A 111,521-nucleotide genomic window follows, 5' to 3' on the forward strand; every position below is an offset into this window, starting at 1 on the left:
ACCTGCTCCAGAAGTTCATGCGGGTCGTGATCGGCACCAGCAACGTCGACAACTGCTCAAGGCTGTGCCACTCCCCCTCCGCCGCCGGGCTGACCGCGACGTTCGGCCTGTCCGGCGGTACCGAGGGCTTCGACGACGTGGAGACCGCAGACTGCCTGCTGCTGGTGGGCGCCAACCCGGCCGAGGCGCATCCCGTGGTCGGCGCGCGGCTGCTCCAGCGGACCCTGCGCGGGGCACGGCTCGTCGTGGCGGACCCCCGGGCGGTCGGCCTGGCCCGCTACGCCGACGTGCACCTGCGGCCCCGGCCCGGCACCAACGTCGCGCTCTTCCACGGACTGGCCCACGTCTTGCTCGCCGAGGGCCTGGTCGACGAGGAGTTCCTGCGCCATCGGACGAGCGGCCTGCCCGAGCTCACCGCGCTGCTGGAGGACTACTCGCCGGAGCGGGCCGCCGCCGTCACCGGCGTCCCCGCCGGCGACATCGTCGCGGCCGCCCGCCTCTTCGGCCGGGCGGAGCGGCCGGCGATCGTCTACGGGCTGGGCGTCACCGAGCACCTGCACGGCACCGACGGCGTGCGCACCCTGTCCAACCTCGCGATCCTGCGCGGAGCGGTCGGGACCGGCCGCGGCTTCGGGGTGAACCCGCTGCGCGGCCAGAACAACGTCCAGGGCGCTTCCGACATGGGCGCGCTGCCGGACCTCCTGCCCGGCTACGGGAAGGTGACCGACCCCGCCGCGCGGGCCAGGGCCGAGGAGGTGTGGGGCGCCCCGGTTCCCCCGCTCCCGGGGCTGCGCATCCCGCAGATGTTCGCCGCCGCCCGGTCAGGAGAGCTCCGCGCGCTGTGGGTCATCGGGGAGGACGTCTGCGCCACCGATCCCGACAGCACGCTCGTCGCCGAGGCGCTCGACGCCTGCCCGCTCGTCGTCTGCAGCGAGCTGTTCCTGTCCGAGACCGCCCGCAGGGCCGACGTCGTGTTCCCGGTCGCGTCCTGGCTGGAGAAGGAAGGCACCTTCGTCAACTTCGACCGCCGCTTCCAGCGGGTGCGCGCCGCCCTCCGCCCGCCGGACGGGGTGCTCACCGATTTCGAGGTCATCCACGCGCTCGCCGCGACGCTCGGCGCCGACCTGGGGTGCCCCACCCCGGCTGACGCTCTGGACGAGTGCGCCCGCCTGGTCCCCGCCTTCGCGGGGCTGTCGCACGGACGGCTCGACCGCGAAGGCGCGGTCTGCTGGCCGTGCCCGGACCCCGACCGGCCCGGCGAGTCCTCGCTCTACCGGGAACGGTTCGCGACCCCTGACGGCCTCGCCCACCTCAGCGCCGCGCCCTATCTGCCGCCGGGCGAGCAGCCCGACGACCGTTACCCTCTGGTCCTGGTCACCGGACGGCGCTGGGCGCACTACAACTCCGGCGGGATGACCCGTCGTACGGACAATCTGCGGCTCGACCCCGTCGACCGGGTCGACGTCCATCCGGACGACGCGGCCCGGCACGGCCTGCGCGACGGCGACCGGGTCAGGGTGGAGAGCCGCCACGGCAGCGCCTCCCTGATCGCCCGCCTCAGCGACGACGTGGCTCCGGGCCAGGTCTTCTGCGCTTTCCACTTCCCCTCCAGCGGGGTCAACGCCCTCACCTCCGACCGGGCGGACACCGTGACCTCCTGCCCTGAATACAAGGTCACCGCCGTGCGGCTGACGGCGCTGACGAAGGACACAGAACTTCTCCGGAGGCGGCGATGAGCGATGGATACGCCGGTCGGCCCGTACTGGTCGGCTACGACGACTCGCCGGGGAGCCACCAGGCGCTGGGCTGGGCGCTCGACGCGGCGCGCATCCGAGGGCTGCCGGTGCTGGTCTGCCATGCCCTGCACTGGCCCTACGCCTTCCGGCCCGTCACCCACGAGATCATGGCGCAGATCGAGCACGTCGCCCTGACCGTCGTGGAGGAGGGCGTCCGCCGTGCCCGGGAGCTGGCTCCCGACGTGAATGTCCTGCAACTGCTCGGCAAGGGCACGCCGGCGGCGGTGATCCTGGAGGCCGGGCGCGACGCGGAGCTGACCGTGCTCGGGTCCCGCGGGCAGGGCGGGTTCGACAGCTTGCAGGTGGGGTCGGCCGCCGTGCAGGTGCCCGCGCACAGCGCGCGGCCGGTCGTCATCGTACGGCCCGTCCCGCCGCCGAGCAGCCCGGAGGTCCGGATCGTGGTCGGGCTCGACGGCTCGCCCCCGAGCCTGGCGGCCTTCGACTTCGCCCTGGACGAGGCCGCCCTGCGCGGCGGCACGGTGCAGGCCCTCTGCTGCTGGACCGAGTGCGGCTCGTCGGCCTGGCAGGATCCGCTGCCCTTCGTGGATTCGCACGCGCTGCGCAGGGGAGCGGAGGCCCGCTTCCGCGAAGTCGCGTCGGAGCTGGCCCGCAGGCACCCCGAGGTGCCGGTCATGACCGCCTTCGTGGCCGAGCGACCCCAGCGCGCGCTGATCGAGACGGCCCAGGACGCGACGCTCCTCGTGCTGGGGAGCCGCGGCAACGAGTCACCCGCCTGCCTGCTGCTGGGACCGGTGACCCAGACCGCGCTGCGCGAGGCCAGGTGCCCGGTCGCGGTGGTCCCACCGGCCCCGTGACCCTGCCGTCACCTGGGGTATCTGTCAGGCACGCTGCCTGGCCGTACGGCTCGCACTGACGCCCTGACCTGCGGAGGCGTTCACCGAGGCCGGGTGACAAGGTCGCTCAGGGCCGCTGCCAGGCGGTCGACGTCGTCGGTGGAGGTGAACAGGGCGGGGGTGACCCTGACGGCGTCGCCGCCGCTCATGCCGCTGCGGGCGACCGTGAAGATCCGGTGCTTGGTCATGAGCTCGTCCGCGATCGCGACGTTGTCAGCCTCCGAGTCGCGGCCGGGCAGCCGGAACGCGGTGATGCCGCCGTACATGCCGGGCTCGTCCGGGGTGAGGACCCGCGCGCCGAGCTCGTGCGCCCGGCGGACCCAGCGGTCGCGCAGGAAACGCAGGCGGGCCTCCTTGACCTTCGCGCCCAGGGTCTCGTGGAAGTCCAGGGCGGCGTCCGCGGTCAGGAACGGGGCCACGTTCATGGTGCCCGAGTGGACCCGTGAGCGGATGTCGGACGCCGGGTAGGTCTCGTCGTCGTACAGAAGATCGATGTCGGCCAGGCGGTCCGCGCGGATGTAGAGGAACCCCGCGCCCAGCGGCACGCCCATCCACTTGTGCAGCGAGAACACCCCGAAGTCGGCGTCGAGGTCGGCGATGGTGAAGTCGAGCTGGCCCCAGGAGTGGGCGGCGTCCACGATCACGTCCACGCCGCGCTCACGCGCCATGGCCATGATCTGACGTACCGGGGTGACCAGGCCGGTGCGGTTGTTCATGTGGCTGAGCAGGAGCAGCCGCACCTTCGGGTGCTGGCGCAGGGCTCGCTCGTAGGTGTCGAGCACCGCCTGACGGGTGGCTGGCTCGGGCATGACGATGCGCTCGACGGTGACGCCGCGCCGGGCTCGCAGCCAGTTCATGGCGTACTGCCCGCTGTGGTAGTCGAGGTCGGCGTACATGACGGCGTCGCCCGGGCGCAGGCGGCGGTAGCCGGAGATCAGGTTCTGCAGGGCCTCGGTGCCGCCCCGGGTGAGCGCGATCTCGTTCCTCGTCACGCCGAGCAGGGCGGCGATCCGGTCGCGGACCTCGTCGGCCCGCGGCTTGTAGGTGGTCCGCAGCAGGTGGGAGCTGTGCTGGTTGAGATGGTCGACGTTGTGGTGGTACGCCCGCCGGACCGGCTCCGGCATGACCCCGTAGTAGCCGTTCTCCAGGTTCACGAAGTCCGGGCTCACCCGGAACTGCCGCGCGACGGTCGCCCAGAAGCGCTCGTCGCGCGCGAGCCGCTCGGGGGCGACGCCGGTCGGCACGGCCAGGGTCGCCGGCGCGTACGCGCGCTCCCGGTCGTAGGGGCATGCCACGGCGCCGACCGCCATGGCGCCGAAGCCGGCGACGATCCGTCGTCTGGACAGGGCCATGGCGCACTCCTGATATCAGCGGGAATTGACGGACGGCGGACGAGAAGGACCGCCGCGCTGTCCAGTGTGGCCGATATTCGGGTGGACAGGGCAAACCATCGGCGCCGTGTCGCGCAGATAAGACGAATGACCGGTCGCGCTCGCGCGAGAAAGCCCGCCATAACCTGTGACCGGCGGTAGCTTTACCGGAAAGTTTGCTCCTGCCGAGCGCGCCCGGCCGCCTTCCGGGCACTATTTCAGGTGATGTCAGCGACACGGACGACCCTTTCGCGCCGCCCGGCCGGATCTCGCGCCGGGCGGCTCGTGTCGCACGCGCTGCTGGCGATCGTCTGGCTGATCGTCGCGGTCTTCGCCCACGGCGGCGCCTGCGCCGCACTGGAGCTGTCGGAGCAGGCCAGCCACAGCGCCCAGCTCGGCGACGGCGGTCACGCCGCGGACCAGGGGCACGTCGCCGCAGCTCAGCACGGTGCGCACTGCTGGCATCACCAGCTGCCCGAGAGACACAGGCACAGCACGGAGCAGGATGGCTCGGCCACCCATCCGGCCGGCCCGCCGACCGGCGCGCCCATGCCGGCCGCGATCGTCGTCTCCCCTCCCGCCGCCGTGGGCGGCACGGCCCCGGCGGCCGTGGCGGGCCGCCCCACGTCCTGTCAGGAAGATCTCTGTGTGATGCGCATATAGGACGCGCGGCCTTTCACGCGCCGTCAACCGTCCGCTATCGCGTCCATTCATTTCGGGGATCTCCATCATGTCATCGCAAGCTGTTTCCGCGCGCCTGAAAGAGGCGCCGTCCGGTAGATATTCGACGCTGCCGCTCTCGGTCGGCAATACGCCGTTGACTTTCATATCCGAGCCGTTCGTGCCGGGCGGCGGAGGATTCTGGGCCAAACTCGAAGGCTTCAACCCGGGCGGCATCAAGGACCGCCCGGCGCTGCACATGGTGCGCCGGGCACGGGCGCGCGGCGACCTCCAGCCGGGCGCGACCGTCGTCGAGTCGACCAGCGGCACCCTCGGGCTCGGCCTGGCGCTGGCCGGCATCGTCTTCGGCCATCCGGTCGTGCTCGTGGCCGACCCCGGCATGGAGCCGCTCATGTGCCGGCTGCTGGCTTCCTACGGGGTACGGCTGGAGATGGTCACCGAGCCCTGCGCCGTCGGCGGTTGGCAGCAGGCCCGCCGCGAACGGGTGCGGCAGCTCCTCGCGGAGAGCCCCGGCGCCTACTGTCCCGACCAGTACAACAACCCCGACAACGTGGACGCCTACGCCGGGCTGGCCCACGAGCTGCTGAACCAGGTGCCCCAGATCGACACGCTGGTGTGCTCGGTCGGCACGGGCGGGCACAGCGCGGGCATCTCCAGCGTGCTGCGCCGCCACTTCCCCGGCCTGAGCCTCGTCGGCGTGGACACCGTGGGCTCGACCATCTTCGGCCAGCCCGCCAGGCCGCGGCTGATGCGCGGGCTCGGCTCCAGCATCTACCCGCGCAACGTCGCCTACGACGCCTTCGACGAGGTCCACTGGGTCGCCCCCGCCGAAGCGGTCTGGGCCTGCCGCACCCTGGCCGCCCTGCACTACGTCTCCGGCGGCTGGAGCACCGGCGCCGTCGCCCTCGTGGCCCGGTGGCTGGCCCGCACGCAGCCCGGCCGGACCATCGTCGCGATCTTCCCGGACGGGCCGTGGCGTTACTGGGAGAGCATCTACGACGACGACTACTGCCGGGCCCACGGCCTGCTCGGCGCCGTCCCGGCCGGCGAGCCGGACCTGCTGCTCGCTCCGGACGAGCGGGAAGTCCACCGCTGGACGCGCTGCACAGGCGTGCGCGCCCCGCTGGCAGCCGGGCGATGAGGCGCACCCTGGCCGAGTTCCGCTCCTTCGACCGGCCCATCCAGCTCCTGCAGATCAACCAGGCGGGCATCAACCTCGGCTTCTACATGCTCATGCCCTACCTCGCCCAGCATCTGTCGACCGGCGCCGGTCTGGCCGCCTGGACGATCGGGCTCGTCCTGGGCCTGCGGAACCTGAGCCAGCAGGGCCTGTTCCTGATCGGCGGCACCCTGGCCGACCGGCTGGGCTACAAACCGCTGATCATGCTGGGGTGCGCGCTCCGTACGATCGGGTTCGCCCTGTTCGGGCTGACCACGTCGCTGCCGTGGCTCCTCGTGGCGGCCGCCGTGACCGGGGTCGCCGGGGCGCTGTTCAACCCGGCGGCCCGCGCCTACCTGGCGTGCGAGGCGGGTGAGCGCAAGGTGGCCGCGTTCGCCGTGTTCAACGTGTTCTACCAGGGCGGCATCCTGCTCGGCCCGCTGGTCGGCATCGCCCTGCTGAACGCCGGTTTCGCCGCCGTGTGCCTGTCCGCCGCGGGGGTCTTCGCGGTGCTGACCGTCATGCAGGGCCTGTGCCTGCCGGCCCGGAGCGGGCCCGCCGGTGAGCATCAGCCGGTCCTGAGCGACTGGCGGCGGGCGTTCGGCGACCGGGCCTTCGTCTCCTTCGCCGCGGCGATGATCGCCTCCTACGCGCTGTCGTTCCAGATGTACCTGGCGCTGCCGCTGGAGGTGGAGCGGGTCGGCGGCGGCGAGAGCGGCGTGATGGCGTTGTACGCGCTGTCGGCGCTGCTCGGCATCGCCGGGCAGGTACGGCTGACCGCCTGGTGCTCGGCCCGGTGGAGCCGGGGACAGGCGATCAGCCGGGGCCTGGCCCTCATGGGGATCGCGTTCCTGCCCCCGGCGGCGACGGCGCACCTGGTCCTGCCCCCGGGCTGGGCGCTGCTGCCTCTGGTGGCGTGCACGCTCCTGCTCACCCTGGGGACGCTGGCCGCCTTCCCGTTCGAGATGGCCACCATCGCCGACCTGGCGGGAGACCGGCTGATCGGCACCTACTACGGCGTGTACAACCTGCTGTCCGGCATCGGGATCCTGACCGGCAACCTGCTGGCGGGCGCCCTGGTCGACGCGGGCCGCTCCAACGGCATGACAGCTCTGCCGTGGGCGCTGCTGGCCGCCGCGGGATTGGCCTCCGCGGCGGCCGTCAGGCGGCTGGACCGGAGGGAGCGGCTACCGGTCGCCGGCCGGGTCCCGGCCGGCTGACCACGACCGCCGGCGGGGAGCGCCGGGCGGCCGGCCCGGACAGAGGGAAGCATTACCTCCGTTGTCACGTCGGATCACCGGTGGCTGGGCAGCATCTGGGGTGATGCGGTCCAGCCGGCCGTATCGGGCTGGTTGGGGGGCCGGGACCGAAGATGAGCGACGAAGCGTGGGACGACCGCGAAACACCGAGCGTGCGCCGCCGCGAGATGCTCAGCCTGCCCGTCGCCCTGGCCTGTGGCTCGGCGGTGCTGACCGCGTGCGGGACGATCCGGCAAGCCGGCGGCGCCGCGACATCCACCCCTGCCCCCAGCACGGAGCAGACCCAAGAGGTGCCGGTCACGCCACCAGAAGACCTCATGCGCGAGCACGGGGTGCTCAAACGCATCCTGCTGATCTACCGGGAGGGCATCCGGCGGATCAACGCCGGCGAGCCGGTGCCCGCCCGGCCCTTGCATGCCGGGGCCGGCATCATCCGCACCTTCATCGAGGAGTACCACGAGCAACTTGAAGAACGTTACGTCTTCCCGCGCCTGGTCAAGGCCGGCAAACTGACCGACACCGTGCCCATCCTGGTCCGGCAGCACCAGCGCGGCCGCGTGCTGACCGGCCGCATCCTGGACGTCACCACCAAACCCGCCCCCCAGCGGGCCCGCCGGGACCTGACCGCCGACATGGCCGCCTTCATCCGCATGTACGAGCCCCACGAGGCACGCGAGGACACCGTGGTCTTCCCCGCCATGCGCGAGGTCATCCCGCCCAGGGAATTCACCGAGATGGCCGAGACCTTCGAAGACGAGGAGCACCGCCGTTTCGGCGCGGCCGGCTTCACCGGCATCGTCGGGCAGGTGGCCGACATCGAGAAGACGCTCGGGATCTATGACCTGAACCAGTTCACGCCTCGCGTATGACCCTGCTGAGAGCGACATGCTCCGGCACAGGCAGGACTGAGTCGGCACGCCCGTGAGGGCGAACCCCCGTCGCAGTCGTGGCGCGCGTGGTCGTTCATGCCGGGTAGGCGTGGGTCTCGGTGGCCTTGACCGAGGCCCAGATCCGCTGGCCCGGGGTCAGGTCGAGGTCGGCCACGGCCGCGGGGGTGATGTCGGCGAACGCGGTGACGGGCCCGTCGAGGTGCACCCGGACGTTGTCGCCGTGCCGTTCGATGCCGTCGATCGTGGCCCGCCACAGGTTGCGCGGGCTGCCGTCCGGGCGGGAGCGGTAGAGCGCCACGGCGGCGGGCGGGAAGGCGACGAACGCGGGCCCGTCGAGCTGCTCGCAGGTGTGCAGCAGCAGCTCGCCGACCTTGACCCGGCCCGCGTCGGCGGCGCCGCGATACAGGTTGAGCCCGACCAGCCGGGCCACGTAGTCGGTGCGCGGACGCCGGGCGACCTCGCCCGGCGCGCCCTGCTGGACGATCGCGCCGTGCTCGATCACGATCAGCCGGTCGGCCAGCACCATCGCGTCGAGCGGGTCGTGGGTGACCAGGACCGTCGCGCCGTCGAAGTCGGCCAGGTGGCGGCGGAGCCGGGAACGGACCTCCAGCCGGGTGTGGGCGTCGAGCGCGGCCAGCGGCTCGTCCAGCAGCAGCAGCTCCGGCCGCACGGCCAGCGCCCGCGCCAGCGCGACCCGCTGGGCCTGCCCGCCGGACAGCTGCGCCGGTCTGGCGCTCGCGCGGTCGGCCAGGCCGACCCGCTCCAGCAGGGCGGCGGCGGCACGGCGCGACTCGGCCTTGGAGACGCCCTGGCAGCGCGGCCCGAAGGCGACGTTGTCCAGCGCCGACAGATGGGGGAAGAGCAGGTAGTCCTGGAAGACCATGCCGATCGGGCGGCTCTCGGCGGGCAGGGTGTGCAGCGGCCGGCCGCGCAGGCTGATCTGCCCGCCGGACATGCGGGTGAGTCCGGCCAGGGCACGCAGCGCGGTGGTCTTGCCCGCGCCGTTGGGGCCGAGCAGCGCGACCACCTCCCCGGCGGCGACATGGAGGTCGAGGTCGAGGGTGAACGCGGGCCGGTTGACGACCAGGCGGGCGCGCAGGGTCATGGCGCGCTCACCCACCGGTCGCGCAGGCTGGCCAGGATGACCACGGAGACGGCCAGCAGCACGAGACTGAGCACGATCGCGGCCTCCGGCTCGGTCTCCAGGGCCAGGTAGACGGCCAGCGGCATGGTGCGGGTGGTGCCGGGGAAGTTACCGGCGAACGTGATCGTCGCGCCGAACTCGCCCAGCGCCCGCGCCCAGCACAGCACCGCCCCGGCCACCACCCCCGGCATGACCATCGGCAGCGTCACCCGCCGGAACACCGTCCAGCGGGAGGCGCCGAGCGTGGCGGCGGCCTCCTCGAAGCGCCGGTCGGCGCCGCGCAAGGCGCCCTCGACACTGATCACCAGGAACGGCATCGCGACGAACGCCTCGGCCACGATCACCCCCGCGGTGGTGAACGGCAGCGTGATCCCGAAGCTCGCCTCCAGCCACTGCCCGACCAGCCCGCGCCGCCCCAGCACCAGCAGCAACGCGACACCGCCCACCACCGGCGGCAGCACCAGCGGCACGGTGACCAGCGCCCGCACCAGCCTCCGGCCCGGGAACTCCACCCGGGCCAGCAGCCAGGCCAGCGGCACCCCGAGCAGCAGGCACACGACGGTGGCGACGGTGGCCGACACCAGCGACAGCCGCAGCGCCTCCAGCACCTGCGGCTCGGCCAGCCGCTCCAGCAGCGTCGGCCACGGGGCACGGATCAGCAGCCCGGCCAGCGGCAGCACCAGGAAGACCAGCCCCACCACGGCGGGCAGCACCAGCATCCACGGCAGCCGCCCGGAGACCTCACGGCGCGGGCCCGGCAGGTCGAGGCGCTCCGGCGCGGAAGAACTCATCCTTGATCAGGGCGCCTCGAAGCCGGCCTCGGTCAGCACGTCCCTGCCCTGCCGCGACAGCACCAGGTCGACGAACTGCCGGGCCGCCTCACCGGCCGGCGCCTTGGCCAGGGTGGCGATCGGATAGTCGTTGATCGCCTGGTCCGCTTCCGGGAACTCGATGCCGGTCACCTTGCCGTCCGAGGCGATCACGTCGGTCGCGTAGACCAGCGCCGCGTCCACCTCACCCAGCCGCACCTTGGTCAGCGTGGCCTTGACGTCCTGCTCCAGGGTGACGGGGGTGACCTTCAGCCCGGCCGCGTCCAGCGCCTTGGCGGCCGCCGTCCCGCACGGCACCTGCTCCGCGCAGAGGGCCACCTTCACCTCGGGGTCGGCCAGGTCCTTGAGCTCGTCCACCTGCGCGGGGTTGTCGGCGGGGACGGCGATCCGCAGCTTGTTGCGCACGAACGTGACCGGCGCACCGGCCAGCGCGGCGTCGGTGACGGTCTTCATCGTGGCCGGGCTCGCCGCCGCGAACACGTCGGCCGGGGCGCCCTGGACGAGCTGCTGGGCCAGCGTGGCGCTGGAGCCGAAGTTGAACCGGACCGTCGTGCCCGGATGCGCGGCTTCGAAGGCCTTGCCCAGCTCGGTGAAGGTCCCGGTCAGCGACGCCGCCGCGAACACCGTCACCTCTTTCGCGTCGCCGCCGGACGCCGCCTCCGAAGCGGAGGACGTGGCGCCGGAGCCGCACCCCGACAACCCCAGCGCGAGCGCGACGGGCAGGGCGACCGCCCACCGGGAAAGACGAAAGACCAAGGGGGCTCCTCACAGATGACTGGCCACGCGCTCGTGACCGGGGATCTCCACGACGACGTTGGTGGACTTGATCACGGCGACCGCCACCACCCCCGGCTCCAGGCCCAGCTCGTCGGCGGCCTGGCGGCTCATCAGCGACACCACCCGGAACGGCCCCGCGGCGATCTCCACCTGCGCCATCACCGCGTCGCGGATCACCTCGGTGACGATCCCGCGGAAACGGTTGCGCGCCGACGTGCGGCCGCCGTCGCCGACCGACTCGACCTGGGCGCGGGCGAAGGCGGCCAGATCGGCGCCGTTCACCCTCCGGTGGCCGTGCTCGTCGCGCTCCGCCCGCAGCCGGCCCGCGTCCACCCACCGGCGGACCGTGTCGGAGCTGACCCCGAGCAGCGCCGCGGCCTCACTGATCCGGAACGTCGTCACAGCCCTCACCATACCCTTCGCACATGCCAACCTGAATACCGGTCTTCCACCGCAACAGCGGCGCTCTCTACGGATCTGCCATGGCATCCACGAGATCCCCGGCGTGACCGGGCCGGCGAGAACACCCGAGGAAGATCTGCCGCCCCTTGGCGAACCTCAGAGGCCGTCACGAACCCAACATGTCTACCTTGAGGGACAGACAGGGAGAAAGGGCGGCCATGACTGCTGGAGAACCCGGTCACTCAGGCGACTCCCGCTACCTGCCGATCGGAGACCACGGTCTCATCGGCGACCTGCGGACGGTCGCGCTCGTGGGCACCAACGGCACCATCGACTGGTACTGCTGCCCGCGCTTCGACGCGCCCAGCGTGTTCGCCGCGATCCTCGACGCCGACCGGGGCGGCTCGTTCGAGCTGGCCGCCGACACCCCGGCCAGGACCAAACAGTTCTACTTCCCCGACACCAACGTCCTCATCACCCGCTTCTTCGCCGACGACGGGGTGGGCGAGATCCAGGACTTCATGCCCATCGCGGACGACTCGCGCGAGGCCGACCGGCACCGGATGATCCGCCGGGTGTCCTGCGTCCGCGGCTCGCTCCCGTTCCGCGCCCGGGTCGCGCCCCGCTTCGACTACGCGAGGCAGCCGCACACCGTGATCCCGCAGGAGGATCGCGTGCTGTTCGAGTCGGCGTCGCTGTCGCTGTCCCTGACCGCCAGCGTGCCGATGGAGACCGACGGGCAGGACGCGTGGGCGAAGTTCGAGCTCAGCGAGGGAGAGCAGGCGGTGTTCGCGCTCGACCGGGTCGGCGGCGACCTGGCGGCGCGCGGCTGCCCGATCGCGGAGGCCGAGGACGAGTTCACCGCCACGGTCCGCTACTGGCGGCGCTGGCTGTCGTCCTCGCGCTACCGCGGCCGGTGGCGCGAGGTGGTCCACCGCTCGGCGCTCACGCTCAAGCTGCTCACCTACGCCCCGACCGGCGGGATCGTCGCCGCGCCGACGACCAGCCTGCCCGAGCAGCTCGGCGGCGAGCGCAACTGGGACTACCGCTACGTGTGGATCCGCGACGCCGCGTTCTGCGTGTACGCGCTGCTCAGGCTGGGCTTCACCAAGGAGGCGGAGGCCTTCATGGGCTTCCTGTCCACGCACGTGCCGCTCAGCAGCGACAGCGGCACCGGCCCGCTGCAGATCATGTACGGCATCGACGGGCGCAGCGACCTGCCCGAGCACGAACTCGGCCATCTGGAGGGCTATCGGGGCTCCGCCCCGGTGCGGATCGGCAACGCCGCCGCCGACCAGCTCCAGCTCGACATCTACGGGGCGCTCATCGACTCCATCTACCTCTACAACAAGTGGGGCGACCCGATCGCCAGCGACCGCTGGGACGAGCTCTGCACCCTGGTCGACTGGGTCTGCCTGCACTGGGACCAGCCCGACGAGGGCATCTGGGAGACCCGCGGCGGCCGTAAGAACTTCGTCTACTCACGGCTGATGTGCTGGGTGGCCATCGAGCGCGCCATGCGGGTGGCGATCCAGCGCGGGCTGCCCGCCGACATCCCGCGCTGGCGCGAGGCACGCGACGCGATCTACCAGGAGATCATGCGGCGCGGCTGGTCGGCCAAGCTGCGGGCGTTCGTCCAGCACTTCGACGAGGACGTGCTGGACGCCTCCCTGCTGATGATGCCGCTGGCCAAGTTCGTCTCCCCGACCGACCCCAAGTGGCTGTCCACCCTCGACGTGCTCGGCGACGGGCTGGTCTCCGACTCGCTGGTCTACCGCTACGACCCCGCGGTCAGCTCCGACGGGTTGCGGGGCTCGGAGGGCACGTTCTCCATCTGCTCCTTCTGGTACGTCGAGGCCCTGGCCCGCGCCGGCCGCGTCGACGAGGCCCGCCTGGCCTTCGAGAAGATGCTCACGTACGCCAACCATCTGGGCCTGTACGCCGAGGAGATCGGCCACACCGGCGAACAGCTCGGGAACTTCCCGCAGGCCATCACCCACCTCGCGCTCATCAGCGCGGCCTTCAACCTCGACCACGCCCTCGGCTGACGGTGAGGTCAGGCGAGCCGGCGGTCTTCGAGGGGGTTGGCGGCGATCCGCCCCGCGACGTCGTTCCCGACCGACGCGGCGGTGGCGCTGTCCGGCTTGCGCCTCGCCTGGTCCTCGAAGCACGCCAGGAACTCCGCGCCGAATCCCAGTCGGGGATGGCGGGCGAGCATCTCCGCCCTGGCCTCCGGCGAGAACTCCTCCGGCCGCCGTCCCACCACCTCCCAGCTCGTGGCGACCTGCAGCAGGTGGGACTCCGGGTCGGTCGCCGGGGACACGTCGTCGCGCATGTGCAGCACGATGATCTCGCCGACCCTGGCGGCCCGCTCCGCCGGCCAGCCGGCCGCCACGCCGAAGACCCAGGCCAGATGTCCTCCGGCCTCCTCGAACGGCGCCCTGTGGCTGTCGAAAGGCTCCGTCAGCCCGATGTCGTGGAGCAGGGCTGAGACGTAGTAGAGCTCGTCGTCGAAGGCGATCCCGTGCGCCGTGCCGTACATCGTCCCCCAGAGGTAGGAGCGGACGCAGTGGTTGAACAGCGCGGGCGAGTAGAAGCGCCTGGCCACCGACAGCGCCGCCGCGGCGGCGGGAGTCTCCGGGAACATGGGCCCAGCTTGTCATCCGGTCGCCAGGTCGCCGAGGTCCGGCCTCGGCCGCATGCGGCGGTCGGTACGCGATGCGGGGACCGTGCTGACCGAGCCCGCCCGGCCGATGGCCTATCTTGGCGGGTCGTCGACCTTGAGCTTGTCTCCCGTGTCGGAGACGAAGACGACCAGCAGCTTCGCCGGCCGCGTCCGGCTGGTGTTCTCCGTGAGCACATGGTGGGCGCCCGGCGACTCGACCCAGTTCTCGCCCCGGCGGTACGTACGCACCGGCTCGCCGCCGAGCCGGCTGCGCACCGTGCCCTCGAGTACGTACGCGTAGACGAAAGCCTGGCCGTGCCGATGCGGCGCCGCGCGTGCGGCGGGCGGGAAGTCCACGATCGCCGAGGTGAACGTCTTGCCCTCGACGTTCGGCAGCGGCTGCTCCAGGAGGGGCGACAGCGTCTCGGACGGCGGCCGCGAAACCGTGGCGGCCACCGGCGGCTGGGCGGTCGCGCGCTCCACCGCGGGCGCGCACGCGACGGACGCGGCCAGAAGCCCACCGGCGGACAGTACGCGGATCATGATGGCTCTCCTGTCCTGCTTCGCACGTACGAAGCGGGGATCGGGCAGGAGGAGTGATAGGTACGTGTCCCGGCGTTTCGCCGCCTAACCACGGGGCGAGTCCAAGCCATGGTGACGGCCCGGTCATCCGCCTTCCGTGACCCGGATGATCGTCTTGCCGGAGACGCGCTGGGTCGGCGCGAACGCGGAGGGCGCCTCGGCGAGCGTCCGCACGGCCCCGACGATCGGGCGGAGCCGTCCGTCCCGGACCCGCCGCGCCAGGTCCGCCAGCCGGGCACGATCGGCCTCGACGACGAAGAAGATCGCCCGCCCGTCGGGGGGCCGGACGGCGGGCGGCGAGACGATGGTGACGAGCGTGCCGCCGGCGCGCACCAGCGCGGCCGAGCGGTCCAGAACGTCACCGCCGATCACGTCGAACACCACGTCGACCTGACCGGCGTCTTCGAGAGGATCGGCCCGCAGGTCCAGGAAGGCGTCCACGCCGAGCCCGAACGCGGTGTCCCTGTCGCCGGCCCTGCCGGTGCCGATCACCCGGGCTCCCGCCTCGCGCGCGAGTTGCGCCGCGACAGAGCCGACACCGCCCGCGACGCCGTGGATCAGGACGGTCTGGCCGGCGGCCAGACGGCCGTGGTCGAACAGGCCCTGCCACGCGGTCAGTCCTGAGATCGGCAGCGCGGCGGCCACGGTGTGGTCGACACCGGCCGGCAGCGGCGCGAGGTTGCGGGCCTCCACCGCGACGTACTCGGCCAGCGAGCCGTTGCGGGCCCAGTCGGTCAGCCCGAACACCCGCTGGCCGACGGTCAGGCCGGTCGTCCCGTATCCCAGCTCGGCGACGACACCCGACACCTCGTGCCCGGGCACGCTGGGCGTCCGGTCGCGGCCGGCGCGATCGGACCACGTCGCCGGCCAGTCGAGCTCGCCGCGGGTGAACCCCGCGGCATGCACCCGGACGACGACGTCGTTCTCGGCGGCGTGCGGGTACGGCTCTTCCGTCAGGGAAAGCCCGGCCAGACCGGCGGCGCGGTCTCGAACGGTGATGGCCCGCATGACGGCTCCTCGCTCGTGGCGGAGACATCGAACAGGACGAACGTACAGGCGTTCCCCTCCCGGACCCGGCCCCGCCACGACGTGCCGCGCGGATCCGCACGCGATGGCTCCGGGCACCCTCCGCTCGACAGGCACTCCCGGCCGGTCGGTACAGTGGGATGAGGTGCGCCGGGAAGTCTGGTCGGCAAATGACCGACCCGTACCCGAATCCCGGAGCGCCTCATGACCAACCCTGTCCCGCCCCGCAAGCCTGCCCTGCTCGGCCGGGGGTCCTGGGGCGAGACACTGAGGATCGGCGCCATCCTCCGCAAGGAGACCGTCGGCGGGGCGTTGCTCCTGGTCGGCGCGGTGGTGGCGATGGTCTGGGCCAACTCCCCCTGGGCGGACGCCTACGAGACGCTGCGCGGCGTCACGTTCGGGCCCGAAGCGCTCCATCTGAACCTGAGCCTGGCCACCTGGGCCGCCGACGGCCTGCTGGCGATCTTCTTCTTCGTGGCCGGGCTGGAGCTCAAACGAGAGTTCGTCGCCGGTGACCTGCGCGACGCGCGGCGGGCCGCGGTCCCGATCGCGGCCGCGCTGGGCGGGGTGATCGTCCCCGCTCTGCTGTATCTGCTCTTCGCCGGGGGCGTGGAAGGCGCGGCCCGCGGCTGGGCGATCCCGACGGCCACCGACATCGCTTTCGCCCTGGCGGTGCTGGCGGTCATCGGCCGGTTCCTGCCCACGGCGCTGCGCACCTTCCTGCTCACCCTGGCCGTGGTCGACGACCTGGTGGCCATCGTCATCATCGCGCTGTTCTACACCGACCACCTCTCGCCGGTCCCGCTGCTGGCGGCGCTGGCGCCGCTGGCGCTGTTCACCGTGCTGGTGCAGCGCCGCGTGCGCTCATGGTGGCTGCTGCTTCCGCTGGCCGCCATCACGTGGGCGCTGGTGCACGCCTCGGGCGTGCACGCCACCGTCGCCGGCGTCCTGCTCGGCTTCGCCGTACCCGTCCTGCGCAGCCCCAAGTCCGGCGGCCCGGACGCGGGCCCCGGCCTGGCCGAGCACTTCGAGCACCGCTTCCGTCCCCTCTCGGCCGGGGTGGCCGTGCCCGTGTTCGCGTTCCTGTCCGCGGGAGTGACCCTCGGCGGAGCGGACGGCCTGATGAGCGCCTTCCGCGACCCGGTGGTGCTGGGCGTCGTGGTGGGCCTGATCGTAGGCAAGCCGATCGGCATCATGACGGCGACCTGGCTCATGGCCCGCTTCACCCACGCCGACCTGGACGAGAACCTGTCCTGGGTCGACATGCTGGGACTGTCGCTGCTGGCCGGGATCGGGTTCACCGTCTCCCTGCTGATCGGCGAACTGGCCTTCGGCGTGGGTGACGACGCGCACGTCAAGGTGGCGGTGCTGGCGGCATCGGTCACCGCCGCGCTCCTGGCGACGGTGGTCCTGCGCCTGCGCAACCGCGCCTACCGGCGCATCCACGAGATCGAGACCGCCGACCTCGACCAGGACGGCGTCCCGGACGTGTACGAACCCGACCAGGCCCGGCAGAACTGACCGCCGTCACGCGGCGAGGGTCCCCTCCAGCAGGGTGTTGAGCGTGAGCGCGCCCAGGAGACGGCCCCCTTCCACGACCGCGACCAGCGGGCTGCGCGTGCGCGTCATCAGGACCGCCAGTTGCAGCGTGGTGGCGTCGGGGCCGCAGATCGGCAGATTCCCGGGGCGGGCGGAAAGGCAGTCGCGCAGGGCCCGGCCGCTCATCCGATGCGGGAAATCGTCAGAGCCCGCCTCGTCCACCACCCGGACCAGGTTCGGATCAACCTGGAAGTGGTGAGGGACGGCCAGCCGCAGAACCTCGGTGCCCGGCAGGACCGTGTACGGCGATCCGTCGTCGCCGACCACGATGAGTCCGGGCAGATCCCGCTCGGCGAGCAGCCGCACCGCGTCACCGACGGATGCGTTCAGGTCGAGCACGGGAAGGTCGATGATCAGGTCACGAGCGCGCACAGTGCATCCTCAAGCCTCGACAGCATGACGCGCCGACCAGACTTCCCGGCTCACCTGACACGACCCTATCCACAAATTCGCCGAGCTGTACCCCTGGACGTAACGGATCGACGGGCGCACGACTTCGTTCACGAGCACGTCCCGTGAACGAAGGGAGGTTCCGGCGCGCCCAGCAGGACGCCGTGGTGGCCGCCGACGCCGACCTGGACGTGCTGATCGACCTGATGGCCGGCGCGGTGACGTACCGCGACCCGCAGCCGGACCCGCCGGACGCCGCCGAGATGCTGCGCTACCTCACCGCCAGGCCGGCCTGACCGGCGTCCGCGGGTCGGCGGCGGAAGCACGAGCCGAAGCCGCCCGGGTTCATCGGGTGAGTGGCTGGAAACCCCAGTCGTAGATCGATCGGGCGCCGTCGTCGTGCACGATCGCCACGTCCTCCAGCCAGTACCGTTCGCGTACGGAGCCGCCGTAGTAGAGGTGGGTGGAGATGACCATCCCCTCGGTCACCGACCAGTCGGCGAGCCTCTGGTTCTCTCCCTCGGCCGGCAGCTCGATCTCGCCGTGCTCCAGGCCGACGCCGTGGAAGAAGAACAGTGCCCGCTCCGGGTCGGCGAGACCGTGGCGCCGCAGCACGGCGCGTGCGGTCCCCTGCAGCTCGCTGATCTTGGTGCCGGGGACCATGCGGGCCTCCATCTCCTGCAGGGCCTCGGAGAACGCGTTCGCGGTCCGTACGGAAGCCGGATCGTCGCCGCCGTCCACGATCCAGGTCTTCCCGCCGTCCCAGCCGTACTCCTTGAAGGTGCCGTGGCAGTCGAACATGATCCGCATGCCGGGTTCGATCTCGTAGTCGGGGTCGAGGCCCGCGTGGACCAGGAAGGCCGGGTCACCGTGCGGCGGGTTCGACACGACGAAGGGGTAGGGGTCACGGCACAGTCCGCTGCGTGCGGTGACGTTGCGCGCGTACTCCCTGGCGAGGTCGCGCCAGGTCATGCCCCGGGTCCAGTTGTCCACGGTGGCCTGCAGCGCGCGCTGGTTGATGTCGGCCGCGGTCTTGAGGATCTCCAGCTCCTGCGGGGTCTTCACCAGCCGCACGTGCTTCATCAGACCGTACCCGTCTACTTCCTCGACGTCGTCGAGACGCAGCTGCCGGGCGAGTCTCGGGTTGTCGAAGGCGACGCGGGCGTGGGACAGGCCGAGGTCGCCGACGGCCTTGCGGACGCCGAGCACGAGGCTGGGGGTGAGGTTCTCCCGCATCCTGCGCGCCCAGTCGGTGTGCAGCGCATCCTGCGGGAGGAAGTTGTCGATGAAGTCGGGGTCGTCCGGCAGGTCGAGCTGGCGGACCAGGCTGCTGAACGGCCGGATGTCGGACACCCAGCTCGGCTGGTGGCGGAAGAACGCCAGCTCGGTGTCCTGGACGACCAGGATGGGGTGGTCGGGGTGGTGCCGGGAGAAGACGAAGGCGGCCAGGCCGTTGGCCTCCAGGTGGGCGTGGCCTCCGGCGGCGTAGAAGCTGCTCAGGTAGAGGACGTTGGGCACGTAGTAGGAGACGAGGCCGTCGATGTCGCGGGCCTCCATGGTCGCCAGCAGCCGTTCGAGGTTGCACAGCCGTTCGGGGAGCAGGGACTCCCGTTCGGTGCGCGCGTGGTCCAGTCGGATGGCCGGGATCGCATCGGTCATGGTCAGCCTCCGGGTGTGGGTTGGAGGACGAGGTCAGAGGATCTCGTCGAGGCTCGTGATGTCGGTGCGGTCGTCGATGGTGTGGCTGAGCCCACCTCGTCGGACGACCTTGGTCTCGGTGGCGAGGGCTCGCACGGCTGTCAGGCTCGACTCGGTGATGACGAGGGCGACGCCGGTCTCCTCCTGGATCCGCCGGACGACTTCGACCATGGATTCGGCGGTGGCCGGGGCGAGGCCCAGGGTCGGTTCGTCCAGCAGCATGACGGCGGGTTTCCGGATGAGCCCGAGGGAGATCGCGAGCATCCGGTTCTCCCCGCCCGACAGGGCGCGTGCCGGGCTGTCCCGGCGCTCGTGGATGCGCGGGAACCAGTCGTAGACGCGGGTGAACGCCTCGGACCGCTGTGCCCTGCTCAGTTTTCCGGACAGGCTTATGATCACTTCCAGGTTCTCCTGGACGGTCATGCCGCGGAAGGTGCCGTGCTCCTGCATGACATAGGACAGACCGTCACGCGCGCGCTCGGCAGGAGAACGCCGGTCCAGCGAGGCGCCGGTGACTTCCACGCTGCCGGCGCTGACCGCGCAGAGCCCCATGATCGCCCTGAATATCGTGGTCTTGCCCGCGCCGTTGTGGCCGACGAGCAGCAGGCTGCCGCCCCTGGGCACGGCGAAGGTGATGTCCTTGACGACGTCGCCGCGCCCGTATCCGGCGGCCAGACCCGTCACGCGCAGAGCCGTCGCCGTGCCGCTCACGCCCGCCACCCCTTCCCGAAGTACATGTCGATCAGTTCGTCCCTGCGGAACAGGTCCTCGGGGGCGCCCCGGGCGACGACCTCTCCGTTGCTCATGAAGACGCAGGAGTCGGCGAGGGAGCGCACCACGGACAGGCTGTGCTCGACGATGACCACCGGGAGGCCCCCGGCGGCGATGTCGCGGACGATCCCCACGACGCGGTCGATGCTCTCGCCGTCCAGCCCCGCCGCGGGCTCGTCGAGGAGGAGGAGCCTCGGCCGCCGGATCAGCAGCCGGCCGATGCCGACCAGGCGCTGCTCCGCGTAGCCGATGTCGCCCGCTCTGTGGTCCCGGAACGCCGACAGGCCGAGCGTCTCGAGAACCTCGTCGGCGTGCCGTACGAGGCCGGCCTCCAAGCGGGCCGCCCGTCGCGGGCGGGCCAGCCGCCAGAACGGGCTCTCCGCGCGTGGGCACCGCACCGCCACGACGAGGTTCTCCAGGACCGTCATGTCCAGGAAGGCACGGCCGTCCTGCCAGGAGCGGGCCAGACCCCGGCCGGCCAGTCCCGCAGGGCCGAGAGCCGAGGCTGCGGTCCCGAACACCTCGACGGTGCCCGACCTCGGCCGTATGTGACCCGAGAGCACGTTGAACGCCGTGGTCTTGCCCGCGCCGTTCGGGCCGATGAGCGCCATGATCCCGGTCGACGGGACGTCGAACGAGACGTCGTTCATGGCCACGATGCCGCCGAAGGCGACCGTCACCCCGGACAAGCTGGCGATGGTCGCCATCAGGACCTCCCTTCGGCCGCCGCCACGCGGTCACGGTCGATGCCGGGGCCGGGGGGCGGTGACGGGGGCGGGCGGCTCGTGCGCGCCGCCCGCAGGGCCGGCGCGGGAGGCGCGACGATGCCCTCGGGCCGGAACAGGAGAAAGAGCAGAAGAAGCAGCCCGAACAGGATCTGCAGCAGATCCGCGGCCTCGGCGGCCTGGATCTCCAGATACTGCAGGAGCTGCGGGATGAGCTGGTAGAACAGCGCGCCGACCGCGGGCCCGAGCACCGCCCGCGATCCCCCGACGATGAGCATGGACAACAGGGTGATCGACACGTGGATGCTGAAGGCGTTCGCGTCGATGTACGACAGGTACTGTGCGTACAGCACGCCCCCCAGGGCGGCCGTGCCCCCGCTCAGGCAGATGATCTTGATCTTGAGTACGGCGGGCCGCACCCCCAGTCCTTCCAGGACCTGCGGGTCCTCCCCCAGCGCCCGCACGGTGAGGCCGAAGGCGCTGCCGTGCAGCACCCGATAGGCCAGCACGACGACCGCGCAGGCGGCGACGGCGACGAGCAGCGCCGACTCGGTCTCGGTCAGCGGCCCGATGGAGGACATCCCGCGGATGCCGGCGAGCCCGCTCTGCCCTCCCGTGATCTCCAGGTTCTGCAGCACCGTGACGAACACGATCTGGAAGGCGAACGAGACGATCGCCAGGTAGATGCCGCTGACCCGCAGTGCCGTCAGCGCGATGACCGCGCTCGCGACGACGCCTCCCGCCACGCCGAGCAGGGCGCAGACCGCGGTGGGCCAGTCCGTCTCGAGCGAGAGGATGCCGTAGACGTACGCGCCGACACCCCACATGGCCGCCTGCGAGATGAGGAACTGTTTGCCGAGACCGGCGCTGAGGCCGTACCCGGTGACCACGATGATGTAGACGGCGGCGAACATCGCCAGGCTGATGACGTATTCCATAGCCGGTTTCCCTTCCTCTCCGTGAACCCGGGGTCAGGTCTCCATCGCCGTGCGCGCGTTGCCGAACAGTCCGTGCGGGCGCAGAAGCAGGACGAGGAAGAGGATGCCGAACAGGATGGCCGTCTCCCAGATCGACTCCACGCGCCAGAGCGCGACGCTCTGGACGATGCCGAGGAAGATGCCGACCAGGAAGTTGGGTACGGGCCGCCCGGTGCCGCCGAAGATGACGGCGACCGCGCCCACCAGGGTGGGCTGGAGGCCCAGGAACGGGGTAATCGTCCGTCCCGACGAGAACAGGATCGCCGCGACCGTGGCGACGAGCGATCCGATGGCGAACGCCCACAGATAGGAGCGCTGGACGGAGATGCCCGCCGCGCCCGCGAGCACGGGGTTGTCGGAGACCGCCCGCATCTTGCGTCCTTCGGCGGTGCCGTTCATGAAGGCCGCGACGCCGACGGTGGCCAGCACGCCGCAGGCGACGATGATGATCTGCCGCAGGGTGATGTGCACACCGCCGAACGTGTACGACGTTCCGTCGCCGAACCCCGGCACGGGCAGCGGCGTGTGTCCCCAGACCAGGGCGATGGTGGAGGAGACGATGGCCATCACGGCCAGTGATCCGACGAGGAGCATCATCTCGTCGCCGCCCCGGCGGCGCAGCGTACGGTAGACCACGCCTTCGCAGAACAGCCCGGTCACCAGGGCGGCCGCCGCCGCGGCGAAGACCGCCGCGGCGGCTGGAAGTCCTGCTGCCAGCGCGGTCTGGTAGGCGAACGCCGCTGTGGCGAACACCGCGGCCAGCGCGACGTGGAAGACCTTGGCCACCAGGTAGGTCGTGCCGAAGGCCACGGCGAACAGGCCGTACACCGCTCCGACGGCGATGCCGTTGACCAGCAGTTGCAGGAGGAGTTCCACTTTCCCTCACCTGGCTCAGGAAACGGGTTCGAGCGTCTCGACACGGACGAACGCTCCGTCGCGGGCCTCGAAGAGCGCGAAGGGCTTCTTCACCGTGCCCCGCTCTGGTCCGCTGTTCAGGAACCGGGTGGTGCCCGTGTAGGGAGCCTCGAACGCCTGGGAGTCGAACAGCTTCTTGACGTCCTCGCCGGTGGGCGCCGCCTTCGTCTCCCCCGCGATGGCGTCGATGGCGCTCAGCGCGACCCAGGTCGCGTCGTACATCGAGGTGAAGAAGGCGCCCGGGTCCTTGCCCGCGTGCTTCTCGCGGTATTTCCGCGTGGCCGCGGCCGCTTCCGGGGTGCCGTCGAGTGAGTAGCTCGGGTCGGAGTACTTGGTGCCCTCGACGGCCTCCTTGGCTATCGTGAAGATCGTCGGCTCGCCGAACCCGCGGTAGCTCCACAGGGGTACGTCGACTCCGGCCTCCCTGATCTGCTTGGCGACCTGGGCGAAGACGCTGTAGGCGGCGAAACCGAAGATCGCGTCGGGATCGGCGTCCTTCAGCTTGGCCACCTGGGAGGAGAAGTCCACCGCGTCGGCGGCGACGCTCTGGCGTTCCGCCACCGTGCCGCCGAGGCGGGTGAACGTCTCGGCCAGCACGTCGGTGGCCGATCCGCCGTCGATGTCGGGGGCGAAGACGACCCCGATCTTCCGGTGCCCGGCGTCCCACATCGCCTTGGCGACGGTGCGCATCTCCTCCGAGGTCATCGGCAGGGTGTTGAAGAGGTACTCGTGGCCGGCCAGCTTGTCGGTCGGGGCGAGCGGGTTGATGTAGACGGTCCTGGTGCGGTCGGCCACGGGGGCCACCGCGATGGACGGCCCGGCGAAGCCGCCGAGCACCACCGGCACCTTCGCCTGGGAGGCGAACTTCGTGAAGACCTGGACGGCCGCGCCGTTGTCGAGCCGGTTGTCCTCGTAGGTCATCTCGGGTTTGAAGTTCTTGTACGGATAGGCGTCGACGGCGTGCTCGATGGCCTCGCGGAACGACTGTCCGACGGAGGCGTACTGGCCGCTGAGCGCCAGCGACACTCCGATGGGGACAGTGATCTTGCCGTCCGCGTCCTGCGTGCCGCCGGACGTGCCGCCGGACCCGCAGGCGGCCGTCAGGGCGAGCATGGCGGCGACCGCGCCGGCACGCCTCGTGATGGTTCTCACGGCGTGGTTCCCTTCTCGGTGGGGGGTGGTCGGCCGGTTACCCGAACATCGACAGGAGGGACTGTCCGCCCAGCACGGCGAACAGCAGGATCGCGCCGCCGAGCACGAGGTTCGACACGGACAGCGGGCGGTTGCGGTACACGGCGTCGATCCGGCGGGAGTTGAGCAGCCACAGGAGGGTCGCGCACAGGAACGGCGCGAAGACCGCGGCGAGGACCCCGGTGAGGATGACCAGGAACACCGGCTGCCCGACCGCGGCGAGGATCATCGGCGGGAACGTGATGAGGACCAGGAAGACACGGAAGGCGGGGCTGCGGGTCGAGGTGTGCTGTTCGGACTCTTCCTCCGGCACTCCCCGGAAGGCCCGCACGGCGTCGGCGAAGAGGTAGCCGAATCCGTTCCAGACGCCCAGGACCGAGCTCGCGACCACCGCCCAGAAGCCGAGGAGGAACAGCCACTCGACCGGGGCGCCGTAACTCTGCCCGAGCAGGTTCGCCACGCCCACCAGGTCGGCGTTGCCCTCGATGCCGAACTTGGCGATCGTCAGGAACTCCGCGCCCACGATGAGCATCGCGACCGCGAAGATGCCGGCGAGGACGTAGCTGATGACCACGTCCACGCGCATCACCCGCACCCACGGCGGCGAGCGCCAGCCCTTCTCCCGTGCCCAGTAGCCGTAGGCGATGATCGAGAGGGTGCCGCCGAACCCGCCGATGATGGAGACGACGTAGAGCAGGGAGCCGTCGGGCAGCGACGGGATCGATCCCGACAGCAGGTTGCCCACGTTGGGCCGGATCGCGACGGCGACCGCGACCGCGCAGACGAACATCATGCCGACGAGGATCTTCATCACCAGCTCGAAGAGCCGGTAGCGGCCGACGAGCACGACGATGAACGCCACGACGGCGTGCACGATGGCCCAGGCGGTCGGCGACAGCCCGGGGACCATGGCGTTGGCCGCCAGCCCGGCCGCGCTCGGACCGGCCGCGCCGAACACCATCGCCAGCACCAGGACATAGGCGGCGAACGGCACCAGGACCCAGCGGGACAGCGACTGCCACGCGGTGATGAGGGTGGTGCCCGAGCTCAGCGTCCACCGCGCGATGCCCTCGGTCATGAAGAACTTGAGTACGACGGCGAGCAGGATGGCCCACAGCAGGCCCATGCCGTACTGTCCGCCCGCCACCAGCGCCGTGATCATGTCACCGGATCCGACCGCCGCGGCGGCCAGCACCAGGCCGGGGCCGATCGTCCGCAACCAGGCCCCGGTCGAAGCGGGGATCCGCGGTTCCTCGGCGGCGCGCACTTCCCTGGACGTGTCCATGTCTACACCTCGATCTCGTCGACGTGGTCGCTCATGGCCACGTAGTAGGGGTGGCGGCGGGTGAGCAGCCGGATACCGTTCCGGACCACGAGGAAGGTGAGTTCGTGCTGGTAGCCGCCCTCACCGAGGATGCCGAAAGGCACCTCCACGTTGAGGACCATGTCTTCGCGCAGCGTGAGGTCCCGTTCCCCGGGCCGGAACCGGGGCATCCAGGGCTGGGCCGGGGCGAGCAGCGGCGCGTCCCGGGCCTCGACGCCGATCCCGTGCCCCACGTGCGAGTGCCGGAAGCGGGTGATTCCGGCGGCGTGCATCGTGTCCCGCGCGAGCGTGTAGAGGGCGGACGCCGTCACTCCGGGCCGCGCGGCCGCCAGCACGGCGTCGACGGCGGCGGTGACGGCCCGGTAGTGGTCCAGCTCGGACGGCGACGGCTCGGCGAGGACCTGCACGACGCCGCCCGTGTCGGCGCAGTAGCCGTCCACGACGAGGCCGCAGTCCCAGCGGAACCGTTCGCCGGGGCTCGCCCGCCGGCGGCCGGGGCGGCGGAAGACCGCGCTGCGGTCGCCGCTTCCGGCCATGAAGAACGTCGGCAGGGCTCGTCGCCTGGAGATCGCCTGCCGCCAGGCGAGTTCCACGTCCACGTCGGTGCCGCCCGTCCCGAGCACGGCGAACGCCTCGGTCAGCGCCTGCTGGCTGATCTCGCCGGCCTTGCGCAACGCCTCGACCTCGGCCGGCGTCTTGATGATCCGCGTCCACTGCAGGATGTCCGCGCCGCCGTCGCTCCAGCGTGCGGCGACGTCCTCCTCCCGGAGGCGGCGCCACGCCACTCCGCCGTCGTCGGTGTCGACCCAGATCGCGGCCCGCTCCAGGCCGAGCTCGGTCAGCAGCGCGCGCAGCGCGGAGACCGGGTCGGCGTGCAGCCGCCCCTCGACCTCCAGGATGCCGGCGTCGGGGCCGGGACCGGAGTCGGCCACGGCGAGGATCGGACGCCCGTAGACGTGCATCCGGTCGGTGCCGATGCCGGCGTCGACCATGTCGGCGATCTCGGCGGAGGGCATCACGAAGTGCGGGCGCTCGGGGTCGTCGGCGGTGACGAGACCCCAGTAGGAGTTCTGCGGGTACAGCCTCCCCGTCGCGGACGCGAAGCCCCCGGCGTATCGGACGTTCGGATAGCTGGTGGCGAGGACGGCGTCCGCGCCGACCTCCTTCATGGTCGCGAGTAGGCGGTCGATGTTCAACGCGCGCTCCTTGGTGGTGTCTCCCGTGGCTACGGCTGATTGCTTCGAGCCCGCGGGCCCGGCATCGCCGCGGCGGGACCTCGGTGGGGGGTGGGCGGGGAACGGTGTCAGGGCTGTGCGCTGGACACCGGATGGAGATGCGCTCGGGAGTGAGGACATCTCATCGACACATAATTTTTACTGGTACCTAACATTGGGCGGCTGGGCCATGAGTGTCAATAGCTGTCGCGTATTGACATATCGGTATCGGAGAGGGTCTACTGCCTGGCAAATTCCGGGGAATCAGGCACGACGAAGCACACCGCCGGCACTGTTCGCGGTGCGCCCACCCCTCCGCGCTTTCATCTGACAGATGAATTTCTCGGGAACGGGTGACTCTATAGTCGTTTACGGTCTCGCCCGGGAAGGCGCTCAGCGGGAGCGACGGCCGAAGGAACGGATCGCGGCCCGGACGGCGTCATGACCGGGGCCGGTGGGGAAGCCGAGGCGGATGACGACCTCGGCCGCGTCGAGCCGTGCCGCGGCCGCGCACGCCTCCTTCACGAGCTGTTCCGGAGGGCCGCAGAGGAGCCTGTCGCGGAAGCCGGACCAGCCGATCCGCACGCCCGGCTCCTCTCTCAGCCGACCGGCGCCCACGCTGAACTCCACCAAGGAGCGCTCGACATGCGGCCACCAGATCCGCTCGGTCTCGTGGTCGGCGGCCGGCCAGGCGTTGCGCATGAGGATCACCTCGCCCTCCGATCCGGCGGCGGACCAGTAGATCTCGGCGAGACGCTCCAGGGTCGTCAGCGAATGGGAAGGGTCGGTGATCCAGGGCAGGCCGAGCAGGCCGGCGCGGCGCACGCTCGGCTCGGCCATCGCGCCCACGGCGAGAGGGAGCGGCCGGGACGGCCGCGGGTACAGCCGCGCCTCGGCCAGGCGCAGCGAACCGACGTCGGCGGTGACGGTCTCACCTGCCCACAGCCGCCGGATCACCGCGAGGGAGTCGGCGAACCTGCGTCTCATCTCCGCGCGGGGCACGCCCATGGCGGCGTAGTCGCCGTCCAGGCCTCCCATCCCGACGCCGACCCGGTGCAGGCGGTCACCCACGAGCGCGCCGAGAGTGCTCATCTGTTCGGCGAAGGCCAGCGGGTTGTGCAGCGGCAGCAGGGCGACGCCGGTGCCGATCCCGATGCGCGGCGTCCGGCCGGCCACATAGGCGGCCAGCGTGAGCGGCGCCGACGGGTAGTCGTCGTCCCTGCCGTGGTGTTCAGGGAAATAGCAGGCGTCGAAGCCCGCCTGGTCGGCCGCCTCCGCCAGTTCGACGGCGCGCGCCAGGCTGTCGCGATGCTCGTCCTGCTCACGGAGCATCTGGGGAACGACGAGCAGGCTCAGTCGTGTCATGGGGTCCCACCTCCTGGGGGGATGGACGGTGGGACGCCGCTAGATGAAGTCGGTGCCCCAGGTGAAGAAGGTCTCGCCTCCGTGGTCGGTGACCAGGGTGATGTCCTCCAGCCAGTGACGGGTGCGGATGTCCCCGGGGTAGAAGATGTGCGTCGCGACGACCATCCCCTTCTCCATCCGCCAGTCGAGGGCGCCGCCGGTGGTGTAGCCGCCCCCTCGCGGAGCCTCCAGCTCGCCGTGTTCCAGACCCATCCCGTGGAAGTAGATGAACGCGGCCTCGGGACGCGGCAGCCCGTGACGCCGCAGCACGTCACGGCCCAGGGCCTGCAGCCCGCTCACCGTGCTTCCCGGCACCAGCGCCGCGTTGATCTCCTCCAGGGCCGCGCCGCAGGCGTCCGCCACCCGTTGTCCCTCTCGGGTCGGCTCGTTGCCGGCGATCCAGGTCTTGCCACCGTCCCAGCAGTACTCCAGCCACTCGCCGTGACCGTCGATGACGATGTGAGCCCCCTCGGGGATCACGTAGTCCATCTCACGCAGGCTCTGCATCAGCAGCGCGTCGGGCTCCCCCGGCAGGGGGTTGGCGACGGCCAGCGGGGAGGGGCCGCGGACGAATCCGCCCAGCTCGACCGCATGGCGGAAGTAGGAGTGGTTGATCTCCTGCCAGGTCTGGCCCTTCTCCCAGCCGGCCGCCGTCCGCTCGATGGCGAGCTGGTTGATCCGGGTGGCCTGGCGGAGCATGGTGAGCTCCTCGGCGGTCTTAACCGACCGTACGAACTTCATCATCCCGTAGCCGTCGACGATCTCGGCGTCGGGCAGGTCGAGCGAGCCGGCGAAGGACAGGTTGTCCGTGGCGACCCGGCCCCGCCCGAGCCCAAGGTCGGTGATCGCCGACATCACGGCGGCCTTGAGCCCGATGTAGTAGTTCGCGGCGGCGTGCTTGCCGGCCTCGGTCTCCGCCCAGGCCTTCGGGAGGAACCGGTGCAGCCCGTTGTGCTCGTCCGGCAGGTCGAGCTGGCGGATGCCACCCGCGTACGCACGGATGTCGGTGATCCAGGTGGGCTGGTTCAGGAAGAAGGGGAACTGCTGGTCACCGACCAGCATGATCGGGTGGTCGGGGGCGTGCCGCGACAGCACGATCGCGGCCAGGCCGTTGGCCTCCTGGAGCGCGTGCCTCGCGGACGGGGTGAAGCCGGAGAAGTAGTAGACGTTGGTGTCGTAGTAGCTGACGAATCCGTCGATCCCCCGCTGTTCCATGACCTCGAACATGCGGTCGGTGTTGCAGAACTTCGCCGGCCGGACGGGGTGCCCGAACTCCGGCAGGTTCCGCCGCTTGACCTGGGCAGGTTCCATGCTGTTCTCCTCGGCTGATCTCCTGGGGGTCACGCCTGACCGGCGACCACGTCGACGGTGGCGGCGCCGGATTCGTAAAGGAAGACGGGGTTGAGCTCCACGAAGCCCAGCCGGCCGGCGGCCACCGCGTCGAGCGCCGTGGCGACGACGTCGAGCAACGCGTCGACGTCCAGGACGGGCCGGCCCCGGTATCCGTCGCACAGCCGCCCCACCGGTGAGTCGAGCAGCCGGCGCCGGCGGGTGGGAGCGTTCCATCGGTGCGAGATGATCGCTTGGCCGGGGATCAGCTCGGTGAGCAGACCTCCCGGTCGTACGAGCGCGAACGGCCCGACTTCCGGGTGTTCCATCGCCGAGACGAAGAACTCCGTCCCGCCCGGCGGCGCCATGCGCTGCACCAGCACGTCGTCGTCGTGCTCCCGGCAGGCGGCGGCGACTCTCGCGAACGCCTCCCGCAGCTCGTCCTCGCCCGTCACGACGGCGACCGCGCCCAGCTCGGACCGGTGGACGATGCCGCGGCCGGCGGCCTTGACGACGGCCGGGAAGCCGAACCGGCGGGCGGCCTCCGCCGTCGGCGCGGGCGCCCAGTCCACCCAGGGCAGGCCCGGCAGGACGGCACGCGCCTCGTCCAGTCCGAGCCCTCCGCCGCGGCTCGGGACATGTGCGCCCGAGCCGCCGTCCGGCGCTCGCGTGCGAGGGCCGGCGGTGAGGGCGAGTGCGGCGACGGCCCGCTCGACCGTGGGGACCACCGCGACTCCCGCGGCCGCGAGCCTGGCCGTCTCCTCCTCCCCGAGCCGGTCGTCCTCGGACAGGTGGCACAGGACGAGCGGCGCCACGGGCGCGGACGGCCCGCGATCCTGGGCCACCAGATCGGAGACGAGCGTCGCGGGATCGTGAGCCAGACCCGAGGTCACCGCCACGGTGACGTCGAAGATCCCGGAGGCGCGGTAGGCGCCTATGGCGGAGGTGAACACGCCGGTCTCGTTCAGGAAGGGGATGTCGAGCGGGTTGGCGGACTCCAGCCGCGGGTCGAGCCGTACGGCCTGCTGGTCTCGGCCGGGTTCGGCGAGCCTCAGGCCGGGCGCCTCGTGGACCCGGTCGGCGCCGATCACGCCGCTCGCGCCCGAGACGGTGACGATGCCCACGGCCGCGTCGCGGTGCCCGGTCCCGCACGCCGCGGAGACGACCAGGCAGTCGGCGAGGGTCGCGAGGTCGTCCACCTCGGTGAATCCCGCCTCCGCCAGGACGGCCGCGGTGGCGTCGTTGGGGCCGACGAGCCGCCCGGTGTGTCCGCCCGCCGCCGCGCGACCGGCCGCCGTACGCGCCGCCTTGTAGACGAACAGCCGCTTGCCGCAGGCGTGGGCCGCTGCTGACACGCGGTCGAACCAGTCGATGTCGGTCAGGCCCTCCAGGAAGATCCCGACGACGTCGACGTCGTCGCGGGCCAGCAGGCCGGCGGTCAGCTCCATGGCGCCGGTGTCCATCTCGTTGCCGGTGCTGAACCAGTGGGCGATCCCGGCCCCGCGCCGGAGCAGGCCCATCAGCAGGCCGTTGCCCAGCGCGCCGCTCTGGGTCACCAGGCCGATCCGGCCCAGGCGGGGGGCTCGCCGCGTCAGCACGGTCGAGAAGTTGAGATGCGCTCCCGAGCCGACCGACATGGTGCCCACGCAGTTCGGGCCGATGACCCGCATCCGGAAGCCGGGCCGCCGGATCACCTCCTCCAGTTCCCGCCGTGGCCGGCTGGACGGCGATTCGAAGCCGCTGCCGATCACGACCGCGGCGCCCGCGCCGGCCTCGTCGAGGTCCGAGACGGCCGCGGGGACCAGGTGCGCGGGGAGGTTGACGATCGCGACGGCGCGTTCGAGCCGGGGCAGCGCCTTGATCCTGGGCACGCACGGCACTCCCAGGATCGACTCGTGCCGCGGGTGCACGACGTGCAGTCCGCCGCGGTAGCCGTACCGCAGCAGGAAGGCCAGTGCGCGGCTGGAGAGCTTCGACTCGTCGGCGGAGGCGCCCACCACGACCACCTCGGAGGGCGCGCACATCAGGTCCACCAGCCCGGCGCCGTCGAGACGCGAGCTCCCGGCGGTTTCGCGGGCGTCGGTCACGCTCATTCGTCGCTCCCGAAGGAGACGGTGCCGGTCCCGTAGTGCAGGCGGCGGTACTGGACGCTCACGGCGCGATGGTCGATGGGGACGTCGACGAGGGTGGGCGCCGGCTCGGCGACGAAGGCGGCGACGGCCGCGCGGAGTTCCTCGTCGGAGTCGCAACGCTCGGCCCGCAGTCCGAAGGACCGCGCGGTGCGGGCCAGGTCGGTCCGGCCGAACACCGCCTGCTCGCCGCTGATGCCGCGGGCGGCGAGCTTGTGGTACTCCGCGCCGTACGCGCCGTCGTTCATGACGATGACCAGCAGCGGGATGTCGTGCCTCGCGATGGTCTCCAGTTCCTGCACGTTCATCAGCAGGCTGCCGTCGCCCTCGATCACCGCGCAGGGAGTGTCGATCCCGGCGGATCTCCGGGCGACGGCCACGCCGATGGCCGTGGGCACCGCCTGCCCGATCGCGCCGAAGTCGTAGGTGAAGTGGTAGCTCGCCGGGCCCCGGCCGGTCATCCCGGGCACCACGTAGTTCCAGAAGTGGCCCACCCCGACGGTGATCGACGCGTCCTTCGGCAGGGCCCTGTCGATCGTCGCGACGGCGGCTTCGGGATGGTGCGTGCCGGGCGCCGGGCCGTCCGGCTGATCGTCCGCCCGGTAGGGCCGGGGCCGCCCGGAGGGGGCGTCACGGGCCGCGCCGCGTGGTGGCATCAGTTTGAGTATCTCGGCGACGGCTTCGGCCGCGTCGGCCCGCGTGTAGGAGTCCGCGACCCGCTGACCGTCGAGGTAGCCGGCCGGATCGGTGTCGATCTGGACGACGCGGGCGACGGGGAAGAGGTATCCGCCCTCGGTGGTGTAGTAGCCCATGCGGGCCCCCACGCCGAGCACGAGATCCGCTCCGGCGAAGATCTCCCTGGCCGCCTCGGACGCGAAGGCGCCCGCGAGTCCCACGTCACGCGGCTCCCCTTCGAACCAGTCCTTGGCCCGCAGGGTCGTGGCGACGCGCGCGCCCGCCCGCTCGGCGAGTTCGAGGATGTCGGCCCGGCAGCCGGCCCGGACCGCTCCGGCGCCCGCCACGATGACGGGAGAGGTCGCGGCGCCGAGCAGGTGGGCGATCTCGGCCGCGGACTCGGGTGACGGCCGGAGCGGCGCCTGCTCAGGCACCAGCGCGGCGGAGGTGCTGATGACCTCGGTCCAGGGCTGGTCGGTCTCCTGGAGGTCGTACGGCACGCTGAGCACGACCGGCACCCGGTGCGTGCGGGCGGTGAAGAAGGCCCGCGCGACCGCGTCGAGGGCCTGGTTGACGGTGGAGACCCTGATGAACTCCGCGCCCGCGGCGCGCACCAGGGGTTCCTGTTCGAGTTCCTGCAGGTGGAAGGCGGCCTCGACCGGTGTCTGCCCGGTCAGGATCACCATCGGGGTGCGGTGCCGTACCGACGCCGTGAGCGAGGTGAGAACCTGCGTGAGGCCGGGGCCGCAGGTCACCGTGGCGACGCCCACGCGTCCGGTGGCTCTGGCGTAACCGTCCGCCATGGCGACCGCCGCGTTCTCGTGACGGGCGTGGATGACGGTGACGCCGGGCCGCTCGGCCATGGCGGTCATCCAGAACATGTTGCCGTCGCCCATGAGCCCGAAGAGTGTGTCGACGCCCTCGGCTTCGAAGGCGGATGCCAGGTAGTCGTACAGGAGCACGAGTCCTCCCGGTGCCCGTCGAGGTGCGGGCCTCGGCGTGTTTGCTAGCAGCAAATATTGAGTCAGAGGAAACACCGCGTCAAGAGGCAGCGGAGATCTCCTGCCGATCATGCCTCTCAGAGCAGGGAAAACGTGGCGAGCCGACGAAAGTTCTAGCTTGACTCTTCGCTCAGAGAAAATATGTTGCTATACAAGACTCCGTCGAGGACCCCTCGACCCGTGCCGGCGGAGACCGGCCGGTCTCCGCCCCAGGAGGTAGCAGGCGATGGCATCCAGACTCGGACTCGCGCCCCAGATCGATCCAGAGCAGTTCGCCCACATCGAAAGCCTGGTCGGCACACCGATCCGCATCGAGCCCTTCAACCACGAGGCGACCCGGGACACCATCCGCCACTACGCGCTCGGCATCGGGGACGACAACCCCCTGTGGTGCGACCCCGCCTACGCCGCCGCCGGGCCGCACGGCGACCTGCTCGCCCCGCCGACGTTCCTCTACTCGGCCTTCGACGGCGCGATCGGGGCAGGCCTGCCCGGCGTGCAGCCGGTGTACGCGGGAACCGAGTGGGTGTTCCATCGGCGCGTACGCCGCGGTGACGAGGTCGATCCGAGTGCCGTCTTCAGCGGTGTCCGCCGGCTGAGCGGCTCCACGAGCAGCGACATGGTCCTGCAGAGCTGCGACATCGAGTACCGCGTAGCCGGTTCGCCCGTCGCGACCGCCCGCGCCCACACCTTCCGCCTGCCGCGCCGGGACGCCTCCGGTGGTGGGCTGGCCTACGAGCCCCGCGAGGAGTACGTCTACTCCGACGCGGAGCTCGACCGGATCCGCGAGCACGCGCTGTCGGAGTACCGGCGGGGCTCCGCGCCCCTGGTCTTCGGCGAGCTCGCGCCCGGCACACCGATCCCGTCCGTGGTCAAGGGGCCGATCGACCGCATCACGATGACCTCCTACTACGCCGGATGCATCGGATCGCCCGGCTACAAGGCGTGCGAGGTCGCCTGGAAGTACCGCGACTGGGCGCTCAACGACCCCTCCCGGCTGCCGTCCAACTACGACCCGAGCTACTTCGCCGAGACCGTGCTGCCCAGCCTCGGTCACCAGGACGCCGACGTCGCGCGCGAGATCGGCATGCCCAACGCCTACGACAACGGCCCTCAGCGGTGCGGGTGGTTCTCCCACGCCGTCACCAACTGGATGGGAGACACCGCCTTCCTGCGGACGCTGTCGATCCGGCTCCGGCGGCCCGACATCCTGGGGGACACCGTCTGGATCGGCGGGGAGGTCGAGACGCTCACCGAGCAGGACGGCCTGGGAGTGATCGGCATCCGGCTGGAAGCCGTCAACCAGCTCCGGCAGGTCGTCGCCACCGGCGCCGCCGAGGTGCTCTGCTCCCTGACCCCGTCGGATGTGCCCGTCGAGCCGGCGGACGAGACGCGGTGAAGCTGGAGCAGTCCGTCGTCATCGACGCCGACGCGGCCCGCGTCTGGGCCCTGCTGTGCGAACCCGAGTCGGCCGCCGGCTGCGTGCCGGGGGTCCGGCTCGACGGGCGCGACGACGACGGACACCACCGGGGCGAGCTCACCGTGAGCTTCGGGCCGACGCGGGTGGCGTTCTCCGGCGTGGCGGAGATCGTCATGGCTCCGGAGGACATGAGCGGGACCATCGTCGCGCGGGGCGCCGACCGGCAGGGCCGCAGCAGGGCGTCGGGCACGCTGCGGTTCCATCTCATCCCCGGCGACGGTTCGGTACGGCTCGTCTCCTCGGCGGACGTCACCATCAGCGGGCCGCTGGCCGGTTTCGCCGAAAGCGGCGGGCGGCACGTGGTCGAGCAACTGCTCGCGGGGATGGCGGCCAACGTCTCCGCCCGGCTGCGGGACGAGCGTCCGGCTCCCGGCACCGTACGGCTGTCGCTGCGCGAGGTCCTGGCCGCCTGGCTCGCCCGCTTCTCGCGGTGGCCGTGGCGGCGCGGCGGCGGAGACTCCCCGACCCCCGAGGGGCGATGAATGGCCGGATACACGTTCACCCCCCTGACGCCCACCGCGTTCCTGGAGCGCTCGGCCGTGGTTCACGGTCACAGGACGGCGATCGTCGACGGCGACCGCCGTTTCACCTACCGGGAGTTCGGCGAACGCTGCCGGCGCCTGGCCGGAGCGCTCACCGCGACGGGTGTCCGTCCGGGCGACCGGGTGGCTGCCCTCTGCCTCAACAGCCACGTCATGCTGGAGGCGCACCATGGCGTCCCCTGGGCCGGCGCCTCCCTGGTGTCCCTCAACCCTCGTCTGTCTTCGGACGAGCACGCCTACATCGTCAGGCATTCCGGCGCCAGAACGATCATCGCGACCGCCGAGCTCCTGGACCGGGCCCGCGACGTCGCTCTGGCGTGCGACGCCGAGCTCGTCGTGGCCGGCGGCCCGGAGGACGACTACGAGGACCGGCTCGCCGCGGCCGGCCAGACCGTCGTACCCGTCGCGGACGAGGCGGCGCTGCTGGCCGTCAACTACACCAGCGGCACCACCGGCACCCCCAAAGGGGTCATGTACCACCACAGGGGCGCCTACCTGCAGTCGCTGGCCATGGCCTACCACCTGGGGCTCGCCGCCGACAGCGTCTACCTGTGGACGCTTCCCATGTTCCACTGCAACGGCTGGTGCTTCACCTGGGCCGTCACGGCGGCCGGCGCCACCCATGTCTGCCAGCGGTCCTTCGACCCGGCGGGCACCTGGGGCCTGGTCCGCGAGCACGGCGTCACCCACCTGTGCGCCGCCCCGACCGTGCTCACGATGCTCGCCGCCGGGCACCCCGGCGACAGGCGGGAGGGTCCTCGGGTGCGCGTGGCCACGGGCGGCGCGCCTCCGTCGCCGTCCCTTCTGGAGCGACTGGACGCCCTCGCGATGGACGTCACCCACCTGTACGGCCTGACTGAGACCTTCGGCCCCATCGCGATCAACGAGTGGCTTCCCGAATGGAACCGTGAAGCACCGAGTGAGCGCGCCCGCCTGTTGAGCCGCCAGGGCGTGGGCAACATCGTCGCCGACCGGCTCCGCGTCGTCGACGACGCCGGAGCCGACGTGCCGCGGGACGGCGAGACGGTGGGCGAGATCGCCGTGCGGGGCAACGACGTGATGCTCGGCTACCTGGGTGAGGCGCCGCCTGCCGATGACTGGTGGCGAACCGGCGATCTGGCCGTCATGCACGGGGACGGCTACGTCGAGATCCGTGACCGGCTGAAGGACGTCATCATCTCCGGCGGCGAGAACATCGCCTCGGTCGAAGTGGAACGGGTGCTGGAGAGCCATCCCGCGGTGCTGGAGTGCGCGGTCGTGGGCCGCCCGGACAGCACGTGGGGCGAGGTGCCCGTCGCCTATGTGACGATCCGGCCCGGACAGGCGGCGACGGAGGCTGAACTGGTGCGGTACGTCCGAGCGAGAACGGCACATTTCAAGGCCCCGAAGACCGTACTCTTCGGGCAGTTGCCGAAGACCTCCACCGGTAAGATCCAAAAAGGACTGCTCCGTGAGAACCTCCGCCGGTCGGCGTCCGCCGGCCTCGCGACATCCGATGGCCCGCCGGGTGATTGAACCTCCGGTTGTCCGGGCGCCGAACGCAATACGACCATGACATGCTCGGGGGCAAGGCGATGAAGGAAGAGCCGGGAAGTCTGGAGTCCATCCAGATCGGGTCCAGGCTGCGCAGCTGGCGGCTGGCCTCGGGCCTTTCTCTGCACAAGGTGGCTGACACGTCGGGCCTCTCCCCCGGCTACATCAGCCAGGTCGAGCGGGGCCTGGCCAACCCGTCCCTCGAGTCGCTCAAGAGGCTGGCCGACGCCGTGGGCATGCGGATCGGCGACCTGTTCGTCGATGAGGGCGACGGGTCCCCGGAGAGCTCCCGCTTCTTCGTGACCAAGCGGGGCATGCGCAAGCAGATCCGCTATCCGGGGTCCGGCATCCTCAACGAACTGCTCACGCCGGACCTGCAACGCCAGTTCGAGGCGATCTGGGTGGAGGCGCAGCCGGGGGCCACCAGCGGCGGCCATCCCCACTCGCACGCGGGAGAGGAGTGCGGTGTCGTCATCTTCGGTTCGATGCGGTTCTGGGTGGGCAACGCCGATCTGGAACTCGCCGCCGGAGACTCCATCTATCTCGACTCCACCGTGCCCCACCGCTGGGTCGCCACCGGCACCGAGCCCCTGGTCGCCGTCTGGATGATCACACCGCCGACCTTCTAGAGGAGCCTTCACCGGCTCGGAGTGTCAAGATCGCCCACGTCCGATCTCGGGGATCAGCTCGCATCGGGACCATACTATACGGTATGGTACGGTGCAGGTATCCATCGACCGAGGGACAGACGTGTCAGCATTGCCCGATCCGGTCTGGCCGGTCGTCGTCCTGGCGATCATCCAGGCCGGGGACGCCGTCATGTGCGTCAAGCCCGTTCCGTTCATCGCCCGGTGCTTCGAGGACGTGAACTGGCCGCGGCGCTACTGGTGGATCATGCCGCCGCTGAAGTTCGCCGCCGCGGCGGGGCTGATCCTGGGCATCTGGTTGCCGTACCTCGCCGCCGTGACCTGTGCCGCGCTCGTCCTCTACTTCGTGGTCGCCATCGGGATGCACATCGCGGCCCGGGACTTCGGCCGCAACCTCTTCCTCAACGCCACCGGGATGCTGCTGATCTGCGTCGCCGTGGGCGTCTACAGCTTCATGACGTGAACCTCCGCCGGCGCGGAGCGTTCCATACCCGATGGTACGTTGATCCGATGAGCACGGCACGAGACCGGTGGCTGGACGAAGGCCTGAAGATCCTCGCAGAAGAAGGTGCGGCGGGGATTCGCATCGACCGGATCGCCGCTCGGCTCAACCTGTCGAAAGGGTCGTTCCACCATCACTTCGATGGCGCCGAGGGATACAAGAAGGCGCTTCTCGCCCATGTCGAGCGCCTGTCGGTCGAAGCGCTCAACAGCGCGATTTCCGAGATCGGGGAATCGGCCGGTGCCCGGGCGATCCTCACCCGGCTGACGGAGCTCGTTCGCCCCGGGGACACCGGGCTCTATCGGCCGGAGATCGACACCGCCCTGCGGGCGTGGGCGACCTGGGACGCGGATGTGCGGGTCGTGCAGACCCGCCTGGACGAGGCCAGACTGTCCGCGCTCCAGCGGGTGTGGCGATCAGCCGTCGCCGGCGACGAGGAGGCCCGGACCGCGGCCCTGTTGCCCTACCTGCTCGCGGTCGGAGCGAGCGTCGTCTACCCTCCTGTCGACGCCGACCGGCTTCGCGAGCTCTACGAGATCCTCCTGCCCCTCGTACCGGACGGCACGTGACCGGGACGCATCGGCCGGGATGTCAGGAACAGAAGTCCGTGATGGTGCCGGTGAGGATGCCGGTGAGCCGGTCCAGCGAGGCCAGGTCCGCCCACTCGCGGGCCGCGTGCGCGCCCTCGCCGTCGGCGCCGAACAGCAGACAGGGGATGCCGGCGCGGTCCAGCAGGGCCGCGTCCGTCCAGAAGGGCTCGCCGCGCACCACCGGCGGACGCCCGAGGACCGCCTCCGCATGGCGGGTCAGCGTACGGACGATCCGTGCCTCCGGGTCGGCCTGGAACGGTTCGCGGTGCAGTCCTCGCGTGAGGCGGTAGCGGAAGCCGGGCACGGCGGCGGCCAGGCGATCCAGCACGGCCGTCAGCTCCGCCTCCACCGTGTCGGCGTTCTCACCCGGTACGGTGCGCCGCTCCAGGGTGATGCGGCAGTGCGCCGGGTAGGTGGAGGGCTCCTGGCCTCCGGCGATGACCGAGGCGTGCACGGTGCCGGTGCCGAGCAGGGGGTGCGCCGGGCCCTGAGCGAGACGCGTCCCCAGTTCCTCCAGCGCGACCAGGAAGTGCCCGGCCTTGGCGATGGCGTCCACGCCCAGGTCGGGCCTCGAACCATGGGCCGCACGACCCTCGATCACCACGTCGAACCAGGCGAAGCCCTTGTGCGCCAGGGTGACTTCGAGATGACTCGGCTCGGTGACGATCGCCGCGTCCGCGGTGAAGGACTCCAGCACCTCCTCCGTACCGGTGCTGCCGTGCTCCTCGTCCGCGACGCACGCGAGGAGCACATCGCCGCGCAACGGCCCGCCGGCCGTGGCCCGGACGGCGGCGATCATCATCGCCGCGAGACCGCCCTTCATGTCGAAGGACCCGCGGCCGTACATCCGCCCGTCACGGATCTCCGGATCGAACGGGTCACCGTCGTAGCCGGCCACGCCCACCGTGTCCAGATGACCGTTGAGCATCAGCGACCGGCCGCCACCGGCCCCGCGAGCGATCGCGACCACCGACGGCCGGCCGCCGCGCTTGTCCAGACGGTGCACCTCGAAACCGCGGGCGGCCAGCCACTCGCCGCAGAAACCGGCGATGGCGCTCTCGCCCGCGCCGTCGGCCGCGAGGTCCGGGTTGACGGAGTCGATGGCGATCAGCCTGGCCAGCAGGCCACGGGGGTCGAGGGGGTCAGCGGCGGAGGAAGTGGCAGGGGGCATGCGGACCTTCCGAAGGGCGGTGCGGTGGATCGACGGTTCGATTATCGGCGTCTCCGGCGTCTCGGGGATCTTCGTGGGAGGCGTCAGGCAGGCTCCGGCGATCACACGGGCGCTCAGGCCGCCTGGAAGGAACGCCGCGACAGGCCGACGCCGTAGCCGTCGAGTGTGGTCACCACCGGGGCGGTGGGGTCGGTGGCCGCGCCGAGGGCGACGAACAGCGGGGTGAAATGCTCGACGGTCGGGTGCGCGTACGGCATGCCGGGGGCGGCGGTGCGGAAGCGGGCGAGCTCGGCGACGTCACCGCGGGCCAGCGCGTCGGCGGCCCAGGCGTCGAAGTCGGACGACCAGCCGGGCACCTTGTTCTCCAGGAACATCTCCCTGGTCAGGAACGGCAGGCCGTGCGTCATGTGCCCCGAGCCGATCACCAGCACGCCCTGCTCACGCAGCGGCCGCAGCCGCTCGCCGATGGACAGCAGCCGATCGGGGTCCTCGGTGGGCAGGCTCAGCTGCAGCACCGGGATGTCGGCGGCCGGGTACATGATCTTCAAGGGGACCCAGGCGCCGTGGTCAAGCCCGCGGCTGGTGTGCCGGTGTACCTGCCCGGTGTCCGGCATGACTCCCACGACCTGCCGTGCCAGCTCACCGGCGTCGGGCGTGTCGTAGCGGAAGGTGTAGTACAACGCGTCGAAGCCGCCGAAGTCGTACACCAGCTCGCTGGGTCGTTCGGCGCTCACCGACAGCGGCGCGGACTCCCAGTGCGCGGAGACGACCAGGATCGCCTTCGGCTTGGGCAGGGCCCGGGCCCAGTCGTGCAGCGGAGTGAGCCACTCGGGGCTCTCGAAGGGCATGGGTCCGCCGCCGTGGGACAGGTAGAGGCTGGGCAGCGGCCCGTCCTGGGCCGTCCACGGCCGGTGCGGTTCGGCGGCCTCGAGGGCGGCGGCGCGCTTCAGGTGCGTGGCGAACGGGTGCGCGGCGGGTATGCGGGCGTCGGCGGCGGTCGTGGTGGTGGTCATCGGGGCTCCTCGTCGGGGAGATCATGGGTGTCTCATCGGGCCGAGGGCCGCCGGGGGCGCGGCCGTCGGTCATCCCGCGCGGGGTCGCGGGGCGGCTGTCAGGCGACGACGGCGAATCCGCCGGTCCAGGCGATCTTCTCGCCGGCCGCGAGGCCGATCTGCAGGAAGCCGAGGGCCTCCAGCTCGCGGGCCCGGCTCAGCGAGCCGGTGTCGACGGCGCGCAGGCCAGCGTCGGTGACGATCTGGGCGAGCGCGGCCTTGGCGCCGGCGTCGTCGCCGGCGATCAGCACGGTCGTGGGCTGCTCGCCGACGCTGCCCTGGGACAGGGTGGCGGCGAAGTTGGTGTTGAACGCCTTGACCACCTGGGAGCGGGGCAGCGCCTCGGCGATCTCGGCGGTGGCCGAGCCGTCGGCCGCGACCGTCAGGGAGTCCATCGTGGAGAAGTCCACCGGGTTGGTGATGTCGACGACGACCTTGCCGTCGAACTGTCCTTCGCGCTGGGCGATGACTCCGGCCACCCCTCCGTACGGGACGGCGAGGACGACGATGTCACCGGTGACGGACTTGCCGGTGTCGTCCCGGCCGAGGAGTTCGACGGTGTTGCCGCTTCTGCGGACCAGGTCGGCGATGGCCGAACCCATGGCGCCGGGGCCGATGATGCTCACCTGTGTCATGTCGGTGCTCCTTGTGATGGTTGTTGCACGACTGGTACCCATGAGAGCAAACTTGTCGCTACAACTATTCCTGGACGAGGGACCTGACGTGGACACTCCGTGGCTCGACCGGCGGCAGCTACGCGCCTGGATCCGCCTGCGGGCGGTGCTCGAACTGCTCCCCGGGGTCCTGGACGCGCAACTCCGCCGTGACTCCGGGCTGACCGAGTTCGAGTACTACACGCTGGCGATGCTGTCCGAGGCGCCCGGCCGGACCCTGCGCATGACCGAGCTGGCCCAGCAGACCAACGCGACGCTCCCCCGGCTCTCGCACGTGGTGACCCGCCTGGAGGACCGCGGCCTGCTGGAGCGCGTCCCCTGCCCGGAGGACCGCCGGGCGATCAACGCCCGGCTCACCGACCACGGGTGGGCGAAGGTGCGGCAGGCCGCGCCCGGGCACGTGGCCACCGTCCGGCACCACATCGTCGATGTGCTCACCGACGAGCAGCTCGACCAGGTCACCGCCATCAGCGACGCCATCCTGGCCGAGCTGGACCCGTCGCGGGCCGTGGCCGCGCTCTACACCCGCTACGACGAGGCCTCAGACGGGGACGACGGCTCACCAGACGATGCCGAAGCGCGGCGCGGCGACGGCAGGACGGACAGCTCGCAGGCGTAGGAATCGGCCGGCCCGTCCAGCCGCCCGACATCGCGCCCCACCGAACGGGAACGGGTCGTCGAGGGCCGGTTACCAGGCCGCCTCGATCACCGGGCGGGACCCCAAGAGCTCGGGATCGGGAGATCCGGGGTGGACCAAGGACGTGACGTGTCCCTCGTCGACTCTGCTCAGTGGATGGAAGTTGCCCGCGAGCAGCAGGTGGCGCCCGGTGCCGTCGTAACGGATCAGGTTCCAGCGCGCGATGCTCTCGCCCTCGTGGTCCCTGCTCAACAGGGTGCGGATCTTGCGTCCGTCTGTGACGGAGTACTCGTCCACGGTGTAGCGGTGCGGTCGCCGGCCGTCGGACAGCCGGCTGTGGCCGATCAGCATGCTGCGGCCGTCCGGGTTGATCGTCGAGGCCGTGACCTCCTGCCCTGGCGCTACGACGCGACTGGCCGCGAGTGTGGTGCCGGAGGCGGCCGTGTCCAGGACCCGGGCCTCGGATCCGACCACGAGACCGAGGGTGCGGCGATCGGCCGCCCATGACAGGCTCTCGATCTGTCCCGAGACGTTCGTCGTCCACGTGCGTGTCGTACCCGTGGGCAGATCGACGACCGTGAGCTGGGCCCCGGGGCAGAAGCGCAACGTCTTCCCCTTACCGCACACCTTGCCGTCGAGGCTGTAGGAGAGCCGGGTGCCGTCGCCGGTGACAGCAAGGGAGCTCGCCGTCGTACCGAGCACCTTGGGGATCACGTCGTGAACCAGCTCGGCCGGCCTCCCTTGTCCGTCGACCCGCGCTCGGTGGAACCTGGTGCTGCTCACCTGCGTCTCGCGCGACTGGACGCTCTGGGCGATGTAGAAGGTCTCACCGTCGCCGGCGCCCGCGAGCAGATATCCACCGGGCTCCCGGAAGCTTCCCTCAGGGGTGGGGGGCAGCCCGAGCCGGCTCGTGACCTTCCCGGTACGGGCGTCGTGGACCGTCACGCCGTCAGCGCTCGCCATCAGCAGGAAACGCGGGCCGGTGAGAGCGTGCGTCGCGGGCGCGGTAGGCGCGCCTCGTGTCCCGGCCACCATGGCGGCGACCGCGCCGATGACCACGACGACGAGCGCGGCCGCGAGCGGGACCGCCAGGGCGAGCCGGCGCGCGGGAAGGGCCCGCGCCGCCGGGCGCAGGGTTTCCGGGCGGATCCGCTCGGCGTCGGCGGTGAGGGCGTCCTTGAGCTGATCTTCGAGCCAGGAAGTCATCGGTTTCCCTCCAGTTTGACGGTGAGCGCCTTCAGGGCTCGAAAGACGGTCGATTTCACTGTTCCGCGGCTGACTCCCATGGCTTCGGCGATCTCGGCCTCGGACAGGTCGAGGTAGTAACGCAACACCACGGCTTCTCGCTGGCGGCGAGGTAAGGCGCGTACCGCGTCGGACACCTCCCGGCGCGTCTCCCCCAGCAGCGTGACAGCCTCCGCCGACCGGAACGGCTTCTGCCGATCGCCGGTGAACCTGCTCATGATGGACCGGCGGCGGTGGACCATGCGGCATCCGTTCACCACACTCGCCCGCAGGTAGGGCAGCGCCCGATCACGGTCGGTCAACCGGCTCCATCGGCGGTGCAGCGCCGCGAAGGCGTCCTGGACGACGTCCTCGGCCGTCTCCTGATCGCCCACCAGCAAGTACGCCAACCGGACCAGGCCCAGCCGCTGAGTCAGGAAGAGTTCGGCCACGACAGCCTCGTCCACGGCCGGGGCAGGCGGTGGCTCCGGCTCCTCCACCGTTCGTTGAATCGCGAATCGCATACCTCTTCCATGCACAGTCGCCGTCCAGGTTGCCTCGTGAGACGGAAGTCACCATCATGCGCCCCGGGCGAAATCCGGATGAGTGTGGCGCCTCAAGGCTGCTAACGTGGCCGTCATGGCACGAGGTATCTGGTCGCAGAAGATCCGCTCCGCCCGCTGACGGCGGCGCCTTCTTCCTGCTGAATCCGCGCTCGCCGTCCCGGTTCCCGCCGGGCGGCCCTTTGCTGTTGCCCGGCTCCACTGCGAGCTGCGGAGCACCGTTGAACCTCATCCCCAATACCGAAACCATGTCCCTGCCCGTCGAGGCGGGCGACAGCGCACACGTACGCGCCACGGGCGTCACCGTCACCCGCCGGTCCCGGCGTGTCCTGAACGACGTCTCGATCACCGTCTCCGCCCGGTCGCGGGTCGCCGTCGTCGGCGAGAACGGCCGCGGCAAGACGACGCTGCTGCACGTCCTCGCCGGACTGATCACACCGGACGACGGCGCCGTGCACCGTGCCGGCACGATCGGACTGGCCCGCCAGGAGCTGTCCGCGCGAGCGGGCGAGACCGTCGGCACCCTGACGTCCGAGGCGCTGGCCGCGTCGCTCGCGGCCCTCGACGCGCTGGAGGAGGCGACCCTCGCCATGACCGAGGGCGACCCCGCCGCCGACGACCGCTACGCCGCCGCGCTCGACGCCGCCACCCGGCTCGACGCGTGGGACGCCGAACGCCGCGTCGACGTCGCCCTCGAAGCCCTCGGCGCCTGCACCGACCGCGACCGCCCGCTGGCGACGCTGTCGGTCGGTCAGCGCTACCGGGTGCGGCTGGCCTGCCTGCTCGGCGCGCGGCACGACGTGCTGCTGCTCGACGAGCCGACCAACCACCTCGACGCGGGCGGGCTGGACTTCCTGACCCGCAGGCTGCGCGAGCACGACGGCGGCCTCGCCGTCGTCAGCCACGACCGGGCGCTGCTGCGCGACGTCGCGGACCGGTTCCTCGACCTCGACCCGGCCCGCGACGGGAAGCCGCGGCTGTACGCCGGCGGCTATGACGCCTGGCAGGACGCCCGGCGTCGCGAGCGTGAGCGCTGGGAGCAGGACCACGAGCAGCAGCAGGCCGAGCACCGGCGGCTGCAGGACGCGGTGTCGAAGGCCCGCGACCGGCTCTCCACCGGCTGGCGGCCGGACAAGGGGACCGGCAAGCACCAGCGCCAGTCCCGCGCGCCGGGCGTCGTGCAGGCCCTGAACCGTCAGCGGGAAGCCCTGCTGGCGCACCGGATCGACGTGCCCGAACCGCCGCCGTCGTTGCGGTGGCCGGACCTGGGCGTCCGGCCGGGGGCGCCGCAGCTGCGCGCGCATGGCGTCGCCGTCGGCGGGCGGCTGGCCGGGCCGGTCGATCTCACCCTCGACGGAGGCGACCGGCTGCTCGTCACCGGGCCGAACGGCGCCGGGAAGTCCACGCTGCTCGCGGTGCTGGCCGGTGCGCTCGAACCCACCGACGGGCACGTCTGGACGGCGCAGGGGGCACGGATCGCCCAGGTCACCCAGGAGACCGCCGGGCAGGACCCCGCGCTCACCGCCCGCGAGGTGTACGCACGCCACGTGGGGCGGCTGGTGGCCCACAAGGGACTGCGCGACGCCGACGCCGTCCCGCTGGGATCGCTCGGGCTGCTGGACTCCGAGGCGATGCGCACGCCGGTCGGGCGGATGTCCCAGGGACAGCAGCGGCGCCTCGACCTGGCGCTCGCGCTGGCCGGCCGGCCCGGCCTGATCCTGCTGGACGAGCCGACCAACCACCTGTCACCGGCGCTCGTCGACGAGCTGACCGACGCGATGCTCAAGACGAGCGCCGCCGTCGTCGTCGCCACGCACGACCGGCAGCTCCTGCGGGACCTCGCCGGCTGGCCGCGTCTGGAGATAGGCCCGCCGTAGCGAGGGCTGCCGCCGGGTCGCGGTGCTCAGAGAAGATCATCGATCGTGATGGGCACGGAGCGGATGCGCCTGCCCGTGGCGTGGAAGACGGCGTTGGCGATGGCGGCGGCCATCCCGACGAGCCCGATCTCGCCGACGCCCTTCACCCCGACCGGGTTGTACGCGTCCGGGACCCCGACGAAGGTCACGTCGAGGTCCGGGACGTCGGCGTTCACCGGCACGAGGTAGTCGCCCAGGGTGGCGTTGGCGATCCGGCCGGTGCCCGGATCGGTGACCGTCTCCTCGAACATCGCCATGCCGATCCCGCCGACCGTGCCGCCGATGATCTGACTCCTGGCCAGCTTCTCGTTGAGTATCAGGCCGCCATCGATCACCGACACGACCCGCGCCACGCGCAGCCGCCCCAGCTCGGGATCCACCCGGACCTCCACGAACCGCGCGCCGAACGGCCCGGCGGGAGCCATCCCGGCCTCCTCCGCCCGGCGCGGCTCGCTGTCGCCGTCCGCGCTCAGCTCCTCCAGCCCGTGCGCGGCCAGGATGCCGGTGTAGGACTCGCCCTGCCCGGGCTCGCCGGCGCGGTGGATCCGCCCGTCCGTGACGGTGACGTCGTCGGCCCCGCAGCCGGCCAGCGGCGAGGCCGGGTCGGCGCCCGCCAGGTCGAGGAAGGCCCGCAGAAGGGCACGGCAGGCCGCGTGCACGGCGTTGCCCAGGGCCGCGGTGAGTCCGGAGCCGCCCGCCTGGGGCCCCGGGGGCATGCCGGTGTCGCCGAGCCCGAACGTGACGCTCCCCGGCTCCAGGCCGAGCAGCTCGGCCGACAGCTGCGTCATGACCGTGTACGTGCCGGTGCCGATATCGGTCACCGCGCTGCGCACGTACGCCGTCCCGTCGCCGCGCACGGTCGCCCTGGCCCGGCAGGGCGCCTGGTACCAGAAGTAGCTGACCCCGGCCAGGCCGTACCCGACGAGCCAGTCACCCTCGCGCATCGAGCCGGGTTCGGCCCCGCGCCGGGCCCAGCCGAAGCGGTCGGCGCCGACCTCGTAGCACTCGCGCAGCGCCTTGCTCGACCACGGCAGGCCGGAGCGCGGGTGGACCTCGGCGTAGTTGCGCAGCCGCAGCTCCAGCGGGTCGAGGCCGAGCATGTAGGCCAGTTCGTCCATCGCCGACTCGAGCGCGAAGTTGCCCTGGGCCTCGCCCGGCGCGCGCATCGAGTTGGTCCACGGGATGTTCAGCCGGACCTGCTGGTCCCGGGCGGAGACGTTCGGGCAGGCGTACGCCGTCGTGGAGACGGACGAGCACGGCTCGATGTTGTCCCCCTCGATCGAGAGGGTCGACACGCTCTCGTGCTCGATCGCGGTCAGCCGGCCGTCGCGGGTGGCGCCGAGCCGGACGCGCTGCGCCGTGGCCGGGCGGTGGCCGATGCCCGTGAACATCTCCGGGCGGGCCAGTTCGAGCCTGACCGGCCGCCGGGTCCGCCGCGCCGCCATCGCGGCGAGCACGACGTGCGGCCAGACGCGCAGCCCCGCGCCGAAGCCACCGCCGACGTACGGGACCAGCACCCGCACTCCCGCCTCCGGCACGCCGAACATCCGCGCGAGCGTGGCCCGCACCAGGACGGGCCACTGGGTGGAGTCGTGCACGGTGAGCGCGTCGCCGTCCCACGCGGCCAGCGTGGTGAAGAGGCCGAGCGGGTTGTTGGTGTTCTCGGCGGTGGTGTACGACGCGTCGACGACGGCGTCCGCGCGGGCGAGCCCGGCGGCCACGTCACCCCATGAGGCGTCGCTGCCCCACGGGTCCGCCACCCGCTCCGCCCGCGGGTCGTCGAGATCCAGCAGCGGCTCGGCCCTCTCGTAGCCGACCTCGACCCGCCGCGCCCCCGCCCTGGCCTGCTCGGGCGTGTCCGCCACGACGACGGCGACGTACTGGCCGTAGTAGAGGATCCGGTCGTCCTGCAGCGGGGGCGGCGGCGTACGCAGGAGGGACTCCGGGCCGGAGCCGAGTCGCGGCGCGTTGAGGTGCGTGAGCACCGCCAGCACGCCCGGGGCGCTCTCGGCCGTGCCCGTGTCGAGCCGGGTGATCCGCCCTGAGGCGATCGTGGCCCGCACGACGGCGGCGTGGGCCATGCCGGGCAGGCTGACGTCGTTGGGATACGGCGCCGCGCCGGTCACCTTGAGCGGGCCGTCCACCCGGTCCGTTCCGGCGCCGACGATCCGGGGCCGTTCGACGGTCGTCATGACGCCACCCCCGCGACGGTACGCAGCGCGCGCGTCAGCGTGCGCTTGGCCAGCTCCACCTTGAAAGCGGTGCCCGGCACGGTGAACGGGTCACGCACCGCCCGCTCGGCGGCCTCCCGGAACGCGGCCGGGCCCGCCGGCGCGCCGCGCAGGATCTCCTCCGCCTCGCGGGCCCGCCACGGGACGGTGCCGACCCCGCCGAGCGCGACCCGTGCCTCCCGGATCAGGCCGCCGTCGAGCAGCAGGGTCACAGCCGCTGAGGTGAGCGCGAACTCGTAGGACATGCGGTCGCGGACCTTCAGGTAGCCCGACCGGGTGCCCTCCGGAGGCAGCGGGACGTCCACGGCGGTGATCAGCTCGCCCTGGCCGAGCATGTGCTCCACATCGGGCGTGGCCTCCGGGAGCAGGTAGAAGTCGGTGAGCGGGATGGTCCGCTCCCCCGCGGATCCCCGGACGCGCACGATCGCGTCGAGCGCCACCAGCGGGACGGCCAGGTCGGAGGCGTGCGACGCGATGCAGTGCTCGCTCGCTCCGAGGATCGCGTGCATGCGGGCGGCGCCGGTGACGGCCGCGCAGCCGGTGCCGCGGCGGCGCTTGTTGCAGTCGGGCACGGTCGGGTCGCGGAAGTAGCGGCAGCGGGTGCGCTGCAGCAGGTTGCCGCCGATGGTGGCCATGTTGCGCAGCTGGACCGACGCGCCGAGCAGCAGCGCCTCGCGGACGAACGGCGCCCGCGCGCTCACGTACGGGTCGGCCGCGAGTTCCTCCATCGTGGTCAGCGCCCCCACCCGCAGCGTGTCGCCGTCGAGCCGGACACCGCGCAGCGGGAGCCTGGTGATGTCCACCAGCCGTCCGGGCTCCAGCACGCCGTCCTTCATGAGGTCGAGCTGGGTCGTGCCGCCTGCCAGGTAGCAGGCTCCCGGGTCGGCGCTCACCGTGGCGACGGCCTGCCCCACCTCGGCCGCCCGGACGTAGGTGAACTCACGCATCGCCGCCACCCGCCCCGGCGACCTCGCGGATGGCCGCCACGATGTTCGGATAGGCGCCGCAGCGGCAGAGGTTGCCGCTCATGAACTCCCTGATGTCCGGGTCCGAGCCCGCGCGCCCCTCGGCCAGCAGGCACACCGCCGACATGATCTGCCCGGAGGTGCAGTAGCCGCACTGGAAGGCGTCGTGCCGCACGAACGCCTCCTGCATCGGGTGCGGGCCGCCTTCGGAGCCCAGCCCCTCGATCGTGGTGATCGCCCGGCCGTCGCACTGGGCGGCGAGCGTGAGGCAGGACAGGATGCGCCTGCCGTCCGCGATCACCGTGCACGCGCCGCAGGCGCCCTGGTCGCAGCCCTTCTTCGTGCCGGTCAGACCCAGCCGGTCGCGGAGCGCGTCCAGCAGGGTGAGGCGGGCGTCATCCAGGTCGAGCGGATAGTCCCTGCCGTTGACGGTCAACGTCGTCATGTCCCCGAATCCCCCGAACGCCGAGCCGGTCCCGGCGCTCAGGCGGCGCCGGGCCTTCCGGGGGGAGATCCGTTTCGTACGGTACCCGCGTACTCCGATGATGTACCCGACGTCCCCCGAGCGTCTCGGACCGGACTCCTTTTCGGTCACCTGCAACACGCTGAAGGGTGCCGGACATTTACCAAGGTGTCCGGCACTTTTCGCGAGGAGACGTTGTGACACATCAAGATCGCTTCGAGGCGATCTATGACGCGTACTACCCGGCCATCCATCAGTACGCAGCCCGCCGTACCGACTCGGCCGACGACACCGCCGATGTCATCTCCGAGACGTTCCTCACCGCCTGGCCCGACGGTGAGCGGGGCTGCTGTGGCTGTACGGCGTGGCCGCGAGGTGCCGGCGCTGGACTGCTGGGAGGGGCTGACCAGCGAGCAGATCGCCAGGCGGTCCGGCGACCGAGTACGCCAACGCGGCGGTCTCCATCAACAAGTCCGGCGACTATTTCGCCGTGACCATCACCGACCCCACGGCCGACCGCCGGCGCTTCGAGGAAGCATTCCGCGCGGTCGGGCTGAACGTCACGGTGAAGGTCATTCCGGTGGCGCCGGACGAGGTCGGCAACCTGATCGGCCCGGCCGTGCCGGAGGGCTTCGACTGGCACGGAAGCATCGGGACGCAGGCGGATCGTCAACGGATCGCGCGACCACAGCTCCGACACCGTCGACCTCTACGTCATCCCCGGATCCGGTACCGCCCCCGACCCTCTGGAGGTCGCCACACCCAAGTGGTACGACGACCAGCCAGGTTGATCGTCAGTCCGAGGCGTTCGGTGCCTAGCTCACCTGGCGCCAGCCGGGTGGGGGGTCCTCACCGGCCCGGCCGTCGACCGCCTCGCGCAGGAGGTCGGCGTGGCCGGTGTGCCTGCCGTACTCCTCGATCAGGTCGCAGACCAGGCGGCGCAGGCTGGCGTGCCGCCCGTCGGGGGTGGAGACGTGGGCGAGCTGGTCGAGGCCGCCGTCGGCCAGCGCGGCGGCGAGCGTGGCGCGGGAGCGGGCGACCGCGTCGTCCCAGAGCCGGTACAGGTGCTCTGGACTGTCGGTGTCGGCGGAGGTGAACGGCCAGTCGTCGCCGCCCTCCCAGTCCTCCCACGCCGAGCCGATCGGCTTGCCCCGGAACTTGACGTTGAACATGTGGTCCTCCACCACGGCCAGGTGCTTGAGCAGGCGGCCGAGGGTGAGCGCGGAGGCGCCCACCCGGGTCCGCAGCCCGTCCTCGTCCAGGCCGTCGGCCTTCCAGCGGAAGGTGGTGCGCAGCCGATCGAGCGCGCCGAGCAGGTGGGCGCTCTCGTCACCGGCCAGCGGCGGTTCCCATGGCGTATCGGTCATGTCGTAACCCTGGCATGGGATCGAGGGCGGTCAGCCGTCCAGTCGTACGCGATAAATCCGGCGACGTCGGTGGTCATCCCGAGATAATGGCCGATGTGGAGGAGGTCGAGGTCGTCGTCGCCCATCAGGAGCGCGCGACCCTGCGCGTCGGCGACGTGTTCCTGAAGATCGACGCTGATCGGACGCGCGCCGACGTCGAGGTCGAGGCGATGGCCATGGCGCCGATCCCCACCCCGGAGGTCCTGTGGCGGAAGCCGCCCGTGCTCGCCCTCGCCGCCCTGCCGGGGACGGCGCTCGGCCGCCTCGGCGAGCCGTCGACCGCGTCGTCGGCGGCGTGGGCCGCGGCGGGTGCCGCCGCACGCACGCTGCACGACGCGCCGCCGCCGCCCTGGCCCGGCCGGAGCCTCGACGAGGTCGCATCGCGCCTCGACGGCGAATGCGCGTGGCTCGTCGCGAACGGCGTCCTCCCCGCCGACGTGGTCACGCGGAACCGCCGGGTCGCCGAGGCCGCGCTCCGGCCGTGGACACCGGTGTTCACGCACGGCGACCTGCAGGTCACCCACGTGTTCGCCGACGGTGACGAGATCACCGGCGTGATCGACTGGTCCGAGGCGGGCCCGGGCGACGCCCTGTTCGACCTCGCCACCTTGACGCTCGGGCACGAGGAGCGCCTCGGCGACGTCGTCGCGGGCTACGGCACCGACGTCGACCTCGACGTGATCCGCGCGTGGTGGTCCTTACGGAGCCTGCGGGCGGTCCGCTGGCTGATCGAGCACGGCTTCGACCCGTGGCCCGAGGTCGCCGTGCTGAACTCCCGGCTGTGAGGCCGCACGAGACCGACGACTACGCCATGTCCTGACGCGAGCGGCGCACACCCAGGTGAAAGTTTCAGTCTCGACGTGCGCGGACGCCTGCCCGCGCCCCCGGCGCTGGTCGGCCCGGCCTGCCCGGTTCTATGGTGACGATCTCGAACCTCCTTGCGAGAGGGACACCATGGCACTCAGCGCTCGTCGTCCTGCCCAGGTTCTGCGCCTCGCCCTCGTCCTCGCCCTGACGCTGACCGCCGGCGCGGTGCTGTCCGCTCCCGCCGCGCTCGCCGCCGCCTACCGCTCGGCCACCTCCTCGGGCTGGGGCCCCAGCCCGGCGGCGGGAAAGGCAGCTGCCGAGGCCAACGCCCGCGCCGCGCTGAACCAGCAGGCCGCCGCGGCCGGCGAGGTCTGCTCGGGCGTGTCTGTCACCACCAGGCACCTCTACACCGCGCCCGACGGTTCGGCGTGGATCTACGAGGCGACCGCGTCAGGCAACTGCGAGGTCCCGCCGCCGGTGTCGTACACCGTCCCGCGCACCGAGACCCGTCAGGCCGGCGGCACGAGCCCGAACGTCGCCGTCGAGAACGGCGCGCAGGCCGCCCGCGCGGCGCTCCTGGCCGCGGGCCAGGCGTGCACGGGCTACGCCACGACGTCGTCCCTGGTCTACACCGCGCCCGGCGGCGCGTGGTGGATCTACGACGTCACCGTCTCGGCCACCTGCACCCACTGACACCGGCACCACGAAAGAAATCGACCGACCACTCTTAGTGTTAGAACAGTCGCTCTGAGTAACATGCGTCCATGACGAAATCGTTCCGCAGCTTGACCATGCTGTTCACCGCCACGCTGGCCCTCGCGGCGGCCCCACACGCCGCCTCCGCGTCCTCGCAGAACCCTCCCCGCGGCTGCGCCATGAAGGAGATCACCTCTGGCAACTACTCCGCCAGGGCCACGATCTGCCTCACCGAGGCGTGGAAGACCCACACCTTCGGCGAACGCACCCTGGAGCCGACCAACACGCTCACCCTGGAGTGCTGGCACGGCGTCGCCCTGTGGTCCAACTCCGACTGCTCGATGAGCTCGAAGCTGTCCCTGTCGAAGGACGGCGTCCCCGCCTGGACCGAGTCGCGCAGCAACAGCGTGTACATCGCCCGTTCCGGCAACACCAGCACCTACACCGACCACTACGCGTGCCGCGGACAGGGCGAGTACGAGCTGCGGTTCGAAGGCGGCACGGTCCACGTCACCCCGCATTCCAGCAGCGCCAGCCTGACCATCCCGGCCTTCTCCGTGAAGGCGCGCGGCTGCGCCTGAACGCCGACCGCAGGTGAGGGGCTCCCCCGGACGACGGGGCAGCCCCTCACTCATGTCGGTGGCGCCGAACGACGTGACGGCAAGCCACCGGAGCCCGGGAAGGTCAGGGCGGGGCCGTTCCGTCACTCGCGGCACAGGCGGCGTCGAGGCGCTCGAACGGCCCCGGACCGTCGTGCGGCTTCGGCGGGGCACCGAGGTGGCGGACGCGAAGCTCGTCCATCAGCTCCTCGATGAACGCCGGGCCCTCATCGCGCATGAGCCGCTGCCGGCTGCGGAGCTCGTCGCCGCCCGGCCGCCAGTCGAGGCCCCAGTTGCCGAGGGCGTAGATGATCGGAAGGGTCTGGATGCCGGCTTCGGTGAGGCTGTAGCGGGCGCGCTGCCCCCGCACGGCGGTGCCGCGGGTGAGGATCCCCGCCTCGACGAGCCGTACGAGACGGTCGGCGAGGATGTTCGAGGCGATGCCCTCGATCGACCCGGTGAGCAGCGCCCGGAAGTAGCGGCGGTCGCCGAAGATGACGTCGCGCAGCACGAGCAGCGACCAGCGATCTCCGAGCACCTCGACGGCGGCGTTGATCGGACACCCGGACCGTGGTTCCACTTGTTCCTCCTTGACAGGTATTTCGCCCCCCATATAGTAGTTGCACACTGCAACCACTTTGGAAGAGGAGCTGATGGGTCGCTTCATCTACTCGATGCAGGTATCCCTCGACCTGCGGATCGAGCAGGTTCCGGGGGACAACGGCGCCGGCGAGTGGCTGCGCGTCGACGAGGAGCTGCACCGCGAGGCCAACGCGCGGACGCGGGCGCTCGCACTCATGGTCCACGGCCGGGTCTACTACGAGGCCATGGAGGAATACTGGCCGCGGTCAAGCGAGGACGCGTCGCTGCCGGACGTCATGCGCGAGTACGGTGAGATCTGGACCGCCAAGCCCAAGGTGCTCGTCTCCCGCACCCGCCGCAGCGCCGGCCACAACACCCGGATCATCGGCGGGGACGACGCGATCGAGCGGCTCGCCGCGCTGCGGGCCGAGACCGACGGCAGCATCAGCGTGGGCGGCGCGGCGCTCGCGACGCAGCTGCTCCGGGCGGGGCTTCTTGACGAGTTGCTGCTCTTCACCCATCCCTCGATCCTCGGCTTCGGCAGGCCGCTGTTCGACGACTATGACCTGCCGATCGATCTCGACCTGCTGGAGCAGCGATCGTTCGAGCAGGGCGTCACGATGCATCACTACGCCGTACGGGACGCGAAGGAGACGAGCTCGTGCTGAGGCAGGTCGCGGAGGGTGTGCTCGTCCATCAGAGCGAGTTGCTCCAGAACAACACCGTCGTCGTGCGGGGCCGGGCCGGCGTGATGCTCATCGACGCCGGGATAACGGGCGACGAAATGGCGTGCCTCGCGAACGACCTTCGCGAGCTGGGCTGGCCCGTTGTGGCAGGCTTCTCGACGCATCCTGACTGGGATCACGTGCTCTGGCACGCAGCGCTCGGCGACGCGCCCCGTTACGGTACGGCCCGCTGTGCGGCTTCCATGCGAGATCTGCGCTCGAACGCGGACTGGAAGGCCCGGGTCGCCGAAGGGCTGCCGCCGGAGATCGCTGACGAGACACCGCTGGACCTGTTCGGCCTCATCACCGCTCTGCCTGCCGGAACCACCCGGATTCCGTGGGATGGCCCTCAAGTCCGGATCATCGAGCATCCGGCTCATTCCCCGGGCCACGCGGCGCTGTTGATCGAGGAACGCGGGGTTCTCGTCGCCGGCGACATGCTGTCCGATGTCCTGGTTCCGATGCTCGACGACTTCAACGGCACCAACGACCCGGTCGAGGAGTACCTCGCCGGGCTGCGGCTGCTCGAGGACGTGGCGGGCGACGCCGATGTCCTCGTCCCCGGTCACGGGTCCGTCGGCGGAGCCGACCAGGTACGCGCGCGGATCGAACTGGACCGCGCGTACGTGCACGCCTTGCGTGACGGCCGCACTCCCGACGACCCACGACTCGGCCCGTCGGCCAAGCCCGGCTGGGAATGGGTGAGCGACATACACGCGGGCCAAGCCCAGAGCCTCGCCCGGAGAAGCGAGCGCGACGGGACGCCCGGCTAGCGCTCGGCGTGCGGCACAGCCGGTACGCGCGAACGCGAGGAAGTTCCGGCGGCCTTGGGGACGCTCAGGTGGTCCACCAGCCCCGCAGCGTGTCGAGCGCCGGCGTGGACAGCCAGTTGACGACGAAGCCGAGCAGGAAGGCCAGGACCAGGAAGACCACCTGCTGCACGAGCTGCGCCCTGGCCTGGCCGACCAGGTGCTTGCCGATGACGACGTCCACCATCCTGGTCTGCTCCTCCGTCAGCTGGACGAGTCCGAGGATGAGGCCCACGACGATCGCCCACCCGAACATGACGGCGAGCACGACGCTCGCACCGGCGGCGAACCCCCTGAGGAGCTCCGACCCCCATGCGAAAAGCGTCTCGGCCGGCGGCCGGTTCTGCGCGCCCCGCCCGGGGTCACCCTCGGAAGACGGAGATGTCTGCACTCCATCAGGGCTCGTCCGGACCACCGAACGCGAGCTCACCGGCGAGTCCGCCAGGTGCCGGAGGTGAGCAGGACGCCCACGACGAGCCAGTAGAGGCCGGCGATCAGCCCGCCGCCGAGTTGGGCGAGGATGATCTCGCACGCCCAGAGGGCCGGAAGGGCCGCCGCCACGGCGCGGGGCACCTGCCCGGCCCGCCACAGCGACACCGCCATCATGATCGCCCCCACGAGCATGCCGAGGTTCGCCGGTACGGCCACGAAGGGGAACCACGCGTAGTCCTCGCCGCGCAGGTTCGACGACGTGGCGCCGAACGCCAGCAGGACGTGGCCGGCCGAGACGACGACGGCTCCCACGAGGGCGGTACGGCCGCCGTGGCGGGCCAGCGCGACGAGGCCGGGAACGAGAAGGATCAGCGAGGCCGCGAACAGGCCCAGAAGGAGGTGCTCCTCACCGAGCACGCGAGGATCATCGTCCATGGGCCGCATCGCCTGCATCACGCCCGTGACGGCCATGGCCAGCCCGCCGGCGGACGCCGCCAGCCCCGCCGCCACCCGCCCGCTCTGCGCCGTTTCGTTGATGGTCACGGCGTCACGGTAGGAAGCGGCGGCGGCCGGGCGCGTCCACCACAAGAGCGCCGCCTTCGTACGACCGGAGGCTGATGCGACTACGCCGCACGGCTGATGCCCTCGGACCGGCGGTGGGGTATCCCGGCGCAAGGGGGCCGTCACGGCGAGCGGATCAGCGTGCCGAGGTCAGCGACCTGCCTCTTTACGGGGCCGGCGGGCGGCCAGCTCGACCTGGAGGAACAGGGCGGCCAGCACGGCCAGCACGGCCGAAGGGGCCAGGAGCCACAGCCAGCGCTGCGCCCACCAGCCGGCGGTCGGCTCCGCCGACAGAGTGCCGCCCAGCCCTTCATAGGCCCACAGCACCACCAGGTACGCGGTCATGTGCCAGAGAAAGATGGTCAACGCGGCCACGTTGAGTGCCACCACCGGCTTCCAGGCAGCCGGCCGGCGCAGCAGGCGCTCGGCGGCCGGCGTGATCAGGGCCAGCAGCCCGAGTTGGAAGACGGCCAGGGCGGCGATGGCGGCGTTGGTCGGGAAGATGTTGGACTCGGCGCCGGTGGTGCCCACCATCGAGAGGGGGTAGCCCGCTCCCACGGTCAGCCCGGCCAGCCCGGCCAGCCCGATCCCGGCGACCGCCAGCCGTTGCGCCGGCGGCCGCCGCCCCAGCTCCCAGCCGCGCCAGGCGTAGCCGAGCTGGTGGCAGAACACCCACACCAGGGCGGCGGTCACCCAGCCCGCCCAGGCCAGGCCGGCGCCGCGGTTCGCCACGCTGCCGAGGGCGATCAGCAGCACGAGCGCCGCCAGGACTCCGGCTCCGTAGCGGTCGTGCAAGCTCGCGGTGATCGGCACCGCGGCGATCAGCAGGCCGTACACACCCAGGAACCACAGCGGCGTCAGGTAACCGGGGAACCACTCCCACATCCACCGGTGCGGGCCTGGCAGGGCGGCGGCGATCAGCTCGCCGGCGAGCCAGACCAGGGCCCAGACGGCGGTCGGCCACAGCAGCCGGCGCAACCGGCCCCGGACGAACTGGCCGGCGGTCGTCCCGCGTGCCTGGGCCCGCTGCCGGCCGACCAGGTTGGCGTACCCGCCGACCAGGAAGAACACCGGCATGATCTGCAGCACCCAGGTGGCCAGCCAGCCACCGGGCACGGCATCGATCGGGTTGGGCATGGCCAGGCTGCCGTCGGCGGTGCGATGGTTGACCGACAAGGTCCAGTGCCAGAGGGTGACGACCACGATGCACAGCGCGCGGGCGGCGTCGACCACCCGGTCACGGGACGCCGGCGTGTCCGCCACCATCCGGTCCAGCGTCGATCGCCTGCCCGCGACGCGGCCGGTCTGCCGGTCCTGGCGTCCGGCGCTCAGCGGTACAGCTCCTCGATGTCCGCCGCGAAGTCCTTGTGGACCAAGGAACGCTTGACCTTCAGGGTCGGGGTCAGATACCCGTTCTGCTCGGTCAGGTCGACCGCGAGGATCCGGAACCTGCGGATCGACTCGGCCCGGCTCACCGCCCTGTTGGCCTCGTCCACGGCCGTCTGCAGCCTGGACAGCAGATCCGGATCGTCACGGAGCTCGGCCGGGCCGGCGTGCTCGGGCCTGCCGGCGGCCCGCTTCCATGACGCCAGCGCCTCGGCGTCCAGGGTGATCAGGGCGGCGGTGTACGGCCGCCGATCGCCCACGACCACGGCCTGACTGATGAGCCGGTGGGTGCGCAGGCGGTCCTCGAGCGGCTCCGGGGCGAGGTTCTTGCCGCCGGCGGTGACGATGATCTCCTTCTTGCGGCCTGAGATCGTCAGGAACCCGTCCTCGTCCAGGGCGCCGAGGTCGCCGGTGAGCAGCCAGCCATCGGCGGTCTGACTCTCCCTGGTCTTCTGTTCGTCGCGCCAATAGCCCTGGAACAGGATCGGGCCCCTGATCAGAATCTCCCCGTCGTCGTCGATCCGGACCTCGACCCCGGGGAGGGGCGGCCCGACCGTGCCGATCTTCTGGGCGTGGGGCAGATTGACGGTCGCGGCGGCACTGGTCTCGGTCAGCCCGTACCCTTCCAGGACGGTGATGCCGATTCCTCGGAAGAAGTGGCCCAGCCGTGCGCCCAGCGGCGCTCCGCCGGAGATGGCGTAGCCGACCCGGCCGCCGAGCGCGGCCCGCAGCCGTCCGTACACCAGCCGGTCGGACAGGCGGTGTGCCAGCCGCAGGCGCCAGCCCGGCCGCCCGTCGTCCAGCGCCTGGCTGTAGGCCACGGCGGTCCGCTCGGCCCAGTCGAAGATCCTGCCCTTGCCCTCGGCCTGGGCCCGCTGCTGAGCACTGTTGTGGACCCGCTCGAACACTCTGGGCGCCGCCAGCAGGAACGTCGGTCGCAGGGCGGCCAGGTCCTCGGTCAGCCTGGCCCGGTCGGCGCTGTGCGCCAGGCACACACCCCGCTCCACGCAGGCCACCTGGATCACCCGCGCGAACACGTGGGCCAGTGGGAGGAACAGCAGGGTCGAGGCGTCCCGGCCGAAGATCCGCTCCAGGCTGTCGATCGCGACGCGCGCCTCGTACAGCAGGTTGCCGTGACTCAGCATGCAGCCCTTCGGGCGGCCCGTGGTGCCCGAGGTGTAGATGATCGTCGCCAGGTCGTCTGCCGACACCGCCCGGCGGCGCTCACGCAGCCGGGCCTCGTCCACGGCCAGCCCGTCCTCGCGGAGACGGTCCAGACCGCCGTCGTCGATCTGCCACACCCGCGGCCCGGGCAGGCCCTCGGCCGCGTCCTCGACCAAGCGGCGATGCGTCTCGTGCTCGACCACCGCCGCGACCGGGCCGGCGTCCTCCAGCACCCAGCGGACCTGCTCGGCCGAGGAGGTCTCGTAGATCGGGACCGGCAGCGCCGCCACCGCCCACAATGCGTAGTCCACCAGCGTCCACTCGTAGCTGGTGGCGGCCAGCAGCGCGACCCGGTCGCCGGGCTGTATCCCGGCAGCGAGGAATCCTGCCGCCAAGCTGCGGACGTCGGCCGCGAACTGCCCGGCCGTCACCGGACGCCAGCCGCCGGCCGACCGGCGCCGGAACAGGACCATGTCGCCGTCGACCCGGTCGTCGGCGAACACCACGTCGGCGAGCTGGGCGTCGGGGGCAACGGTCATCGGGGCCGGGACTTCACGGACACGCATCATCCGTCCTCCTGTGCAGAAGGGGCGAAGCAATTAGCCTGCTTCCCCAGGTCACCGGGCACACACGTGACAGCCGTCGCCGACCGTGGACCTGGTGAACCGGCTCGCCCATCCCACCGACGCCGACATCGCCGCGGTCGACGCGTGGTGGGCCCCGGGCACCGGCGTCCTATCGACGCCTTCGGGCGGGGCCGCTGTGTCCGGTGAATGTCCTCAGGGTGTCCTGGGCTGATCTATTCGCACCGCATGAGGATGAAGCCCAGAACTGACAGTCAGGAGGACTGATGGGAACTCGCAGCATTCCCGGCCCCAGGCGCGCGCTCAGGGCACTTGTCATGCTCATCGGGTTGGCACTGGTGGTGCCGACCATGATCGTCGCGTCGACGACGTCGGCGACGGCCGCATCGACGGCCATCGCGACCGCGGCCTGGACCCCTCGGGTCGTTCCGCTCTACTCCGGCGAGCCTCGCATGGACCTGAGTTTCCCCGAGATGCGGGAGGAGTTCCTGGATATCTGCGAGACCGAGCAATTCAATGGTTACGCATGCATCACCGTGGGAGACGGCGACGGAACCCACACCGGCTTCCCCATGTTCAAGTGCGGATGGCGGAAGGTCTACAACTTCGTCAACGCGGGCGCTGTCGTGAACAACCAGTACGGCGGCGCGAGGGTGCGGCTCTACAACGCCTCACAGGCGGAGATCGCGTCCTACGGAAACGGCAGGCACGGCATCCCCAACGAAATCCTGTACGCGACGGAGTGGATCAGCGTCTGCTGAACCAGCCTCCTTGGAACGACGACGTACGCCCCCGCCTGTCACCCGGTGGGGGCGTCTTCGTCTTCTCGACGGTTAACCGTCCCGCCTCAATACCGCGCCGCCGCGCCCGTACTCCAGACGCCATCCCGGCGGCCATGTGTTCCCAGGATTCGGGTGCGTCACCCGGACGTCTGTGAAGGTGACGCGGCCGGCGAAGGTCGCCTCGTTGAACGAGACAGGGCCGCTGAAGGTCGCCTCGTCGAAAGAGGTGGTGCCCTTGAAGGTCGCCAGGAGGAACGAAGCCTCTTCGCTGAAGGACGCCTTCTCGAACCAGGTCGAGCCGCCGAAGGTCGCTCCGTAGAAGTCGGCGTAACTGGCGAAGGTCGCGCCCCGGAACGCGGTGTAGTCGGTGAAGGCCGCCCCGCCGAAGTCGGCGTGGCCGGTGAAGGTCGCGCTGTGAAACGAGGCATAGCCGGTGAACGAGGCGTCGCCGACGAAGGTCGCGCGGCTGAACGAGGTGCGGCCGATGAAGGTCGCCCCGTGGAAGTCCGCGTGAAGGACACGGCAGTTGGCGAGACCGAAGTCGAGCAAGGTGGCGTAGGACAGGTCGAGGCGCATGCCCGGCCAGAAGCGCGGGTTGACCGAGGTGGGGCGCTGCCACCAGCGGCGTTCGCACCAGGCCAGGTGGTCCGCGAGAAGGCGCTGCGCGGTGAGCCGAACCTGGCGTTCCTCCTCCGGCGCCCGGCCGGCCCGGGTCTCGGTGCGGCCAGGCGAACGGGTGCGGGCGGCGCGCTGGGCGGCGCGGATCCGCTGCTGCCGGTCCTCCTCGCGCGGCGGAGTCCACGGCATCCGGAGATATGCGCAGATCACGTCCACGACCGTCTGCCTCAGCCTCGGGTTGTTCTGCGCGAGCTGTTCGAGCGCGTACAGGCCGCCGAGCCTGACCGGGGCCGGGCCGCCGCCGAGCTGTTCGACCGCCTTGCTGAAGCGGTCGGTGTCATGGCCGCGCTCGCCGAGCCGGAAGGTGCGCCGCGCGGTGTCGGCGTTGCGCGCGGTGTAGAACACCGCCAGCAACGCGGCCAGGCCGGTGGCCACGGCCAGGACGTTGCCGCGAACGGCCGCGACGGCGGCGGCCCAGTCGGTGCCGGTCAGCTCGTTCGGGGGCGAGGTCGCCGGTGGTGGGATGCCGTCATCGAGGGTGACGCCGTCGATGTTCTCCAGAACCCAGGTGGCTCCCGGGCCCAGCATCCACACCAGCGCCGGGACGGTCACGAGCACCAGCACCGCCACGATGATCGACGAAGGCTTCACCGTCCGGACTGCCGCTTCGCGTTCTTCTTGGCCATGGGCTTGATGATGCTCAAGCGGCCGGGACGCCGGAGGTCGCGTGACAAGATCGTGACCCCTCGGGGAAGGCCGCACCATATCGCCGTTAACACTTTCCCGTTAGCACCTCTTGACCGCATCGTCGTTAACGAAATACTGTTGCCATCGATTACATGTCATCCGGTCACCGGCCGGAAGGAGCTCCCGGGACCAGGGACCGGGCCCTGTCGCAGAGCCGGTTCCGTACGGAGAAGGAGCATGATGATCTTCCACGGCAGCGGATCCACCTCCGAACCGGACGTGCCACCGGGACAACGGACGAAAGCCCTCGACACGCCCGCGCCCAGCCGTCGTGCGGTGCTCAAGGCCGCCGCGGCGGGCACGGCCGTGGCCGCCACGGGCATCGCCGCTCCCGCCGCCGCGACTCCCCCGGCCGCCACCGCTCAGGCGTACGCCGTCGCCCCGGGGGCGTCGGTGGAGGTCGCCATGACGGTCAACGGGCGGCTGCGCAAGGTCGTCCTGGAGCCGCGGGTGACGCTGCTGGACACGTTAAGGGAGCGGCTCGGCCTGACCGGCACCAAGAAGGGCTGCGACCGGGGCGAGTGCGGGGCGTGCACGGTGCTGGCCGACGGCGAGCGGGTCAAGTCGTGCCTGACGCTGGCGGTGATGCGGCAGGGGGCCGAGATCACCACGGTGGAAGGGCTGGCGCGAGGAGAGGAGCTGCACCTCGTACAGGAGGCGTTCATCCGGAACGACGCCTTCCAGTGCGGCGCGTGCACTCCCGGTCAGATCATGTCCGCCGTGGCCTGCATCGACGAGGGGCATGCGGGCTCGGAGGCGGAGATCCGCGAGTGGATGAGCGGCAACCTGTGCCGGTGCGCGGCGTACCAGAACATCGTCGCCGCCGTCGCCGACGCCGCGAGGGAGGTGCGGCGATGAGGGCCTTCGGTTACACGGTCGCGCGCGATCCGGCCGAGGCGGTGCGGCTGGCCGCGACCACCCCCGGCTCGACGTTCGTGGCAGGCGGCACGGACCTGCTGAACCTGATGCGCGACGGCGCGGAGGCCCACGACCACCTCGTGGACGTCAACCGGCTGGACCTCGGCAAAATCACCGTCGGCTCCGGCGCGTTGCGGATAGGAGGGGCGGCCCGGATGCGGCAGGTCGCCGAGCACCCCGGGGTGCGGCGGGAGTTCCCGATGCTGTCCGAGGCGCTGCTGGCCTCGGCGTCCCCGCAGATCCGCACCATGGCCTCGATCGGCGGGAACCTGTTGCAGCGCACCCGGTGCGGCTACTTCCGCGACGCGGCCTCTCCCTGCGCCAAGCGGGTACGGGGCAGCGGCTGCCCGGCGATCACTGGGCAGAACCGGGGACACGCGATCCTGGGAGGCAGCGAGCACTGCATCGCCACGCACCCGTCGGACCTGGCGGTGGCGCTGACCGCCCTGGACGCGACCGTGCGCCTGCTCGGTCCGGGCGGCGAGCGCGCCGTCCCCATCGCCGGCTTCTACCTCCTCCCCGGGTCCACGCCGGACCGGGAGACCGCGATGCGCCCGGGCGAGCTGATCACCAGGGTGGACGTGCCGCGCACCGCCCTGGCCGGGCAGTCGCGCTATCTGAAGCTGCGCGACCGGGCCACGTTCGAGTTCGCGGTGGTGTCGGTGGCGGCCGCGCTGCGGACGAGGGGCGATGTCGTACGGGACGTACGGCTGGCTTTCGGCGGCGTGGGCACCCGCCCGTGGCGGGACACCCGCGTCGAGGCGGCGCTGCGGGGCCGGCCGCTCACCCGGCAGGCGATCGGCGAGGCGGGCCGGATCCTGGTCAGGGACGCCAAGCCGTACGAGGGGAACAGGTTCAAGGTCGAGCTCGTCCAGCGGGCGCTGGTGAGCGTTCTCGGCGAGCTGGGAGGGCTTCGATGAGCGGGCTGGTGGGGCAGGGCGTGGCGCGGGTGGACGGCCGGGCGAAGGTCACCGGCGCGGCCCGCTACGCCGCGGACCAGGAGGTGCCCGGTGTGCTGCACGGCGCCCTGGTGATGAGCACGATCGCCCGCGGCGAGGTCCTGGAGATCGACCGCAGGGCGGCGCTCGCGCGTCCCGGCGTCGTCGCGGTCCACACCCACGCCGACATGCCGCGGCTGAACCTGCCGAGCTTCCCGTACAACAGGCCTTTCATCCCCATGCAGGACACGCGGGTGCACCACCACGGGCAGCCCGTCGCGTACGTCGTGGCCCAGACTCTGGAGCAGGCACAGGAGGCCGCCGGCCTGGTGAAGGTGCGCTATCGGGCGGAGGATCCGGTCGCGCGGATGGCCGACGTGCTCGACGAGGCGTTCCTGCCGGACGATTTCCGCGACCGGCCCAACGAGTACAGCCGCGGCGATGCCGCCGCGGCGCTCGGACAGGCCGCGGTACGCGTCGACCGGACCTACAGCAGCCCGATGCAGCACCACAACCCGATCGAGCCGCACACCACCACCGCCGTCTGGGAGGACGACGGCACGCTGATCCTTTACGAGAGCACCCAGGGCGTGGTCTTCGCCCGCAACACCGTCCAGATCGCGTTCGGGATGCCCGAGGGGAGCGTCAGGGTCGTCTCCCCCTACCTGGGCGGTGGTTTCGGCGCCAAGGGCCCCACCTATCCGCACACGTTGCTCACCGCGGCGGCGGCGCGACTCTGCGGCCGGCCGGTGAAGCTGGTGCTGACGCGCGCGCAGATGTACACCTCCAACGGTCACCGCGCCGAGTACCGCCACCACCTCCGGCTCGGCGCCACCCGGCAGGGCGCGCTGACCGCCGTCGTCAGCACCTCGACGGCTCAGGTGACCCGCGTCGACGAGAACGTCTACAACGGCGGTGACTCCACGGTGCGCCTGTACGCCTGCCCGAACGTCCACGTACGGCAGCTGGGTGTGCGGCTCGACCTGCCGACGTCGAGCTACATGCGCTCGCCGGAGACGACCGCTCACTTCGGCCTCGAGACCGCCATGGACGAGCTGAGCTACGAGCTCGGCATCGACCCGGTGGAGCTGCGGATACGCAACCACACCGAGGTCGACCAGCAGCCCGATCCTCCCGTGCCGTACGCCGACAAGCGGCTGCTGGAGTGCTACCGGGCCGCGGCGGAGGCGTTCGGCTGGGCCCGGCGCAGCCCCAGGCCGGGGACCACCAGGGACGGAGACGAGTACGTCGGCTGGGGCATGGCCACCGAGACCCACACGCACACCGTCATCCCGTCCCGGGCTCGCCTCACCATCGGCCCCGACGGGCGCGCGACCCTGCGGGCCGCCACCCAGGAGATCGGCACCGGCACCTACACCGTGCTCACCCAGATCGTCTGCGAAGGGCTCGGCATGCCGCTCGACCAGGTCACGACGCTGCTGGGCGACACCGCCTACCCCGACGCGTCCTTGTCGGCGGGGTCGTCCACCATGCCCAGCGTGGCGGCCCCGGCGGCCGACGCGGCGGCGAAGGCGCGGAAGGCCGTGATCGCGCTCGCCGTCGCCGACCCGCGCTCCCCGCTGCACGGCGTGCCCGCCGAGGAGGTCGTGGCCCGGGACGGCCGTCTGTCCGCCGGGGGCGACCGCGTGGACACCTACCGCGCGGTCATGACCCGGCACGGCCGCTCCGTCGAGGTGACCGGCGACAAGCGGAACAGCACGCCCGGGCACTCGTTCGGCGCGGTGTTCCTGGAGGTGCGGATCCAGCCGAGGCTGGGCAGGTTGCGCGTGACCCGGGTGGTGACCGCGCACGACCTGGGGCGGGTGCTCAACCACCGGACCGCGCGCGGGCAGGTCATCGGCGGTGTGATGTGGGGGCTCGGCTTCGCGCTGATGGAGCACACGATGGTGGACCCGGCCACTGCCCGGGTCGTCAACCCGAACCTGTCCACCTACCTGGTCCCGGTCTGCGCGGACGCGCCGTCGGTGGAGGCGTTGTTCGTGGACCGGCCGGAACCGGACGCCGAGCTGGCCGGGATCCGCGGATTCGGCGAGACGCCCGGGACCGGCGTGCCCGCGGCCATCGGCAACGCGATCTACCACGCCATCGGCCGGCGCCTCAGGGACGTCCCCTTCACCCAGGACAAGCTGCTCTGACCCCTGCGCGCGGGGGTCAGCGGCTCTGTCGAGGAGCTCGTCCGTGGGCCCGCCGTACATGGGTGTCCTACGCCGTCGTTTCAGCCGAGCGGGATGAGGAGGTCGGCCAGTTCGCCGGGCTTGGAGAGAAATGGCGAGTGGGAGGCGTCGAGCGTGACGACGGAGGTCGGGTTGTCCGGGAACGCGGCGTCGGCCTCCGCGACGAACTTCGCCTGCAGGCCCGGCCGGATGGCCATGTCCCGCGTACAGACGATGTACGTGCGCGGCACCGACCCCCAGCCGTCGCGAGTCAGGGTGGTGGCGCCCAGCATGACGCCGATCGGGCCGTCGGGTGTCAGCAGGCCGGTGGCGGCGTCGGCGAGGACCGGGTCCACGTCTCCGTAGAACGCCTCGCGAAGCCCCTGCCGGTAGACCGCGTCGTCCGTGGCGAAGTCGAGCCGCAGCGCGCCTATCTGGGCCGGGTCACCCTGCAGCAACGGCGCGACCCGGTCGTCGGCGGCCTCGGGAAGCCGCGTGTACGCCGCCGCGGACACGCCCGACGCCGGCATGTACGCGGTGAGGTACACGGCGTGCGCCACCAGCTCGGGTGTCCGCTGGGCCGTTCGCGTCAGTACGGGACCGGCCGCGCTGTGGGCGACCACCGTGACCGGCTCGCCACCGCCGATCCGCTTGATCTGCGAGGTCAACAACTCGGCCGCGTCGTCGAGAGTCACGTCCGCCACGGGCGAGACCTCGGTCCCGACCGCCTCGGGGTTGTACGGCTGTTCGGTTGACCATCGAGGACGGCGGGCGTACAGCCCATGCCCCGCCATGTCCACCGCGACGGTCAGGCGGCCGCCGGCCACCACATGGGGGACGACTTCGTTCCAGCACCAGGCGCCGTGCCAGAAACCGTGGACTAACACCAGCGTGGACATGAACACTCCTTGAGTGATCGGGTGAACGACGGCCGCGGAGCCAGCCGGAATCAGATGATGGTGAAGGCGGTGAGCGCGCCGAGGGTGATGAGGAAAAGGCCTATGCCCACGACCCACCTCCCCATCGTGGAACCGTCCTGGCCGCCGGTGTCGATGCGGGCGTTCCGCTGCTTCTCAGGGTCGTAGAGGACGGTGACGCGATCTCCTGGTCGAGGAGGCCTGCTCTCGCCGTAACGCGAGGTGATCTCGACCTCCTGGCCATCGCGGGTCGTGAAGCGGAAGACGGGATAGCACGCCTTGCTGTCAGGGTCCCTGCTCCTCTCCAGGCCGGTGACCAGGCCGGGCACCCGGACCCCGTGGGCGCGGAACCGCCGTGCCCTGCGCAGGAGCCAGACGCCGCACGCCAGGTTCGCCAGCCCGAGAACGAAGAGCATGCCGGGCGAAGATGTCGATTCCACTAAGGATCACCTTTCGCTCGGGCGGCGATCCGCCGTTGCCAAGGGTTCTATCTGATCGACTACGCCACCGGCGGTTTGGTTCATCACCACATCGACGTTTTTCAGGCTCCCGACGTCAAGGCGCGTGGGAGGGCGTGGACCCCGCTAGCCTCTGGTGATCACACCGCAGGCGATGCGGCTGCCGGAGTCGCCGGCCTTCAGCGTCTCGGCGTCGGGCCCGGCCTCACCTTCCGCGTTCCGGTAGCGGTCGGGGATGTTGGCGTAATTGTCGGCCAGAGAGTGGATCATGATGGCGCTGCCGTCGCCGTCGAAGAGCTGTGCCACCTGGAAACGGTCGGTCACCGATGAGGCGGTGGCGGTGCCGTCCGCGCCGACCAGCAGGTTGGGCAGGTCCCCGGTGTGGCGGTCGTGCGGTTGCGAGCCCAGGTCGAAGTGTCCTCCCGCACTGAAGAAGGGGCTGCCGGTGTCGGGGTCCTTCGACTGCGCGTCGCAGACGCCCTTGGCGTGGACGTGGAAGCCGTGAAAACCGGCCGGCAAGTTCGTCACCCCGACCGTGATCTTGGACTTGCCGTTCCCGGCGTCCTCCACCTGGAGCGAGCCGACCGTCTGGCCTTCGGCATTCTTGATCACGGCACCGGCCGGCGCACCGTCCCGCGCCGGCATCATCGCTCCCAGCGCGGCCGCGCTCAGTGCGACCACTCCCACGCCCAGCATCACGACCAGAGCCAGACGAGCCTTTCGTACCATCGGAAGTCTCCCCCTGTGTGGCGTCTTCCCCAGGTGAAGACGACGGCGGCACCGTTGGACGCGAGAACGGCGAGCCGCGATGTCCAAGGGGCCTCGCCACAGAAATCCCCCCGGCTTCGTCCACTGCCCCGATGCCGGAGGTAAAAGTTCGCCATCGCCAGAGCGTCCGGCTCGAAGCCTTGGGAACTCGTCACAGAAGTGCCGTCAGGGCTCCCCCTGAGACGCAGGGATGCCCTGACACTGGACCGCTCAACGGCGGCGTCGTCTGCTACGGCGGCGGCGGCGTGACGCGGATTCGCCGTTTTCGAAGCCGTCTCCCGGTTCCGGCTGCACCAAGCGGATGGACGCGCCGACTAGGTAGTAGCGGATAGCCATGGTCATCCCCCCAAAGCGATCGGCGACTGGGAGAGCACCAGGCCCACAGTCGGGTACCGCTTCAGCACCCTCCCGTAGGTACAAACCCAACGGCTCACCCGTACCTTCCCCAGATATCCCCTGAACGGGGCTGCTGGCTGGGCTTTTACCAGTCGTGCCCCGGGCTGCGACAACCGGTTCCCGCACGTGACTTCTTCGGTGTGAAAAGATCACGGCCATCGAAAGCACTCCGTAACGCACCACCTGGAGAAGGCGTCTTGGGGAACGCCCCAAGACGAGAGGCGGCCATGCAGAAGGCTGCGCTTCGAGATCACCGATGACAACGTCGACCCCGTGGAAGCGGACGAGAGCGTCAGCTCCGCCCTGGCACTGATCGGACGGATCACCGGAACCGACCTCGCCACCGACTGGTTCCAGGCGCGGCACTCGCGCATCCGCGACCTCGACACGCCTTCGTATCCCGACGGCTGAACGTCCTGACGGACAAGGGCTACACCTGGTCCCCGTTCTCGGCCATGGGGTTCACGCCGGGGTGGGGGCGTCGTGGCAGTGGCGTGCCGCGGCGGTCCGGGCGGTGCTCGAAGTGCCACCACTCGTTGTCGTAGACGCGGTAGAGGTCGTAGCGGGCGCCGTGCTCCTCCAGCCAGCGCGCGCCTTCGCGGGGGCGTACGTCCAGCGCGATGCCCTTGACGTGGCCGGATTCCGCCGGCGGTAACACGAGCATGCGGGCCGAGGCCGGGGAGCCGGAGCGCCGCACCTCCTCGTCGAACAACCGTTGCTGGACCTGGGGATCGCGGTATCCCGAGGTGAGGCCGACGAGCCGGCCGTGACGCCAGAGCGCCTCGGTGCGTGCCGCGGTGAACGCCGCCATGGCGCCGTCGGTGAGCCCGGTGAGGTCCTCGGCGGGGAATCGCATCCCCAACGCCCAGCGGCAGGCCAGTTCGCGGGCGTGGCCGGGACGGCGGACGAACCCCACGGGCAGCAGGAGCACGGCGAGCACCAGCGTGACCGCGGCGAACAGCCGGTCACGGGGCCGGAGGGGGATGGTTCGCGGTTCGTTCATGACGAACAACGATCGGCGCCGAATGCGCGCGCGCCGTCCGCCGCATGTCACCGTTCGTCGACGGCGGCCGGCGCCGGGTGCGACCGTGATACAACCATGACACGGTGCTGACGAGGCGGGGACACGGCTGGCCGACAGTGGAGGGATTGACCGGCGGGCGAGGTACGGAGCGTGCTGTGAAACTCGGCGGCGTGTCGCGAGTGTTGCTGATCGAAGATGACCCGGCCGTACGGGAGGGCCTGGAGCTGGCCCTGACCCGGCATGGACACCGGGTGCGGGCGGTGGAGTCCGGCGAGGAGGGGCTGGACCGGCTGCGCGTGGACCTTCCCGACGTCGTCGTGCTCGATCTCATGTTGCCTGGCATCGACGGGTTCGAGGTCTGCCGCCGCATCCGGGCCGCCCGGGAGGTGCCGATCATCATGCTGACCGCGCGCGGCGACGACATGGACGTGGTGGCCGGGCTGGAGGCGGGCGCCGACGACTACGTGGTCAAGCCGGTGCAGCCCAGGGTGCTGGAGGCACGCATTCGCGCGGTTCTCCGGCGGATCGGGCGGGACCAGGCGGAGCTGGAGCGGTACGGGGACCTGACCATCGATCGCGCCGGGCTGGTGGTCGCCAAGCGCGGCGCGCCTGTCAGCCTAGCCCCGACCGAGTTGCGCCTGCTGCTCGAACTCTCCGGCACGCCCGGCCGGGTGCACAGCCGCCAGCAGCTGCTGGAGTCGGTGTGGGAGCACGGGTACTTCGGCGACTCGCGTCTCGTGGACGCGTGCGTGCAGCGGTTACGCGCGAAGATCGAGGACGACTCGGCGGCGCCCGTCTACGTTCAGACGGTGCGTGGGTTCGGGTACCGATTCGGGCCGGTGTGAGCCGCCGGTGGCACGATGGCCGAGCCTGGGGTTGCGTGCCCGGCTGTTGTCCGCGTTCGCCCTGCTGTGTGTGGTCACCGCGGCAGGGGTGGCCGGCGGGATCTACGTCCATGCTCGCAACGACATCCTGCAGCGGACCCAGGATGCCGCGGTGGAGGCGATGCGGAGCCGGCTGGAGGCGCTCTACCCCTTGCGGAGCGCGACGCCGGGCCCGGCCGAGCTCGGCGAGATCGCCCGTGCCATGACCGACCGGAACAGCTCCGCGGTCGCCTTCTACCAGGGTGCGCAGTCACCGGCCGGCCCGCCGCCGGGACAGGCGGTGCCGGGCCGTCCGCCGCGTGCGCCGGGCCTGGCTCCCGGAACGATCTCACCCGAGCTGCGGCGGACGGTGGCCGAGGGCGGCATGGCGTGGCAACGCGTGCTGTGGCAGGGCGAGCCCTTCCTGATCATCGGCGCGCCTCTGGTGATCACCGAGCCGGACCGGACGACGCGGGTGTCCGGCATCGAGGTCTACACCGCCCACAGCCTGGTTCCCGAACAGCGCAGCATCGACGGGCTCGCCGCCTGGGCCTGGCTCACCGGCGGGGCGGCCCTGGTGTTCGCGGTCGTCCTGGCGTCGCTGGCCACTCGTGGCGTGCTGCGCCCGGTGCGCGAGCTCGGCCGGGCGGCGCGCCTGCTGGGCGAGGGCGACCTGCGGGCCAGGGTCGCGGTCCGAGGCTCCGACGAGCTGGCCGACGTGGCGCGCACGTTCAACGACACCGCCGCGGAGCTGGAACGGCACGTCGAGCAGCTCCGTGAGATGGAGGCCGACTCGCGCCGGTTCGTGGCCGACGTGTCCCACGAGCTGCGCACCCCGCTGGCCGCGCTCGCCGCGGTCGCCGACGTCCTCGACGAGGAGGCGGCCGGGCTGCCCGAGCACGCCGGCAGGGCCGCCAGGCTGGTCAGCCAGGAGACGCTCAACCTCACCGGGCTGGTGAACGACCTCATCGAGATCAGCCGGTTCGACTCGGGCGTCGCGACCCTCGCGCTGAACGAGGTCGACGTGGCCGAGCTGGTGCGCGCGACCCTGCGTACCCGGGGCTGGTCGGAGTCCGTGCACACCGAGCTTCCCCCCGGGGTGACGGCACACCTGGACCCGCGCCGAGTGGACGTCATCCTGGCGAACCTGGTCGCCAACGCCCTGCGGCACGGTGAGCCGCCGGTGTCGGTACGGCTTTCCGCCGATCCGCGGTGGGTCGCTCTCGAGGTCCGCGACCACGGACCGGGGCTGGACGAAGCGGTGCTGCCGCACGTGTTCGACCGGTTCTACAAGGCCAGCGCGGCCAGGGCCAGGTCGGAAGGAAGCGGCCTCGGCCTCGCCATCGCGCGGGAGAACGCGCGCCTGCACCGAGGTGACCTCACTGTCGTCAACGCCCCGGACGGCGGCGCCGTGTTCACGCTGCGCCTGCCATGCCGGACGCACGATCCGGACGGAGGCTCCGCGTGAGGACCGGGCCGGCCCGCCGCGTGCTCGCCGCGGGTCTCGTAGCGCTCGCCGTGGCCGGCTGCGGTGTGCGGCCCAGCGACGTCATCCCCGCCGGCGACCCTCCGAGCGGAGGCGTCGCGCCCACCACCACGATCACTCTCTACCTGGTGAGGAACGGCCGGCTCCTGGCGGTGACGCGGCCCGGACCGGGTGGTCGTCCACTGCTCGAAGCGGACACGCTCGCGCTGCTCGCGGCCGGACCCACCGCGAGGGAGCGGGCGCGCGGATTCACCACCGACGTCCCGTCCGAGGCCGGCCCGTTCTCGGTGACCGCCGAGCCGGTCGGCCACGTGACGGTGACCCTGTCCACTCCTGCCGGCGAACTGTCCCCGCTGGCCGTCGACCAGATCGTGTGCACGGCCGGCGCCACGTCGCCGGAGAAGCTCCTCCAGGTCACCGTCGTCGGTGCCGGGCAGAGCGTCGGCCCCCGGACGTGCCCGGAGTGACGGCTGCGCCCTGTCACGCTCGCGCATGACAGGGCGGGCGTAGCTCAGTGGTGCACCGTGATGTTCCCTCCGGTGACGGCCTGAGGATCGAAGCGGTCGATGTCGAACTCGTCGACCCGCCGGTTGTCGTACGCCGGCGGGCCGCCCGGGTACGGTGCCTGGCTGAGCGGCCACACGACCAGGCGCAGTCTGTCCGGCTCGTCATGGCCGTACAGGACGAAGCCGTACCCGCTCCGACCGGCCACGGTCGCCTTGCCCTTGACCGCCGCCTTGCCGTCCGGCGTGATCACCAGCCACTCGAGTCCGGTGGCGTCGAGGTCGAAATCGGTGCCGGTGAGGCGGGCGCTCACCTTGCCGCCGCTCGGCACCGGGCCTGTGTCTGACTTGTGGTACTTCGGGTTGAACTGGAAGTGCGCCCGGCCCGTCGCCGACGGATCCGAGGTCAGCGCCCCGGCCGGCGACTCAAGATGCGTGCCGGCCGTGACGAATCCCGCCTCCGGGTCGTACACGATGACCATGACACTGGCGGTGCCCTCGCCGCCGTCGTCGTCCGTCACCTTCACCGTGACCGTGTACATGCCGGCGTCGGTGAAGGTGTGGGCGCGATCGCAGCCGCCGCTCGTCGCTGCGAAGGAGTCCGTACGACCGTCGTCCCAGACGATCGCGCAGGTGTGGGTGTCGTTGGCGCCCGGATCGGTGAAGGGCGCCGTGAGGCTGACCTGCGTGCCCGCGCGATGGACCGACCACGGCGCGGGACCGGTGATGGACGGCCGCAGCGGCGCGTTGCGCAGCCGGACCCGCGCCGAGTCGCTCACCGGCGCGTTGACCCCGTCGCTCGCGGTGAGCGTGACGGTGAACGTGCCGTCGTCCGTGCAGGAGATCGTCGTGGACGGGGCGTGGGCGTCGCCGAAGGAGCACGTCGTGCCCGGGTCCGCCTCGCCCGCCGTGTAGCTCCAGGTGATCGTAGGTGTGGAATCCGGGTCTCCGACGGACCCGTGCAGCCGCAGCCGTTGCCCCTCGGTGCCGGAGACGTCCGGACCGGCAGAGACGGTGGGCGGCAGGTTCTGCCCCGGCGGCGGATCGGATGGCCCCCCGCCACCTACTCCTCCGTCGCCGGTCATCAGGGTCGCCCAGCCGCGCAGCGGGACGTGGCTGGAGACCGACGTGCGCGTGGCATCGCCGTCGAGTGCCGCGAAGTGATCGCTGACGAAGATGTAGTCCCGCTTGTGCTGCAGGGCGACCGGCAGCGGAACCGTACCCTCGCCTGTCCGGCATGTCCGATCGGTGACCGGGCAACTGTGCTCGGGACTGGCGAAGTACGCGGTGTCGGTCTCGTCCACCTCGTGCAGGACACCGGTGCCGCCGTGGTGGGCGTACAACGGGGTCAGCGCCGCCTCCCAGGGCCGGTCCTGGAAGTCGCCGCCGAGGATCACCGGCACGCCAGCGTCCACCTGGGCGGCGACCGCCTCTGCCTGCTCCGTGCGGAGGCCGGCCTCGGCGCTCAGCTGCGTGACGCACCCCCGTACCGTCTGCTCCCGCAGCGTGGTGTCGGCGCAGGTCAGGTTGTACGTCTCGGGCTCCCCGCCCTGGGGCAGCGGCGTAACGGCCGGATTCGTCAGCGGTGTGTGGCTGAGCAGCGCGTTGCCCAGCTCCTGGGAGCCGCCGCACTTCGACGCTGGACTCCGGGTGATCGCGAACTCGCCGTGCAGGTCGTAGCCGTTGGCGCGTACGGTCTCCAGCAGCTTGTCGTACTGGTCGCGGCACACCTCGTTCAACGTGACCAGATCGGGGCGGAAGTCCAGGATCGAGGAGGCGATGGCCGGAACCGCCCCGCTCACCGCGCTGTTCGCGCAGGACGGCTGGGGTATCTGCTTGGCACCGCAGACGTTGAACTGGAAGACCCGGACCGGCTCGTTGACGCGGAGCGTCACCTCTCCCCACAGGATGTCGTGATCCGAGCAGCGCCCGTCGTCGGGCTTCGGGTCTTCCCCGGTGACCACGCAGTCGCCCTCGTTCTCCACGCGGGCGGACACGTCACGGTCGAAGTGCGCCTTGCTGACGAAGATGTAGTCGATCTTCCCCTCGCTGGGGTGGGTCTTGGCGCCGCCCGGCTTGGGCGGGCAGCCCGGGCATCCGGCGAACTGGTCCACCTCCCAGTAGTCTCCGGTGCCCCCTGCCTCCGGCGCGTACAACCGGCCGACGGCCGGATTCTCGGGTGAGGGCCAGTCCGGGGCCACGTTCACGTCCCCGGTCAGGATGAAGGGCATCCGCCTGAGGTGCGGCGGGAACAGGTCGGTGGCGAGTTCCTCGGTCTCCTTGGCGGCGGTCGGGTCGTCGGGAGTGCCGTGCAGGGTGCACACTCGCGTCCTGATCTCGAAGGCCGCCGTCACGCACCCGATGCCGCGGCCCGTCGAGAACTGCAGGTCGTCGGCGTCGCTGATGTCCGCTCGCACGAAAATGGCGTTGCCCGCGCTGTACGGGGCTACGGTGTCACACGTCGGCGTGAGATCGGGGGGCCACCATTCCCACTCCGCCGGAGGCCAGAATCGGGAGCTGGAGAAGTACGACTTGTAGCCGGCGTCGCCGAGCAGCTCCTGGAGCCTCTCCGCCTGGCTGCGGCACGTCTCCTGCAGGGTGACGACGTCGGGCTGCTCGGCCTGGATCTTGCTGTGGACCATGTCCACGACGCCGGTCTCGCCGTGGTTGCACACGGCGCCGCACAGGTTGTAATTCATGATTTTCAGAGGTCGCTCGGCCTGCGCCATCGCCGGCCGCTCACCCAGAGGAGCCGCCAAAAGCGCAACGAGCATGGCTAAGGAAGTCAGGACACGGCTGACACGCGTAATTCCAGACACTGTTCTCCCCGTTGATGTTCCGCTCATCCCGTCGATCTGACGACCAGAGGAAGTGTTTGTCATGCCGAACTTCCTGTCCAGGGGAAATCCGGGTGATACGGGGCTGCCTGACGGGCCTGTCGCCCGGGACGTGCTTTCGCAGGTCACCATTCATCGAGGAAGGATCGATCCAAGAGTCACGTGGTGACCTGGGTGGGCGCAGGCGCGCCCACCGACGGCCGCTAGTTTTTCCCGAGCCCGTAAATCAGTTTCTGGGTATAGCGTTTCAGGGTCCGGGCAGAAGCCGCTTGCCACGACGCATACGTGTTCTCAGTGCTGTCCGACATTCTCCGGCCATCGGCGAAGTGACTTGGCCCCGGCACGCCACTCCCGGGTCTCCGGAGAAACGTTCACAAGGAAAGTGGTGAGCGCGCCTGCCCAGGGCGGCCTGTCACGGGAGCGGGCGGTCGCTGAGCCGGCAGCCGTGTGGCCGCTCGGGGCGTTCGCCAGTCCAGCCGGCCTCAGGAGCCCAGGCCTGATAGTTGATGAATGTCCCCTTGGCGAGCCCCGCCGAGCTCTCGACGGCGATTGCGGCGTTGGCCGTCAGGACGGTGCCGGTCCGCGGGTCGAGGATGGTGGAGTACCGCTCCGCAACCTCGTCGTCGGTGCCGAACTGCCGGACGAAACCTTCGCTCTTCATGAAGGTGACCTCGATTCCCGGTCGTCCCAGAGGGTCGGTGATCGAGCCGAGCACCTTGGTCGTCGGCAGTCCGGCGAGGAGACGCAGGGCGGCTGCCCTGACCGAGGGCTGGACCGGAAGCTCCAGAAGGGCGGAGGAGGTGGAGAGGAATTCTTCGAAGCTGTCCTTGGACGGGCCGTCCTGACGGGCCTTCCAGTAGGTTCGCAGTTTCTCCCGGAGTTGTTCGGCGTCTCCGGGCAGGGCCGCGAGGTCAGCGAGCGTGAGTTCAGCCAGTCGTGAATCACCGAGCACGCCGCCCGGCTCGGCCGCGCGTGTGTACACGCACTGTGAGGGCTTGGCCCGCAGCCGGACCTTCGCGCAGTCGCCTGCCCGGGTGCCCGGCGCGCACACTCGCTGGACCGTGCGCGGAGAACCCGCCGCCTGCCAGGCGCGCTCGTCAGCCTCGGTGGCGGGGCGGACGAACTGCTGCCGCTGCTCCACCTGGACGGGGTCGCCGGGGTCGCGCGGCTGCCAGAGGTCGATCCGTGACGAGGAGAGGACGTTGAATGTCTCTCCGCCCGCCCGGACCCTCATCAGCCCGTTGTTGAGCAAGGGCCTGCGCCAGTAGTCGCCGTCCTCGTCCGGCAGTTTCGCGACCTGGTCCGCCAGCCGGAGCAGGGCATCGTTGGCGCCTGCGGGCACAAGCACCGGCGGGGGGACGGCGGTCCCGTTCGACGCCAGCGTGACGACGGCCATGACGACGGCGACCGTGGCCGTGGCCGCTCCCAAGGCCCATCCCCAGGCGAGGCCACGCCGATCCGCTCTGCCTGACCGTACCGGCTTGTGCTGGGCGGCGGCCAGCCGGGCGCGGGCCTTCTCGACCACCTCCGCCGATGGTGGCGGAGCGTCAGGCAGTGCTCTCGCCAGGAGGCTCAGCTCATCCATGGGTGTCCTCCAAAGGGTTGACGTCGCCGAGTGCCTTGCGGAGCTGCCTGCGGGCCCTGTTGAGCCGGGAGGCGACCGTACCCGCCGGGATCTGCAGGGCTGCGGCGACCTCGGCGTGGCTGAGCTCGCCCAACATGCTCAGCAGCACGACGTCGCGGTCCCCGCGGTTGAGTCCGGCCAGCGCCCCCGCCAGCTTGCCGGTCAGCTGACCCGCGGCCACGCGGGCCAGAGCAGCGTCCTCGGGACTGTGCGCGTCGCGCTCGGCCGTCCGGCTGAGCGCCTTCCATCTGCGGACCTCGGTACGGCGATGCCGTGCGATGAGGTGGGTGGCGATCCCGTACAGCCACGGACGCACCCCACCGCGCGAGGCGTCGTAGCCGCCCCGATAGGCCGCCAGGAACACCTCGGCGGCCAGGTCGTCGGCGACGTCGTCGGACAACCGCCTGGCGATGTAGCGGTGGATCTCGGTGAAGTGCGCATTGAAGATCTGCTCGAAGTCCACCCGTAGATCGGGTGGGTCGGCCAGGTCAGGTGGAACGGCCATACAGGCGTCTCCGCTGGGTCAAGTGAACGATGGTCGTCCGTTCTTGCCCGAAGTGCCGTGATGCTTTCACGGCCCGTCGCTGAGCCTCGGTTCAGGTCACCGCCTGATCAGGGGAAGAGCCCTTGGACAGTGCGTGAGTCGGCGGTAGCGCAGCTTGACACTCACTCGGGGCGCTGGCATCCCCGGCATTGGGCATTCATTCAGGTCGACTCTCAATCAGGGATCACTGTGACCGCTGGTCGGATCAGTGCCTGGCCCACGATCACACGATCACCGTACTCTGAGCTGCGGAAGTGTGTTTCAGTAGTTGCCAACTGTCCTATGACGGCGAAGAGGACCGAGGGGGTTGAAGGCGGACAGCCCACAGGTCGCCTTCCGGCTGGAGCGGGGCTCAACGGGGTTCCGTCACTCCAGAGACTCGCCGCTGCCAGAGACTGATCCCCGGGCGTGTCGTACCGTCTGGTACGCCGCAGCCCGGGCCGCCTGCGGGCAGGTCGGGACTTTCGCGGAACAGCAGTATCCGCAGAACTTTCACAGCGCAACGATCAACGATCGAGATGGAGTGCACGTTGCGCTGTTCCACGCTCAGTATCCACTGATCGCCTTCGTGGACGACCTGCGCTACTGGTACGCCGACGGGTTCCAGGATCCACCCGCCTGGGCAGCCTCCCTCAACGACTGCGGCTTTACCGTCTTGAGCGCGTCGCTGCTCATGGCACCCCTGGCAGAGGCGGACACTGCTGCTCTGTCCACTGCGGAGTGGAGCCAGATCAAGCACTGGAAGCCGCAGACCCTTGGCGCGACGCTCTTCAACTCGTGGGACTGATGCTTGGCCGTCCTGGACCCGCTCGGCCTTCGCCGGCACGCGCTCAAGGTTCGGTGGCACCGAATAGACGCGCCCACTGAACAAACTGACAATGCTTAGCAAATACTCCTAAGTGTCCATGCGACGCAGGTAAAGGACGAGCAGAGTGTTGCGATCTTCAGCATCAGGTTGCAATTTCAGCCATACTGAAGCCTTAGACATAGAACCTCCAGCCAAATATGAATCCGCTGTCTCCACCGTTAGCAGGACATTTTTCCATCGATGAGACATCATTTGCACCCATGCCGGCGCGCGGTCAGTTTCGACCCGCCAGCGAGCTTCCCGCAAGTTGCCTATCGCCTGCTCAAGGGCGGCCCGAGGATCAGACGACCCCATATCTACGATTACGTAGTGTGTTACGACGACGGAATTCGACTCATTGAATCTCGACTCCGCTTCCGCTAGCACCGTTCCAATCTTCTGGACTTCGCCTATCGCTCGACCATCAACCGGCCAATACTCCCATACAGCCCCGCTTGTTTCTCCTCTTACCATCATATTCTGGGAAGGTTGTGGGGATTCACGGCGGGACAAACCGGGGCGATCCGGTGCTGGCCACGCTGGCCGTCCGACTGGTGGAGGTAATCAGACTGGAACGTGCTTGGGCCACTCCCGTAACGGCTGCACAACCAAGATCCACCTGTCCGCGGACGACCACTGCCGGCCACCCGTCCCGATCGGTGTCCGGGTCGGCATGACCGGCAGGTCGGCATAGTGGATCTTCCACGTCGACCGCGAGAACCAGCGCGTCGTCGCCGTACTCCACGAGCTACTCACATGCGGCTTGGCCCGCATGGACGAAGTTCTCGGCGAGCGCAGGCCCGCTCCCGTCCTGCCGTACGCCGATCTCCTCGATCAGCGCCGTCCGTGGGTCAGCCGACTGAGGCCCAGTGCCAGAGTTGGTTGCCCTGGGTCGCGCCACCACACTGGTGCATCGTCACCAGATCTCTCGCGCCGATGTCGATCACTGCGAGGCACAGGCCTTGGTAGGCCTTGCTGTGCAGCTGGAACCACCCGTTCGAGCGGTGGATCTGGGTCCAGGCCATGTCCGCGTCGACCCCGTCCGTGCAGTCCCTCATGAACGGCGACTCCGACACGACGCTACCGGCGCTGAGACAGTTGCCCGCCTGGTCGGGGTCATGGCTGCGGATGGCGACGTAACCCCCGGTGTGGGTGGTGAAGCGCCAGCTCTGGTGGGCGTTGACGTGGCAGCCGGCCATGCGGACTCCTGTGCCCGTACCGCCGTACTCGATCTCGAGGCAGGTTCCGGAAGTGTCTCCGTCGCCGTTGATCAGCCGGGAGCCCACGGCCGCCACACCGGCGGTGGCGGTAGGGACCGCCTCCGCGACGGCGTTGCTCGCGCCGACGCCCACGACGACCAGCAACGCCGTTGACACGGCACTGATCACTTTGTGAGATGTTCGCACCTGAATTCTCCCGTCTCCGTCGGTGGCACGCACCGCTGTCCGTGATGGCGCCGCCGGGCGCCGCGGTTCATTACTCAGGGTGATCGGTGAAGGATCCGGTGCACACGGTGCTGCGGTAGATCGCCGTAGCCCAGTACGACAGGCACGCCCGCATCGGGTGGTTGATGTTGTGGGCGCCGGTGGATCTGACGGCCGCCGTGGCGTCCGTGGCCGCCGTCGACGCCGGGCACTTCTCCCATGGACTCGTACTGGTGTTCTTCCACTCGACCCAGACCGAGTCCCCCCGCTGCACCCCGGTGCCTCCGGCTCCCGTCAGGAAGGCGTAGCTGTAGTCGCTGCTCCTGATGTTGACCAGTTGCAGCTTGACAGTCCGCGGCCCGTTGTACCCGATGTCCTGAGACAGTTCGCGGACCGCCGCGGTGAAAATCCCCGAAGAACTGCACGAAACAGCGTGGGCCGGAGCCGCCGCGGCGAGCACGGGGCCGGCCGCCATTCCTGTCACCGCTGCGGCGAGCACCGCGATCTTCGCTTTCGACACTTGTCGTCTCCCCGAAATCAGTCCCCTCCCCGAGGGGCGCCGTGTGTTTGGCATGGACATTTTTCTGCGTGATCAGGCAGGAAAGGTCACCTACTCGTGATCTCCACCCCGCGATGAGCTCTCACGGCGAGGGGTCGCCGCGTCCTGCCGATTCCAGACATAGCATCAGGGAGATTGTTCAGGACCGCTCGTGCCGCTGAACAAACAAAGATGGGCCGCCGGGGAGTGGGGGCATGGGCAGACGTGAGCGTCCGCTTGATCCAGATGCGAATTCGTTACAGCGTTTCGCGTTCGAGCTGCGGCAGTTACGGTCGAAAGCGGGACAGCCCAGCTATCGGGAGTTGTCCAAACGTGCGCATTACTCGGCGACGGCGTTGGCCGAGGCGGCCGGCGGGCGGACACTGCCGTCGTTGACGGTCACGCTGGCATATGTGCAGGCGTGCGGCGGCGATCGCCGGGAATGGGAGACGCGCTACCGGGCGCTGGCCGAGGAATCGGCACGCGACCGGACGGATCCGGCCGGTGATGGCGCGTCGCCTTACCTCGGCCTGGCCGCGTTCCAGCCCGAGGACGCCGATCGATACTTCGGGCGCGCCAGCCTGGTCGAGCGCCTGGTCCACCAGGTCGCCCAGGCGCCGGTCGTCGCGGTGTTCGGCGCGTCGGGAAGCGGGAAGTCCTCGCTGATCCGCGCGGGTCTCGTTCCCGCGACCCGGGCGCATCCCGCGTTCTCCGGGCACGAGTGGTCCTGGGTTCTGCTGACGCCCACCGGGCAGCCGCTACGGGAGCTCACCCGCGCCGTCGCGGAGCTGTGCGGCGGTGAACCCGGCCGCGGCGAACCCGGCTGGCTCGACCGGGCGCTGCGCCATGCCGACCCCACCGGCGGAACCCGGGTCCTGTTGCTGGTCGACCAGTTCGAGGAGTTGTTCACGCTGTGCCCGGACGCGGGCGAACGGGCCGAGTTCATCGACGTCCTGCTTGACGCCGCTCGCGGACCTGGCCGGGTGGCCAAGGTCGTCCTGGGTGTCCGCGCCGACTTCTACGGGCACTGCGCGACCCACCCCGGCCTGCTGGAGGTGCTGGGGCAAGGTGCCCAGGTGCTCGTCGGCCCCATGACCCGGGACGAGCTGCGCTCCGCGATCACCCAGCCCGCGGCGATGGCCGGGCTGACCATCGAGCGGGAACTCGTCGCGACCATGATCGCCGACATCACCGACGAACCCGGCGGGCTGCCGCTGCTGTCGCACGCGCTACTGGAGACCTATCGGCACCGGCGCAACAACACCATGACCAGGGCGGGCTACCAGGTGTGCGGCGGTGTGCACGGCGCCCTCGCCCAGACCGCCGAGCGCCTCTACGCCGAGTTCGACGCCACGGAACAGGAGGTGGCCTGCCAGGTCTTCGTGCGGCTGACCGCGCTCGGCGATGGCATCGGCGACACCCGGCGCCGCGCACGCCACGGCGAACTGGCCACCGTCGGCGATCCCCGCACCGTGAACCGGGTGCTGGACAAGCTCGCCGCCGCCCGGCTCGTCGTCATCGGCACCGACAGCGTCGAGGTCGCGCACGAGGCGCTGATCCGCGCCTGGCCCCGGCTGAGTCGCTGGCTCACCGACGACCGCGAAAGTGTGCTGCTCCATCGCAAGCTCACGGACGCGACCCAGGCTTGGCAGTCCTCCGGACGCGACCCTGAGCTGCTCTACCGGGCGACCCAGCTCGACCAGGTGCTGGCGTGGGCCGGCCCGGCGCACCGGGCGGTCCGCCTCAACGCCGGCGAACGGGAGTTTCTCGACGCCGCGATTCACTCGCGGGACACGCAGGCCCGATCCCGCAGACGGCGCACGCTTCACCTGCGGGTGGCCACCGCGACGGTGGTGACGTTGCTCGCCACGGCGTCCGTGATCACTCTGCAGCAGCGTGCCGACGCCCGCGACCAGCACCGGGTGGCGGTCGCGCGTCAACTGGTCGCCGAGGCCACCGCGCTGCGTGAGACCGATCCCCTGCGTGCCGCCCAGCTCAGCCTCGCCGCGTGGCGGACGGCGCCGGACGTCGCGGCCACTCGTGACAGCCTGATCAGCACCCAGGCGTACCCGCTGCCCACCCGGCTGCGCGGGCACACCGGCGAGGTACGCGACGTGGTGTACAGCCCGGATGGCCGCATCCTGGCAACCTCGGCGGGAGACGCGACCGTGCGCCTGTGGGACTTGGCGACCCGAACCCAGGCCGGTGCCCCCTTGACCGGTCACACCGCGGTGGTGAACGGCCTGGCGTTCAGCCCGGACGGATCCGTCCTGGCGACCGCCTCCTACGACCGGACCGTACGGCTGTGGGACGTCGCCCGCCGGGCACCGCTCGGTGAGCCCATGACCGGGCATACGGGGCCGATCACCGGGATAGCGTTCAGCCCCGACGGACGTCTGCTCGTCACCGGCGGCGCCGACGGCGTCCTGCGGACCTGGGACACCGTCCGCCGGACCGCGGTCGGCGAGCCGATGGTCGGTCACAGGGGTCCGATCACCGGGATAGCGCTCAGCTCCGACGGCGTCACGGCGGCCACATCGAGCAACGACAAGACGGTGCGCCTCTGGAACGTCGTGACCCGGACCCCGGCCGGTGGCCCGCTGACCGGGCACACCAACGTCACCAACGGTGTCGCGTTCAGCCCGGACGGCGAACTTCTCGCCTCGACCAGCGCTGACAAGACAGTGCGCCTGTGGGAGGTGGCGACCAGGACCCCGGTCGGCGGCCCGCTGACCGGGCACACCAACGTCACGTACGGCGTGGCGTTCAGCCCGGACGGCCGCACGCTGGCCTCCAGCGGCTGGGACAAGACGGTGCGGATCTGGGACATCACCAGCGGACGGCAGCGGGGCACCGCACTCATCGGATCGACGAGCAGTGTCCTGAACATCGCCTTCAGCCCTGACGGCTCCGCGCTCGCGGGCGGCGACTCGGACGGCATGACACTGATCTGGCCCCTGCGGGAGAACCTCATGCCCGCGCACACCGACGCTGTCTACGCCGTGGCGGTGAGCCCTGACGGTCACGTCCTGGGCACCGCGGCCGATGACCGGACGGTGCGATTATGGGCGGCCACCACCCACGCACCCCTCGCAGCGCCCCTCACCGGGCACACCGCCGAAGTGCGTGCGATGGCGTTCAGCCCGCAAGGCGGGATCCTGGCGACGGGCAGCTGGGACGGAACGCTGCGGCTGTGGGACGCCGCGAGCCGCGTACCGATAGGCAAGCCGCTCACCGGGCATGTCGACTGGGTCCGCGGCCTGGCGTTCAGCCCTGACGCACGCCTGGTGGCCACCGCGGGCATGGACATGGCCGTCCGGCTGTGGGACACCACCACTCGCTCGCCCTCCGGGGCGCCGCTCACCGGGCACACGAACTCCGTGACCGGGATCGCGTTCAGCCCTGACGGCCGCACCCTCGCCACCGGCGCCAACGACAAGACGGTCCGCCTGTGGGACGTGACGACTCGGACCGCGACCGGGGAGCCGCTGACAGGCCACACCAGCGTGGTGCGTGACGTCGTCTTCAGCCCTGACGGAAGGCTGCTGGCCAGCGCGGGTGACGACAAGACCGTTCGCTTGTGGGACATCCCCGGCCGCAGGCTGATCGCCACGCTGACGGGCCACACCGGCGAAGTCCTCAAACTGGCCTTCTCCCCGGACGGCCGCGAACTGGCCAGCACATCCCTGGACAAGACAGTCCGGTTGTGGGACACGGCCGATCGGTCGACGACGACGATCCTCAGCGCGGGCACCGGCTTCGCAGGCGTCGCGTACACCCCGAACGGCCTGATGACCGGCGGAGTCACCGGCGACGTCCTGCTGTGGACCACCGATCCGGAGCGGGTGGCCGGGCAGGTATGCGCGGCCACCCGCTCCGACCTGTCCGACCAGGAATGGCACAGATACGTGCCGACATGGCCGAAGCCAGTGCTCTGTTCCCCCGATGACCACGGCTGAGGAGGCTGCCGAAGAGGGCCACGCTGGCTCAGCAGCGCGAATCCCAGTACACCGCGAGAGCGACGCCGCCACCGCCGCTTCCGATGCCGGGGTGCCGCCGGCCGAGGTCCAGGAGCTGTTCGGCCACACCGCCGGCCACCACCCAGCGTTACAGCCGTTGCCGGCTCGGCTACTGGCCGACCTTCGCGCACGTCGCCCAGGGCCGGATCCGGACCACCTCGTCGCTCACGTTACTCACACGCACGTGCCAGTACGTGTTGAAGGGACCGGTACCCATGTCCGGGATCCGGACCTCGGCATCACTGTAAAGCTCACGGGTCTCCTCAAGCAGCTGGTACCGGCCCCCGATGACGATCTTGCCCGGCGGGCACTGCGCGGTGGAGTTATCGGAACCGCCGGGGGCGATGGACACCGTCGACCCCATCACCGTCTCCACCTCCGACAGACCGGGAGCCCCGCGATCCCCCTGTGGTCCCTGGGCACCGATGTCTCCCCGCGGGCCCGCGGGGCCGACCGGGCCGGACTGGTTCCAGGTGATCTCCCGCTCACGGACCCCGCAGACGCCTCCGCTGGTGGGAAACGGCGTGGGACTTACCGTGGCGATCGACTGCGGCGCCGTCGACTGCGGCAGGGCCCCCGGGGGGATCCTGACCGTCCCGTCTTCCCGCACACAGGCGGTGATCACTCCTGTGTCCGTGTTCTGCGTTGACGCCACGGCCATCCCTGTCGCCCCGAGACAGAGTCCCGCCAGCACTCCGGCCGTCAAACCTACGCGAGCGCGCATGACATGTCCTCCCGTTATGGTTACGGGCCCATCATGATCAATTGATCTTGTGGGGGACTTGCACGCCACAAGGAGCGTCCTGAAGATCAGGTCGGCATGAGCCGGCTCACCCTTTTGCTTCGAGCCGACCACATAAGGCCGGATACGTGCTCCCCAGAGAAATGAGAATGATCCTCGCCGCGCTCCCGACGTTGCTGCCCGCCGTAGGCGCCGGCCTGTTCACGTGATCGTTCGTACCTCTTCTCGGGAAAGCGTGTCACCCGTGTCTTCGCAGGTAGTCATGCCACGCTTGGAGCCACGAGTGGAGTTGCCTCCCGCTCCGCGAGGCTGTCCACCCTCACATGGCGATGAAGGAGCACCGATGCTCACCACCCGGTTCGTGCCCGGCTCACCGTGCTGGGTCGAGCTCGACAGCCCGCACCTGGAGACCGCCGAACGGTTCTACGGCGGCCTGTTCGGCTGGGAGTTCGAGGAGCAGGTGCCCGAATACGCCTTCTGCCAGCTCGGCGGCAGGAACGTCGCGGGAATCGGCGCGCTTATGGGAGAGGCGGTCACCACTGCCTGGACCCCCTACTTCCTGGTGTCGGACTGCGAGGCCACCAGCCAGACGGTCGAGCGGGCGGGCGGCACCGTCCTCATGCCGCCGGTGGACATGGCGTCCCAGGGACAGATGGCACGGTTCAGGGATCCGGCCGGCGCCGAGTTCGCGATCTGGCTGCCCGGCGACGTGCCGGGCGTGGACCTGGTCAACGAGCCTGGCTCGATGGCCTGGATCGAGCTCCACGGGTCCGACACTTCAGCCGTCCGCGGCTTCTACAAGTCTGTCTTCGGCTGGCGGTTCGAGGACGCGCGGATGGGTGATGTCACCTATCAGCTGATCTCTCCGTTCGGCAGCGCGCCGGGCACCGGCTCGTCTGTGGCAGGTCTGGCGCCGCTCGCACCCGGCGACCGGCCCCACTGGCTGACCTACTTCGAAGTGCCCGACTGCGACGCGGCAGTGGCCCGGTGCCAGGAGCTCGGCGGCACGGTCCGCAGCCCGGCGGAGGAGGTGAAGGGCGTGGGCCGAATGGCATCCCTGTCCGATCCGCACGGTGCCCGTTTCGCCGTCATCACCAGCTCCGGCTGACGCACCGCCACCCCAGTGCGGCCGCGCGGATCTTGACCGGTTGCCCGGAGCGGCGGGCCACCGGCGAGTGTCTGGCCACGTGCGGCGCCGGTCGGGCCGGCGGGCTGGGCGGAACCGCACTGCCGGCCCTCGCCGCCTGGGGCGTGAGCCGTGCTCGCAGCACCGGGAACAGCCTCCCGCCCGAAGTCCGTACTCACGTCCGGTATCGACAGGCGACGCTGATCGACGGGCGATTGGTTTCCGCAGTCGCAGCTCATCGATTGCACGCGGGTAGCTGAACGGCGATGCCGAGCCCGCCCGCGGGGCGCGCGACGATGGTGAGTGTTCCATCGTGCGCGTGGGTGATGCTCTTGACGATGGCCAGGCCGAGTCCGACGCCCGCGTGGTCGTCGCGTACTCTTCCCGTGCCGCGCTGAAACGGTTCCGTGAGTGCCGGGACCACCTCTGGAGACAGCTTCTCGCCGGTGTTCTCGACGGTGAGCGCCTCGGGGCCGATGCCGGTCTTGATCCACACGGTTCCCTGTACGGGCAGGTTGTGCACGATCGCGTTGTGCACCAGGTTCGTCGCCAGTTGCAGCAGGAGCGCCTGCGACCCCTCAACCGGGGTGATCTCACCTGAGGTCTCGATGGTGACACCGCGTTTCTCCGCGAGCGGGAGCAGTGTCTCGACGGCCTCTTCCACGACCAGGGACAGGTCGACGCGTTCCCGTACGAAGGATCTCCGGTCGGCGCGGCTGAGCATGAGGAGCGCCTCGGTGAGGTCGATCGCCCGGGTGTTGACGGCGTGCAGGCGTTCGACGAGTTCGCCGGTGTCACGGTCGGGATCGCGGCGGGCCACGTCGAGAAGCGTCCGTGAGATCGCCAGCGGGGTGCGGAGTTCGTGTGAGGCGTTGGCCGCGAATCGCTGGTGCTCGGCGACGTGTGCTTCGAGCCGTACGAGCATGGCGTCGAAGGCGTCGGCGAGTTCGCGGAACTCGTCCGCGCGGCCGGGCAACCGGATCCGGTGGGAGAGCGATCCGTTCGCGGCCATGCGCGTGGCGTCGGTGATGCGGGTCAGGGGGGCGAGCATGCGTCCGGCGAGAATCCATCCTCCCAGCAGGCCGAACACCAGCAGGAACGCCATCACCGCGGCCGCCGCGGGGGCGAAGGCCCCCAGGAGGAGGATGCGGTTGGGCGCCACGTAGAGAAGGGCGGGCCAGCCGTCGGGCACATACCGCAGGAGGAACACCCACACGGCGGCGAGCAGCAACGCGCCCGCGAGCATGAGGAACCCGGCGTAGCTGAGGGTGAGCTTGAGCCGGACGCTCATGCCGCGCGCCCTATCCACCCTCGTCTCCCGCGTCGATGCGGTAGCCGACTCCGGGCACGGTGGCGATGAGCCACGGTTCGCCGAGCCGTTTGCGCAGCGCCGAGACCGTGATGCGGACGGCGTTGGTGAAGGGGTCGGCGTTCTCGTCCCACGCCCGCCGCAGGAGTTCTTCCGCGCTGACGACACCGCCTTCGGCGGCGACGAGGACTTCGAGCACGGCGAACTGTTTGCGGGTGAGCGCGACGTAGCGGCCGTCGCGGTGGACCTCGCGGCGGAACGGGTCCAGGCGCAGGCCGGCGATCTCGCGTACGGGCGGCCTGTTGTGCGCGCGCCTGCGGTCGAGTGCCCGGAGGCGGAGCACGAGCTCCTGGAAATCGAAGGGCTTGGTGAGGTAGTCGTCGGCCCCGAGCCCGAACCCGGAGGCCTTGTCGTCGAGCCGGTCGGCGGCGGTGAGCATGAGGATGGGCATGCCGCTGCCCGAGGCCACGATGCGCTTGGCGATCTCGTCGCCGGAGGGGCCGGGGATGTCGCGGTCGAGGACGGCGATGTCGTAGGCGTTGACGCTCAGCAGCTCCGTCGCGGTGTCGCCGTCACCGGCGATGTCAGCCGCGATCGCCGCCAGGCGCAGCCCGTCGCGGATGACCTCTGCCAGGTAGGGCTCGTCCTCGACGATCAACACACGCATGCACTCGATGCTAGGAGCCCGGGCGTATCGCCGGCGTATCGGAAACCGCATACGTGCTGACAACACCGCGCCGCCTTGACTGCGGGCATGGCCCACAGCGAAGCGAGGACCCGGCAGTGACCGGCTCACGACATGACCCGGCCCCGCGGCTTTCCGGGACGGCCGCGAGCCCAGGCGCCGTGGCCGCCCGCGCGCGGAACCTGACCAAGACCTACGGCCGGGGCGAAACCCAGGTCCATGCACTGCGCGGCATCGACCTCGACCTCCCGCGAGGCGGGTTCACCGCGATCATGGGCCCGAGCGGATCGGGTAAATCCACGCTGATGCACTGCCTGGCCGGACTCGACCAGGCCAGCGGCGGCACCGTCACGGTGGCAGGCACCGACCTCGGATCGCTCGACGACGACGCGCTCACGATCTTCCGCCGCGAGCACGTCGGCTTCGTGTTCCAGTCGTTCAACCTGCTGCCGATGCTCACCGCGGGCGAGAACATCGTGCTCCCCCTCGAACTGGGCGGCCGCCGGATCGACGACGCGGCGCGGGAACGCGTCCGCCTGCTCTCCGACATCCTCGGCGTGGCCGACAGGCTCGCGCACCGGCCCGCGGAGCTGTCCGGCGGCCAGCAGCAGCGGGTCGCGATCGCGCGCGCCCTGATCACACAGCCGGACCTGCTGTTCGCCGACGAGCCCACGGGAAACCTGGACAGCACCACGTCGGCGGAGGTGCTGGACCACCTGCGCCGCTCGGCACGCGAACTCGGCCAGACCGTCGTGATGGTCACCCACGAGCGGGACGCGGCGGCGTACGCCGACCACGTGGTCACCATGCAGGACGGGCGGATCGCCTGATGCGTGCCGTCTTCCTCGCGTCGCTGCGCACGTACAGCCGCAGGTACGTCGCGGCGGCGGTCGCGGTCACCGTCGCCGTCGCCTTCGTCGTCGTGGTCGGCATACTCACGTCCGGCGCGCGAAGCGGGCTCATGGACGGACTGGGGGCGCCGTACCGCAATGCCGAGCACGTGGTCTCCCCCGAGGGGTGGCCGTCGTCCGAGCTGGACCCGGAGGCCGTGATCGCCTTCACCGAGCGGCACGGCGAGAACGCGTCCGCGATCGGCCGGGCGACGCTTCCGGCGCGCGCCGGGAGCCGGCAGCTCTCGGACACGACGACCGTAGGGCCGATCGCCACCTCGCAGGTGTGGCGCTGGCAGGAGCTCAGCTCGGGCCGTTTCCCTGCGCGTACGGGCGAGGCCGTAGTGGACGTGTATGCCGCCTTGGCCGAGGACATCGCGGTCGGCGACCGGATCACGATCGGGGTGGGAGCCGCCGCGGCCGACGTCCAGGTGGTCGGTCTCGTGGAGTCGCCCTCTCCCCCGGCCCATGCCTCGATGTACGTCACCTGGCCCCAGTTGATGCTGTGGCGCGACCACCTCCATCTGGGCTCGGTGGCGGTGCGTGGCGAAGTGGGCCCGCTCCCTGGAGGCGCCAAGGCGCTGTCGCCGGAGGCGTTCACCGCTGAGCGGCTGACCCACGTGCAGAACAGGGTCGACAGCCTGTCGGTGATGTTGCTGTTGTTCGCCGGCATCGCCCTGTTCGTCTCGATCCTCGTCATCGCGAACACCTTCTCCATCCTGTTCGCGCGACGACTCCGCGACTTCGCGCTGCTGCGCTGCATCGGGGCTACCCGGCGGCAGGTGGTGCGGTCCGTACGCCGCGAGGCGGCCGTCGTCGGCGTGCTCGCGTCGCTGACCGGGACACTGGTCGGCGTCGGTCTCGGCTACGGGCTGATCGCCCTGATCGACGCCCTCGCGTCCGCCGTGCCGATGGGCGCCGCCGAGCTGCCCGTGCCCTGGCTGCTGGGAGGGTTCGCCGTCGGCCTGGCGGTCACCATGGTCGCGTCCTGGTTGCCGACCCGGCGCGTGATCCGGGTGAGCCCGCTGGCGGCGCTGCGCCCGGACGCCGGGGTGGACGCGCGCACCCGCACCGGCCTGGCGCGGCCCGCGCTCCTGCTGGTCATCGGACTGGCCCTGCTGGGGGTGGCGATGGACAGGAGCAGCACGGCGCTCATGCTGGCAGGCGGAGGATCGGTGTTCGCCGGGGTGTTGCTCTCCGGTCCGGTGCTCGTCCCCCGCCTGGTCCGGATCGCGGGCGCGCCGCTCGGCCCCACCGTACGGCTCGCGGCCGAGAACGCCGCACACCATCCGCGCCGGACTGCCACCACCACCGCCTCCCTGCTGGTCGGCGTCACCCTGACGATCGCCGTACTCACCGGGATGGCCACATGGCGTACGTCCTTGAACGAGCAGATCGGCAGAGACCACCCCATAGACATCGCGCTCACCTCGCCCACGCGTCCGCTCACCACTGACCTCCTCACCCGGATACGTCGCACTCCCGGTGTGGAGCAGGCGATTCCCGTGTATGGCGCCGTGGCCCAGATGGCCGGGCTCCACGACCCGATTCCGGTCGTCACCGCGCCCGCCGCCGGGCAGGTGGCCCGCGACGGCGGAGTGTTCGCACAGGTCGAGCCAGGGAAGATCAGAATCGATTCCGACGCCTTCGGCAAGGGCCTGACTCCGCGGCCGGGTGACCGGGTCACGGTGCGCGCCGGCGACCGGTGGGCCCAGCTGCAGGTGGCCGTCGGCACCGGCTGGGGCCCGGCCGGCGTGGTCGCGCCCGAGACGCTGGCGACTCTCACCGACGCCCCCGAGCCGCGTGCCGTCTGGATCCGCGCCTCCACCGGCGCCGACCCGGCTCGGCTCGGCGCCGACCTGGACGAGCTGGCCGATCCCGTCGGCGCGACGATCGAGAACGGTTTGCGCACCTGGGAGTCGCTGGACCAGCAGCTGCAGATCTACACCTGGTCAGCGCTCGGCCTGCTCGGCATCGCCATCGTGATCGCCCTGATCGGGATCGCGAACACCCTCGGGCTCTCCGTGCTCGAACGTGCCCGCGAACACGCGATGCTGCGCGCGCTCGGGCTCACCCGCGGGCAGCTCCGGCGGACGCTGGCGGCCGAGGCCGTCCTGCTGTCGCTGGTGGCCACCGTGCTCGGCACCGTGCTCGGCGTCGGTTTCGCCTGGGCCGCCTGCGAGACGATCGTGAAACCGGCCCTCCGCGACGCCACCATGCACGTCCCTTGGCTGTCGCTCGGCGTCGTCGTCCTCATCGCCGCCCTGGCCGGACTCCTCGCCGCCGTTCTCCCCGCACGCCGGGCCGCCCGGGTGAGTCCGGTCGCAGGACTGTCACTCGACTGAGGGTCTACGGATCATCACCCGCAGCGGTGTTGTCTCTGCACTCGACGATCGCGACCGAGAAGTTGTAGCCACCCTGGTGCGTGGAGGCTTCGCGACCGACTCATAGCCAGACAACGAAGAGATGACCGGAGGTTCAGGGAAGACGTGGACCACCTGCGACTTCGCGATCGCGGATCATCGGCGGCGAGGCGCTCCGGCGATCCACGCGCAGGCAAGGCCTTCTTCAGTCGCCGGCGGCCGGCGCCTCGTCGGCGCTGAGCGTCCGCAAGATGTCGACCAGTGTTGACAGTTGCTCGGGAGTGAGCGGCCTGAACAGCTCTTCCGCCGCCAGTTCATAGCCGGCCGTCCAGTCCTGAGCCAGTGCGGCCCCTTGCGCCGTCACTCGAAGGAGTACGGACCGGCGGTCGTCCGCGCTGGTCTGGCGTTCGAGCAGTCCGTCGCGGACGAGCGCGTCGACCAGGGTCGAGGCGGTCCCCTGCGCGATGCCGACCGCGAGAGCGAGCTCGGTGAGACGAACCGGCTGCGACCGCGCCACCTCCACCACCAGACGGGATCTCGGTGTCGACACCCCGTGCTCGCCCAGACGCTCGTTGAAGTGACGTACGAGAACCTTCGCCGTACGGCTGAACTCGTCGGCGACCTGTGCTGCGGTCACGCCCTTGTCCGCGTGTGGCATCGCCCACCTCCCACTTGACGCCCCCATCGTACGGGAGGTTACATAGACGTAGATGCATTGATGTCAAACTATTTGATGCCGATGCACCCGAGGTGGCCGGAGCCACATTCAGGACCCCAGGGCGCGCGATAAATGTGTGCTCAATCACAAGGAGTGAACACATGAAGATCTTCATCACCGGCGGCAGCGGCTTCGTCGGCGGAACTCTCGTCCACCGCCTCCTCGCCGAGGGACATGAGGTCATGGCACTGGCCAGATCGGGCTCGAGCATCCAGCGGGTACGTGCGGCCGGCGCCGAACCCGTGTCCGGCGATCTCGCCGAGCTCGGCCGGCCCGGCTCCCCGGCGCCGAACTGGCTCGCCAAGCTGCGCGAGGCCGACGCGGTCGTGCACGTCGCGGCGTACATGGAGTTCTGGGGGCCCGACTCGCTCTTCGAACAGGCCAATCACGTGCCGACGGCCGCCCTGTACGCCGCGAGCGTCGCGGCCGGGGTGCGACGCTTCGTGCTCACCAGCGCCGCGTCCGTCTCCACGGGCAGTCAACGCCGTCCCGTCGTCGACGAGTCGACGCCGGAGGGCCGGCCGAACATCGCCTACAGCCGGGTCAAGCTGGCCACCGAGCGCGCGCTCCTGGCAGCCCGCAGCGGGAAGACCGAGCTGGTGGTGCTCCGCCCGCCGTTCATCTGGGGCCGCGGAATGAAGACGATCAACGAGATGGTCGAGGTCGCCGAGGCCGGACGGTTCGCCTGGATCGACGACGGCAAGCACATCGTCGACTTCGTCCACGTCGAGAACCTGGCCAGTGCCGCGATCCTCGCGCTCACGCGGGGCCGCCACAAGGGGGTCTACTACGTGACGGACGGCACGCCGATGCCCATCCGAGACTTCCTGACTCCCTTGCTGGCGACCCGCGGCGTGGATCTGTCCAAGAGCCGCAGCGTCCCCCTGGCGATGGCGGCGCCCATGGCGGCGATGATGGACCGCACGGCACGTCTGCTTCGCCGGAAGACGGCGCCGCCGCTGACGAACTGGCTCGTCAGCTTCACCGGCCGTGACCGTTCCTACGACATCACCGCCGCCAGGAAGGAGCTGGGCTACTCGCCTGACGTGACGCTGGAGAAGGGCCTGGCGGAGATGAGCTTCTCGTGAGGTGACGACGGAGAGCCCGTACTCGCGGGCCAGCCGCAGAACCTCGGTGCCCGGCAGGACATGTACGGCGATCCGTCGTCGCCGACCACGATGAGTCCGGGCAGATCCCGCTCGGCGAGCAGCCGCACCGCGTCACCGACGGATGCGTTCAGGTCGATCACGGGAAGGTCGATGATCAGGTCACGGGCGCGCACAGTGCATCCTCAAGCCTCGACAGCATGACGCGCCGACCAGACTTCCCGGCTCACCTGAGACGGCCCCATCCACACATACGTAGGGCGCGACACCGGTGGGGGCGTGGTCGGCGCCGCGCACGACGCCCAAGACCCCAGGGGAGATAGCTGCGTCCTCACTCGGCGAGAAGCGCGAGCGCTCTACTGTTCATCTCGCGTTCGCCCATGCTACATCGACCTCGGTCAATATAGACGTTAGTCGATGTCATTCGGGAGTGAACGATGTCCAGCACGCACAAGCGAGGCGATCTCGCAGTCGACCAACGGCTTGCTCTCGCCACCGCCGCCCGTCGCCTGGCCGAGGCGTTCGCCGGCACGTTCGGCGCGGAGACCATCGAGCGGTTCCTTCACACCAGTTACGACCAGTTCGCCGGCAAAGCGGTCGTGCCCCACTACCTGCCCTTGCTCGCCGAGCGGTTCGCCCGCCAGCGCCTGCACGCCCTGGCCCGGGCCGAAGGACATCACGACGGTCGTCCGATCGTGCTGTTCCTGTGCGTGCACAACGCCGGACGCTCGCAGATGGCACTGGGCTTCTTCGAGCAGTCGGCCGGAGATCGTGCCGTGGGCTGGTCCGGTGGCTCAGAGTTCGCCGTCGAGGTCAACCCGGCGGCCATGGAATCCATGGCCGAGCTCGGCATCGACATCTCACGCGAGTTCCCCAAGTCGTGGACCGATGAGATCGTCCGCGCCGCCGACGTGGTGGTCACGATGGGGTGCGGCGACGCCTGCCCGGTCTATCCCGGCAAGCGCTACCTCAACTGGGAGCTCGACGACCCCGCGGGCAAGAGCGTCGAGGACATCAGGCCGATCCGCGACGAGATCGAGCACCGGGTCCGCCGGCTCCTCGCCGACCTCGAGATTCCAGCGAGCCGAACCCCAGGTATCGAGGCTCAATAGATGTCTGTCAATATAGACAGTGGTCCATGTCAGATGCGAGGAGACGCGATGGAACCACTCGAGGTGCTCCAGTGCAGCCCGCCCCTGGCGCGCGAACCGCTCGACGCCGAACAGGCCGCCGGCCTGGCGCGGGTGTTCAAGGCGCTGGGCGATCCCGTACGGCTGCGCATCCTGTCGATCGTGGCCAGTCACGAGGGCGGCGAGGTGTGCGTGTGCGACATCACCAACGCGTTCGAACTGTCCCAGCCGACGATCAGCCATCACCTGAAGGTGCTCAAGGACGTCGGCCTGCTCACCTCCGAGCGCCGCGCCTCCTGGGTCTACTACCGCCTGGTGCCCGAACGACTCGGCGAACTGTCGGCCCTGCTCGACACCCCCGCCGCCGTCTGAGGAAGGAAAGCGGCTTTGTCATCGACCGACGTGACAGCCAGAACCCCGGCGGTCATCGGCGGCCTGTCCACGCTCGACCGGTTCCTGCCACTGTGGATCGGCTTGGCGATGGGCGCCGGACTGCTGCTCGGACGGACGGTGCCCGGCCTCGACGCGGCCCTGGAAGCGGTCAAGATCGGTGAGATCTCGCTGCCCATCGCGCTCGGCCTGCTGCTCATGATGTATCCGGTGCTGGCCAAGGTCCGCTACGACCGGCTCGACACCGTCACCGCCGACCGCCGGATGCTGCCGGCCTCCCTGGTCCTCAACTGGGTCGCGGGCCCGGCTCTGATGTTCGCCCTGGCCTGGGCCCTCCTGCCCGACCTGCCGGAATATCGCACCGGGCTGATCATTGTCGGCCTGGCCCGGTGCATCGCCATGGTCCTCATCTGGAACGACCTGGCCTGTGGCGACCGTGAAGCCGCCGCCGTCCTGGTCGCGCTCAACTCGATCTTCCAGGTGGTCGCGTTCGGCGCCCTCGGCTGGTTCTATCTGCAGGTTCTGCCCGGCTGGCTCGGGCTGTCGCAGGCGGCGCTGGACGTCTCGATGTGGGACATCGCCCAGTACGTGCTGATCTTCCTGGGCATCCCGCTGATCGCCGGCTATCTCTCCCGCGAGCTGGGCGAACGTACTCGGGGCCGGGAGTGGTACGAGTCCCGCTTCCTGCCCAGGATCGGCCCCGTCGCACTGTACGGTCTGCTGTTCACCATCGTGATCCTGTTCGCACTCCAGGGCGAGACGATCACCTCCCGGCCCGGCGACGTGGCCCGTATCGCCCTTCCCCTGCTGGCGTACTTCTTCCTCATGTTCGGTGGCTCGTTCCTCGCCGGCCGCATGATCGGCCTCGGGTACGAGCGGACCACCACGCTCGCCTTCACCGCGGCGGGCAACAACTTCGAGCTGGCCATCGCGGTCGCGGTCGGCGTTTTCGGTGTCACCTCCGGGCAGGCGCTGGCCGGGGTGGTCGGGCCGCTGATCGAGGTGCCCGTGCTGGTCGCGCTCGTCTACGTCAGCCTGTGGGGCCGCCGACTGTTCCGAGGCGAGGAGACCGTTCATGCCTAGCGTCCTGTTCGTGTGCGTGCACAACGCCGGCCGCTCCCAGATGGCCGCCGGGTGGCTGTCGCACCTGGCCGGCGACCGGATCGAGGTCCGATCGGCCGGCTCGGCCCCGGCGGACCGGATCAACCCGATCGCCGTCGAGGCGATGCGGGAGGTCGGCGTCGACATCGCCGCCGCACAGCCGAAGGTCCTCACCACCGAGGCCGTCGAGGCATCCGACGTGGTGGTCACCATGGGCTGCGGGGATGCCTGCCCGATCTTCCCGGGCAAGCGGTACGAGGACTGGAAGCTCGACGACCCTGCCGGTCAGGGCATCGAGGCCGTCCGGCCGATCCGTGACGACATCCGCGCCCGCGTGGAGAAGCTCATCACCGAGCTCACCGGCTGATCTGGGCGACCGTGTCTCTCGCGGTCCGGCCGGCGCCGATGAGGGTGGCCGAGGCGGGTCCGGTCCAGTCGCCGTAGCCGAGCAGGTGCAGCCGGGGCTCGCCGACGGCGCGGGTGCCCTCGGTGGGGATGAGCCCGTCGGGACCGCGCAGGCGCAGCGGTGCCAGATGGCCGAGCGCGGGCCGGAACCCGGTGCACCACAGAATGACGTCGCAGGCCAGTTCGCTGCCGTCGGCCCAGGCGATGCCTCTCGGGGTGATGCGCGTGAACATCGGCTCGGCCTTGAGCACGCCCCGCTCACGTGCCTCGCGCACGGGCGGCACTGCCACGATGTCGCCGAGGTCTCCGATACCCGGGACGGTCTCCCCCGCGAGGGCGGCGCGGTGGCGGCGAGTGGCCAGCTCGAACAGCGCGCGGCCGTCGAGCTCGTCGGACAGCAGGCGCGGCGGCCGCCGGGTCGCCCAGGTCGTCGTGGTGACCGTGGAGATGTCGGCGAGCAGTTGGGCCGCGGAGTTACCGCCACCGACGATCACCACATGACGGCCGCGGAAGGGCTCCGGATCCCGGTGGTCGACTGTGTGGAGTTGCTCGCCTCGACGGCCTCCTGCGCGCCATGGCCGCCCTGACGCTGGACCGGCGCGACCTCGGTGTGCTGTGGCAGCGGGAGTCCCGCAATCTCCCGGTGCCCGAGCGCGACCAGCTCCGCCGCCGCTTTCGCTCCATCGCGGCCCGTGCGGCGACGACCCTCGTCGCTGCCCGTCCCGGCCTCTCCCCCGCCGACGCCGACCTGCTGGTGTGGGCGATCTTCGCCACGTTCGCCAGCCCGTCCCACCACTCGGTGACCCTGCCGCGCGCCCGTTTCGAAGACCTGCTGCACGCGATGGGCAGCACCCTCACCGAAGTCGCCCTGCCCCAGGCGCCGGGCCCGTCAGCCGGCGCGACCCCGTCCGATCAACCGCGCCCGGGGCTGGCTCGCGCCTCCCGCCGGGAAGTCCTCATGGACGCGGCCGCCCGGCTGTTCAACGAGCGCGGCTACCAGGCCGTGAGCATGGAGGACATCGGCGCTGCCGCGGGCATCAGCGGCGCGGGCATCTACAACCACGTCACCGCCAAGTCCGACCTCCTGGTGGCCGCGCTCACCCGCGCCGCCGACGCCCTGCAGCTCGACGCCTCCCGCGCCTTCGCCACCGCCACCAGCCCCCGGGACGCTCTCGACCTGCTGCTGCGCTCCTACATCGACCTGACAGTCAGCCACAGCCACCTCACCGGCACGTTGATCACCGAGGTGATCCACCTTCCTGCCGAGCAACGCCACACGATCCGGCGCCTCCAGTACGACTACGTCAGCGAGTGGGTGCACCTGCTCACCGCCGAGCGACCCGAGCTGATCGAAGCTGAGGCCCGGGTCGTCGTGCACGCGGTCTTCACCACCATCAACGACCTCGCCCGGATCGACCATCTGCGCGAACGGGGTGATCTGTCTGGCGATCTTCTTGCCGCCTGCCAGGCTCTCCTGCTCGCACGCACCGGGTGAGATCAGCGGCCGGGCGCCGAAGTCGCGAACCAGTGACCGGCTCAGTGGCGCTCCGCGAGCTTGGCGAGAACGTCCAGTTCGAAGAGCCACGGCGGTGCCTCCGGCGTTGACGTACTCAAGCCACACGGGGACGCTCATGACGCAAGGGTCGCGCCTTGTTCGTGGGTGATGCAGGCGATGCGTCACGCGCCTTGTCCTCGCCACCGGCATGGCGCGGCCGGCGCAAGTTCGACAAACGTGCTTCCCAGGGCTTTCGCTCTTCCCTTTGATCTATTATCGTCGATTAACGATGAGCGAGGAAACGGGACCGCTGCCGCGCGCGGAGGCCGAAGAGTACGCGAGCTGGTTCAAGGCACTGGCAGACGCGACGCGGATCCAGATCGTGTCGCTCCTGGCCCGGCGGCGCGCGCCGATGAGCGTGGGCGAGATCGTGGCCGCCTCAGGGGTGGGCCAGTCCACCGTCTCGCACCATCTGAAGATTCTGGCCGAGGTGCGGTTCGTGCTGATGGAGCGGCGGGGCACCGCCGGCCTGTACCGGATCAACGAGGTCTGCGTGAGCTGTTTCCCGACCGCCGCCGACGTGGTCATGGGCAACTCCGCCCCGGCCCCGCCCACCTGCGAGTAGAGGAGCGATGCCATGGCGCAAGAGGAGATCATCAGGCGCTACTCCGCGCTGGCCCGCGACGCCGCGGCCGGCCGGACGGTCGCCGACTGCGGCCCCGAAGCCTTCGACCAGGGCCGATTCGGCGCCGCCGGCTACGACGACCTCGGCCTGCTGCCCGAAGCGGCGGTACGGGCGAGTCTGGGCTGCGGCAACCCGGTGGCCGTCGCCGAGTTGCGGCCCGGTGAGACCGTGCTCGACCTGGGCTCGGGCGGCGGCATCGACGTGTTGCTGTCCGCCCGTCGCGTCGGCGAGCACGGCAAGGCCTACGGGCTGGACGCCAGCGCCGACATGCTGGCCCTGGCCCGCCGCAACGCCGAGCAGGCGGGCGCGCGCAACGTGGAGTTCCTGCACGGCACGATCGAGCGGGTGCCGCTGCCGGACCGGTCGGTGGACGTGGTCATCTCCAACTGCGTCATCAACCTGTCCAGCGACAAGGCCGCGGTGCTGGCCGAGGCGTTCCGGGTGCTGCGGCCGGGCGGCCGGTTCGGCGTCAGCGACGTCGTGACGGACGGCGAACCGGACCCCGATCGGCGGGCGGCCGTCGAAGAGCGGGTCGGCTGCGCGGCCGGGGCGCTGCCGGTGGCGGAGTACCGGCGGCTGCTGGCCGCATCGGGGTTCATGGACGTGCACATCACGTTGACCGCCGGCCACGGCGACGGCGTGCACTCGGCGATCGTCCAGGCCGCCAAGCCCGCCGCCCCGCCGGGGACGGAGATCAGGCCCATGCGCGACGACGACGCCGACCAGGTGCTGGCCATCTACCAGGCCGGACTGGACACCGGCCAGGCAAGTTTCGAGACCACCGCCCCGAGCTGGGAGGGCTTCACCGCGGCCAGGCTCCCCCACCTGCGCTACGTGGCCTTCGACACCGGCACCGGCCAGGTGCTCGGCTGGGTGGCCGCCTCCTCTGTCTCGGCCCGGCCTGTGTACGCCGGGGTGATCGAGCACAGCGTCTACGTCCACCCGGGATGCCAGGCCCAGGGCATCGGCCGGGCGCTGCTGTCGGCGTTCATCGCCGCCGGCGAGGACGCCGGGATCTGGACGATCCAGTCCGGCATCTTCGCCGAGAACGCCGCCAGCCTGGCCCTGCACCAGGCGCTCGGCTTCCGGGTGGTCGGCACCCGGGAACGCATCGGCCGCCACCACGGCGTCTGGCGGAACGTCCTGCTGATTGAGCGCCGCAGCCCCGCAACCAAGAACAGACCGCCGTAGAACCGTTTCGCGGTCTCCAGGTGCGGACGGTCGAGCTCGATCCAGCACGGCGAGCCGGGTGGTGAGCATGCGTGCTCCCCCTTGACAAAGCGAGGGTGGTCCACCCTGGTGCAGCCCATGTCGTGGACGACGGGTCGTCCCCCGCCCCACGCACCCCTGACTCTTGTCTTGACATGGCGACAACCCTCGAGGTGTGCTGGATGTAAGGCCTATATCGCCGCATGTCAGTGAGGCGATGAGGATCTCGACGGGGGCGTCATGGCGACTTATGCGTATCGCTGTCTGGAGTGCGGGCCGTTCGAGGTGCGCCTGCCGATAGGGACCGCTGAGGCGGTTGCCGACTGCCCGGCGTGCCGGTCTCCGGCTCGTCGCGTCTTCACCGCGCCGAGCCTCGCCCGGCAGTCCCCGGCGATGTCCGCCGCGCTGGCCCGGGACGAACAGAGTCAGGAAGCACCCGAGGTGGTCACGCACGTGACTCCCGAGCGGCGGACACCGCAGCACCCGGCGCTGTCGCGCCTGCCTCGGCCTTGAGCAGACATGACGATCGATCCGAACGTTGCGTACGCCTGGACTCGTGGCGTTCCTGAACACACCGCCCGTCCGGGGCGTGAGGAGGTGTGTGGGGATGGGAGCCGTCGGACTCCTGTACGTGGGCGCAGTGCTCTTCCTCAATGGTCTGATGCTCCTGGGAAAGGTCGAGCCGCGCGCAGCCGGGATCTTCAATCTCTTCGTCGGAGCCTTGCAGGTGGTCACACCGACCCTGCTGATCGTCTTCAGCCCCGGCGATCCGGCCGTGCTCCTGAACGCGTCGGGACTCTACCTCTTCGGATTCACCTATCTCTATGTGGGGATCAATCTGCTGGGCGGATTCGACACCACAGGTGTCGGCTATTTCTCGCTCTTCGTGGCCATCATGGCGCTCGGATACTCCTACGCCAACTTCCAGCTCCTCGGTGATCCGGGCTTCGGAGTCATCTGGCTCTACTGGTCCTTCCTGTGGACGCTCTTCTTCGTCCTGCTCGGCTTGAAACGCACGCAGATCACCAGGTACACGGGCTGGGTCACGGCTATCCAGGGATGGGTCACGGCGGCGATTCCGGCATTCATGATCCTCACCGGATCCTGGCGCACCACCACCCTCTTCGCGGTCATTCTGGCCGTGTTCGGCCTGGTGGTGTTCGCCGTGCTGTGGCCGCTGACGAGACGCGGGGAACCGGCCGGCGAAACCTCAGAGGCGCAGGGGACCACCGGCACGCATCGCTTCCACCGGACGTGACCGAGCTCGAAGAGAGGTGAGGCGACACGCTGACCGCGAAGGAGTCATCGACAAAGGAGGGGAAGCTGTCATGCCGAAAGTCGTATTCAGCGTCGACCAGTCGAAGCCGATGAAGGACCAGGCGACCCCAGGCCACAACCGCTGGCACCCGGATATTCCCGTGGTGGAAATGGTACGTCCCGGTGAGGAGTTCCGGGTCGAGTGCCGCGAATGGACGGACGCCCAGATCGGCAACAACGATTCGGCGAACGACGTGCGCGATGTCGACCTGAGCTTCGCGCACATGCTGAGCGGGCCCATCGGGGTCGAAGGAGCCGAGCCCGGAGACCTCCTCATCGTCGACATCCTCGACCTCGGCCCGGTGCCGCAGCAGGTCGGGGACGCACCAGGGCAGGGCTGGGGCTACACCGGCATCTTCGCCAAGCGGAACGGCGGCGGATTCCTGACCGACTACTTCCCCGACTCGTACAAGGCGATCTGGGACTTCCACGGTCAGGTCGCGACATCCCGCCACCTGCCGGGAGTCCGGTTCACCGGGATCACCCACCCTGGACTCTTCGGCACCGCGCCGTCGGCCGAGTTGCTCAGCTCCTGGAACCGCCGGGAGCAGGCGCTCATCGACACCGACGCGGGACGCGTTCCGCCGCTCGGCCTGCCGCCGTTGCCCGAGCACACGCTCGCCGGCACCGCCGACGGCGACCTGGCACAGCGGATCGCCGCCGAGGGAGCACGCACCGTGCCGGCGCGGGAGAACGGCGGTAACCACGACATCAAGAACTTCACCCGCGGCGCCCGGGTCTTCTACCCGGTCCACGTCCGTGACGCCAAACTCTCCGGAGGCGACCTGCACTTCAGCCAGGGCGACGGGGAAATCACCTTCTGCGGCGCCATCGAGATGGGCGGCTACATCGATTTCCACGTCGACCTCATCAAGGGCGGCATGGAGAAGTACGGTGTCACCACCAATCCGCTGTTCATGCCGGGAAACGTGGAGCCGAGATACTCCGAGTTCCTCTCGTTCATCGGGATCTCGGTGGACCACGACACCGACACCAACTACTACCTTGACGCGACGGTGGCCTACCGCAGGGCCTGCCTCAACGCCGTCGAGTATCTCAAGAGGTGGGGTTACAGCGGCGAACAGGCCTATCTGCTCCTCGGCTCGGCGCCGATCGAAGGGCGTGTCAGCGGGATCGTCGACATTCCCAACGCCTGCTGCTCGCTCTACCTGCCCACCGAGATCTTCGACTTCGACGTACGTCCGAACATGGAAGGGCCCGTCAAGCAGGACCGGGGCAAGTGCGCCGTGACGAGTTGAGCGGGGGACGTCACCGAGACCACGACGGCGGGGCCGACTGAGCCTCGCCGCTCGTCGCTTGGACCCCGAGAGGTCGGCGATCAGGTCGGTGCTGTGACTGAATGCCAGGATGCGAGGCGAGCTTCACCTCACGGCGTGCCGCCGATAGCGCATGCGCGGCACGGCGGACGACCGCAGGTGCACTGCGTGATGGCATCGAGGACACCGTGGTCGTGGTAGAGGCACTGGTCGTAGCAGGTGTGACGGGGAATGAACCCCGCCTGGATCTCGTCCGGCCACGGGTCTTCGCCTTCACGGCAGCGTACGAACTGCTCCGGGTGCGTCGCGTGCAGTCCCTCCAGGCGGGTCCGAGCCTGGGTCTCCAGCGTGCGGGCCTCCGCCACCAGGGTCTTCAGCTGGGAGGCGAGGTCGGAGTACCGGTCGTCGCCGGTTCGTACGTGGGCCGCCCGCAGCGCCATCATGGCGTTGCCCAGGAAACGGCCGGCGTCCTGGAGGTCCGTGGAGTGGTGCAGCTGCATACCTGTCACGCCCCGAACCCACACGGCGTCGTTGTTCATTGATCAACCTTTCGAAGGTGCGAGCGCTCCTGTTCCGGAGTTGTACGAGGCTGTCAACGAGGGTAACTGGAATTGTGGGCGAATTGCCGCATTTGTGAGGTTAGCCGTGGGCGATGGAAGTGACTTTGAAATAGCTTTGCCAGAATTTTGGCCCCAGTGGCCATCCCATCCAAGGTGGCTTGCACGCCGGTGTGCGGGTGTTCAGGAGTCGCCGACCACCACGACCACAGCCCTTGCCGTGTCCCCGGCCGCGCAGCCGTAGACCAGGCTCGATCCGTACGGGTTCATCCGGTCCAGCGGGAATCCGGTCGTTCACGGCGAACGGGTTGTGCGTGGTCACCACGCCGATGCCGGAGATGTCCAGAAAGGCGTCGCGCAGGGTGGCGCGGGCGGCCGAAACCGGCGCCTTGGGCATCCGCACGCTGATGTGTCGCCTCTGGCGACGGACGTGATCGATCGCTCCGCTTGCCAGCCGGTGGTTTCGGGATGTCTCAGTCAAGGGCGGGAAGCGAGGGAACAGGAGCGAGGCCGAGGTAACGGCCTGCCGCGCTCAGAGCCGTACGAACATCATCGGCGACCTGCTGAATGGCGGAGTCCCTGGAGACTTCAGGGGAGTGACCGAAGCCGATCCAGACCTCGGCTGTGGTGCGGCCACGAGAGATCCGCTCGCTGTAGGCGCCCGGCACGAGTTCCCCGAAGACGAGCAGTTCCTGCAGGCCGGCCTGACGCCACCAGGCGAGCCAGTCCGGGGCCTGGTTGACAGCTTGGACAAGGTGTCCGGCGACATCGGCGTAGGCGCTGTCGTGCGGCAGACTCTGGTCGGTGGTGCTCCAGAACACCTGGAGCCAGTGCTTGCCGGGGCGGGAGAAGTCCACAACGAACGGGGCCACCGGCTCCTGAGGTTCACCGAACAGGGCCTTGCGGTAGGGCTCCAGATGCTCCAGGAACACCGGCCAGTCCGCGGCCCAGACCTCGCGGAGATAGTTGTCGTCGGCACGGGTGGCCACATTGAACGCCACGGCGGCCAGGCGACGCAGGTCGTCGGAGACGGTGAAGGGGTTGCGGTCCAGCCAGTGATGAGCGGCCTCATCGGGAGCGATTCCCGAGATGCGGGCCGCGATCAGACAGGCGATCGCCAGGGCGGCCTCCACTTGGCCCTCCTCGGCATAGTCCTCGCTGTCGCGGACGAACTCGTCGAGCACCTCGATCATCGCCGCCGCGATGTCATCGCCTTCTTCCAATTCCGCGATGGCGTCGGCGGCCTCGTCGCTGTCGAAGGGGCCTTCGAAGAAGGGCGTCGGGTCATCCATGCTGCGGCTCCTTAGCGAAGAGGCGATCAGGGTATGGGCAGGGGTCACGGTCATGTCGGGCGAAGTGGTGTACGTAAGCCGATCCTCAACCGTGGAGATAGGGCTCCCAGGTCATGGTTTTGTCGGCCCCGCGCGAACGGGGATGGTCCCAGGTGGGCGACGACCAGGCGGGCATGCTCGCCTGGTCGTCGCCGCACGCGTGACAGGTCCCGCCCGAGGGCGGGGATCCCGCACGTGATCTGCGCCTTCGCGTGCTTGTCGATCACTGAGCCGTTTTCATCCCTGTGCGGCGGGCGGGACCCAGCACACAGCAGGGCCGTCGTCCCCTGCCCCCGTTCCGAGGGCGACATAGGAAATCGATGATGCCATGCGACCTTGAATGTCCTCTTGGCGAACCTCTGACAGACGATCAACAAAGTCGCGACTCAGATCCTGCTTACTCGGGGCACCCAGGGCAGGTCACGGCCTACGGCGAGTGCCCGTCTTCTGTCGGCCGCACCTCGCTCAGGACAGAAGAGGGACATGGGATGCTTGAGAAGCTCACGGACGTGCCTCCTGGAGTCGATGCCATCAGGGCTGTCGGGCATGTGTCGAAGGACGACTACGAGATAGTGATCGAGCCGCTGGTTGATGAAGCCCGGAGAGAAGGCCGCCATATCCGGTTCCTTTACGAGTTCGGTCCGGATTTCCAGGCCTTCACGCCGGGGGCCGGCTGGGAAGACCTCAAGATCGGCCTTGGGTCCATCCGGCTGTTCGAGGGCTGCGCGATGGTGAGCGACATCGGCTGGATCCGCGAGTCGAGTCGGCTCATGGGCTTTCTGATGCCGTGTCCGGTGCGTGTCTTCGGTAACCAGGAGCGCGACGAGGCACTGCGCTGGCTGAGTTCGCTGCCTGAAGGTCCCGGTGTCTCCCACCGTCTCGTACCCGAGTCCGGGGTCATCGTGGTCGAGGTCAAGGAGCCCTTGCGAACCCAGGACTTCGATGCGCTGGCGTTGACAGCCGACGGCTGGCTCGAAACACACGCTGGATTGGCGGGCGTCGTCGTCCACGCTCGCAAGTTCCCCGGTTGGGAGAACATCGCGAGCCTGCTTCGACATGTGCGCTTTGTTCGCGACCATCATCGGAAGATCAGAAAGGTTGCCCTGGCATCCGACAGCGAGCTCGCCGGCTTGGCGCCTCACCTTGCGAACCACTTCGTCCAAGCCGAAGTGCGGCCCTTCCGATACGACGAACTCGATGACGCCATCGCGTGGGCGGCGAGCCCTCCCGAGCAGCGCGCGACCCGGCCGGACTGATGCGGTGGCCGTGGCCTTCCAGGATTCTGTTGTGCATACCCATCCGAGGCGGTGACACCATCGATCCGGAGCGGGCCACCGCGGTGGCCGGCATACAGAGAGCCGGGCATCGCGCCGAGCAGGAACGAGGACACCGCGCTCAGGTCGTAAGCGGTGGCGGGGGCCGGCACGTCGATGAGTCCCCCACCGATCCGGTCTGGCCGCGATTGCCCCGCAGATTGTTCAGGCAGCGGCATCACCCGGTTCCCGGGCGAGTGGCCTGAGGTGACGGTCAGTCACGGGGCAGAGCGAACGGGCCGGGAAGCCGAAAGAAGCACCCGTGGTGATGGACCATGGTCTCGCCAAAGAACAAAGATCACAGCCATATGGGTGCATGGAGCATGCATACGGGTTCGGCCCTGCTCGGGCTGAATAGGTGTGCGGTGGCACTGCAGGTCATGCTGGAGCGGGTGCTCGCTGCATGAGCATGCTGTCCTGGGCGGCGCCGCGGCGAACGTGGTGGTGCTCGGCATCGCCCCCCCCCCCCCGCGACAACACCCCGATCAACCGTCGTTCTCGTCGCCCCGTACCTGTGGCTGCGCTATCTCATGTGACCGGGGACGACATTCCAGGAGTCGTCACCCGATGTCCCGGCGACAGAGCCGAGCAGATCCTGTGCAGCGACTGTGACGCCCGTGACGACATTCCGTTCGGAAACATCCGAACAAACCGATATGCTTGGCTCGTGAGTGTCGATGAGTTCGTGGAGGATGCCGGGCTCTTCTACGAGCGGCTCGGGCTGAGCCGCACGTCAGGCCGGGCGATGGGCTGGCTGCTGACCGCCGGCACCTCCGGCGCCGACGCGCCGGAGCTGGCCGAGGCGCTGGCCGTGGCCAAGAGCAGCATGAGCGTCGCGCTGCGGCAACTGGAGCAGGCAGGGCTGGTCGAGCGGTTCCGGGTACGCGGCGAGCGGCGCGATCGCTATCGGCTGGCCGAGGACGTCTTCGCCCGAGCTTTCCGCGCGAAGATGGCCGAGTTCGAGAGCTTCCGCGCCCTGGCCGAGCAGGGACTGCGGGCGGTGGGCGACGATCCGGCGCGCAGGCGGCGGCTGGAACTCATGCGCGACATGTACGCGTTCATGATGGACCGCTTCCCCCGCCTGCTGGAGGAGTGGGACGAGCTGAAGGACCAGCGATGAGACCCTTACTGATCACCATGGGCAGCCGCGGGGACGTCCAGCCGTACCTCGCCCTGGCCCGCGGGCTGATGGCCGCCGGTCACCGGCCGCTCCTGGCCGCGCCCCGGCGGTTCGGGCCGCTCGCCGCCGCCCACGAGGTGGAGTTCGCACCGTTGACCGACGAGATGCTCGCGCTGCAGGACACCGTGCGAGGACAGGGCGTGCGCGCCGCGATCACCGCCGCCGGCGCGGTCAAGCCGATGCTCCGCCGCCTGCTCGACGACCAGGCCGCGCTCACCGCAGGCCCGGCCGACGTGGTCGTCTACCACCCCAAATCCCTTGGCGGACCGTACGTCGCGGAGAAGCTCGGCGTCCCCGCCCTCGCCGGACTGCTGCTCCCGCTCTACCTTCCCACCGCCGCCTTCCCCTCCCCCATCCTTCCCGTACGCGTGCCGCGCGCACTCAACCGGGCGAGCTGGCGCATCTCCTCCGCCGTCGAGGCGCCCTATCGGGGCACGGTACGGGAATGGCGGGCCGGGCCGCTCGGTCTGCGCGGCCGGTGCCGGCCGGTGGCCGACCTGGTCAGGGCCGGCGGCGTGCTGCACGCCTGGAGCCCTTATCTGCTCCCTGCCCCCGCCGACTGGCCCGCCGACGCCCAGCCCACCGGGTTCTGGACGCTGCCCACTCCCGGCGGCTGGACGCCGCCCGAACGGCTGGCCCGGTTCCTGGAAGACGGCGACCCGCCCGTGTACGTCGGCTTCGGCAGCTCATACAGCGGCGACGCGGAGAGGCTGACCGCGACGGTGCTGGAGGCCGTCCGGCTGACCGGGCGCCGCGCGATCCTGGCCACCGGTTGGGGCGCCCTGCGACAGGGCTCGGAGCCGGACGGCGTTCTGATGATCGACGAAGCTCCGCACGATTGGCTGCTGCCCCGTGTGGCCGCCGCGGTGCACCATGGCGGGATCGGCACGGTGGCCGCCGCGCTGCGCGCGGGCGTCCCTCAGGTGATCCGGCCCTTCCTCGGGGACCAGCCGTTCTGGGCCGATCGGCTGCACCGCATCGGCGTCGCGCCGGCTCCCGTCACCGGCCGCCTCACGCCCGGCAAGCTTGCCGCCGCCGTCGAGGCCTCGGCCGTGCTGGCCTCGGCCGCCCGCGCGCTCGCCGCACAGGTCGGGGCCGAGGACGGCGTGACCACCGCTGTCGCCCGCATCGCTCGCGCGAAAGGAGCGCGAGGCCCGGCTCCGCGAACCGACGGTGACACATCACCTTTGCCCTGAGGCGAGGCCGCCGGGCACCCTGAGGATCCTCGGCCAGGAGCAGCGGAGCATGTTCGAGGAGAGGGTAGAAGGCTCCGACGCGGTCCCGGGCCTCGACGACGCCGTCGGTGAAGACAGGATGCGCTCCCCGTCCCCGAAGGGAACGCGGTACAGCTTGGGCCGCCGAGATGCCGGGCCAGGCTCGCCTCCAGCCGGTCTCCCACCTCGGCCAGGTCGGGCTCGTCGTGAGCGGCTTAGCGGAAGGCGCCCAGAACCCAGGCCACCGCCTCCAGGCCTTGCCCTGGACGTCTCCGACGAGCAGGCGCACCCCGTGCGGGGCGGTGACGACCTCGTACAGGTCTCCCCCGATCCAGGCTTCGGCCGCTGCGGAGGTCGGCCGCCCTGCGGGGCACCGGCCGCAGCAGCACGCGCTGGGCGGCCTCAGTGACCAGCCTGACGTTGGCCGGCTCGCGCTCCCGCCGCAGCCGCAGCGGGCATGGCCTGCGGCACGAAGCGTACGAAGGGAATCTGCCGCCCGACCTCGAGGTAATCCTCCACGCTGCCGTCCACTGCGAAGCCCATGATGGCGCAGAGCCGGCGGGCGGCGGCCTGATGGCGTGGCGCGTACCGAGCCATGATCTCACCACCCTCCTCAGCAGGCAGCAGCCGGGCGACGGCGGGGAAGGTTCTGCCGCCCACCTGGAGGACGACCTCCGGTGTCTTCGTGATGTTCCTGTACCAGTCGGCGCGCGGGCCGAAGCCTGAGGCCGCCACGTAGCCGCGCCCGTCGCGCTCCACGACCTCGATGACGGCCTGGCGGGGCTTTCCCGAGACGCGGCCGACATGGATGAGCAGCATCACCCTGCTCCCCAGCAGCCGGCCCAGCCCCAGCCGGTACAGGTGAATGGGCAGCCGCCACAACGTGCGCCGCAGCCCCGACGGCGGATCAGGCCTCTCCACGATGTCCATGCTGTTCCTTCCTGACTGTTTCCGATTGAGGGCTCAGCAGGTCCTCGACGGCCGCCATCGCCTCGCCGGTGTCCAGGCCGGGGTCGAGCATGCGGTGGAGCATCAGTCCGTCGATCAACGCGGCGACCAGGGTGGCCGCGCCGGAGCGACGCCCCGTCGACCAGTCCGGATGCAGCTCACCCAGCCGCCGCCCGAGCCGCTCACGCGCCCGCCGCAGCTCGTCCCGCAGCACCTCGCCGAGCGCGGGGTCGCGCATCGCCCCCGCGATGAGCTCGACGCCCATCCGGATCATCCGTTCGTCACCGGCGGTCTCGGAGGTGAGCCGTTGGACGACCGTGAGCGCCTGCCGGTCGTCCTCGGCGGCGAGCAACTCGTCCAGGAGCGGGCCGATGATCAGTTCACCGGCCCTGCGGGCGATCGCCGTCCGCAATCCCGGCAGGCCCCCGAAGTGGTAATGAATCAGGCCCGGTTTGGTCATGGCCCGCTCGGCCACGGCGCGCGTGGTGACGGCCGGCCAGCCTCCTTCGCACAGGAGCGCGACACCAGCGTCGACAAGCTGCTCCCGGCGGCGGTCCCCGCGGGCGGAACTTGGTCGGTCGACCAACTTGGCCATGTGGCCAAGATACCACTCACCTCTCGGCCATTCACCCCCCGTCCCCCTTTGGTGGACAGGCGCCCGACCTCCATCAGCGCCCCGACCTCCCGGTCAGCGTCCCCAGGACAGAGCGAGCGATGATGGAGTGAGAGCAGTGAGGAGGTCTCTCCATGGCGAACCTTCCTGCACCCTTCGTCCTGGTGGGAGTGGACGGCTCGGACACCAGCAAGGATGCTCTGCGCTGGGCGGCACGCCAGGCCGAACTGACCAGAGCCGAACTCCACGTCATCCACGCCTGGCGCCTTCCAACCAGCTATGGCTACTCCGTGGACTTCTCCGATGCGGACTTCGCCGGTGCGGCGCGCAAACTCCTGGAGCAGGTGGCGGACGAGGTCCTGGGCGATTCCATGTCCGTACCGGTCACCCTCCAGGTGTTCGAAGGCCATCCCGCCACGGTGCTGATCGACGCCGCGCGTGACGCCTCTCTGCTCGTCGTGGGCAACCGGGGGCACGGGCCGGTCATCGGCACGCTGCTGGGATCGGTGGCCCTGCACTGCGTGCACCACGCACCGTGTCCGGTCGTCGTGTTCCGGCACCCGCCCGACGCGGTCAGCCCCACTGGAAGCGAACGGTAGGAACGGCGCACGCAGGGTATTCAAGGCATGCCGCGGCGTCAGACAGGAAACGGGGATCGGGGTGCTTCTCGGGTCAGGGAGTGAACTCCTCCATCTCGCCGACCGCGACATCGCTACCGTTCAACCGCCAAAACGGTCATGTGTGGCGTGGCGAACACCGGCCAGGTGATCAAAGCGGAGTCTGCGGACGATCGTCCAAGGAACGGGATAGACGATGGGGCCATCCGATCTTCGGGGCAGGCTGGCTGTCCTGGGAGACATGCTGCGCACCCAGCTCTGGCTGCTGCCCTCCCTCGGCGTGGGTCTTGCTCTGGGTCTTGGAGTGGGACTACCCCGACTGGATGCAAGGCTGGGACCCGACGTCCCCTCGTGGGCGGCGCCCTACCTGTTCGGCGGGGGTGCCAGCGCGGCCCGGGCAGTGCTGGGCGCCATCGCCGGCTCTCTCATCACGGTGACGTCGCTGACCTTCTCCATGACGGTGGTGGCCCTGCAACTCGCGAGCAGTCAGTTTTCGCCGCGCCTCCTACGCACGTTCACCCGGGACCGGGTCGTCCAGTCCACCCTGGCGCTGTTCCTGGCCACCTTCACCTATGCCCTCACCGTGTTGCGCACGATCCGATCCCCCGGCGAGTCAAGAGACATCTTCGTGCCCCAGATAGCGGTGACCACGGGATTCGTCCTGGCTCTGGTCAGCGTTCTCGCCCTCGTGCTGTTTCTCGCGCACCTGGCCCGGGAGTTGCGGGCGGAAACGACGTTGCTCAAGGTGCACGCCGAGGCGAACGAGACCATCCGCCGGGGCCTTCCGCCGCGGAGTTCCACGTCGCTGGATGTGACACCCGTGTCGCCGCCTCCTGACACGTTGCCCCTGCGCGCTGGGGCCTCCGGTTTCGTGCTGAGGATGGATGAGAGCTCACTGCTGTCCGCGGCGGTGGAGGCCGACGCCGTCCTGCTCATCGACTGCTGTCCGGGCAGTCTGCTGGTCGCAGGAACCCCGCTGGGAGCCGGCTGGCCGCGTGCCGCGGGATCGTTCGACACCGATGTCGAACTCCGGCTCACCCGGCAAGTCTCCAGGGCGATAAGCACGGGGCCCGAACGCACCGCGGCTCAAGACGTGACGTACGGGCTGCGGCAGCTCATCGACGTGGCCGTCAAGGCGCTGTCGCCGGGGATCAACGATCCCACCACGGCCGTCCACGCCCTGGGCCATGTGTCGATCGTCCTGTGCGAGCTGGCAGGCCGTCAGCTCGGACCACGGCCGCTGCGTGACGAGCGGGGCGACGTACGGGTCATGCTGTATCAGCCGAACATCGCCGACTTGCTCACGATGACGCTGGTGCAACCCCTCCACTACGGCGCTCACGACTCCACCGTCCTGGCCCAGATGTTCTCCCTGCTGCGTGACCTCGCCTGGCACGTTTCCGCCGACCAGCGCCCGGCAATCACCCATCAGCTGGAGGTCCTGCGCGCCCAAGCCGCCGAGCAACGATTCGGATCGAGGGAGATGGCGCGTTTCGACATGCTGTCCAATCAGGTCGAACAGGCACTGACCGGCCGCTGGGCACCCGCGTGGATTCCGTCGTGAACATGCTCCTCCCTGAAGCGCCGCGACGGTGGCGGGGCGGCGACCGATCGATCTCGCCTACCGGCTCCGTGACTCTCCGGCCAGGCTGAGGATGTCCTCCGGGAGGCCTCGTGCGGCGGATCCGGCGCGCGGGCCGTCGGCTGCGGCCGCCATCCTGGTGTGGGTGGCGGCCAGGCGTATGGCGTCGGCGAGCGCGTCCGAGGTCAGACGGCGCTGCGGCTGGGACGGCATGGCGGCGCCGGCCAGGAGCACTGCGGCGATGCCGCAGCACTCCTCCTGCCGCAGCCCTCGACACCACGAGCATGCAGGCCAAGGCATCGGCGCCGATGCCCATCCCGGCAGCTCAGGCCGCAGTTCGGTGGTCACGTCCTCGCCTGGGCGGGCGTGGTCGGCGCGGTAGCCGAAGAAGGCGACGATGCGGCTGTCGGGGATGCTGATGACCGCGGCGATGCGGCCGCCGGAGGACAGGGTGCCGGTGGCGCCGGTGGCGATGGAGGCAGGGCGCTTGTCGAGCATGTAGACGGCGACCTTGTGCTCCAGATCGAGCAGGAAGTCCTCTTCCGGGCCGAACAGCAGGGCGCGGGTGGCCGAGTGCAGGCCGTCCGCGCCGATCAGCAGATCACCTTCCTCCTCGGTGCCGTCGGTCAAGGTCACGCGCACGGTGATCGAAGGCGCCGCAGCCCTCGGCATCGACGTCGAAGTCGTCCACCGCCGCCCCGCAACCAGAGGATTCGCCGTCCTGCCCCGCCGCTGGGTCGCCGAGCGGACACTCGGCTGGCTCATGCACCACCGCCGCCTGGCGCGCGACTACGAGACCCTGCCGGCAGAACCCCAGGATCAAACACCCACTTACAGCACGCCTCCTGCCAGACACCCCGCTCCTCCGACAAGCGGCCCCGGCGGTCCGCCCAAGGCAAGCGATGGCCGCCCTGGGACAAGCAGGCCGCCGGGTATTGCTTCAAGAGCCCCCGCAAGGCGCTCGGTCCGAGGAGCGCCGGGCGTCCCCGATGGCGCGGGCTGCGTTGATCAGGCCGATGTGGCTGAGGGCCTGAGGGTAGTTGCCGATCGCCTTGTGGGCGAGCCAGAAGGTGCA

109 protein-coding genes and 2 pseudogenes (2 of these 111 running past the window's edge) are annotated in these 111,521 nt (G+C 70.5%); 53 read left to right on the plus strand and 58 right to left on the minus strand.

Annotation, left to right across the window (positions count from 1 at the left end):
* Both fdhF and AB0K05_RS36830 read left to right on the plus strand, forming a co-directional pair.
* A protein-coding gene (gene fdhF, locus AB0K05_RS36825) for a formate dehydrogenase subunit alpha (RefSeq protein WP_364235537.1) crosses the window boundary here: on the plus strand, positions 1–1,736 show its 3' portion. Its footprint begins 961 nt before the window's first position; the window shows 1,736 of its 2,697 coding nt (coding positions 962–2,697); its start codon lies beyond the left edge, outside the window; the stop codon is at positions 1,734–1,736.
* Positions 1,733–2,611, plus strand: a complete 879-nt coding sequence (locus AB0K05_RS36830) for a universal stress protein (protein ID WP_364235539.1) — start codon at positions 1,733–1,735, stop codon at positions 2,609–2,611. The genes fdhF and AB0K05_RS36830 overlap by 4 nt, the downstream gene beginning before the upstream one ends.
* A gap of 80 nt (positions 2,612–2,691) precedes the next feature.
* On the opposite strand, the gene AB0K05_RS36835 is transcribed toward AB0K05_RS36830, so the two are convergent.
* On the minus strand, positions 2,692–4,002 hold the full coding sequence (locus tag AB0K05_RS36835; RefSeq protein WP_364235541.1) for an aminotransferase class V-fold PLP-dependent enzyme: 1,311 nt from the start codon (positions 4,000–4,002) through the stop codon (positions 2,692–2,694).
* Positions 4,003–4,245: 243 nt separating this feature from the next.
* Here AB0K05_RS36835 and AB0K05_RS36840 point away from each other — a divergent pair, with 243 nt between their 5' ends.
* The 4 genes from AB0K05_RS36840 to AB0K05_RS36855 all read left to right on the plus strand — a co-directional run bounded on the left by AB0K05_RS36840 (position 4,246) and on the right by AB0K05_RS36855 (position 7,988).
* Positions 4,246–4,683, plus strand: coding sequence for a hypothetical protein (locus AB0K05_RS36840; RefSeq protein ID WP_364235543.1), 438 nt, complete (start codon positions 4,246–4,248; stop codon positions 4,681–4,683).
* A gap of 67 nt (positions 4,684–4,750) precedes the next feature.
* The gene (locus AB0K05_RS36845) at positions 4,751–5,842 is read left to right on the plus strand and encodes a PLP-dependent cysteine synthase family protein (RefSeq protein ID WP_364235545.1); all 1,092 of its coding nucleotides are present in this window, start codon (positions 4,751–4,753) and stop codon (positions 5,840–5,842) included.
* The gene (locus tag AB0K05_RS36850) at positions 5,839–7,080 is read left to right on the plus strand and encodes an MFS transporter (RefSeq protein ID WP_364235547.1); all 1,242 of its coding nucleotides are present in this window, start codon (positions 5,839–5,841) and stop codon (positions 7,078–7,080) included. The genes AB0K05_RS36845 and AB0K05_RS36850 overlap by 4 nt, the downstream gene beginning before the upstream one ends.
* Before the next feature lie 152 nt (positions 7,081–7,232).
* Complete coding sequence (locus tag AB0K05_RS36855) at positions 7,233–7,988, plus strand: hemerythrin domain-containing protein (RefSeq protein ID WP_271275122.1); 756 nt, start codon at positions 7,233–7,235, stop codon at positions 7,986–7,988.
* 94 nt (positions 7,989–8,082) lie between these two features.
* Here the strand turns inward: AB0K05_RS36855 and AB0K05_RS36860 are convergent, their stop codons facing one another.
* From AB0K05_RS36860 to AB0K05_RS36875, 4 genes are read right to left on the minus strand one after another with little or no spacing between them, the layout of a single operon-like run.
* The gene (locus AB0K05_RS36860; protein WP_271275136.1) at positions 8,083–9,114 is read right to left on the minus strand and encodes an ABC transporter ATP-binding protein; all 1,032 of its coding nucleotides are present in this window, start codon (positions 9,112–9,114) and stop codon (positions 8,083–8,085) included.
* On the minus strand, positions 9,111–9,944 hold the full coding sequence (locus AB0K05_RS36865) for an ABC transporter permease (RefSeq protein WP_148030922.1): 834 nt from the start codon (positions 9,942–9,944) through the stop codon (positions 9,111–9,113). The genes AB0K05_RS36860 and AB0K05_RS36865 overlap by 4 nt, the downstream gene beginning before the upstream one ends.
* Positions 9,945–9,950: 6 nt before the next feature.
* Positions 9,951–10,739: a molybdate ABC transporter substrate-binding protein gene (modA, locus tag AB0K05_RS36870; protein ID WP_271275121.1), complete on the minus strand. Its 789-nt coding sequence runs from the start codon at positions 10,737–10,739 to the stop codon at positions 9,951–9,953.
* A 9-nt stretch (positions 10,740–10,748) separates the two neighbouring features.
* Entirely contained in the window at positions 10,749–11,162 is a 414-nt protein-coding gene (locus tag AB0K05_RS36875) for a helix-turn-helix transcriptional regulator (RefSeq protein WP_148030920.1), read from the minus strand.
* 218 nt (positions 11,163–11,380) lie between these two features.
* On the opposite strand from AB0K05_RS36875, the gene AB0K05_RS36880 reads away from it, so the two are divergent.
* The gene (locus AB0K05_RS36880; protein WP_364235552.1) at positions 11,381–13,210 is read left to right on the plus strand and encodes a glycoside hydrolase family 15 protein; all 1,830 of its coding nucleotides are present in this window, start codon (positions 11,381–11,383) and stop codon (positions 13,208–13,210) included.
* A gap of 8 nt (positions 13,211–13,218) precedes the next feature.
* Here the strand turns inward: AB0K05_RS36880 and AB0K05_RS36885 are convergent, their stop codons facing one another.
* The 3 genes from AB0K05_RS36885 to AB0K05_RS36895 form a co-directional block, all read right to left on the minus strand.
* A complete protein-coding gene (locus AB0K05_RS36885) occupies positions 13,219–13,809 on the minus strand; it encodes an HD domain-containing protein (protein WP_364235555.1) in 591 nt (196 codons plus the stop codon).
* A 111-nt stretch (positions 13,810–13,920) separates the two neighbouring features.
* A complete protein-coding gene (locus AB0K05_RS36890; protein ID WP_364235557.1) occupies positions 13,921–14,370 on the minus strand; it encodes a cupin domain-containing protein in 450 nt (149 codons plus the stop codon).
* Positions 14,371–14,493: 123 nt separating this feature from the next.
* Complete coding sequence (locus AB0K05_RS36895; protein WP_364235560.1) at positions 14,494–15,417, minus strand: NADP-dependent oxidoreductase; 924 nt, start codon at positions 15,415–15,417, stop codon at positions 14,494–14,496.
* 222 nt (positions 15,418–15,639) lie between these two features.
* Between AB0K05_RS36895 and nhaA the strand changes: the two genes are divergently transcribed.
* On the plus strand, positions 15,640–16,956 hold the full coding sequence (gene nhaA / locus AB0K05_RS36900) for a Na+/H+ antiporter NhaA (protein ID WP_364235564.1): 1,317 nt from the start codon (positions 15,640–15,642) through the stop codon (positions 16,954–16,956).
* 6 nt (positions 16,957–16,962) lie between these two features.
* Here nhaA and AB0K05_RS36905 read toward each other — a convergent pair whose 3' ends face one another.
* Positions 16,963–17,406: a CBS domain-containing protein gene (locus AB0K05_RS36905; RefSeq protein ID WP_187281095.1), complete on the minus strand. Its 444-nt coding sequence runs from the start codon at positions 17,404–17,406 to the stop codon at positions 16,963–16,965.
* Positions 17,407–17,549: 143 nt separating this feature from the next.
* Here AB0K05_RS36905 and AB0K05_RS36910 point away from each other — a divergent pair, with 143 nt between their 5' ends.
* Complete coding sequence (locus tag AB0K05_RS36910; RefSeq protein WP_364235567.1) at positions 17,550–17,720, plus strand: hypothetical protein; 171 nt, start codon at positions 17,550–17,552, stop codon at positions 17,718–17,720.
* A gap of 49 nt (positions 17,721–17,769) precedes the next feature.
* On the opposite strand, the gene AB0K05_RS36915 is transcribed toward AB0K05_RS36910, so the two are convergent.
* The 12 genes from AB0K05_RS36915 to AB0K05_RS36970 all read right to left on the minus strand — a co-directional run bounded on the left by AB0K05_RS36915 (position 17,770) and on the right by AB0K05_RS36970 (position 32,738).
* On the minus strand, positions 17,770–19,083 hold the full coding sequence (locus AB0K05_RS36915) for a M24 family metallopeptidase (protein WP_364235570.1): 1,314 nt from the start codon (positions 19,081–19,083) through the stop codon (positions 17,770–17,772).
* Between the two features lie 33 nt (positions 19,084–19,116).
* Complete coding sequence (locus AB0K05_RS36920) at positions 19,117–19,833, minus strand: ATP-binding cassette domain-containing protein (RefSeq protein ID WP_364235572.1); 717 nt, start codon at positions 19,831–19,833, stop codon at positions 19,117–19,119.
* Positions 19,830–20,600 (minus strand): ATP-binding cassette domain-containing protein, encoded by a 771-nt coding sequence (locus AB0K05_RS36925; RefSeq protein ID WP_364235574.1) that lies wholly within the window; start codon positions 20,598–20,600, stop codon positions 19,830–19,832. Before AB0K05_RS36925 ends, AB0K05_RS36920 begins: the two co-directional genes overlap by 4 nt.
* Positions 20,600–21,556, minus strand: a complete 957-nt coding sequence (locus AB0K05_RS36930; protein WP_364235576.1) for a branched-chain amino acid ABC transporter permease — start codon at positions 21,554–21,556, stop codon at positions 20,600–20,602. The genes AB0K05_RS36925 and AB0K05_RS36930 overlap by 1 nt, the downstream gene beginning before the upstream one ends.
* A 33-nt stretch (positions 21,557–21,589) precedes the next feature.
* A complete protein-coding gene (locus AB0K05_RS36935; protein WP_364235578.1) occupies positions 21,590–22,471 on the minus strand; it encodes a branched-chain amino acid ABC transporter permease in 882 nt (293 codons plus the stop codon).
* A 15-nt stretch (positions 22,472–22,486) separates the two neighbouring features.
* Complete coding sequence (locus AB0K05_RS36940; RefSeq protein WP_271275108.1) at positions 22,487–23,662, minus strand: penicillin-binding protein activator; 1,176 nt, start codon at positions 23,660–23,662, stop codon at positions 22,487–22,489.
* 37 nt (positions 23,663–23,699) lie between these two features.
* Complete coding sequence (locus AB0K05_RS36945; protein ID WP_271275107.1) at positions 23,700–24,986, minus strand: Nramp family divalent metal transporter; 1,287 nt, start codon at positions 24,984–24,986, stop codon at positions 23,700–23,702.
* Between the two features lie 2 nt (positions 24,987–24,988).
* Complete coding sequence (locus tag AB0K05_RS36950; RefSeq protein WP_187281093.1) at positions 24,989–26,221, minus strand: M24 family metallopeptidase; 1,233 nt, start codon at positions 26,219–26,221, stop codon at positions 24,989–24,991.
* A gap of 411 nt (positions 26,222–26,632) precedes the next feature.
* A complete protein-coding gene (locus AB0K05_RS36955) occupies positions 26,633–27,604 on the minus strand; it encodes an LLM class flavin-dependent oxidoreductase (protein WP_364235582.1) in 972 nt (323 codons plus the stop codon).
* A 39-nt stretch (positions 27,605–27,643) separates the two neighbouring features.
* On the minus strand, positions 27,644–28,954 hold the full coding sequence (locus tag AB0K05_RS36960; protein WP_364235584.1) for a M24 family metallopeptidase: 1,311 nt from the start codon (positions 28,952–28,954) through the stop codon (positions 27,644–27,646).
* A gap of 29 nt (positions 28,955–28,983) precedes the next feature.
* Positions 28,984–31,065 carry an acetate--CoA ligase family protein gene (locus tag AB0K05_RS36965; protein WP_364235586.1) on the minus strand — a complete coding sequence of 694 codons (2,082 nt, stop codon included), beginning with the start codon at positions 31,063–31,065 and terminating at the stop codon, positions 28,984–28,986.
* Positions 31,062–32,738, minus strand: a complete 1,677-nt coding sequence (locus AB0K05_RS36970; protein WP_364235588.1) for a thiamine pyrophosphate-binding protein — start codon at positions 32,736–32,738, stop codon at positions 31,062–31,064. The genes AB0K05_RS36965 and AB0K05_RS36970 overlap by 4 nt, the downstream gene beginning before the upstream one ends.
* Before the next feature lie 265 nt (positions 32,739–33,003).
* Between AB0K05_RS36970 and AB0K05_RS36975 the strand changes: the two genes are divergently transcribed.
* The 6 genes from AB0K05_RS36975 to AB0K05_RS37000 all read left to right on the plus strand — a co-directional run bounded on the left by AB0K05_RS36975 (position 33,004) and on the right by AB0K05_RS37000 (position 38,050).
* Entirely contained in the window at positions 33,004–34,176 is a 1,173-nt protein-coding gene (locus AB0K05_RS36975; protein ID WP_271275101.1) for a MaoC family dehydratase N-terminal domain-containing protein, read from the plus strand.
* Complete coding sequence (locus AB0K05_RS36980) at positions 34,173–34,739, plus strand: SRPBCC domain-containing protein (protein WP_364235592.1); 567 nt, start codon at positions 34,173–34,175, stop codon at positions 34,737–34,739. Before AB0K05_RS36975 ends, AB0K05_RS36980 begins: the two co-directional genes overlap by 4 nt.
* On the plus strand, positions 34,740–36,314 hold the full coding sequence (locus tag AB0K05_RS36985) for an AMP-binding protein (RefSeq protein ID WP_364235594.1): 1,575 nt from the start codon (positions 34,740–34,742) through the stop codon (positions 36,312–36,314). It begins immediately after the preceding gene.
* Positions 36,315–36,355: 41 nt separating this feature from the next.
* Entirely contained in the window at positions 36,356–36,961 is a 606-nt protein-coding gene (locus AB0K05_RS36990) for a cupin domain-containing protein (protein ID WP_271275098.1), read from the plus strand.
* A 121-nt stretch (positions 36,962–37,082) separates the two neighbouring features.
* Positions 37,083–37,442 (plus strand): DoxX family protein, encoded by a 360-nt coding sequence (locus AB0K05_RS36995; RefSeq protein WP_364235596.1) that lies wholly within the window; start codon positions 37,083–37,085, stop codon positions 37,440–37,442.
* A gap of 47 nt (positions 37,443–37,489) precedes the next feature.
* Positions 37,490–38,050, plus strand: a complete 561-nt coding sequence (locus AB0K05_RS37000) for a TetR/AcrR family transcriptional regulator (RefSeq protein WP_364235599.1) — start codon at positions 37,490–37,492, stop codon at positions 38,048–38,050.
* 22 nt (positions 38,051–38,072) lie between these two features.
* Here AB0K05_RS37000 and AB0K05_RS37005 read toward each other — a convergent pair whose 3' ends face one another.
* From AB0K05_RS37005 to AB0K05_RS37015, 3 genes are all read right to left on the minus strand, one after another.
* Entirely contained in the window at positions 38,073–39,242 is a 1,170-nt protein-coding gene (locus AB0K05_RS37005; protein ID WP_364235602.1) for an ArgE/DapE family deacylase, read from the minus strand.
* Between the two features lie 113 nt (positions 39,243–39,355).
* Positions 39,356–40,255 carry a class III extradiol ring-cleavage dioxygenase gene (locus AB0K05_RS37010; protein WP_148030896.1) on the minus strand — a complete coding sequence of 300 codons (900 nt, stop codon included), beginning with the start codon at positions 40,253–40,255 and terminating at the stop codon, positions 39,356–39,358.
* Positions 40,256–40,353: 98 nt separating this feature from the next.
* Complete coding sequence (locus AB0K05_RS37015) at positions 40,354–40,929, minus strand: NAD(P)-binding domain-containing protein (RefSeq protein ID WP_364235605.1); 576 nt, start codon at positions 40,927–40,929, stop codon at positions 40,354–40,356.
* An 88-nt stretch (positions 40,930–41,017) separates the two neighbouring features.
* Here AB0K05_RS37015 and AB0K05_RS37020 point away from each other — a divergent pair, with 88 nt between their 5' ends.
* Positions 41,018–41,587 (plus strand): MarR family transcriptional regulator, encoded by a 570-nt coding sequence (locus AB0K05_RS37020; RefSeq protein ID WP_364235606.1) that lies wholly within the window; start codon positions 41,018–41,020, stop codon positions 41,585–41,587.
* Between the two features lie 69 nt (positions 41,588–41,656).
* Here the strand turns inward: AB0K05_RS37020 and AB0K05_RS37025 are convergent, their stop codons facing one another.
* Entirely contained in the window at positions 41,657–42,811 is a 1,155-nt protein-coding gene (locus AB0K05_RS37025; protein ID WP_271275091.1) for a hypothetical protein, read from the minus strand.
* Positions 42,808–43,329, minus strand: a complete 522-nt coding sequence (locus AB0K05_RS37030; protein WP_271275090.1) for a SigE family RNA polymerase sigma factor — start codon at positions 43,327–43,329, stop codon at positions 42,808–42,810. Before AB0K05_RS37030 ends, AB0K05_RS37025 begins: the two co-directional genes overlap by 4 nt.
* A gap of 311 nt (positions 43,330–43,640) precedes the next feature.
* Between AB0K05_RS37030 and AB0K05_RS37035 the strand changes: the two genes are divergently transcribed.
* The gene (locus AB0K05_RS37035; RefSeq protein ID WP_364235608.1) at positions 43,641–45,269 is read left to right on the plus strand and encodes an ABC-F family ATP-binding cassette domain-containing protein; all 1,629 of its coding nucleotides are present in this window, start codon (positions 43,641–43,643) and stop codon (positions 45,267–45,269) included.
* Positions 45,270–45,295: 26 nt separating this feature from the next.
* On the opposite strand, the gene AB0K05_RS37040 is transcribed toward AB0K05_RS37035, so the two are convergent.
* From AB0K05_RS37040 to AB0K05_RS37050, 3 genes are read right to left on the minus strand one after another with little or no spacing between them, the layout of a single operon-like run.
* Positions 45,296–47,500: a xanthine dehydrogenase family protein molybdopterin-binding subunit gene (locus AB0K05_RS37040; RefSeq protein WP_364235609.1), complete on the minus strand. Its 2,205-nt coding sequence runs from the start codon at positions 47,498–47,500 to the stop codon at positions 45,296–45,298.
* A complete protein-coding gene (locus AB0K05_RS37045) occupies positions 47,497–48,486 on the minus strand; it encodes a xanthine dehydrogenase family protein subunit M (protein WP_364235611.1) in 990 nt (329 codons plus the stop codon). Before AB0K05_RS37045 ends, AB0K05_RS37040 begins: the two co-directional genes overlap by 4 nt.
* Complete coding sequence (locus AB0K05_RS37050; protein WP_148030888.1) at positions 48,479–48,949, minus strand: (2Fe-2S)-binding protein; 471 nt, start codon at positions 48,947–48,949, stop codon at positions 48,479–48,481. Before AB0K05_RS37050 ends, AB0K05_RS37045 begins: the two co-directional genes overlap by 8 nt.
* 215 nt (positions 48,950–49,164) lie before the next feature.
* Between AB0K05_RS37050 and AB0K05_RS37055 the strand changes: the two genes are divergently transcribed.
* On the plus strand, positions 49,165–49,461 hold the full coding sequence (locus AB0K05_RS37055) for a sigma factor (RefSeq protein ID WP_187281091.1): 297 nt from the start codon (positions 49,165–49,167) through the stop codon (positions 49,459–49,461).
* Positions 49,462–49,782: 321 nt separating this feature from the next.
* On the opposite strand, the gene AB0K05_RS37060 is transcribed toward AB0K05_RS37055, so the two are convergent.
* Positions 49,783–50,334 carry a DUF664 domain-containing protein gene (locus AB0K05_RS37060; protein WP_364235614.1) on the minus strand — a complete coding sequence of 184 codons (552 nt, stop codon included), beginning with the start codon at positions 50,332–50,334 and terminating at the stop codon, positions 49,783–49,785.
* 86 nt (positions 50,335–50,420) lie between these two features.
* On the opposite strand from AB0K05_RS37060, the gene AB0K05_RS37065 reads away from it, so the two are divergent.
* The 3 genes from AB0K05_RS37065 to AB0K05_RS37075 all read left to right on the plus strand — a co-directional run bounded on the left by AB0K05_RS37065 (position 50,421) and on the right by AB0K05_RS37075 (position 52,457).
* Positions 50,421–51,158: a phosphotransferase gene (locus AB0K05_RS37065; RefSeq protein WP_364235617.1), complete on the plus strand. Its 738-nt coding sequence runs from the start codon at positions 50,421–50,423 to the stop codon at positions 51,156–51,158.
* 169 nt (positions 51,159–51,327) lie between these two features.
* Entirely contained in the window at positions 51,328–51,873 is a 546-nt protein-coding gene (locus AB0K05_RS37070; RefSeq protein WP_345482685.1) for a hypothetical protein, read from the plus strand.
* A 71-nt stretch (positions 51,874–51,944) separates the two neighbouring features.
* Entirely contained in the window at positions 51,945–52,457 is a 513-nt protein-coding gene (locus AB0K05_RS37075) for a hypothetical protein (RefSeq protein WP_364235621.1), read from the plus strand.
* Positions 52,458–52,560: 103 nt separating this feature from the next.
* Here the strand turns inward: AB0K05_RS37075 and AB0K05_RS37080 are convergent, their stop codons facing one another.
* Positions 52,561–53,055, minus strand: coding sequence for a helix-turn-helix domain-containing protein (locus AB0K05_RS37080; RefSeq protein WP_364235624.1), 495 nt, complete (start codon positions 53,053–53,055; stop codon positions 52,561–52,563).
* A 73-nt stretch (positions 53,056–53,128) separates the two neighbouring features.
* On the opposite strand from AB0K05_RS37080, the gene AB0K05_RS37085 reads away from it, so the two are divergent.
* Positions 53,129–53,725 carry a dihydrofolate reductase family protein gene (locus AB0K05_RS37085; protein ID WP_219547226.1) on the plus strand — a complete coding sequence of 199 codons (597 nt, stop codon included), beginning with the start codon at positions 53,129–53,131 and terminating at the stop codon, positions 53,723–53,725.
* Complete coding sequence (locus AB0K05_RS37090) at positions 53,719–54,555, plus strand: MBL fold metallo-hydrolase (protein ID WP_364235627.1); 837 nt, start codon at positions 53,719–53,721, stop codon at positions 54,553–54,555. The genes AB0K05_RS37085 and AB0K05_RS37090 overlap by 7 nt, the downstream gene beginning before the upstream one ends.
* A 64-nt stretch (positions 54,556–54,619) precedes the next feature.
* On the opposite strand, the gene AB0K05_RS37095 is transcribed toward AB0K05_RS37090, so the two are convergent.
* The 4 genes from AB0K05_RS37095 to AB0K05_RS37110 form a co-directional block, all read right to left on the minus strand.
* Positions 54,620–54,859, minus strand: coding sequence for a hypothetical protein (locus tag AB0K05_RS37095; protein WP_148030879.1), 240 nt, complete (start codon positions 54,857–54,859; stop codon positions 54,620–54,622).
* Positions 54,860–55,017: 158 nt separating this feature from the next.
* Positions 55,018–55,566 (minus strand): hypothetical protein, encoded by a 549-nt coding sequence (locus tag AB0K05_RS37100; RefSeq protein ID WP_271275077.1) that lies wholly within the window; start codon positions 55,564–55,566, stop codon positions 55,018–55,020.
* Between the two features lie 168 nt (positions 55,567–55,734).
* Positions 55,735–56,850 carry an acyltransferase gene (locus AB0K05_RS37105; RefSeq protein WP_271275076.1) on the minus strand — a complete coding sequence of 372 codons (1,116 nt, stop codon included), beginning with the start codon at positions 56,848–56,850 and terminating at the stop codon, positions 55,735–55,737.
* 62 nt (positions 56,851–56,912) lie between these two features.
* A complete protein-coding gene (locus AB0K05_RS37110) occupies positions 56,913–58,703 on the minus strand; it encodes an AMP-dependent synthetase/ligase (RefSeq protein ID WP_364235632.1) in 1,791 nt (596 codons plus the stop codon).
* Between the two features lie 281 nt (positions 58,704–58,984).
* Between AB0K05_RS37110 and AB0K05_RS37115 the strand changes: the two genes are divergently transcribed.
* Entirely contained in the window at positions 58,985–59,479 is a 495-nt protein-coding gene (locus tag AB0K05_RS37115) for a hypothetical protein (RefSeq protein WP_364235634.1), read from the plus strand.
* 72 nt (positions 59,480–59,551) lie between these two features.
* On the opposite strand, the gene AB0K05_RS37120 is transcribed toward AB0K05_RS37115, so the two are convergent.
* Positions 59,552–60,769, minus strand: a complete 1,218-nt coding sequence (locus AB0K05_RS37120; RefSeq protein WP_364235637.1) for a pentapeptide repeat-containing protein — start codon at positions 60,767–60,769, stop codon at positions 59,552–59,554.
* 273 nt (positions 60,770–61,042) lie between these two features.
* Here AB0K05_RS37120 and AB0K05_RS37125 point away from each other — a divergent pair, with 273 nt between their 5' ends.
* The 3 genes from AB0K05_RS37125 to AB0K05_RS37135 are packed head-to-tail and all read left to right on the plus strand — an operon-like array spanning position 61,043 to position 64,877.
* Positions 61,043–61,723: a (2Fe-2S)-binding protein gene (locus AB0K05_RS37125; protein ID WP_364235640.1), complete on the plus strand. Its 681-nt coding sequence runs from the start codon at positions 61,043–61,045 to the stop codon at positions 61,721–61,723.
* The gene (locus tag AB0K05_RS37130) at positions 61,720–62,703 is read left to right on the plus strand and encodes a xanthine dehydrogenase family protein subunit M (protein WP_364235643.1); all 984 of its coding nucleotides are present in this window, start codon (positions 61,720–61,722) and stop codon (positions 62,701–62,703) included. Before AB0K05_RS37125 ends, AB0K05_RS37130 begins: the two co-directional genes overlap by 4 nt.
* Complete coding sequence (locus tag AB0K05_RS37135; protein ID WP_364235645.1) at positions 62,700–64,877, plus strand: xanthine dehydrogenase family protein molybdopterin-binding subunit; 2,178 nt, start codon at positions 62,700–62,702, stop codon at positions 64,875–64,877. The genes AB0K05_RS37130 and AB0K05_RS37135 overlap by 4 nt, the downstream gene beginning before the upstream one ends.
* An 80-nt stretch (positions 64,878–64,957) precedes the next feature.
* Here AB0K05_RS37135 and AB0K05_RS37140 read toward each other — a convergent pair whose 3' ends face one another.
* From AB0K05_RS37140 to AB0K05_RS37150, 3 genes are all read right to left on the minus strand, one after another.
* A complete protein-coding gene (locus tag AB0K05_RS37140) occupies positions 64,958–65,794 on the minus strand; it encodes an alpha/beta fold hydrolase (protein ID WP_364235647.1) in 837 nt (278 codons plus the stop codon).
* A 50-nt stretch (positions 65,795–65,844) separates the two neighbouring features.
* On the minus strand, positions 65,845–66,228 hold the full coding sequence (locus AB0K05_RS37145; protein ID WP_271275071.1) for a DUF3592 domain-containing protein: 384 nt from the start codon (positions 66,226–66,228) through the stop codon (positions 65,845–65,847).
* A 168-nt stretch (positions 66,229–66,396) separates the two neighbouring features.
* Positions 66,397–66,999, minus strand: coding sequence for a superoxide dismutase family protein (locus AB0K05_RS37150; protein WP_271275070.1), 603 nt, complete (start codon positions 66,997–66,999; stop codon positions 66,397–66,399).
* Between the two features lie 708 nt (positions 67,000–67,707).
* On the opposite strand from AB0K05_RS37150, the gene AB0K05_RS37155 reads away from it, so the two are divergent.
* Positions 67,708–67,845 (plus strand): hypothetical protein, encoded by a 138-nt coding sequence (locus AB0K05_RS37155; protein ID WP_364235651.1) that lies wholly within the window; start codon positions 67,708–67,710, stop codon positions 67,843–67,845.
* A gap of 19 nt (positions 67,846–67,864) precedes the next feature.
* Here AB0K05_RS37155 and vanY-N read toward each other — a convergent pair whose 3' ends face one another.
* Positions 67,865–68,437: a D,D-peptidase/D,D-carboxypeptidase VanY-N gene (gene vanY-N / locus AB0K05_RS37160; RefSeq protein ID WP_271275068.1), complete on the minus strand. Its 573-nt coding sequence runs from the start codon at positions 68,435–68,437 to the stop codon at positions 67,865–67,867.
* A 191-nt stretch (positions 68,438–68,628) separates the two neighbouring features.
* Here vanY-N and AB0K05_RS37165 point away from each other — a divergent pair, with 191 nt between their 5' ends.
* Genes AB0K05_RS37165 through AB0K05_RS37175 form a run of 3 tightly spaced genes read left to right on the plus strand, consistent with a single transcriptional unit; the run spans position 68,629 to position 71,274 of the window.
* Entirely contained in the window at positions 68,629–69,303 is a 675-nt protein-coding gene (locus AB0K05_RS37165; RefSeq protein WP_187281087.1) for a response regulator transcription factor, read from the plus strand.
* A 7-nt stretch (positions 69,304–69,310) separates the two neighbouring features.
* The gene (locus AB0K05_RS37170; protein ID WP_364235655.1) at positions 69,311–70,789 is read left to right on the plus strand and encodes a HAMP domain-containing sensor histidine kinase; all 1,479 of its coding nucleotides are present in this window, start codon (positions 69,311–69,313) and stop codon (positions 70,787–70,789) included.
* The gene (locus AB0K05_RS37175) at positions 70,786–71,274 is read left to right on the plus strand and encodes a hypothetical protein (protein WP_271275067.1); all 489 of its coding nucleotides are present in this window, start codon (positions 70,786–70,788) and stop codon (positions 71,272–71,274) included. Before AB0K05_RS37170 ends, AB0K05_RS37175 begins: the two co-directional genes overlap by 4 nt.
* A gap of 44 nt (positions 71,275–71,318) precedes the next feature.
* Here AB0K05_RS37175 and AB0K05_RS37180 read toward each other — a convergent pair whose 3' ends face one another.
* The 3 genes from AB0K05_RS37180 to AB0K05_RS37190 form a co-directional block, all read right to left on the minus strand.
* Positions 71,319–74,009 carry an endonuclease/exonuclease/phosphatase family protein gene (locus AB0K05_RS37180; RefSeq protein ID WP_364235658.1) on the minus strand — a complete coding sequence of 897 codons (2,691 nt, stop codon included), beginning with the start codon at positions 74,007–74,009 and terminating at the stop codon, positions 71,319–71,321.
* Between the two features lie 550 nt (positions 74,010–74,559).
* Entirely contained in the window at positions 74,560–75,672 is a 1,113-nt protein-coding gene (locus AB0K05_RS37185; RefSeq protein WP_364235661.1) for a CU044_5270 family protein, read from the minus strand.
* A 52-nt stretch (positions 75,673–75,724) separates the two neighbouring features.
* Complete coding sequence (locus AB0K05_RS37190; protein WP_364235664.1) at positions 75,725–76,276, minus strand: RNA polymerase sigma factor; 552 nt, start codon at positions 76,274–76,276, stop codon at positions 75,725–75,727.
* A 346-nt stretch (positions 76,277–76,622) separates the two neighbouring features.
* Here AB0K05_RS37190 and AB0K05_RS37195 point away from each other — a divergent pair, with 346 nt between their 5' ends.
* Positions 76,623–77,102: a hypothetical protein gene (locus AB0K05_RS37195; RefSeq protein ID WP_271275063.1), complete on the plus strand. Its 480-nt coding sequence runs from the start codon at positions 76,623–76,625 to the stop codon at positions 77,100–77,102.
* Positions 77,103–78,013: 911 nt separating this feature from the next.
* Here the strand turns inward: AB0K05_RS37195 and AB0K05_RS37200 are convergent.
* Together AB0K05_RS37200 and AB0K05_RS37205 are read right to left on the minus strand one after the other, a co-directional pair.
* Positions 78,014–78,538: an RICIN domain-containing protein gene (locus tag AB0K05_RS37200; protein ID WP_364235667.1), complete on the minus strand. Its 525-nt coding sequence runs from the start codon at positions 78,536–78,538 to the stop codon at positions 78,014–78,016.
* 100 nt (positions 78,539–78,638) lie between these two features.
* Positions 78,639–79,106 carry a hypothetical protein gene (locus tag AB0K05_RS37205; RefSeq protein ID WP_271275061.1) on the minus strand — a complete coding sequence of 156 codons (468 nt, stop codon included), beginning with the start codon at positions 79,104–79,106 and terminating at the stop codon, positions 78,639–78,641.
* 410 nt (positions 79,107–79,516) lie between these two features.
* Between AB0K05_RS37205 and AB0K05_RS37210 the strand changes: the two genes are divergently transcribed.
* Positions 79,517–83,083, plus strand: coding sequence for a hypothetical protein (locus AB0K05_RS37210; protein ID WP_364235670.1), 3,567 nt, complete (start codon positions 79,517–79,519; stop codon positions 83,081–83,083).
* Between the two features lie 169 nt (positions 83,084–83,252).
* Here AB0K05_RS37210 and AB0K05_RS37215 read toward each other — a convergent pair whose 3' ends face one another.
* On the minus strand, positions 83,253–83,768 hold the full coding sequence (locus tag AB0K05_RS37215; protein WP_364235673.1) for a hypothetical protein: 516 nt from the start codon (positions 83,766–83,768) through the stop codon (positions 83,253–83,255).
* 460 nt (positions 83,769–84,228) lie between these two features.
* On the opposite strand from AB0K05_RS37215, the gene AB0K05_RS37220 reads away from it, so the two are divergent.
* Positions 84,229–84,993 (plus strand): VOC family protein, encoded by a 765-nt coding sequence (locus AB0K05_RS37220; protein ID WP_364235675.1) that lies wholly within the window; start codon positions 84,229–84,231, stop codon positions 84,991–84,993.
* A 253-nt stretch (positions 84,994–85,246) separates the two neighbouring features.
* On the opposite strand, the gene AB0K05_RS37225 is transcribed toward AB0K05_RS37220, so the two are convergent.
* Positions 85,247–86,302, minus strand: coding sequence for a HAMP domain-containing sensor histidine kinase (locus tag AB0K05_RS37225; protein WP_364235678.1), 1,056 nt, complete (start codon positions 86,300–86,302; stop codon positions 85,247–85,249).
* Positions 86,303–86,312: 10 nt separating this feature from the next.
* Positions 86,313–86,987 carry a response regulator transcription factor gene (locus AB0K05_RS37230; protein ID WP_271275056.1) on the minus strand — a complete coding sequence of 225 codons (675 nt, stop codon included), beginning with the start codon at positions 86,985–86,987 and terminating at the stop codon, positions 86,313–86,315.
* 179 nt (positions 86,988–87,166) lie between these two features.
* Between AB0K05_RS37230 and AB0K05_RS37235 the strand changes: the two genes are divergently transcribed.
* Together AB0K05_RS37235 and AB0K05_RS37240 are read left to right on the plus strand one after the other, a co-directional pair.
* The gene (locus AB0K05_RS37235) at positions 87,167–87,835 is read left to right on the plus strand and encodes an ABC transporter ATP-binding protein (protein WP_271275133.1); all 669 of its coding nucleotides are present in this window, start codon (positions 87,167–87,169) and stop codon (positions 87,833–87,835) included.
* Positions 87,835–90,240: an FtsX-like permease family protein gene (locus AB0K05_RS37240; protein WP_364235681.1), complete on the plus strand. Its 2,406-nt coding sequence runs from the start codon at positions 87,835–87,837 to the stop codon at positions 90,238–90,240. Before AB0K05_RS37235 ends, AB0K05_RS37240 begins: the two co-directional genes overlap by 1 nt.
* 223 nt (positions 90,241–90,463) lie before the next feature.
* Here AB0K05_RS37240 and AB0K05_RS37245 read toward each other — a convergent pair whose 3' ends face one another.
* Complete coding sequence (locus AB0K05_RS37245) at positions 90,464–90,916, minus strand: MarR family transcriptional regulator (protein WP_219547281.1); 453 nt, start codon at positions 90,914–90,916, stop codon at positions 90,464–90,466.
* A gap of 161 nt (positions 90,917–91,077) precedes the next feature.
* Between AB0K05_RS37245 and AB0K05_RS37250 the strand changes: the two genes are divergently transcribed.
* Positions 91,078–92,064: an NAD(P)-dependent oxidoreductase gene (locus AB0K05_RS37250; RefSeq protein WP_364235685.1), complete on the plus strand. Its 987-nt coding sequence runs from the start codon at positions 91,078–91,080 to the stop codon at positions 92,062–92,064.
* Here the strand turns inward: AB0K05_RS37250 and AB0K05_RS37255 are convergent.
* Positions 92,010–92,258, minus strand: coding sequence for a hypothetical protein (locus AB0K05_RS37255; RefSeq protein ID WP_271275052.1), 249 nt, complete (start codon positions 92,256–92,258; stop codon positions 92,010–92,012). The genes AB0K05_RS37250 and AB0K05_RS37255 overlap by 55 nt on opposite strands.
* 261 nt (positions 92,259–92,519) lie before the next feature.
* Here AB0K05_RS37255 and AB0K05_RS37260 point away from each other — a divergent pair, with 261 nt between their 5' ends.
* From AB0K05_RS37260 to AB0K05_RS37275, 4 genes are read left to right on the plus strand one after another with little or no spacing between them, the layout of a single operon-like run.
* The gene (locus tag AB0K05_RS37260) at positions 92,520–93,194 is read left to right on the plus strand and encodes an arsenate reductase ArsC (protein ID WP_364235689.1); all 675 of its coding nucleotides are present in this window, start codon (positions 92,520–92,522) and stop codon (positions 93,192–93,194) included.
* 48 nt (positions 93,195–93,242) lie between these two features.
* Positions 93,243–93,584 (plus strand): metalloregulator ArsR/SmtB family transcription factor, encoded by a 342-nt coding sequence (locus tag AB0K05_RS37265; protein ID WP_364235691.1) that lies wholly within the window; start codon positions 93,243–93,245, stop codon positions 93,582–93,584.
* A 30-nt stretch (positions 93,585–93,614) separates the two neighbouring features.
* Entirely contained in the window at positions 93,615–94,685 is a 1,071-nt protein-coding gene (arsB, locus tag AB0K05_RS37270) for an ACR3 family arsenite efflux transporter (RefSeq protein WP_364235693.1), read from the plus strand.
* Complete coding sequence (locus AB0K05_RS37275; protein WP_219547287.1) at positions 94,678–95,070, plus strand: arsenate reductase ArsC; 393 nt, start codon at positions 94,678–94,680, stop codon at positions 95,068–95,070. The genes arsB and AB0K05_RS37275 overlap by 8 nt, the downstream gene beginning before the upstream one ends.
* Here AB0K05_RS37275 and AB0K05_RS37280 read toward each other — a convergent pair.
* Positions 95,060–95,662: pseudogene (locus AB0K05_RS37280) on the minus strand (pyridine nucleotide-disulfide oxidoreductase); the annotation flags it as partial. The gene AB0K05_RS37275 and the pseudogene AB0K05_RS37280 overlap by 11 nt on opposite strands.
* 20 nt (positions 95,663–95,682) lie before the next feature.
* On the opposite strand from AB0K05_RS37280, the gene AB0K05_RS37285 reads away from it, so the two are divergent.
* The 6 genes from AB0K05_RS37285 (at position 95,683) to fmdA (ending at position 101,073) form a co-directional block, all read left to right on the plus strand.
* Complete coding sequence (locus AB0K05_RS37285; RefSeq protein WP_271275049.1) at positions 95,683–96,603, plus strand: TetR family transcriptional regulator; 921 nt, start codon at positions 95,683–95,685, stop codon at positions 96,601–96,603.
* Positions 96,604–96,892: 289 nt separating this feature from the next.
* Positions 96,893–97,228, plus strand: coding sequence for a metalloregulator ArsR/SmtB family transcription factor (locus AB0K05_RS37290; RefSeq protein WP_271275048.1), 336 nt, complete (start codon positions 96,893–96,895; stop codon positions 97,226–97,228).
* A gap of 12 nt (positions 97,229–97,240) precedes the next feature.
* Positions 97,241–98,479, plus strand: coding sequence for a GNAT family N-acetyltransferase (locus AB0K05_RS37295; RefSeq protein WP_271275047.1), 1,239 nt, complete (start codon positions 97,241–97,243; stop codon positions 98,477–98,479).
* A 258-nt stretch (positions 98,480–98,737) separates the two neighbouring features.
* Positions 98,738–99,010, plus strand: coding sequence for a zinc ribbon domain-containing protein (locus tag AB0K05_RS37300; RefSeq protein WP_364235698.1), 273 nt, complete (start codon positions 98,738–98,740; stop codon positions 99,008–99,010).
* A 94-nt stretch (positions 99,011–99,104) separates the two neighbouring features.
* Positions 99,105–99,755, plus strand: coding sequence for an AmiS/UreI family transporter (locus tag AB0K05_RS37305; protein WP_271275046.1), 651 nt, complete (start codon positions 99,105–99,107; stop codon positions 99,753–99,755).
* Between the two features lie 70 nt (positions 99,756–99,825).
* A complete protein-coding gene (gene fmdA, locus AB0K05_RS37310; RefSeq protein ID WP_271275045.1) occupies positions 99,826–101,073 on the plus strand; it encodes a formamidase in 1,248 nt (415 codons plus the stop codon).
* Between the two features lie 128 nt (positions 101,074–101,201).
* Here the strand turns inward: fmdA and AB0K05_RS37315 are convergent, their stop codons facing one another.
* The 3 genes from AB0K05_RS37315 to AB0K05_RS37325 form a co-directional block, all read right to left on the minus strand.
* A complete protein-coding gene (locus AB0K05_RS37315; RefSeq protein WP_148030836.1) occupies positions 101,202–101,630 on the minus strand; it encodes a hypothetical protein in 429 nt (142 codons plus the stop codon).
* Positions 101,631–101,730: 100 nt separating this feature from the next.
* Positions 101,731–102,045: a hypothetical protein gene (locus AB0K05_RS37320; protein ID WP_364235702.1), complete on the minus strand. Its 315-nt coding sequence runs from the start codon at positions 102,043–102,045 to the stop codon at positions 101,731–101,733.
* 76 nt (positions 102,046–102,121) lie between these two features.
* Positions 102,122–102,940 carry a DUF4259 domain-containing protein gene (locus AB0K05_RS37325; RefSeq protein ID WP_364235704.1) on the minus strand — a complete coding sequence of 273 codons (819 nt, stop codon included), beginning with the start codon at positions 102,938–102,940 and terminating at the stop codon, positions 102,122–102,124.
* Between the two features lie 527 nt (positions 102,941–103,467).
* Here AB0K05_RS37325 and AB0K05_RS37330 point away from each other — a divergent pair.
* The 3 genes from AB0K05_RS37330 (at position 103,468) to AB0K05_RS37340 (ending at position 106,668) form a co-directional block, all read left to right on the plus strand.
* Entirely contained in the window at positions 103,468–104,235 is a 768-nt protein-coding gene (locus tag AB0K05_RS37330; RefSeq protein ID WP_271275042.1) for an STAS/SEC14 domain-containing protein, read from the plus strand.
* 724 nt (positions 104,236–104,959) lie between these two features.
* The gene (locus AB0K05_RS37335) at positions 104,960–105,412 is read left to right on the plus strand and encodes a MarR family transcriptional regulator (protein ID WP_187281085.1); all 453 of its coding nucleotides are present in this window, start codon (positions 104,960–104,962) and stop codon (positions 105,410–105,412) included.
* Complete coding sequence (locus AB0K05_RS37340; protein ID WP_271277043.1) at positions 105,409–106,668, plus strand: glycosyltransferase; 1,260 nt, start codon at positions 105,409–105,411, stop codon at positions 106,666–106,668. Before AB0K05_RS37335 ends, AB0K05_RS37340 begins: the two co-directional genes overlap by 4 nt.
* Before the next feature lie 420 nt (positions 106,669–107,088).
* Here AB0K05_RS37340 and AB0K05_RS37345 read toward each other — a convergent pair whose 3' ends face one another.
* Both AB0K05_RS37345 and AB0K05_RS37350 read right to left on the minus strand, forming a co-directional pair.
* Positions 107,089–107,616 (minus strand): nitroreductase family deazaflavin-dependent oxidoreductase, encoded by a 528-nt coding sequence (locus AB0K05_RS37345; protein WP_271277044.1) that lies wholly within the window; start codon positions 107,614–107,616, stop codon positions 107,089–107,091.
* Positions 107,594–108,229, minus strand: a complete 636-nt coding sequence (locus AB0K05_RS37350; protein WP_271277045.1) for a TetR family transcriptional regulator C-terminal domain-containing protein — start codon at positions 108,227–108,229, stop codon at positions 107,594–107,596. The genes AB0K05_RS37345 and AB0K05_RS37350 overlap by 23 nt, the downstream gene beginning before the upstream one ends.
* Positions 108,230–108,381: 152 nt before the next feature.
* Here AB0K05_RS37350 and AB0K05_RS37355 point away from each other — a divergent pair, with 152 nt between their 5' ends.
* Positions 108,382–108,846, plus strand: a complete 465-nt coding sequence (locus AB0K05_RS37355; RefSeq protein ID WP_271277046.1) for a universal stress protein — start codon at positions 108,382–108,384, stop codon at positions 108,844–108,846.
* 259 nt (positions 108,847–109,105) lie between these two features.
* The gene (locus tag AB0K05_RS37360; RefSeq protein ID WP_364235708.1) at positions 109,106–110,428 is read left to right on the plus strand and encodes a DUF2254 domain-containing protein; all 1,323 of its coding nucleotides are present in this window, start codon (positions 109,106–109,108) and stop codon (positions 110,426–110,428) included.
* Between the two features lie 57 nt (positions 110,429–110,485).
* Here the strand turns inward: AB0K05_RS37360 and AB0K05_RS37365 are convergent, their stop codons facing one another.
* Positions 110,486–111,082 (minus strand): hypothetical protein, encoded by a 597-nt coding sequence (locus AB0K05_RS37365; protein ID WP_271277048.1) that lies wholly within the window; start codon positions 111,080–111,082, stop codon positions 110,486–110,488.
* A gap of 7 nt (positions 111,083–111,089) precedes the next feature.
* Here AB0K05_RS37365 and AB0K05_RS37370 point away from each other — a divergent pair.
* Positions 111,090–111,248 (plus strand): annotated as a pseudogene (locus AB0K05_RS37370) (IS5/IS1182 family transposase); the annotation flags it as partial.
* A 138-nt stretch (positions 111,249–111,386) separates the two neighbouring features.
* Here the strand turns inward: AB0K05_RS37370 and AB0K05_RS37375 are convergent.
* Positions 111,387–111,521: the 3' end of a glycoside hydrolase family 15 protein gene (locus tag AB0K05_RS37375; protein WP_271277049.1), read on the minus strand. The gene runs 1,593 nt beyond the window's last position; the window shows 135 of its 1,728 coding nt (coding positions 1,594–1,728); its start codon lies beyond the right edge, outside the window; the stop codon is at positions 111,387–111,389.

Origin of the sequence: Nonomuraea sp. NPDC049486 (assembly GCF_040676925.1) — a bacterium.
GTDB classification, from domain to species: Bacteria; Actinomycetota; Actinomycetes; order Streptosporangiales; family Streptosporangiaceae; genus Nonomuraea; species Nonomuraea ferruginea.

Bases quoted from the DNA above. Each gene is read 5' to 3' on its own strand.
- AB0K05_RS37325 (WP_364235704.1), bottom strand. From the start codon at position 102,940: ATGGATGACCCGACGCCCTTCTTCGAAGGCCCCTTCGACAGCGACGAG.
- AB0K05_RS37180 (WP_364235658.1), bottom strand. From the start codon at position 74,009: ATGAATTACAACCTGTGCGGCGCCGTGTGCAACCACGGCGAGACCGGC.
- AB0K05_RS36880 (WP_364235552.1), top strand. From the start codon at position 11,381: ATGACTGCTGGAGAACCCGGTCACTCAGGCGACTCCCGCTACCTGCCG.
- AB0K05_RS37350 (WP_271277045.1), bottom strand. From the start codon at position 108,229: ATGGCCAAGTTGGTCGACCGACCAAGTTCCGCCCGCGGGGACCGCCGC.
- AB0K05_RS36855 (WP_271275122.1), top strand. From the start codon at position 7,233: ATGAGCGACGAAGCGTGGGACGACCGCGAAACACCGAGCGTGCGCCGC.
- AB0K05_RS37045 (WP_364235611.1), bottom strand. From the start codon at position 48,486: ATGCGTGAGTTCACCTACGTCCGGGCGGCCGAGGTGGGGCAGGCCGTC.
- AB0K05_RS36860 (WP_271275136.1), bottom strand. From the start codon at position 9,114: ATGACCCTGCGCGCCCGCCTGGTCGTCAACCGGCCCGCGTTCACCCTC.
- AB0K05_RS36865 (WP_148030922.1), bottom strand. From the start codon at position 9,944: ATGAGTTCTTCCGCGCCGGAGCGCCTCGACCTGCCGGGCCCGCGCCGT.
- AB0K05_RS37250 (WP_364235685.1), top strand. From the start codon at position 91,078: ATGAAGATCTTCATCACCGGCGGCAGCGGCTTCGTCGGCGGAACTCTC.
- AB0K05_RS37060 (WP_364235614.1), bottom strand. From the start codon at position 50,334: ATGACCGATACGCCATGGGAACCGCCGCTGGCCGGTGACGAGAGCGCC.
- AB0K05_RS36830 (WP_364235539.1), top strand. From the start codon at position 1,733: ATGAGCGATGGATACGCCGGTCGGCCCGTACTGGTCGGCTACGACGAC.
- AB0K05_RS37075 (WP_364235621.1), top strand. From the start codon at position 51,945: ATGACGAAATCGTTCCGCAGCTTGACCATGCTGTTCACCGCCACGCTG.
- AB0K05_RS37290 (WP_271275048.1), top strand. From the start codon at position 96,893: ATGAGCGAGGAAACGGGACCGCTGCCGCGCGCGGAGGCCGAAGAGTAC.
- AB0K05_RS37230 (WP_271275056.1), bottom strand. From the start codon at position 86,987: ATGCGTGTGTTGATCGTCGAGGACGAGCCCTACCTGGCAGAGGTCATC.
- AB0K05_RS37245 (WP_219547281.1), bottom strand. From the start codon at position 90,916: ATGCCACACGCGGACAAGGGCGTGACCGCAGCACAGGTCGCCGACGAG.
- AB0K05_RS37115 (WP_364235634.1), top strand. From the start codon at position 58,985: ATGGGAACTCGCAGCATTCCCGGCCCCAGGCGCGCGCTCAGGGCACTT.
- AB0K05_RS36850 (WP_364235547.1), top strand. From the start codon at position 5,839: ATGAGGCGCACCCTGGCCGAGTTCCGCTCCTTCGACCGGCCCATCCAG.
- AB0K05_RS37015 (WP_364235605.1), bottom strand. From the start codon at position 40,929: ATGACACAGGTGAGCATCATCGGCCCCGGCGCCATGGGTTCGGCCATC.
- AB0K05_RS37240 (WP_364235681.1), top strand. From the start codon at position 87,835: ATGCGTGCCGTCTTCCTCGCGTCGCTGCGCACGTACAGCCGCAGGTAC.
- AB0K05_RS37005 (WP_364235602.1), bottom strand. From the start codon at position 39,242: ATGCCCCCTGCCACTTCCTCCGCCGCTGACCCCCTCGACCCCCGTGGC.
- AB0K05_RS37320 (WP_364235702.1), bottom strand. From the start codon at position 102,045: ATGCCCAAGGCGCCGGTTTCGGCCGCCCGCGCCACCCTGCGCGACGCC.
- AB0K05_RS37315 (WP_148030836.1), bottom strand. From the start codon at position 101,630: ATGAACAACGACGCCGTGTGGGTTCGGGGCGTGACAGGTATGCAGCTG.
- AB0K05_RS37300 (WP_364235698.1), top strand. From the start codon at position 98,738: ATGGCGACTTATGCGTATCGCTGTCTGGAGTGCGGGCCGTTCGAGGTG.
- AB0K05_RS36915 (WP_364235570.1), bottom strand. From the start codon at position 19,083: ATGACCGATGCGATCCCGGCCATCCGACTGGACCACGCGCGCACCGAA.
- AB0K05_RS37340 (WP_271277043.1), top strand. From the start codon at position 105,409: ATGAGACCCTTACTGATCACCATGGGCAGCCGCGGGGACGTCCAGCCG.
- AB0K05_RS37035 (WP_364235608.1), top strand. From the start codon at position 43,641: ATGTCCCTGCCCGTCGAGGCGGGCGACAGCGCACACGTACGCGCCACG.
- AB0K05_RS37285 (WP_271275049.1), top strand. From the start codon at position 95,683: ATGGCCGCCCTGACGCTGGACCGGCGCGACCTCGGTGTGCTGTGGCAG.
- AB0K05_RS37085 (WP_219547226.1), top strand. From the start codon at position 53,129: ATGGGTCGCTTCATCTACTCGATGCAGGTATCCCTCGACCTGCGGATC.
- fmdA (WP_271275045.1), top strand. From the start codon at position 99,826: ATGCCGAAAGTCGTATTCAGCGTCGACCAGTCGAAGCCGATGAAGGAC.
- AB0K05_RS36930 (WP_364235576.1), bottom strand. From the start codon at position 21,556: ATGGAATACGTCATCAGCCTGGCGATGTTCGCCGCCGTCTACATCATC.
- AB0K05_RS37305 (WP_271275046.1), top strand. From the start codon at position 99,105: ATGGGAGCCGTCGGACTCCTGTACGTGGGCGCAGTGCTCTTCCTCAAT.
- AB0K05_RS37145 (WP_271275071.1), bottom strand. From the start codon at position 66,228: ATGCTCTTCGTTCTCGGGCTGGCGAACCTGGCGTGCGGCGTCTGGCTC.
- AB0K05_RS37025 (WP_271275091.1), bottom strand. From the start codon at position 42,811: ATGACTTCCTGGCTCGAAGATCAGCTCAAGGACGCCCTCACCGCCGAC.
- AB0K05_RS36955 (WP_364235582.1), bottom strand. From the start codon at position 27,604: ATGACACGACTGAGCCTGCTCGTCGTTCCCCAGATGCTCCGTGAGCAG.
- AB0K05_RS37125 (WP_364235640.1), top strand. From the start codon at position 61,043: ATGATGATCTTCCACGGCAGCGGATCCACCTCCGAACCGGACGTGCCA.
- AB0K05_RS37225 (WP_364235678.1), bottom strand. From the start codon at position 86,302: ATGAGCGTCCGGCTCAAGCTCACCCTCAGCTACGCCGGGTTCCTCATG.
- AB0K05_RS36990 (WP_271275098.1), top strand. From the start codon at position 36,356: ATGCTCGGGGGCAAGGCGATGAAGGAAGAGCCGGGAAGTCTGGAGTCC.
- AB0K05_RS36890 (WP_364235557.1), bottom strand. From the start codon at position 14,370: ATGATCCGCGTACTGTCCGCCGGTGGGCTTCTGGCCGCGTCCGTCGCG.
- AB0K05_RS36965 (WP_364235586.1), bottom strand. From the start codon at position 31,065: ATGAGCGTGACCGACGCCCGCGAAACCGCCGGGAGCTCGCGTCTCGAC.
- AB0K05_RS36835 (WP_364235541.1), bottom strand. From the start codon at position 4,002: ATGGCCCTGTCCAGACGACGGATCGTCGCCGGCTTCGGCGCCATGGCG.
- AB0K05_RS37135 (WP_364235645.1), top strand. From the start codon at position 62,700: ATGAGCGGGCTGGTGGGGCAGGGCGTGGCGCGGGTGGACGGCCGGGCG.
- AB0K05_RS36925 (WP_364235574.1), bottom strand. From the start codon at position 20,600: ATGGCGACCATCGCCAGCTTGTCCGGGGTGACGGTCGCCTTCGGCGGC.
- AB0K05_RS37065 (WP_364235617.1), top strand. From the start codon at position 50,421: ATGGCCGATGTGGAGGAGGTCGAGGTCGTCGTCGCCCATCAGGAGCGC.
- AB0K05_RS36840 (WP_364235543.1), top strand. From the start codon at position 4,246: ATGTCAGCGACACGGACGACCCTTTCGCGCCGCCCGGCCGGATCTCGC.
- AB0K05_RS37105 (WP_271275076.1), bottom strand. From the start codon at position 56,850: ATGGTGGCGGACACGCCGGCGTCCCGTGACCGGGTGGTCGACGCCGCC.
- AB0K05_RS37360 (WP_364235708.1), top strand. From the start codon at position 109,106: ATGCTGCGCACCCAGCTCTGGCTGCTGCCCTCCCTCGGCGTGGGTCTT.
- AB0K05_RS37345 (WP_271277044.1), bottom strand. From the start codon at position 107,616: ATGGACATCGTGGAGAGGCCTGATCCGCCGTCGGGGCTGCGGCGCACG.
- AB0K05_RS37010 (WP_148030896.1), bottom strand. From the start codon at position 40,255: ATGACCACCACCACGACCGCCGCCGACGCCCGCATACCCGCCGCGCAC.
- AB0K05_RS36845 (WP_364235545.1), top strand. From the start codon at position 4,751: ATGTCATCGCAAGCTGTTTCCGCGCGCCTGAAAGAGGCGCCGTCCGGT.
- AB0K05_RS37110 (WP_364235632.1), bottom strand. From the start codon at position 58,703: ATGATGCGTGTCCGTGAAGTCCCGGCCCCGATGACCGTTGCCCCCGAC.
- AB0K05_RS37190 (WP_364235664.1), bottom strand. From the start codon at position 76,276: ATGGCCGTTCCACCTGACCTGGCCGACCCACCCGATCTACGGGTGGAC.
- AB0K05_RS37000 (WP_364235599.1), top strand. From the start codon at position 37,490: ATGAGCACGGCACGAGACCGGTGGCTGGACGAAGGCCTGAAGATCCTC.
- AB0K05_RS37130 (WP_364235643.1), top strand. From the start codon at position 61,720: ATGAGGGCCTTCGGTTACACGGTCGCGCGCGATCCGGCCGAGGCGGTG.
- AB0K05_RS36985 (WP_364235594.1), top strand. From the start codon at position 34,740: ATGGCCGGATACACGTTCACCCCCCTGACGCCCACCGCGTTCCTGGAG.
- AB0K05_RS36945 (WP_271275107.1), bottom strand. From the start codon at position 24,986: ATGGACACGTCCAGGGAAGTGCGCGCCGCCGAGGAACCGCGGATCCCC.
- vanY-N (WP_271275068.1), bottom strand. From the start codon at position 68,437: ATGAACGAACCGCGAACCATCCCCCTCCGGCCCCGTGACCGGCTGTTC.
- AB0K05_RS37295 (WP_271275047.1), top strand. From the start codon at position 97,241: ATGGCGCAAGAGGAGATCATCAGGCGCTACTCCGCGCTGGCCCGCGAC.
- AB0K05_RS37040 (WP_364235609.1), bottom strand. From the start codon at position 47,500: ATGACGACCGTCGAACGGCCCCGGATCGTCGGCGCCGGAACGGACCGG.
- AB0K05_RS37150 (WP_271275070.1), bottom strand. From the start codon at position 66,999: ATGGTACGAAAGGCTCGTCTGGCTCTGGTCGTGATGCTGGGCGTGGGA.
- AB0K05_RS37265 (WP_364235691.1), top strand. From the start codon at position 93,243: ATGGAACCACTCGAGGTGCTCCAGTGCAGCCCGCCCCTGGCGCGCGAA.
- AB0K05_RS36975 (WP_271275101.1), top strand. From the start codon at position 33,004: ATGGCATCCAGACTCGGACTCGCGCCCCAGATCGATCCAGAGCAGTTC.
- AB0K05_RS37070 (WP_345482685.1), top strand. From the start codon at position 51,328: ATGGCACTCAGCGCTCGTCGTCCTGCCCAGGTTCTGCGCCTCGCCCTC.
- AB0K05_RS37050 (WP_148030888.1), bottom strand. From the start codon at position 48,949: ATGACGACGTTGACCGTCAACGGCAGGGACTATCCGCTCGACCTGGAT.
- AB0K05_RS37275 (WP_219547287.1), top strand. From the start codon at position 94,678: ATGCCTAGCGTCCTGTTCGTGTGCGTGCACAACGCCGGCCGCTCCCAG.
- AB0K05_RS36960 (WP_364235584.1), bottom strand. From the start codon at position 28,954: ATGGAACCTGCCCAGGTCAAGCGGCGGAACCTGCCGGAGTTCGGGCAC.
- nhaA (WP_364235564.1), top strand. From the start codon at position 15,640: ATGACCAACCCTGTCCCGCCCCGCAAGCCTGCCCTGCTCGGCCGGGGG.
- AB0K05_RS37220 (WP_364235675.1), top strand. From the start codon at position 84,229: ATGCTCACCACCCGGTTCGTGCCCGGCTCACCGTGCTGGGTCGAGCTC.
- AB0K05_RS37330 (WP_271275042.1), top strand. From the start codon at position 103,468: ATGCTTGAGAAGCTCACGGACGTGCCTCCTGGAGTCGATGCCATCAGG.
- AB0K05_RS37355 (WP_271277046.1), top strand. From the start codon at position 108,382: ATGGCGAACCTTCCTGCACCCTTCGTCCTGGTGGGAGTGGACGGCTCG.
- AB0K05_RS37140 (WP_364235647.1), bottom strand. From the start codon at position 65,794: ATGTCCACGCTGGTGTTAGTCCACGGTTTCTGGCACGGCGCCTGGTGC.
- AB0K05_RS36895 (WP_364235560.1), bottom strand. From the start codon at position 15,417: ATGCGGGCCATCACCGTTCGAGACCGCGCCGCCGGTCTGGCCGGGCTT.
- AB0K05_RS37260 (WP_364235689.1), top strand. From the start codon at position 92,520: ATGTCCAGCACGCACAAGCGAGGCGATCTCGCAGTCGACCAACGGCTT.
- AB0K05_RS36885 (WP_364235555.1), bottom strand. From the start codon at position 13,809: ATGTTCCCGGAGACTCCCGCCGCCGCGGCGGCGCTGTCGGTGGCCAGG.